We start from the raw sequence: 115343 nt of genomic DNA on the forward strand, positions 1-115343 counted from the left end.
GCAGGCCTTAACGTGATTGGTTTATTACCATAAAAAACCTTTTTTGACTTCACACACATTTAACTTTGCAGTTAAATGTGTGTTTTGATTTTATAAATTAGAGATGACGATGCAAAACTCAGAATCAAATAATACGTCACAGCATAAAGATGAAAAAAATATCGGTTTTTTTCAATCGAATAAACCCCTTATGGCGGGTGGAATCATCTTATGTGCAGGCAGTTTACTTCTGGGCTATACGGTTGGTCATCGTCAAGGTCTAACTGTAGTTGGTTATGATGCTGACGCGGAACAATTGGTTGAAGTTGTCGAAAAACAAAAAAAAGAATTATCTGAGCTGAATAAGAAATTAAATACCTCAGTTCAAGAACGTGATGTTGCTGTAACTAACTCAAACGATATGTATGCTGCATTAAATCAAGCCAACGCTGAAAAACTTCAAATTGAAAGTCAGAGTGCGATTTTCCGAGAAGTACTGAGACAACGTGGTGGATTGAGTTTAACAGTGCAAAATTTAGCTGTTAAGTCGCTTCCAGAAAATGTATATGAATATCAGGTTGATTTAGTTCAAGTCAGTCCGAATAAACGTAAAGCATCTGGTGAAATTGAAATCAGATTAATTCAAGGTACGGAAGTCTTGGTTGTTCCAATTTCAGAAAAATCATTCAATTTCGACCATTATCAGCGATTAACTGGTCGTTGGACGATGCCAAAAGGCTTTACGCCCCAATTTATTGAAATCCGTGTAAAAGGCTCAAGTGCTCAAACCAAGCGCTTTAGTTGGCAACGTGGTGAAGCAATCGAATCAACCGCTGCATTTGCAGCCGAAGTACCGCAAGCTGCGGCAAATTCTCAATAATAGATTATAGAGTGCTATGCGAAGTAATAAACGTCATAAATGTCTCAATGACATTAAATTATCATTTCAACAATCTGGATTGGTGGATTGGCACTTCAATCCAAGATTGAGTGATGCACAAAATGATGAAGCCGATGGCGATTTAGCTGTAGCAACAGCACCACCGCAATTTAAGCGACCTCCCTTATACAATGTGGTATTGTTGAATGATGATTACACGCCAATGGATTTTGTAATTGAAATTTTACAACAATACTTTGCATTGAATCTTGACCAAGCTACCGAAGTAATGCTAACAGTACATTATCAAGGGAAAGGTATCGCAGGTGTCTATCCTAGAGACATTGCTGAAACCAAGGCGAATCAAGTCAACAATTATGCGCGCTCTCAAAGTCATCCATTGCTTTGCCAGATCGAGCCACAAGAATAAGGGGATCACATGCTCAGTCGTCAATTAGAAGTATCACTGCGTTTGGCTGTTAGCATGGCTCGTCAAAAGAGACATGAGTTTCTTACAGTTGAACATTTGTTACTCGCACTTTTAGATAATGATTCTGCCGTGAATGCACTAAAAGCCTGCGGTGCAGAAATTGTCAGTTTGCGTAAAGAACTTGAAGAGTATGTAGAGCAACATACGCCTAAATTAGGCGATAATGCTGAACAAGCGCCTCATCCTACAGAAAGCTTTGATCGTATATTGCAACGTGCAATTTTCCATGTTCAGTCTAGTGGTGGAGATCGGACGGTTGAAGGTGCAGATGTACTGGTGGCAATGTACTCAGAACGAGATTCATTTGCGGTTTATTTGCTAAAACGCCACCAAATCAATCGTCTTACTTTAACTCAATATCTTTCACACGGTGCGCGTAAGGAAGATGTTCCAGCTGAAGAAGAAACGGATGACTTAGATGGTGAAAACTCAGCCTCAGCAAATGCAGGTCCATTAGAACTTTATACCCTAAATCTCAATGCAGAAGCTTTAAAGGGTAAAACCGATCCTTTGATTGGTCGTGAAAAAGAAATTGAGCGTGCAGCTCAAATTCTATGTCGACGTCGTAAAAACAATCCGCTTTTGGTGGGTGATCCAGGTGTGGGTAAAACATCCATAGCAGAAGGTTTGGCTTGGCTGATTGTTAACAATAAAGCACCAAAGCCACTGCTTAATGCAGAAGTCTATAGTTTGGATATCGGTGCACTTGTTGCAGGTACAAAATACCGTGGTGACTTTGAGAAACGATTAAAGCAATTGTTGAATGCCCTAAAGAAGAAGCCAGAAGCAATTTTGTTTATTGATGAAATTCATATGATCATTGGTGCAGGCTCAAGTATGGGTAGCACTATGGATGCATCGAATTTAATCAAACCTGCATTGGCAAATGGTACTTTACGTTGCATTGGCTCAACAACGTTTCAAGAATATCGTCAAGTTTTTGAAAAAGATCATGCATTATCACGCCGTTTCCAAAAAATTGATGTTAATGAGCCATCAATTAATGAAACAATTGATATTCTTCGTGGACTCAAGTCTAAATTTGAAGAATTTCATAAAGTTCAATATGATGATGCAGCTCTTGTTTCTGCAGTTGAGTTATCGGCTAAATTTATCAATGATCGCTTCCTCCCAGATAAAGCGATTGACGTAATAGATGAAGCAGGGGCACAACGACGTTTGAGAGCTGATCAAGATAACACTTTGATTACAGTTGAAAATATTGAAGATATTGTTTCGAAAATTGCACGAATTCCACCTAAAACTGTGTCTAAAGATGATAAATCTGTACTTGAGCACTTAGAGCGTGATCTTAAACGAGTTGTATTTGGTCAAGATGAGGCGATTACCGCATTATCCTCTGCAATTAAATTGTCACGAGCTGGGCTTAAAGCACCAGATAAGCCAGTTGGTAGTTTTGTATTTGCAGGACCTACTGGTGTAGGTAAAACTGAGGTAACAAAACAACTTGCAAAACTACTCGGTGTTGAACTAGTCAGATTTGATATGTCTGAATATATGGAACGCCATGCGGTTTCACGTTTAATTGGTGCACCTCCAGGTTATGTTGGTTTTGATCAAGGTGGCTTACTGACTGACGCAATACATAAAAATCCACATTGTGTATTGTTATTGGATGAGATTGAAAAGGCACATCCTGATGTGTTTAATTTATTGCTGCAAGTCATGGATCATGGTTCATTAACTGATAATAATGGTCGTAAGTCAGACTTCAGAAATGTCATTATAGTGTTAACAACGAATATTGGCGCTGAAAGTATTTCCCGTACAAGTATTGGTTTTACAGAGCAAGATAATAGTCGTGATAATCAGGAAGCAATGAAGAAGGCATTTACACCAGAGTTTAGAAACCGCTTAGATGGGGTTATTCAATTTAAAGCTCTACCTACGACAGTAATCGATTCTGTAGTAGATAAATTCCTTACAGAACTTCAAGCTCAACTTGATGACAAAAAAGTTGTTTTAGAAGTAGATCAGTCTGCACGAGATTGGTTAAGTGAAAATGGTTATGATCGTCTGATGGGTGCTCGTCCAATGCAGCGTTTGATTCAAGAGCATTTGAAAAAGCCGCTTGCTGAAATGATTTTATTTGGTGAGCTGGCTGAAAACGGCGGTAATGTAGCAGTAACAGTTAAAAAAGAAGATGGCAAAGCTGTTGGATTGAAGTTGGAAGTATTTGAAGATTCTGCAGCTGAACCAGCATAGTGTGTTATTAATTGTATTAAAGCCCGTTTATTTAAACGGGCTTTAATTTTTGGGTGAAAGTATGGACATACAAGTTACAAAAGTAATATCTACGACAGCTTTATTTTTTCTGACAGCACTGATGGAAATATTAGGGTGTTACTTTCCATATTTGATCCTAAATCAAGGGCGTTCGCATTGGTTGTGGCTACCCACTTTTGTCGCACTCGCTGCTTTTGTGTGGTTATTGACTTTGCATCCAGCAGCATCAGGTCGAATATATGCTGCATATGGAGGTATTTATATTTGTTCGGCATTGTTGTGGTTAAAGTTTGTGGATCAAATGGATCTTACTAAATGGGATATCATTGGTGGCGGAGTGGTTATTTTCGGGGCGCTGATTATCATTTTACAGCCACAAGGCTTAATTCGGTGAGTTGTCATAGGAGAAAGTCTGTTTAATTAAATTAATAATAAATCGACCTTGAATATTTTTGAGAAAAATTTAGAAGCCTATTTAATAAAATTTACATAAAGGCTTTTTAAATTGGCATGAAATAGGCATATATTTTCCGTCTATAATTTTGAAATACTTCAGAGTTTCATTATTATTCGACAATAAACGATGTAATTAGAATAAGGATTTTTCATTTGTCTACAACATATTCCAAGCAAGAAAAAACCAGCCGTATCAAAGGAATTATTGGTGCAGCTTCAGGTAATTTAGTTGAATGGTTCGATTTTTATATTTATGCAGTATTCGCTGTATATTTTACCCAAGCTTTAACTGCGCCAGATATGGATAGTTCTACCCAAGCCATCTATGTGTGGGGTGTATTTGCAGCAAGCTTTTTTATGCGGCCTATCGGTAGTTGGCTTTTTGGTCGAATTGCAGATAAACACGGTCGAAAAAAATCAATGGTCATCTCGATTATATTGATGGCTATAAGTTCTTTCATGTTCGCAGCATTACCAACGTATGAACAAGTAGGTATGGCTGCACCGTTTTTATTATTAATGGTTCGATTGCTTCAAGGCTTATCCGTTGGTGGTGAATATGGTGCTGTGGCGACTTATATGAGTGAATTGGGTTTAAAAGGTCAACGTGGCTTTTTTTCATCATTTCAATACGTAACGCTCACGGGTGGTCAACTCCTTGCAAGTTTATTGGGTGTAATATTCTTAGCATTTATGTCTGAACAGCAGCTTTATGATGGGGGATGGCGAATTCCATTTATTATTGGTGGTGTTGCAGCAATTTTATCTTTATTAGCGAGAAGTAGATTAGAAGAGACTTTATCTAGTGATGAAAGTGACAAAGAAGATTCTGGTACACTTCGTGAGCTTTTTAAAAATCACTGGAAAACTTTCCTATTGGTAGTTGGTTATACTTCAGCAGGCTCTCTTAGTTTCTATGTGATTACAGTTTACTCAAAAACTTACCTTACCAATATTGGAATAGATCCTAAAACGGTAGGGTTGATGATGACAGCCTGTATTTTTGTACTCATGGTGGCGCAACCATTCTTTGGTGCATTGTCAGATCGTATTGGTCGCAGAAATTCTATGCTGTTATTTAGTGGTCTGATGGCTATATTTATCTATCCAGTCATGGCAATCGGGATGAGATATTTCAGCGAAACTCCATTCATTGTAGCGATGCTACTGATTTTCCTGATGCTATTGCTTAGTTTGTATACCTCTATTGGCGGTATTGTAAAAGCTGAAATGTTTCCTCCGCATGTACGTGCGTTGGGTGTAGGTTTCTCATATGCGATAGGTAATGCCGTATTTGGTGGTTCTGCACCTTCTGTTGCCTTGCAGTTTAAGGCGGCAGGAATTGAAAATTCATTTTTTATTTACGTGATCATTATTTTAATCGTATGTTTCTTTTGTAGTTGGCAACTTCCAAAAGAACCTAAATATTTAAAAGATGACCATTAAGATTTAGAAAATAAAAAAGCACCCGAGGGTGCTTTTTTAGTGGATGAAATTAATCTTTTTTTAAGCTTTCATTGATGAGGAACTCAACAAGTGCTTTTTGAGCGTGAAGGCGGTTTTCAGCTTCATCCCATACCACAGCATTTTTATGATCGAGCATATTTTCTGAAATTTCTTCACCGCGATGGGCAGGCAAGCAGTGCATAAATAAACAGTCTGGATGAGCAAGATCCATTAGACGTTCATTGACTTGAAAATCAGCAAAAGCTTTTTCACGAATTTTTTGCTCTTCTTCTTGTCCCATGCTGGCCCAAACATCAGTAACGATAAGGTCGGCATTCACTGCAGCATCTTCAGCAGAGTCTACAACTTCGGCGCAGTGCGCGAATTCAGAGAGAAATTCAGGTTTTGGTTCATAACCTTTTGGTGATGCAATCTTAAGTTTAAAGCCCCACATATGTGCAGCTTCGATATATGAGTTACACATATTATTACCATCACCAATCCACGCAACGGTTTTGCCTTGGATAGAGCCACGGTGTTCTACGAATGTTTGAACATCAGCAAGCAATTGGCAAGGGTGGTGATCATCGGTCAGTGCATTAATAACTGGGACTTTAGAATATTCTGCAAAACGTGTGACAATATCGTGGCCAAAAGTACGAATCATCACAATATCAAGCATGCTTGAAATAACGCGAGCTGAATCTTCAATCGGTTCGCCGCGACCTAATTGTGTATCCCGGGACGAGAGGAAAATTGCGCTACCACCAAATTGGGTCATACCCGCTTCAAAAGAAACACGGGTACGTGTGCTCGATTTTTCAAAAATCATTCCCATTACTTTACCAACAAAGGGTTGGTAGACTTCATGATTATGCTGCATGCGTTTTAATTCTATAGCACGATCAATAATGCGATTTAATTCTGCAGTTGAAAGGTCACGTAAAGTAAGAAAATGTCGTAGAGCCATGGTTACTCCACAATCATTGTTTCGTCAAAATAGTAAATGAGACGACCAATAATTGTTGGTTGATGAAAAAAACGAGAATCGACTAATATACTATATGTAAAGAGAATTGCAAAAAAACTAGACTTTTTGGTGCCCATCTAGGAAGCGATCGACAGAATAGCTGATGTATTCGATGGTTTCTTGATCGGTTTCAAGTACTGGTATCCCCATTAAAATTTTCCATTCTAAATTTCTTAAGATTCCAAAATATAATTGAGCAGAAAATAAAGGATTTTCACATTTTAACACACCAAGTTTATGCGCATTTTCTAATGCATTTGCGATCGCTAACTGGATATGTTTAGGGCCTTTTTCGTGCAAATAAAGAGCAAGTTCAGGATTTTTTTGGGATTGCTCAATCACGAGGCGCATAAAGGCAGTGTGATCTTCTTTTTTAATGTGGCGATGAAAGTTAAGTAGTGTATGTATCAGATAAGATCTAAAATCGCCATGATCTGGATCATATGCAACACAGATATCTTTAAAAAAGAGTTCACGTCGATAATCACATATAGCAGTAAAAAGGCCTTCTTTGCCGCCAAAATATTTATAAATAGATGCTTTGGAGCCTCCAGCATGTTGAACAATATCATCCAAAGACACAGCATCGTAGCCACGTTCCAAGAATAGCGTATTAGCGCTTAGCAATAATGCTAAACGTCGTTCTTGACCACGGCGAGTATGGGGCATATCACAACCAGAAGTTTCAATATGCGGAAATGGATGTTGCATGCAGTATCAATAGCGAAAATGAAATTGAAGATGGAGTATAACAAATTAAAGCACTTAACGCCTGACACTCAAAATAATAACAAAATCAAAAAATGAATAATAATTCATTTTTATATGACTAAAGTTTTAGAGCAAAAATACTAAACGGTCATATATCAAACTAAATTTATAGATATACTAAAAACTCGATAATTATAGTAAACACTGTGGAAAGGAATATGACAGAACAATCGTCTGCAGGCTTAAGATTTAGACAAGCATTAGAAGTGGAAAAGCCATTACAAATCATCGGAACTGTAAATGCATATGCAGCAATGATGGCAAAACAAGTTGGCTATAAAGCAATTTATCTATCTGGCGCAGGTGTTGCAAACTATTCCTATGGTCTTCCTGATTTGGGAATGACGAGTTTAGATAATGTGCTTGAAGATGTTCGTCGTATCACTGAACGTGTAGATACGCCTTTGCTTGTGGATATTGATACAGGTTGGGGCGGTGCATTTAATATTGCACGAAGTATCAAGCAAATGATCGCTGCTGGAGCTGCTGCTGTTCATATTGAAGACCAAGTTGCGCAAAAACGCTGCGGACATCGTCCGAATAAAGAAATTGTGTCACAACAAGAAATGGTAGACCGTATTAAGGCTGCTGTTGATGCAAAAACTGATTCTAATTTCGTGGTCATGGCACGTACGGATGCGCTGCAAAAAGAAGGGCTTCAAGCCGTCATTGATCGTGCATGTGCATGTGTTGAAGCTGGAGCTGATGCTATTTTTGCGGAAGCGATGACTGATATAACGATGTATAAAACAGTCTGTGATGCTGTAGGTGTGCCTGTGCTAGCGAATATCACTGAATTTGGTGATACCCCTTATTATACGACCGAAGAGCTAGCAGAACAGGGAATTTCAATGGTGTTATACCCATTGTCTGCGACACGTGCGATGCAGAAAGCAGCATTAGAAGTGATGCATTCAATTCGTAAAGACGGCACGCAAGTGAATGTTATTGATAAAATGCAACAACGAAAAGAATTATACGAGTTCCTTGATTATCATACTTTCGAAAACACACTAGATAAGCTATTCACTCAGGAGAAATAAAAAAATGGCTGAAGGAAAAGTATTGACTGGCGCAGGATTGCGTGGACAAGTCGCAGGTAAAACAGCACTTTCAACCGTTGGGAAAAGTGGTGCAGGCTTAACATATCGTGGTTATGATGTTCAGGATTTGGCGGAAAATTGCCAATTTGAAGAAGTTGCATATTTAATTTTCTTTGGTGAACTACCTACGGCGCAACAACTTGCGGACTATAAAGCAAAACTAAAATCACTGAGAGCATTACCACAAGCACTAAAAGAAGTGCTTGAGCGTATTCCAGCAGATTCACATCCTATGGATGTTATGCGTACAGGTGTTTCTATGTTGGGTAACTTAGAAACAGAACAGTCCTTTGGTGAACAGCAAGATATAGCTGATCGTATTTTGGCAACATTGCCAGCCATTATTTGTTATTGGTATCGATATAGCCATGATGGTGTTCGTATCGAAGAAAATACTGATGACGACTCAATTGGTGCTCAATTCTTGCATTTATTGCGTGGCGAAAAACCTAATGAATTGCATGAACAAGTCATGAATGTTTCTTTAATTCTCTATGCAGAACATGAATTTAACGCTTCAACATTTACGGCACGTGTGTGTGCTTCGACGTTATCAGATTTACATTCGTGTATTACAGGTGCGATTGGTTCTTTGCGTGGTCCACTGCATGGCGGTGCAAATGAAGCTGCAATGGATATGATTGAGCAATGGAAATCTCCTGAAGAAGCTGAGCGCGAAATGCTGGGTATGCTCGAACGCAAAGAAAAAATCATGGGCTTTGGTCATGCAATTTACAAAGACAATGATCCACGTAATGGGATTATTAAGGTATGGTCTGAGCGCTTGGCTAAGGACGTAGGAGATACTGTTTTATATCCAGTATCAGTACGTTGTGAAGAAGTCATGTGGCGAGAGAAAAAATTATTCTGTAATGCTGATTTCTTCCATGCTTCTGCTTATCACTTTATGGGTATACCAACGAAGCTATTCACGCCAATTTTTGTGATGTCTCGTGTAACAGGATGGGCGGCACATGTGATGGAGCAGCGTGCAGACAACCGTATTATTCGACCAAGTGCAGATTACACAGGACCTGAATTACGCAAAGTTGTACCAATTGAACAGCGTGCTTGAAAAGCATAATAAAAAGCTCCTTCGGGAGCTTTTTATTTTGTTGAGCTGAGTAAAATGGCATCTTGTTTTTCGTAGCCTGTTTCAGTAGGAATACCCATGTAACTAATGACTGCAACGCGATAATTGGGGAAAGTGTAAGGAAATGCGTAAAGTTTTTTGATCTGAGGTAAATTACGATGATATCGAATATTCTCGAATTGTTAACTTTTATACATTGAAGGATCAGAGCTTTGGCTGAGTTGTACCTGAGATTGGAATTTACTTACTTTAATTTCAGGCACGTTTAACCAAAAATTTCCAGTCTGTTCTCTTTGTCTATTGAATTTTAGTTTAGCAGTCTTGGGGCTTAATGGTGTTGGTTTGACAAGGCGAGCTTGAATACTTTGAATTTTGCGTAGCGTATGCTGAATTTCAGTAATGTGATTTCGGCTATTTAATGGGGTATAAATGGATTGAACCTCAATCGCTTTATGTGGGTTTCTGCTGTTGAGCAAATAATAATAAAGTGTTGGTGGTCGACCAGATTCATCATGGTAATGGCGTAAATAATATATTTTCTGATCTTTAATATCTGAATCTAGTACTTCTATTGTCTCCGGACCGCCGACTGTGGCAAAGGAGGGTGAAGAAATAAGGCAGAAGATGATACCTAGATAAGTTTTATGCTTTAAGTGATTATTGTTCATTTGGACTCATCTTTTTGTATCTTATATTGAGCATGATTTAAAATTTTAGAATTATGATGAAGAATAGGTTAATCAATTGTGTTGATTAACCTAAATCTAGAAGTTTACTCGGCTGTAGTGCTTACGATTTCATCTTCATAATCTTCAGCAGTATCCATTCCTAATTCTTTTAGCTTACGAGTCAAGGTATTACGACCCCAACCTAAAAGCTCAGCAGCATGGCGTTTTCTTCCTCGAGTTTGTTGTAGTGCCGCATTAATTAAGGTGCGTTCAAACATAGGCGTGGCGATATCCAATAATTTCATTTCACCATTTTTGAGTTTTTGTACAGCCCACTGACTAAGCAACTCATCCCAATGCTGAATAGCGATACGATCTGCTTGATTGTGTGGATGATTTGGATCATCAGATTTTTGGATTGGTAGTTGTTTTAACTCAGAAGGAAGATCTTCTGGATAAACCTCTCGTCCAGTAATCATCACTGTCAGCCAGCGACATGTGTTTTCAAGTTGACGTACATTACCTTGCCAAGGCAACTGTTTCATGTATTCAATAGTTTCTGTACGTAAAATCTTTGGACTTACACCAAGTTCTTTACCTGCTCGTGCGAGAAAGTGTTGTGCGAGCATCGGAATGTCTTCCGAGCGGTGAGCAAGTTTAGGAATATGAATACGAATTACATTCAGACGATGATAAAGATCCTCACGGAAGCGTCCATCATGTACTAATTTTTCTAGATCTTGGTGAGTCGCAGCGACAATGCGGACATCAACACGCACTGGAATGTGTCCACCGACGCGATAAAACTCGCCATCAGCTAAAACCCGCAATAAACGCGTTTGGGTTTCGAATGGCATGTCCCCGATTTCATCGAGGAATAATGTACCACCATTGGCTTGCTCAAAACGACCTTGTCGCTGAGTATTAGCGCCAGTGAATGCACCTTTTTCATGACCAAATAATTCAGTTTCAATCAAATCTTTCGGAATGGCAGCCATATTAAGCGCAATAAATGGCTTGCTGCTACGAGGTGAATGACGATGCAATGCATGAGCGACTAACTCTTTACCTGTACCTGACTCACCATTAATTAATACCGTAATGTGTGATTGCGACAAACGTCCAATTGCTCGGAAGACTTCCTGCATTGCAGGAGATTCTCCAATGATCTCAGTTGATTGAATTGGCTGTACGGTTGATTTCGCAGATTCTTGTTGTTGGAGCTTATTAATGTGCATGATGGCACGATTGACAAGTGCTAAAGCCTCATCAATATCAAATGGTTTTGGTAAATATTCAAAAGCACCCGTTTGATAGCTTGATACTGCTGACTCTAGATCCGAATGTGCCGTCATGATGATCACAGGTAGATCAGGATAATGACCTTTGACTTTAGCGAGAAAGGTAAGACCATCAATTCCTGGCATCCGTATATCTGTCAAAATTACATCAGGTGTATCATCAAGTAACTGATCCAGTGCAGATTGAGCTTCTTCGAAACTGGTAACATCTAAACCTTCTTCTTTAAATGTTTTTTCTAGAACCCAACGCATGGCGCGATCGTCATCTATTACCCAAATTTTATTTCGCGACATGGTTTAACTCCCAAGGTATATAAAGACTAAATACGGTTTTGCCCGGAACGGATTGGCATTCAATCATTCCATTGTGTTGATGCATAATATTTTGTGCGATGCTCAGACCTAAGCCTGTTCCTTTAGCGCGTCCTGTGACTAATGGATAAAATACGGACTCCAAAATTTCTTCTGGAACGCCAGGGCCGTTATCTTCAATATCAATTCGAACAGTTGAGCGGTGTAAAGTTCCGTTAATCGTGACAAGGCGATGAATACGTGTACGCAAGGTTAATTCAGGTTGAGTGTCTTGAAAAAACTCTTTGTTTTCAGTCATGGCCTGAACAGCATTTACACTGATATTCAACATCACTTGAATAAGTTGATCCCGATCTGCTTCAACATCAGGTAATGAAAGATCATAATCACGTGTAATTTTAATTTTCTTTTTCGTTTGATTTACAATTAACGAACGCACACGCTCCAAAGGCTCGTGAACATTTACTGGTTCATAGCTTGGTAACTGCCGAGAGCCGAGCATTGTGTCAGCAAGATTTCTCAGGCGATCTACTTCACTAATAATAATGTCCGTAAATTCTTTATATTCAGGGTCATTTAAACTACGTGCCAATAATTGAGTTGCGCCACGTATGCCCCCTAATGGATTCTTAATCTCATGCGCGACACCTCTGATTAATTGGCGTGCGACCTGATGTTGTTGAATAAAATTTTCTTCTTTAGAAATTTTCAACATTCGATCAATTGGATTAAGTTCAATCAGAAGGAGGGGGTGATAACTTTTTCCAGTGTTAAGTTGGGCAACAGAATAGTCAACATGTACATCTTTAAAGTTCACAATAATAGTCGCTTCACGGCGGGTATAAGCTTGCCCCGTGAGTAACGTATTTGTGAGTGCTTCTTCAGTGTTAAATGAATCACCTGGAGATTGTAAAATACTGAGCACAGATTGACCTGATGCTCTCAATAAACTGATATCAAAGAGTGCTTCACATGAGGAATTTAAATAAAAAATATTTAATTCACTATCGACTAAAAGTATCGCAGTGCTCAAGTTGTCTACGAGTAAACGGTAATCAATCGTTGGTTGTTGATTCATTAACCTCAAAATCCTGTCTTAAAATAGAGCAATTGCATCTATGTATTTTTCAATCACTGCTCACAAAGAGGGAGTTATTTAATTTTAACGTCCTCAAATAAAGCAAAATATGAGCCAACTTTTTTTAAAATCGTTAAATACAACTAAAATGAACTCATTTATTAAGAAAAAAAGCGCGAAGCGATTGCAAAATATTCATGCAAAGTTGGGGTTATTTAATAATGCATCATATTGGTGCGATTGCAATATTTTTTAAAATTTATGGGAATATTTTGGTGCGTTATGCAAAGAGTGGGGTTTTCAACTGTTTTTATGAATTGAAAAGACATACAATACGCGGATTCTAGTGGAGCGCAGATTCATGAAATCCCCCAAAGTCGGTTTTGTTTCTTTAGGTTGTCCTAAGGCATTGGTAGATTCCGAGCGAATTCTTACTCAGTTAAAAACTGAAGGTTATGATGTAGCGTCGGATTATGACGGTGCTGATTTAGTTGTTGTTAATACCTGTGGTTTTATTGAATCTGCAGTACAAGAGTCATTAGACGCGATTGGTGAGGCGATGAGTGCGAACGGTCGCGTCATCGTAACAGGTTGTTTGGGTAAAGATGAAGAAAAAATTCGTCAAATGCATCCAAACGTACTTAAAGTTACTGGTGCAGCAGCTTATCAAGAAGTAATGGAAGCTGTGCATCAATATGTTCCAGAACCTCCTAAACACAATCCGTTTATTGATCTTGTGCCAGAACAAGGTATTCGATTAACACCAAAACATTATGCATATTTGAAGATATCTGAAGGCTGTAACCATCGTTGTACCTTCTGTATTATTCCAAGTATGCGTGGCGATCTGGTATCTCGCCCAGTCGGTTCAGTATTAGAAGAAGCGGCGGCTTTAAAACGATCTGGTGTTAAAGAAGTCTTGGTTATTTCTCAAGATACATCGGCATATGGTGTAGACACGAAATACAAGCTTGATTTTTGGAATGGTCAGCCTGTAAAAACTAAGTTCTATGATATGTGTGAAGCATTAGGTCAATTGGGTATTTGGGTACGTCTGCATTATGTCTACCCATATCCACATGTTGATGCAGTTATCGATTTGATGGCACAGGGTAAGATCTTGCCTTACTTAGATATTCCATTCCAACATGCAAGCCCTAAAATTTTAAAATTAATGAAGCGTCCAGCGCATAGTGAAAACACACTAGAGCGTTTAAAAGTTTGGCGTGAAAAGTGTCCTGATTTAGTCATTCGTTCAACATTTGTTGTGGGCTTCCCAGGTGAAACTGAAGAAGATTTTGTGCAACTTCTTGATTGGTTGAAAGAAGCTCAGCTTGATCGCGTTGGTTGTTTCACTTACTCTCCAGTTGAAGGTGCAATTGCAAATGATCTTCCAGATCATGTGCCTGAAGAAATTAAACAGGAACGCTATGAACGCTTTATGCAGGTTCAGCAAGAAATTTCTGCTGCAAAACTACAAAAGCGTATAGGTCAAACCATGACTGTGCTGGTTGATGATCTAGAAGAAGAGTTTCCAGTTGCAGTGGCGCGTTCTTATGCAGATGCCCCTGAAATTGATGGAAATGTCTTTGTGGAAGATATTGATAAAAGCAAGATTAAAGCAGGTGATTTACTGGTTGTGAAAATCACTGATGCGGATGAATACGACCTTTATGCAGAATTGATTGAAATTAAAACCGCATAATTGTTTGAAGTAATACATATAAATGAATTCGGATATTGGAGTTTGTAATGTTAGATTCTAAAAAACCACGCTTTGGTCGTATTCTGCTAAAACTTTCGGGTGAAGCGCTAGCAGGCAATAAAGATATGGGTATTGACGCACAAGTCCTTGATCAAATGTCTTTATCTATTGCTCACTTGGTTGGTCTAGGTGTGCAAGTTGGTATCGTTGTGGGTGGTGGTAACCTTTATCGTGGTAGCCAATTACAGCAAGATGGATTGGTTGGTCGCGTAACAGGTGATCAAATGGGTATGCTGGCAACTGTGATGAATGGTTTGGCGCTACGAGATGCATTGGTACGTCGTAATATCAAAACCCGTTTAATGTCAGCATTACCAATCGGTACAGTTGTAGAATCATATTCTAGCCGTGATGCGATTCGTCATTTAAATAATGGTGAAGTTTGTGTGTTTGTTGCGGGTACTGGTAATCCATTCTTTACGACAGATACGGCTGCATGTTTACGTGGTATTGAGATTGAGGCTAACTTAATTCTCAAAGCGACGAAGGTGGATGGTGTCTACAATAAAGATCCAAGCAAATACGAAGATGCTGTTAAATATGATGCATTGACATTTGACCAAGTCTTAGATGAGAAACTTGGTGTAATGGATTTAACCGCGATTTGCTTATGCCGTGACCATAATGTTCCACTTCAAGTATTCGATATGAATAAATCAGGTGCATTATTATCAGTGGTTATGGGTGAAAAAGAAGGTACTCACGTTACTAATTGATGTACGTGGCTTTCAAAGCTATTTATACTAAACACTATTTTGATTTAAATTTTGAGAATTAGGTAAGGAAGATCACATGATTAACGATCTTAAAAAAGATGCTGAAGAGCGCATGAATAAATCATTGGACTCATTAGAGCATGGTTTTGCTAAAGTTCGTACAGGTCGTGCACATCCATCAATTCTTAATGGCGTAATGGTTCCTTACTATGGCTCTGATGTGCCATTAAACCAAGTTGCTAACATTGGTGTTGAAGATTCGCGTACATTGCTTGTTCAACCTTTCGAGCGCACTATGGTTGCTGCAATTGATAAAGCAATTCGTGAGTCAGATTTAGGTTTGAACCCAATTACTGCTGATTCAATTCGTGTACCAATGGCGGCATTAACTGAAGAAACACGTCGTGATATGCAAAAAGTGGCACGTAACGAAGCTGAAAATGCAAAAGTTGCGATTCGTAATATTCGCCGTGATGTATTGGGTGATATTAAAGCATTGTTGAAAGAAAAAGAAATTTCTGAAGATGATGAGCGTCGTGCGGGCGATGAAATCCAAAAAATCACAGATAAATTTGTTGCTGAAGTTGAAAAGCGTTTAGCAGCAAAAGAAGCAGAGTTGATGAAGGTCTAAGCTATATAATGACCATCTCAGCAGAGCTTCTGCCACAACATGTTGCCATCATTATGGATGGCAACAATCGTTTTGCAAAAAAGAAACATCTACAAAAAGGTGATGGACATCGTGAAGGAAAAAATGTCCTTGATCCGATTGTAGAGCATTGTCGTAAAGTGGGTGTGAAAGCACTTACTGTCTATGCCTTCTCAAGTGAAAACTGGAATCGACCTCAATACGAAGTTGATTTGCTCATGAAACTGTTGGAAGAGACGATTAATGAACAAATCCCTCGAATGATTAAGTTCCAAATTGGACTAAGATTCATTGGGGATCGCTCTCGTTTGTCGCCAGAATTGCAACAATTAATGTTGCAAGCAGAACAAAGGACTGCTACTTTCACAGAAATGACGCTCACAATTGCTGTGAGTTATGGCGGAATGTGGGATATCGCACAAACTGCTAAAACAATCGCACAACTCGTCAAAGAACAAAAAATTGATGTTGCTCAAGTTGATGTTGATTTGTTTGCTCAGCATGTCAGTTTAGGTGACTTACCTCCAGTCGATTTATTGATTCGTACTGGTGGTGATTATCGGTTGTCTAATTTTTTATTATGGCAATCTGCATATGCTGAATTGTATTTTACTGAGACGTTGTGGCCAGAATTCACAACAGAAGAATTGGATCATGCCTTTGGTGTGTTTTTAGGGCGAGAAAGGCGCTTTGGAAAAACTTCTGAGCAGGTCCAACAAGAGAAAATAGAGAACTAATAATGTTAGAGCGGATAATTACCGCATTGATTTTAGTGGCTGTAGTCTTGAGCTGTATGTTTGCAACTACATCCATTTATCCAATGTTAGCGTTAATGATTATCGCTGCCGGGGGGGCTGGCTATGAGTGGTTTAAACTCATGCCTCGTCAAACTGATCAAGTGAATAAATTTAAAGCAGGATGCTTTGGTGTAATCACTGCGGTATTTTCTGCAATTGCGCTTTATTTTGATGATCTAGTACTGCTGTTGTGGAGTGCTTCGATTATTACTTGGGTTATTACCATTTATTGGGTTAAGCAATATCCTCTTTATGATGCGTGGTATAACACTTCACTGAATTGGATTGGTGTAGTGATTATTAGCGCTGCAGTATCGGCAATATACGAAGTCTGGATAAGTTCACCTTGGTGGCTCATGTATCTATTCCTCTTAGTGTGGGGTGCTGATAGTGGGGCGTATTTTGTAGGTAGGAAGCTTGGTAAGCGTAAGCTTGCACCTGAGGTGAGCCCGAATAAATCTATTGAAGGGTTAATCGGTGGTGTAATTACAGTCATCATTGTTATCTTATTTGTACAATTTAACTATTTAGATTTAACCGCAGTAGAGCATATTCTATTTTTACTCCTATCTGTGCTGACAGTATTTAGCTCAGTTCAAGGTGATTTATTTGAATCAATGATTAAGCGTCGTGCAGGTATTAAGGATTCAGGTCGTATTTTGCCTGGTCATGGTGGTGTATTAGATCGCATTGATTCATTGCTTGCTGCCGCACCTATTTTTGCTGCGGGAATATTTGTTTTAAAACTTGTTGGTGTAGATTTATAGATGTCTCAATCAGTATGTATATTAGGTGTAACAGGTTCAATTGGACAAAGTACCTTAAAAGTCATTGATCGACATCCAGAGAAGTACAATGTTTTTGCGGTATCTGCATTTAGTCGTGTAGAGCAGTTAAGCGAAATATGTCAACAATATCATCCACAGTATGCTGTTGTACCTTCAGGCAAGGTGGATGAACTACATCAATTTTTCAAATTAAAAAATATCACTTCAACCGAAATTCTCTCTGATGAGTCGGGTTTAATCGCTGTTGCTGAGCATCCTCAGGTTGATATCGTGATGGCGGCGATAGTGGGTGCGGCAGGATTATTGCCAACACTCGCTGCTGTTCAAGCTGGTAAGCGTGTTCTTCTAGCAAATAAAGAATCGTTGGTGATGTCTGGTGACATCATGATGAAGGCTGCCAAAGAGAATAATGCCTTATTATTACCTGTAGATTCTGAACACAACGCAATATTTCAGTGCCTGCCTCAAAATTATTTGCAATTAGATACAGCTGGTAAACCCCAGTTAGGTGTCTCACAAATTTTGTTGACTGCTTCTGGCGGTCCATTTTTGCATCATACGCTTGATGAGCTCAGTACGGTGACACCTGCACAGGCTTGTAAGCACCCTAATTGGTCTATGGGGCAGAAGATATCAGTTGATTCGGCAACGCTAATGAACAAAGGTCTCGAGTTGATCGAGGCCTGTCATTTATTTTCAATTCAAGAACATTTTGTTACAGTGGTTGTGCACCCACAAAGTATTATTCACTCAATGGTTCAGTATGTTGATGGTAGTACTTTGGCTCAAATGGGTAATCCTGATATGTGTACGCCGATTGCACATGCATTTGCATGGCCAGATCGGATTGAAACACATGTTCCTTCGCTTGATTTATTTGTAAACGATACGCTTAATTTTAAGCAGCCTGATACTGTGCGATTTCCAGCGCTGCAATTGGCTCGTGAAGCAATGAAATCTGGAGGATTGGCGCCTGCGATCTTAAATGCTGCAAACGAAATTGCGGTTGAAGCATTTTTAAAAAATAAAATCAAATTTTTAGATATTCCTAAAGTTGTTGAATCCACTTTGAATCATGTTCAAAATTCAAATGCTGATTCTTTAGAGCTAATCTTAGAGACTGATGCGCTTGCACGTCGCTATGCTATTCAACTCACGAATTCACTGAGTACCTAAGATGAATATACTTTTCATTATCGTCGCGGCTATTTTGCTTCTAGGTCCATTGATTGCAATTCATGAATTTGGACATTACTGGGTAGCACGAAAACTTGGCGTTAAGGTTCTTGTGTATTCAATTGGATTTGGTCCAACAGTTTTAAAGTGGACCTCTAAAAAATCGGGTATCCAATATCAGCTCTCTGCATTACCTTTAGGTGGTTATGTAAAAATGCTGGATGAGCGTGAAGGTAATGTAAGTGCGGAAGATTTACCGTATGCGTTTAATCGGCAATCCCCTTTAAAACGTATAGCAATCGTTGCTGCGGGGCCACTTGTTAATTTAATTTTTGCTGTTTTACTTTTTTGGATTCTATTCTTACCAGCACAAGAACAATTAAACACTCGAATTGGTAAAGTGATTGAAAATACGCCAGCCGAACAAGTAGAGATGCGTTCTGGTGATAAAATCATAGCTGTGGATGGAACTGCGACGCCAACTTGGGAAAAATTGAATTATGCGCTGATTGATCGCGTAGGTGAAACTGGTACGATTCAAATTCAAGCTGATCGTGATGGTCAGGTACAAACTTTTAATTTACCGATTCAGCAATTTCTAAAAGATCAGTCTCAATCACCTTTGGAAATCTTGGGATTTTTACCATATCGACCTCATATTCAACCAGTTGTGCATAAATTATCTGAAGATGGTGCTGCTATACGCCAAGGGATGAAAGAAGGTGATGTAATTGTCGCGATTGATAATAAAAAAATTAACGATTGGTTTGAAGTTGTTGATATAGTACAAAAATCACCAGAAAAACTATTGAATATTGAGGTGATGCGTCAAGGCGAGATCGTTCAATTAAAGGTCATGCCCCAAGGGAAGCGCGATAATATGGGGAATACGACAGGAATGTTGGGAGTTCAAGCTCAATCTGGTCAGATCAATATTCCTGCTGAATATAAGCATACAATTCAATATAATCCAGCGGAAGCTTTTGTGGTTGCGGTTGAGAAAACGGGTCAATTATCATCTATGATCTTAGGCTCAATTGTCAAAATGATTCGTGGATTGATTGGGTTGGATAATCTCTCGGGTCCAATTACGATCGCTAAAGTTGCAGGTCAAAGTGCTGAAATGGGGTGGCAAACTTTCATTTCATTTATGGCATTAATGAGTGTGAGTTTGGGGATATTAAATTTGCTTCCGATTCCGATGTTGGATGGTGGGCATTTAGTTTATTACATAATTGAATTAATTCGTGGTAAACCTGTTTCTGAACAAATACAATTGGTTGGATTAAAAATTGGTATGGTGTTGCTGGGAAGTATGATGTTTCTCGCAATATTTAATGATTTTATGCGTTTATAAGCGTTATAGATGGATAATTAACTTACTGGAAAACAATAGGCATGCAGCACAAACATTTATTTATGCCATTGGCACTCGTTAGCGCAATGGCAGCAGTACAACAAGTATATGCAGCAGACGAGTTTATCGCGCGGGATGTGCGTGTTGATGGATTAGTTCGACTAACGCAAGCTAATGTACTCGCAATGTTACCGGTGAATGCTGGGGATCGCATTAATGATCCAGTGATTGCGAATGCGATCCGTGCGTTGTATGCCTCTAATTCGTTTGATGATATTCAAGCTTTCAAAGAAAACGATGTTTTGGTTTTCAAAGTCGTTGAACGTCCTATTATTTCTAAAATCAATTTCAAGGGTAATAAGCTCATTCCAAAAGAAGCCTTGGAAGAGGGCTTGAAGAAAATGGGTCTAGCTGAAGGTGAGGTGCTCACTAAATTTGCACTTCAGACGCTAGAAACCGAGCTTGAACAACAGTATTCACAACAAGGTCGCTACAATGCTGATATTCAGGTTGAAACTGTTGCAAAAGCTAATAACCGTGTAGATGTCAATATTAATTTCATTGAAGGTAAACCAGCTAAAGTTTTTGAAATTAATTTAATTGGTAATACTGTATTTAAAGACGATGAAATTAAGCAAGTCTTTGCTGTCAAGGAAAGCGGATGGTTATCTGTCATTTCCAGAAATGATCGCTACGCGCGTGAAAAAATGGCAGCAAGCCTTGAAGCATTAAGAGCTTTATACCTTAATAAAGGTTATATCAATTTTGAAATTACCAACTCTAATTTGAATATCAGTGAAGATAAAAAAAATATTTTCATTGAAGTTTCAATGAATGAGGGTGAGCAATTTAAATTTGGTGAAACCAAATTTTTAGGTGATGCTTTATATAAAGACGAAGATCTTCGTGCACTAAAGATTTATAAAGATGATGCAACTTACTCACAAGAGTTGGTGAATGCAGTAAAACAGTTATTACAGCGTAAGTATGGTAATGCTGGTTATTACTATGCGGAAATTAATGTTGTGCCTCAAATTGACAATGAAACAAAAAAAGTTAATTTGAATTATTACATCAATCCGGGTCAGCAAGTTATGGTTAGACGTATTAATTTTACAGGTAATACCAAGACTGCTGATGAGGTTTTACGTCGTGAAATGCGCCAGATGGAAGGTGCATTAGCGAGTAATGAAAAAATTGATCTTTCAAAAGTCCGTTTGATGCGTACTGGATTTTTCAGCAAAGTTGATGTTAAGCCTGTACGTGTTCCAGGAGCGCCTGATCAAATCGATTTGAATATCGCTGTTGAAGAACAACACTCAGGATCAAGTACTTTAGCTGTTGGTTATTCGCAAAATGGTGGTATCACATTCCAAGCAGGCTTAAGTCAAACTAACTTCTTAGGTACAGGTAACCGGGTAGCGATTGATCTTTCTCGTTCTGAGACACAAGATTATTATAACCTAAGTGTTACTGATCCATACTTTACAATTGATGGTGTCAGCCGTGGTTACAATCTCTATTATCGTAAGACGAAATTAGACGAAGATTATAACGTTAACAATTATGTTACAGATAGCTTCGGTGGTGGTCTGAGCTTTGGTTACCCAATTGATGAGAATCAGAGCTTAAGTGCTGGTATTAATATTGATCAAACTGAAGTAACGACTGGTCCATTTGTTTCTACTTATGTACGTGATTATTTACTTGCCAATGGTGGTAGGGAAACAAGTACTGGTAAGTATTGTCCAGTCGACTTAGAGCCAATTAAAGATGATAACGGTAATGTAATTGGTTATGAACCTTGCTCTGAACCTGAAGTTGAGTACGGTAATGAGTTTAAAGGTGATTTCTTTACTTATAGTTTAAATTTAGGTTGGTCTTATAACACATTAAATAATCCACGCTTCCCAACGTCGGGTATGTCTCATCGTGTTAATGCAGAGATTGCATTGCCGGGTAGTGATGTTGAATATCAGAAGGTAACATACGATACTCAAGCCTTTATTCCTTTAGGAAAGGATTTTGTATGGCGTGGTTATGGTAAGGTAGGTTTCGGTAATGATTTACCATTCTATAAAAACTATTACGCTGGTGGTTATGGGTCTGTTCGTGGTTACGATAATAGTACATTAGGTCCAAAATATCCGAGTATTACAGATGCTGCTCTAACTAGAGAAGATAGAAACCCTGAAGAGGTGGGGGGTAATGCATTAGTTCAATTTGGCACTGAATTAATCTTACCAGTTCCTTTTAAAGGCGACTGGGCGCGACAGGTCCGTCCTGTTATTTTTGCAGAAGGTGCTCAAGTGTTCGACACTCAATGTGACGTACCTACTGGAAATATTTATTTTGGCGCAACCAATCCGACGGCATTCGATGCTAGACAGTACTGTAAAGATAACTTTGGCTTCGATGCCGGAAATATGCGTTATAGTGTTGGTGTAGGCTTCACATGGATTACGATGATTGGTCCACTATCATTAAGCTATGCGTACCCACTGAATGATAAGCCTGGTGATGAAACTAAGTCTGTTCAATTTGAAATTGGTCGTACTTTCTAGTACGGCCTTTTGCCTTAAAAGGAATAATAATGAATATATTTAAAACAATGATATCAACGGCTTTACTCACATCTGTAGTTGGCTTTGCACATGCAGCAGGATATGGGGTAATCGATTTAGAAAAAGTGGTAGAAAATAGCACGTATTTAAAGCAGCAGAATACTCAGCTTGAGCAGACAATTAAACCGCAAACGGTAAAGTTGGAACAGTTAGGTAAAGAAATTGAAGCTTTGGCTAAATCAGCTCAAGCCAATCAATCTAATGCCCAGCAACTATCCTCTCAATATCAAACGAAGATGAACGAATTTCAATCTTTGCAACAGACTGTTCAATCACGTGTTCAAAGCACCATTCAAAATACAAACAAAGTTTTTGACTCAAGAATTAAACAAGTTGCTGAACAATTGCGCAAAGAAAATAATCTTGATTTAGTTTTAAATAAAAATGCTGCCTTGGCATATGACCCAAAATACGATTTAACTGCTAAAATGATTCAAAAGGTTAATGCAATCAAATAGTCAATGAAATCAAATCAATTTCGTCTCGATCACTTGGCCAAACTTGTACAAGGCCAAGTTATTGGTGATGCAGATCTGTTGCTAGAGGGTCTTGCAAGTTTAACTCAAGCGAACTCAAACCAAATTTCTTTTGTAAATTCTGATAAGTATTTAGACGAAGCGATTTCATCTCAAGCAGGTGCGTTAATTGTCACTTCTGAGATGCAGGCTCAGCTTAATCAGCATAATAATTTTATTGTCGTACAAAATCCGTATCTTGCTTTCGCGATTTTAACTCATGTGTTTGAATCTAAAACTGTGCAACGTGGTATCGAGGCCACCGCAGTAATCGATCCGAGTGCTATGATAGGAGATAATGTATACATTGGTCATTACGTTGTGGTTGGCCCACATGCAGTGATTGGTTCAAATACAGTAATTCATTCGCAAACTAAAATTGATGAGTATGTTGAAATCGGTGAGGATTGTTTCATTGATTCGCATGTCACGATTACGGGTCGATCTAAAATTGCTAAACGTGTTCGTATCCATGCGAATACCGTAATTGGCGGAGAGGGTTTTGGCTTTGCTCCTTATCAAGGTAAGTGGAACCGAATTGCTCAACTCGGGTCTGTTCAAATTGGAAATGATGTCAGAATTGGTTCTAACTGTAGTATTGATCGTGGCGCTTTGGATGACACTATACTTCATGATGGTGTGATTATTGATAATCTTGTGCAAGTCGCACACAACGTTCAAATCGGTGAAAATACTGCGATTGCTGCAAAATGCGGTATCGCGGGCAGTACTGTGATTGGCAAAAACTGTATCCTTGCAGGTGCTTGTGGTATCTCAGGACATCTAAAAATTGTAGATAATGTAACGCTTACTGGAATGTCAATGGTCACAGGTAGCATTTTAGAAGCTGGTACATATTCTTCAGGAATGGGATTGCTCGAAAATTCTCGTTGGAAACGAACAGTTGTTCGTCTAAGACAATTAGCAGATGTGCCATTGACCAAATTAGTCAAACAAATAGATGATATGCAGGCTCAGTTAGAGTCAATCGAATCAACTTTAAAATTGCGTAAATAATATGACAGAGTCTACTTTATCTTTTTCAATTCCTGAATTGCCGATGAATATTCAAACTATTCGTGAATATTTGCCGCATCGTTATCCATTTCTATTGGTAGACCGTGTTACAGAAGTGACTGAGAATGGAATTGTCGGATTTAAAAATGTCTCCATAAATGAAGAGTTTATGCAAGGTCATTTTCCAGGTTATCCAATCATGCCGGGTGTCTTAATCGTTGAGGCGATGGCACAAATTTCTGGCGTTCTTGGCTTTATCATGAACAATGAAAAACCCAAACCTGGTTCACTTTTTCTTTTTGCTGGCGCTGAAAAAGTTCGTTTTAAAAAACAAGTCGTTCCTGGTGATCAACTCGTGTTAAAATCAGAGCTTGTAATGCAGAAACGTGGTATTTACAAGTATCTTTGTAGTGCGAGCGTTGATGGTGTAATTGCAGCGACAGCTGAAATTATTATTTCTCATCAGAAATTAGAGCAAGCATGAGTAACAGTGATTTAATCCACCCTACAGCAATTATTGATCCTACGGCAACGATTGCTTCTGATGTAAAAATTGGTCCTTATTCGATTATTGGTCCTCATGTGACGATTGATAGTGGGACAGTGTTACATTCTCATGTGGTGGTTGGTGGATATACTCGCATCGGTAAATCAAACGAAATTTTCCAATTTGCCAGTGTGGGTGAGGTGTGTCAGGATCTTAAGTATGCTGGTGAAGAAACTTGGCTTGAGATTGGCGACAACAACAAAATTCGTGAGCATTGCAGTCTGCATCGCGGTACAGTGCAGGATCAAAGTATTACTAAAATTGGTAGTAATAACCTTTTAATGGTGAATACGCATATTGCGCATGACTGTGTGGTGGGTAATAACAACATTTTTGCAAACAATGTTGGTGTCGCAGGTCATGTGCATGTTGGTGACTTCGTTGTTGTCGGTGGCAACTCCGGTATTCATCAATTCTGTAAAATCGACTCATATAGCATGATTGGTGGAGCATCATTGATTTTGAAGGATGTTCCTGCTTATGTGATGGTGTCTGGTAATCCGGCGCATGCATTTGGAATGAATGTAGAAGGTATGCGTCGTAAGGGTTGGTCTAAAGATGTAATCAATGGTTTGAGAGAATCATTTAAGTTGATTTATAAAAGTGGTCTGACGACACAACAAGCCATTGAGCAGATTACTGCTGAAATTCTACCAAATGTTTCTGAAGCACAGCTCCTTATAGATTCTCTGAATGAATCTAAACGCGGTATTGTTCGTTAAGGGCTTTTGCTAACATAAAAAAAAGACATCTTATGATGTCTTTTTTATTTAACTTTTTTTGAAATATCCAGCTTCTTCTGAGTCAGGATATGTGCTTAATAATTTATTTTTGTAAATTTCAGCAGTTTGAACATTTTTATTTACATCTTTCGCGATGCTATACAGCTGATACAAAGATCGAGCTGCTTTTCCTGAATTTGGGAACTTCGAAGCGACAGTTTCATAGTGTTTTCTTGCTTCTTCATAATTGGGTGGTTCAATTGCTAAATTGAACTCAGCTAACCAAAAATAGGCATTACCTGTATACACACTATTTGGATTGTTACGTACAAAGTTTTGCATAGGTGCAATAGCTTTTTTTGCGCCACCTTGTTTGTATGCATCTAAGGCAACTGTATAAGCTGCTTTATCAAGTTCTTGTTGGTTGGTTTGATTCAAGTTCGTTGCATTTTGTGATGCTGTGGTATTTGAGTTAGTGCTAGTGTTTGGTGCAGTTGGCTCATTGGGAGCGGGTGGTGCGGCATTAGAATCTTCGGCATTGGACTTTTCAACAGGATCAATTTTTTGTTGGAGGAGTTCTAATCTTTGATCTAGATCTGTATAGCGATTTTTTAATTCGTTGGTCAGTTGATTAATTTGATGTTCTTGTTCTTCTAATTTGCCTTGAAGTGCACGAATTTGATTTTCTAAGCGTTGATTTTGTTGGATAAGTTGCCAACTGGTGTTGGTAGGAGCGGTAGCGGTGTTATTCACTGCGACTGCTGTTTGGTTCAAACTTGAATTTTGGCTTAATCCTTTTGATTCGATAGGAATATTGGCAAAAACTGATGTTGAGCTCATCAATGCTAGTGCAAGAAAAGTACGCTTATTGAGCATGTTCATTATTCCATTTGTATCCATACTCAAATTTGAACTTTGAGTATTTTCAATTCTTAATAATCAGATCATTAAAAACGTCATAGCATTTAAAATCAATATAAATTTACAATGAAACTGTATAAATGAAGAAATTTAAGTTGAAGTTATTTAGATGAAAAATATCAAGTTTGTTGTTAATAGATTAGTAAATATTCACTTGAACTTTTTTAGTGCCTTTAAAGCCCATTATGGTATTGCAAGATCGTTAAAAATCTCTATACTCTGTTCTTGCAATGGTAGCCCTGCTGGTGGCTTCGCAATTGTACTCTGAGAACCCCGCCAGGACCGGAAGGTAGCAACGGTATCAGAACTATGATGTGCCGGAGTTTTGCTAGTAGGGTTGCCACCATTATAATAATTTTATTTCTTATTCTCCATTCTCTTTTCTTTTTATAGCTTTCATAATCGCATCCATTTCAAAGCCTCTATATTGTAAAAAGCGAATTTGTTTTGCTTTTAATTTTGCGTCCTGAGCAACTTCATAGCCATATTTTTTGACCTTCAATAAGTATGCTTGTTCATACCAATCTATTTCTTCCATTTCTGGTTCAGCCAACGCTTTATCAACGTGTTTGCTTTTAAGCGCTAGCTTTATTCGATTTGGACCTTTTCCTTTACGTAATTGGCTGCGTACCGTCATTTCTGCAACGCGAGCATCACTTTGATAATTTTCTCGCGCTAGCTCATCAACTAAGCTCAAAACCTCTTCCTTATTTTGTGCATACAAAGCAAGTTTATCGATTAAGTCTTTTTTTGAGTATTCTTTGCGAGTTAAGACTGCAAATGCATACGATCTCAAACGAGTCCCTGTTAAGCCTTTATTCTGTGCTAGAACTGATGAATGAGTATCATCTAAATCACATTCATCTGGTGCTTGATCGGTTAGGTGTTGACTAGTCGAGTGTTGATCATTGATGAGATGTTGAGGTTCATCTTCATTCATTATTGATTTTAATTGCTCATAATGAATGAACTTGGGAAACTTCTCTGACATTTTAAATCCATGCACTTAAACAAAAGCGCCCAGAATTTGGGCGCTTCGATTTCAAATTTTTGAAAAATTATACTTCAAATAAATCTGCTTCTTCGTCATTTTCTTCAGTTGGGGCTGGTGTCGCTGTGGTTAACAACTGTTCACGAATCATGCGATCAAGATCTTGTGCAAGTTGAGGATTTTCCTCAAGGTGACGAATCACGTTGTTCTTACCTTGTCCAATCTTGTTGCCTTGGTATGAATACCAAGCACCAGCTTTTTGAACAAGTTCTTGTTGTACAGCGAGATCGACCAATTCAGCAAGCTGATTTGTACCTTTACCGTACATGATTTGGAATAATGCTTCACGGAAAGGAGGTGCCATTTTGTTCTTCACCACTTTAACGCGTGTTTCAGAACCAACTATTTCATCACCTTCTTTTACTTGACCAATACGGCGAATGTCTAAGCGTACAGAAGCATAGAATTTGAGCGCATTACCACCAGTAGTGGTTTCTGGACTTCCAAACATGACACCAATTTTCATACGAATTTGGTTAATGAAGATCACCATGCAGTTGGAGCGCTTTGCATTACCTGTAATTTTACGCAATGCTTGGCTCATCAAGCGCGCTTGTAGACCCATATGAGAGTCGCCCATTTCACCCTCAATTTCGGCTTTAGGGGTTAAGGCTGCTACAGAATCGACAACAATTAAGTCGATAGCGCCAGATCGGACCAGCATATCTGCAATTTCTAGTGCTTGTTCACCGTGATCAGGTTGTGACACCAATAAGTTATCGATATCTACACCAAGTTTGCGAGCATATTGAGGATCTAAAGCATGCTCAGCATCGATAAATGCACAAGTACCACCTGCTTTTTGACATTGCGCAATCGCTTGAAGTGTCATGGTGGTTTTACCTGATGATTCTGGACCATAAATTTCAATAATACGGCCTTTAGGTAAACCACCAATACCTAGTGCGATATCCAATGTAAGAGAACCTGTAGATACAGCTTCTACAGCTTGAACAGTATTGTCACCAAGGCGCATTACCGTATTTTTACCAAATTGTTTTTCAATTTGGCTTAAAGCAGCACTCAGTGCTTTGCTTTTATTATCATCCATCTCATAACCTCAAAACGATGTAAATCACTGATAACTTAAGTGGATGTCTTTAATTAAGTCTAATGTCCACGGCATTATAGTGACAGAAAAAATAGGACTGTTCTATAATTTTAAACTTCAAAACGACAATATTTGTCGCTTTAACTTATTCATCATCGTATGACCAAACTTCGTCATATTGCTGACCATTTTGTTGACGGAATCTTGTAATATCACGTCGATCTTTTTTGCTTGGACGATGATCTGGTCGTGCAAGATTATGCAATTTTCTTTGTGTAGAAAGCAACTCACGACGCGCGATACTGACTTCAGTTTCTTCATAGAGTAATTGTGCAGCAGGTGCCCCGCCTCGTACAGATGATAATGCTTTCACAATGACGGTTTTCTTTTCAAATCCCTGCTGAATCGTTAACTCCATTCCTACACGTACTTCTCTGGAAACTTTAACGCGATCATTGTTGTGATGAACTTTACCACCTTCGATTGCTGCCTTGGCAATTGAGCGGGTTTTAAAAAAGCGTGCTGCCCAAAGCCACTTATCAATTCGCATTGAATCTGTGATTTTAGTTTCATGCTGTTTTGACATTCATTTCTTTCTCATGGTTAATTTGGTCTAAATAGGGGATTAATGATCTTAGATCATTGATTGCAGGATACTGAAGTTTAGACCTTTCGCGCTCAGGTTGAGCGCTAGATGGTTGGGTAATTGTGATCAGGTGTTCGATACCAAAAGATTTAGCACCTTCGAGTACTACCGCTGTATCATCAACGAGAACGCAGTGACGAGGTTCAAATGGGTGCATTTTCTGTAATTGATCCCAAAATTCAAAACGCTCTTTAGCAAAACCGATCGTTTCGCTACTGATCATCACTTCAAAATAAGAGGTGAGGTCAACTTGATTCATTTTCAATGCCAAACCTCTTTCATCAGCATTGGTGACTAACCACATTCGGTATCCAGCTTGCTTAAGGCTTGATAATAACGCAATGCATCCCTGTCTCGGCTTGATGAATTCTTTGTGATCGTGTTGAAGCTGAAAGGTATCAACGCCGACTTTGGCTGTCCAAAAGCGCGTAGAATACCAATCGAGCGTGTGCTTATGATCTTGATAAAATTTAAATAGAATTTGATTGCTCTGTTCTAAACTGATTTGATGAGTTTTGGCATGTCGCTCAGGGAGTTTGTGATTCCAAATTAAATCGTCAAAAGCAAGATCGAGTAGGGTTCCATCCATGTCGAACATGATGATGGGTTTATTCATTCATCTTTCCTCAGGTATTGTTGCAATTTAGCACAAATAAAAAACAACAAAATGGGTGTTATTTAAATATCGATTTACACCATCATTTGATGCAAAAAAGTTGAAATCACATCAGCATTCTTAAAATTAACCTAAAGATTGGGCGTGCGTGGTGACTTATATATTTCATTCCATTCGTATTATATCGAATTGGATGTGTAAGGTCACAAATTTAGATCTTAAGAGTGAATACAAAAATAGTATAGAAGTCGCGATGAAAGCATCATATTTTTTGAAAATGGTGCATAGGAGTTTGAAGTATGACAAAACATGATAATAGTTCGAAACCACACAAAGAATCTAATGAGGATAAAGGGAGTCAGGACTCTTTTAAAAATAAAGAGCCTGTGAAAAAACCGAATGAACAGCCTGAAAGTCCAGTCAAAGAGCAAAAATAAAAAAACAAGCCTTCTTAAAGAAGGCTTATTTTTTATGGTGATATTGACTCTAAGGTGCGCTCTGATTTTTGGAACTATTGCGGGTGTTATTTAAGATGAATTGAGGATTGTTGGCAATCACGCTTCGGATTTTGTTTTAAAAGTGTTAGAGTTCTTATGATTGAAATGGGTTATGTGTTTCAAAGTGGTTATATTTTATAGGTTTGCTACTATAAATATAAATCCAAAAATGCAAATTAAATCATGCTGCATTTAAGCTGAGGTTCTTAATATGATCGTCATGCTTAGAGTGTGTAGCGCCAAAAGACAAAAAATAGGTTTTATCCATGTTTATCACAACGCATGCTCCCCAAGATCAGCAAATGTTAAATTTGGTTCCGATTTTGGCTGTTGCAAGCCAAATATTATTAGAAGAATATCAAAATTATTGTGCTGGACGTGATTTTAAAATCAACGAAAAAGATGACAATTCTCCTGTAACTCAAGCAGATTTAAAGGTAAATCAATATCTGCTCAGAGAGCTTGCAAAACTTACACCTGATATTCCGATCATTTCCGAAGAAAGTGATTATTCAGAGCGACATGAATGGCCTCAATGTTGGATGCTAGACCCTTTGGATGGTACGAAGGAGTTTATTCATGAGCGTGATGAATTTACGATTAATCTGAGTCTTATTCAGAACCATCAAACTGTATTTTCAGTCATAGTCGTGCCGACAGAGCAAGTTATGTATATGGGCTATTTGACGGATCTTCCTTATAAATATTCATTTATGAACAATATTTGGGAAAAATATTGCAAATTTAAAGCCTCACCAGTCGATGCCATCCAAATTGGACTGAGTCATAGTAGTAAAAATCTTAAGTATCAACACTATATTGATTATATTGAAAGAGAAATACCGGTTATACGTCGTGAAGCTGGAAGTGCTTACAAATTTTGTATGATGCTTGAGGGTGAGATAGATATTTACCCAAGATTTCATCCAACCTCTGAGTGGGACACTAGTGCTGGACAAGGCTTGCTAGAGAGTATAGGGGGTGGTTTATTGACCTTAGATTCTGTGCCATTTACCTATAATCAGCGTGATACTGTTTTGAATAATGGTTTTATCGCCTATCGTGATCCTGAAATGAGGCAATTGGCTTTAGATGCGTTGTCAAATGTACTTTAGGGGAGTGGAACTATAATTTCATCGTGTTATAGTCAAATTAATTTCATTTATTAGAATTATTATGTCGCTGAAGTTGCTTCCTCCAAGTATGCTCAGAGCGGTTGATTTACTGCCCGATGTTGCTGTGCCTGTTACACTATTTACTCGCCACTCAATACGTGAAATGGTGGTGGGTCAAGGACTCGCTGGATATGATTTGCAATTAACTGATCAAGGTAAGGATCTGGCGCAGGCTTGGGGGGCTTATCTTATTGAACAAACAGATCGTGTGATAGAACACTGTATTTCTAGTCCAATTCAACGTTGTATTGATACTGCTGCACTGATGATTCAAGGTGCTGATCAAATCAATCCTAAGTCAAATACCCATCATATTAAGATTGTTGAGCAGGGGCTTTTGGTCGAGCCTGGTAGCTTCGTTTTAGATATCGAGCAAGCTGCGCCATATTTTAAGCAACAAGGTGCTTTGGGCTTTATCAATAGCTTTGTAAACAATACCTTACCTGGGGTGAAGCAGCCAATTACAGGTGTGGTTGATGTTTTACATTTGCTTTATCAAACTCACCCTCAACAGAATCATGGATTAAGTTTGGCGGTTAGCCATGACACTATTCTGGCTGGTATTCTGGCTGTGATTTCAGGTAAAACACAGATTGGTCAACATGATTGGCCAGAAATGATGGAAGGTTTGTTTGTTTGGTTTGAAGGTGAAGCATTTATAGATGCAAAATTGAAATGGATATGGCGTGGTGAATCTAATGAGCTGTCTATTCGTGAATTTATAGAGCAAGAAAGATAGTAATTTTAATATTTTTTAAGCATTATTGATAAATTTAAGATATAAAAAAAGCCCTTAAAGGGCTTTTTTTAACGCAACTTAGTTAGAAGCTAAAGCTTTAACTTGTGCATTTAAACGGCTCTTATGACGAGCAGCTTTGTTCTTGTGGATGATACCTTTGTCAGCCATACGGTCGATTACAGGTACTGCAGTTTTGTAAGCTTCAGAAGCTGCTGCGTAGTCACCCGCAGCGATCGCTGCTACTGTGCGTTTAAGGTAAGTACGAACCATAGAACGTAAGCTTGCGTTGTGTTTACGTGCTTTAACGTTTTGACGAGCACGTTTTTTTGCTTGAGCAGAGTTTGCCACTCGTGCACTCCTTGAAATTGATTGGTCTGGGCGGGCTGAAATTTCAACTAAATACAAACATTAGAAGAATTTACACCAGCCCGTAAACAAGTGCCATATTGTGATTAAATGATGCGGCAAAGTCAAGTCTTGACATGCTTTGACAACATTTTTGATGCAGATAAAATGCGGTTAGCACGTTAGATTAGATAAATATTGGAAGGAATGGCGAAAAAATGATTAAAAATATTAAAAGTGCAATAGTTATAGGGGCAACTGGTTTAGTTGGTCGATCTTTGGTAAATCATTTGAATCAATTGGTAGATTGCGAAAGAATTGTCGTAGTTGTTCGTAAGCATGATGAACAATTTGAACAGTTCACCAAAGTTGATCAGTTGGTCATTGATGACTTTTTAATGTTAAATGATGAGGACGCTTCTGAATTCTCACATGCGTTTAGTTGCCTAGGAAGTACAATTAAAAAAGCAGGCTCTAAAGAAAATTTTTACAATATCGATTTTGAGATAAATGCTCATTTTGCTGATTTGCTCGTGAATACCGATACTTTTTTTGCAATTGTAAGTGCGGAAGGTGCGAATGAAAGATCTCCATTCTTCTATAATCAAGTGAAGGGAAAGTTAGAAAATTATCTAAAATCATTATCACTCTATCAATTGGCGATCATTCGACCTTCACTCTTAATTGGTGAAAGAGCTGAAACAAGGACACTCGAAGATATTTCTCAGAGTATTTTCAAGCGAGTATCGCAATTTCTGCCAAATACATTCAAATATAAGCCAGTGACAGCAGAGCAAGTCGCTAATACTATGGTCGTGAGCGCAAGAACTCAAAATGAAAAAATTAAGATTTATGATAATTTAGAGATTCAAAAACATAACTGAGGGTATAAAAAGTGACAACGCCAACATTTGTGACGTGTGATTTACTGGATGACCATCCTGATTTAGATATTCAAGTATTGTATCCATCTATTGATGGAAAATTCTTCAAAAGTTACGGCGGTGTAAAAAGCTTTGGGGGTGAAGCTGTCACTGTTAAATGTTTTGAGGATAATTCACGAGTAAAAGAGTTACTCGCTACAGATGGGCAAGGCAAAGTTTTAGTTGTAGATGGTGGTTCTTCCATACGTTGTGCATTGATGGGAGATATGATTGCTGAGTCTGCCGTTAAATATGGATGGGGTGGTGTCATTATTAATGGTTGTGTTAGAGATGTTGATGCTATTGCGAGTTTAAATCTAGGCGTGCACGCACTTGCGGCTATACCTCAAAAAAGTAATCGCAAAGGGGTGGGCGAAACCAATATCACGATTCAAATTGGAAATATCACAATCCAACCAGGTGATTATATCTATGCAGACAATAATGGAATTATTGTGTCCAAGACAAAATTAGTCGATTAATTTAAATAAAACAAAAACGAGGTAATCAGTATGGTGATTCATCAATTAAAAGTGGCTCAGGCGCTAGCTTCAGCTGTTGCAGAAGGTGGACGTGGGACTTCAGGTACACCGTTTCCTAAACAGCCAGAAAAAGCATTAAAGCTTTACGAATTTGAAGGATCACCATTCTGTCGTCGTGTAAGAGAGGTGTTGACTTTACTTAATCTTGACTACGAAGTGTATCCTTGTCCGAAAGGTGGAAGGGTCTATCGAGATCAAGTAAAAACACTTGGTGGTAAGATTCAATTTCCTTTTTTAATTGATGAAAATACTGGGGCTAAACTTTACGAGTCTCAGGATATTATTCACTATCTTTTTAAGCATTATGGTGAGACAGGTCAAACACCGAAGCAATTCTCACACTACCCCAAATTGCCTGTAGTTGCTCTAGCTGGAACACTGATTAATGGTGCTCGTGGGATTTTTATAAATAAAGCGATTAAGCAGAGACCACAACCCGAGCATTTAATTGAGCTGTGGGGGTTTGAAGCGAGTCCATACACCAGAATCGTGCGCGCTGAACTCACAGAACTTGAATTACCATTTAAGTTTCATAATGTTGCTAAAGAACGTTGGCAGGATCAAGGACCAGCGATTTTACGATTGAAGCCTGGGAAATATATTCCTTTGGCTGGCGGTAAACGCGAGCAGGTTGTAAAGGTAATGAATCGCAAGGGGAAGGATATACAAGTCCCGTATTTAGTTGATCCTAATACAGGCGTAAAATTGTTCGAATCGAAGAAGATTGTAGAATATTTAAGAAAAAATTACGGTTAATTTTAGTTTGAGTGCTTTTTGGTCATGAATATAGGTGTATTCGTGACCAAATGCTAAGATAAAACATTATTTTGAGTTTTCAGCTTTTCTTACCGAACTATGTTTAAAAAAATTTCTGATTTGTTTCAAAAAAAACCATCGGCTGAGCAAGTTTATTTACAGACCCATCAAATTCGTCATGATCCTGAATTAGGATATATTATCGATGACGTTGTTTTGAATGAACTAAATGAAAGATTGTCATATTTTTCGAACCGAAAGGTTACTCGTTTTGATGATTTGGAAAATTTATTTTATCGGGGAATGTTGATCAAAGAGAAAATAGATCTCGAGTTGAATACAGGTCGTTTTACTACGAGATTAGGTAATAATCAACAGAATCTAGAACAGTTAAAAAAATTCGTGATATTGCTCAATGATTATTATCGTGAATTCAAACGTGAGCGCTAATGTTTGCGACTGAATGTTTGTGATATCTAAAAATAACTCATTCTCGATTTTGAACATGATAAAATAGTGCAATGTCCTACCAGACTTTTAAAGCGATCTTCATGTTCCAAAAAGAAATTTCTCAACTTAATCTATCACAAATAAAATCTGGCGAAAAAAGATGGTTAGGGGCGCTTAAAGGCTCTGCCATCGCTTTGCTTTTAAAAGAAATAAGTCAAAACTCTGATCGACTCTTTGTTCTGGTAGCTAGAAATAATCAACATTTAGCTCAACTTGAGAGTGAACTTGAATTTTATGGTGTGAAGCCCACCATCTTTCCAGATTGGGAGATCTTACCTTACGATCGGTTGTCTCCGCATCAAGATATTGTCTCAGAAAGATTATCAGTGCTCTCTAATATGCCAGCAAAAGGGATACTACTCATTTCAAGCACAACTTTGGCACAACGTGTTGCGCCGACGTCTTGGGTGTTAGGTGAGCATTTTGATATTAGCGTTGGGCAAAAATTTGATTTAGAAAAGCAGAAACAACGCCTGATTCAGGCTGGTTATCATTTGGTCGATACTGTATATGATCATGGAGAATTTGCTGTTCGGGGAAGTTTAGTTGATATTTTTGCTTCAGGGCAAGATGCTCCAATTCGAATAGATTTGTTTGATGATGAAATTGATTCTTTGAAATTTTTTGATCCAGAAACTCAAAGGACCACGACGAAACTTGAACATTTTAAGGTTTTACCAGCTAAAGAGTTTCCTTTAAAAGAAGGTAGAGCTCAATTTCGAGACCGTTATGCTGAAGAGTTTCCAACGGCGAACCCGAAAAAGAATCCAATTTATCAGGATGTAATGGAGGGTATATCTTCACCCGGATTGGACTATTACTTTCCGCTGTTCTTTTCAAAAAAAGAAATGCTAGAACAAAGTAGTATTACATCATACTTACCAAATCATTCCATTGTCATTACAGATCGAAATATTGAAAGTGAATTAACTCAATTTTGGAAAGATATTTATCAGCGTTATGAAGACCGACGTCATAATGTTGATCAACCTTTATTAGCTCCAGAACAAATCTTCTTTCAACAAAATCAAATTTTTGAACAACTCAATCAGTTTCCTCGTATTATCGCATTTGACGAAGTTTTTGAACCTAAAGCGGGTGTAATTAATACCTCTGCTGAACAGCCACCTCGTTTAGCGGTAGAGCCTAAACATCAACAGCCTTTTCATGCTGTAAAATCATTTATTGATGCTGCGCAACACCCTGTCTTACTCGTCGCTGAAAGTGCGGGACGTCGTGAATCGTTAAAGGACTCCTTACGAGCGAGTATGGGTGAAATTCCTGTTGTAGAGCATTATCAGGAATTTATTAATCAACAATATTCAGTAGCAGTAACGCATGCACCACTTGAACGTGGCTTGGAGATTAAAGGACAAATATCTGTCATTTCAGAAAATCAACTCTATGAGCATCGTGTTGTACAACGCCGTAGAAAACGCCAGCATGAAGTTTCTGAAGAGTTCTTAGTTAAAAGTTTAACTGAATTAAGTATAGGTGCACCTGTAGTTCATATTGATCACGGTGTAGGTCGCTATGCGGGATTAGTGAATTTATGTATTGATGATCAAGACCACGAATTTTTGCAACTTAATTATGCTGATGATGCCAAAGTCTATGTTCCTGTCACCAATTTGCATCTGATTAGTCGATACAGTGGAGGTGATCCTGATTTAGCACCACTGCATAAACTTGGTACTGATGCTTGGAATAAAGCTAAGCGCAAAGCACTAGAGCAAATACATGATGTTGCAGCCGAACTACTTCATATTCAAGCACGACGTCATTCAAAACCAGGCATCGAATTTGAACTAGACCACACTGCTTATATGCAATTTGTCAGTGGTTTTGCTTATGAAGAAACGCTTGATCAAGCGAATGCTATCGAAGCGACTTTATACGACATGCAACAAGCTAAACCAATGGATCGTTTAGTCTGTGGTGATGTTGGATTTGGTAAGACAGAAGTGGCGATGAGAGCTGCTTTTGTTGCTGTACAAAACAATAAGCAAGTTGCTGTTTTAGTTCCAACAACTTTACTTGCACAACAGCATTATGAATCCTTCAAAGACCGATTTGCTGATTGGCCTATCCGTATTGAAGTGTTATCTCGATTTGGTTCAAATAAAACACATTTAAAAACGATCGAAGATTTGGCAGACGGTAAAGTCGATATCGTTATTGGAACACATAAAATTTTGCAGGAAAATGTCCAGTTTAAACAACTTGGATTGATGATTGTTGATGAAGAACATCGCTTTGGTGTGCGAGATAAAGAACGTATTAAAGCGATGCGTGCCGATGTAGATATGCTGACGCTAACAGCTACGCCAATCCCGCGTACGTTAAATATGGCGTTTTCAGGTATGCGTGACCTCTCAATTATTGCTACACCACCTGCACGCCGTCTTGCTGTTAAGACCTTTGTCAATGAGCAGACCGATGCCACGATGAAAGAGGCGATCTTGCGTGAACTATTACGTGGTGGTCAGGTTTATATTTTGCATAATGAAGTGGATACCATTGAACGAGCGGCTGAAAATATTCGGTTGTTAGTTCCTGAAGCTCGGGTTGCAGTTGCGCATGGTCAAATGCGTGAGCGTGAGTTAGAGCAGGTCATGCAGCAGTTTTATCATAAAGAATATAATGTATTGGTGTGTTCGACCATTATTGAAACGGGAATTGATGTACCAAATGCCAATACAATTATCATCGAGCGAGCAGACAAGCTAGGTTTGGCACAACTTCATCAACTGCGTGGTCGTGTGGGGCGCTCTCATCATCAAGCCTATGCGTATCTGATGGTTCCGTCTATTAAAGGCTTAAAAGGTGATGCTGAAAAACGACTTGATGCCATTCAGCGTGCTTCTACTTTAGGCGCTGGTTTTGTATTGGCAACAGAGGATTTAGAAATACGTGGAGCAGGCGAGCTTCTAGGTGAGCAGCAAAGTGGTTCAATGCATGCAATTGGATATAGTCTATATATGGAAATGCTTGAGAAAGCGACTAAAGCCATCCAAAATGGTAAGACTCCTAACTTTGATGCCCCTTTGTCACTCACGGCTGAAATTAGTTTACATATGCCTGCATTAATTCCAGATGAATATTTAGGTGATGTGCATCAGCGTTTATTGTTCTATAAGCGAATTAGTAACACGGATACACAAGAAAAACTCGATCATATCCGTATGGAGCTTATCGATCGTTTTGGTGTGCTACCTCAACAAGTGAAATATCTTTTTACTGTTCATCAGGTGCGTATAAAAGCAGAAAAATTAGGTATTACCAAGATTGATTTGAGTAAGCAGGGTGGCCAAATTGAATTTTCACCTGATACTCCTGTTCAAGCGATGAGTATTATCCAAATGATGCAAAAACATCCGACATTTTTTAGAATGGACGGTGGTCAACGTCTGAAAGTGATGGTTATGCTTGAGGAAAATGACAAAAGAATTCAGTTTATTAATGATCTTTTAGATGAATTGATGAGAGGGCTTAACTGATCTAAGTTGGGCTTGAATCTATACTTGTTCGTTGCTCAAAATGCACTGGCTGACAGTCAACCTTATAGGTTGATTTTTTAGCGATGCATTGCAATGAATGAGTGAGATTCAAATCAATGAAATACATATTTTTTTGTATCGAAACACATGACTAATAATACTCAGTCTAAAACTGTTGTGTTAGTATTAGCTATCCATTTAATTTTTGCGTCATTTATAAATATATGTTTAGTTTGCATCCACAACTTGCTCAAGATACTTTTTTTGTTGGCGACTTTCCACTTTCAACTTGTCGTTTAATGAATGACATGCAATTTCCATGGTTGATTTTGGTACCGCGTGTTCCAGGTGTAACTGAATTATATGAATTAAGCCAAGCAGACCAAGAACAATTTTTAAGAGAATCTAGCTGGTTATCTAGTCAATTATCTCGAGTTTTCCGTGCGGATAAAATGAACGTTGCAGCACTAGGAAATATGGTTCCTCAACTTCATTTTCATCATGTAGTTCGTTATCAGAATGATTCTGCATGGCCTAAGCCTGTTTGGGGTGCTTCACCTGCAGTTCCTTACAGTAATGATGTTTTAGCGCATATGCGTCAAACGCTCATGCTCGCGCTTCGTGGTCAAGGTGACATGCCTTTCGATTGGCGTATGGAGTAAATACGTCAATTTCAGGGAAGAATAAAAATAATGTGAATTGAGGTAATAGCAATTGCCATTTGAACGAATGCTGGATAAAGAGCCACAGCAATTTGAAGTACTCCTCAGGATGATGGGGTATGTGATGATCGCGATTCTTGTTGTGATCTATTATTTCACTTCACAAAACCAAAATTATCAGATTTTATACCCTCTATTTATTTTCTTGCTGATTCTATTAGCGCCCCGAATTTCACACAGTATCCAATATCGTTATGGTAGTAAAACCAGACGTTTTGCGTTCTTTATTATTGATGTTGTTGTTGTAGCTACCGCCTTAGCAGCAGTGCATTTAAGTTTGTTGCCTACATTTGTTTTCCTGTTTGGATTAGTGTATACCGCCGTTAATAATAAAATTTCGATGATGGTGAGTTCGATTGCAATTTTAGTTGCGATCATTGTTTTTTATATTTGTACAATTTTTATTTTTGGTTTTGAAGACTATTTCCAGCAAACTTCAATCGAATTGTCCGTAGTCTCGTGTATATGTGCGATTCTTTTTGTGAATTTTGCTAATTATTATCAGAATCGACGTGTAAAAAAATTAGATGTTCAACGTCAAACTTATTTTAAAGAAATGAATCGATATATTGAGTTATCGAATCAGTTAAGCCGCTATGCACCAATTCAATTGTGGCAATCTATCATGCGTGGTGAAACTGAAGCGAAACTTGAATATAAACGAAAAAAAATTACGATTTTTTTCTCTGACATTCAGGGATTTACTGAGCTTTCAGAGACTCTTATTCCAGATGACTTAGCTTTTGTTTTGAATGACTATCTGAGCCATATGACTGAAATTGCTAAGCAATATGGTGGAACAATTGACAAGTTTATGGGAGACGCGATTCTCATTTTTTTTGGAGATCCAGATTCGCAAGGGGTTGAACAAGATGCCAAAAATTGCATCGATATGGCGATGGCAATGCGTCAACAAATGAAATTTTTGCGTGAACGCTGGGTGAAAATGGGATACTCAGCACTGCATATACGTATGGGCATTAGTACTGGTTATTGTCACGTTGGTAACTATGGTGCAGTTCATCGAATGGCATATACCATTGTTGGGCGGGATGCGAATTTAGCTGCAAGACTTCAAAATGCTGCAGAAATTGATGAAATTTTAATCTCGGATGAGACTTATAAGTTAGTTAAAAACTATTATCTTTGTGCACCTCAGGAACCTGTAGAACTGAAAGGGATTCATGGTTCGATTAAGAGTTGGCAGGTCATGGAAAAATATAGCACCAAGCAAACCCATCAACATTGGTTTGATTATGAGTACAAAGGGTTTCAGCTGGTGCTGAATATGGAAGAAGTACAAAATTACGAATATGCTGAATTAATCGCAGTTTTAGAAAAAATGATTGAACGTATTAAACTTCAGCAGGATTTAACCAACTCTTCTGGTATTGTGAAATTAAAACTGTCCGATGAAGTAAAATATCTAAATTAGGATCTTATATCTACACAAATAAAAAGGTCACTTAAGTGACCTTTTTTTATGGTTTTACAAATGATTAATGATTTTCAGAAGCATGGTTAATCGTGTACTTCGGAATTTCAACTTCTAAATCATCATTTTCAATTTTTACTTGGCAAGAAAGACGTGAATCTGGCTCTAGACCCCAAGCACGATCGAGTAAATCTGCTTCTACATCATTCATTTCTTCAAGGCCGTCAAAACCTTTACGAACAATGACATGGCAGGTCGTACAAGCTGCAGACATATCACAAGCATGTTCAATTTTAATACCATTTTTTAGAAGGCTTTCGCAAAGATTGGCATTTTGCTCAACTTCAAACTCAGCACCTTCAGGGCAAATTTGCGCATGTGGAAGAACTTTAATACGTGGCATAAATTTTTACCTATGTTTAGTTTGAGTTTGACCAATCGTCAAGCTTAGTGCCTTTGAGAGCATGATCAATATGTTGATTCATTCGTTTTGCAGCAAATGCATCACTATGAACTTTTAACGCAGCAACAGCAGCTTCAATTGCTTCAATATCAGAAGTTTCAAGTTGTTGAGCCAAATGAGTTTGTGCAGAAATTAAATCCTGAGCTTCCTGTTCAGTCAAGAGTTTAATATCAGCTTTAAGCGCTTGAGAAAGAGCTTCAAGTTCTCGTTGAGCTTCAACTCTAGTTTCATGTAAATGACGAAGGGCTTTATCTTCTGCTGCAAATTTAAAACCATCAACCAGTAGGCGCTCCATATCAGTATCAGATAAACCATACGATGGTTTAATATCAATCTGAGCTGAGACGTTAGATGTTGTTTCACGAGCAGATACCGATAAGAGACCGTCAGCATCGACTTGATAAGTCACTTCAATGCGTGCTTGACCAGCAGTCATCGGTGGAATGCCGCGTAAAACAAAACGTCCGAGACTACGGCAATGTTCTACTAAATCGCGCTCACCTTGGACAACATGGATTAACATCGCAGTTTGACCATCTTGATACGTGGTGAACTCTTGACGACGAGCGACAGGAATTGCAGTATTACGTGAAATTAATCGCTCTACTAATCCCCCCATGGTTTCAATACCAAGTGATAATGGTGTTACATCAAGTAGCAAAGAACCATCGGTGCTATTACCAATTAATTGGTTGGCAGTAATTGCAGCACCAATTGCAACGACTTCATCTGGATTAATGGTACACAGGGGTTCTTGACTAAATACTTCTGCTACAGCTTTTTGTACCGCATAAGAGCGAGTAGAGCCACCAACTAAAACGACATTTTTAATATCGTCTAATTCCAATTTAGCATCACGTAATACTCGTTTGCACACTGAAATCGTTTTATCTAGAGCAACTTTAATGATGCTTTCAAACATTGCACGATCCAATGTTAATTCGTTTTCTAAAAGCTGAAGATTAACTTGATCTTGGTCCGATAAAGCTTCTTTCGCTTTACGTGCTGCAACAAGGAAGTGTGCATACTCGTTATCATCTAAGGTCTCGATATTGAGCGATTTTTTAGCCCACTTGACGATAAGACGATCTAAATCATCACCTCCAAGTGCAGTGTGTCCACCTGTAGCGAGTACCTCAAATACACCCTGTGAGAAACGTAGGATGGATACGTCGAAAGTACCACCACCTAAGTCATAAATCACATAGTTTTGATCTGTACTTAAATTTGTTGCTTGATCTAAACCATACGCTACAGCTGCTGCTGTAGGTTCGTTTAATAATCTCAGTACGTTTAAACCAGCGAGCTGTGCAGCGTCTCGTGTTGCTTGGCGTTGTGCCTCATCAAAATAGGCAGGTACTGTAATGACAGCACCATTTATGGGATTCTTTAAACCTGCTTCAGCGCGATCTTTTAGGTTTTTTAGAATTTCAGCAGAAATTTCGACAGGTGTTTTACGACCTTGCGCTGTTTCAAAAGCAGGCATCTGATTGTCTTCACCCACCAATTGATATGGGTGTTGAAATTTAATATCAGCTTTTGAGCGTCCCATAAAACGTTTTACAGAAACAATAGTATTCTGTGGGTCACGAGTTATAAACGGTTTTGCGTCATTGCCGAGCACAGTAGAGTTTTCAGCATAATGTACGATAGAAGGAAGTAACACTTGACCTTGTTCATCATTTAGAACTTTAGGTTTGCCAGAAAGCACAGTTGCTACAAGAGAGTGGGTCGTACCTAAATCAATACCAATAGCAATGCGATGTTCATGTGGCGCACTTGATTGTCCAGGTTCAGCAATTTGCAAGAGTGCCATGTGTTAAATCCCTTGAAAATAAAACAAAAAAATAAAATTAGAATTCGTCATCTAAGTCAAAATCTTCATCATCGAGAATACGATCTTCAGCTTGATGTATATCATTCATCACTTTTTGGAAGAAACGTAATTTTCGAACAGTATCGCGAGACTCAGCCCAATCTTCAGCTTCATAGTCTATTTTGAATTCGCGAACTAAACCATCAATCCATTGTTGCACTTCAGTTTTTAAAGATGAAAGTTGTTCAGAACTTTGAGCTTCATCTAACTGTTCACGAATTTCTAATGCAGATTGTAAAAATTCGAAATCATTGATGGATTGATCTAAATGATAGTCTTGTTTTTTGAGTGTAAGTAAATATCCAGCACGGCTGTCAACTTGAGATAAAACTTTATAAGCTTGATTGATTTCGCTAGATTTGATCAAGGCTTGGTCTTTATTTTCAGCTTTATCTGGATGATATTGTTGCTGCAATTTTAGAAAGTTAGCTTTCAAAGTTGCTAAATCAATATCGAGTGCTACAGGGAGATTAAACAACTCAAAATGATTCATGGATTTGGAATTCCAAAATAGTGAGAAATAAAAATGGGCGCTGAATAGAATTAAAACAGTGCAGGGCACTGTTTTAATCAGGTAAAAAGAGAATGATTATTTTAAACAGTGAAAGATTCACCACAACCACATTCACCTTTTTTGTTTGGGTTGTTGAATTCAAAACCTTCGTTTAGACCATTTTTAACATAGTCCATTTCCATACCTTCTAGATAAACAAGGCTCTTCGGATCAACGAAAACTTTAACCCCAAACTGTTCAAAGACTTGATCATGTTCATCAACTTCATCAACGAATTCGAGAACATAAGCCAATCCAGAACAACCTGAAGTTTTCACACCAACGCGAATACCTTCACCCTTACCGCGATTCAATAAATAATTGCTGATATGAGTTGCAGCATTTTCAGTTAAATTGATCATGAAAACTCCATTCAATCATCAAGCGCTAAATTAAGCTTTCGCTTTTTTGCTACGGTAGTCTTCTACTGCAGCTTTAATTGCATCTTCTGCAAGTACAGAGCAGTGTACTTTTACAGGAGGAAGCGCAAGTTCATTTGCAATATCAATATTCTTGATTTGCTGTGCTTGGTCTAAAGTTTTACCTTTTAGCCATTCAGTTACAAGTGAACTTGAAGCAATTGCAGAACCACATCCGTAAGTTTTGAAGCGAGCTTCTTCAATTACACCATTCTCATCCACTTGGATTTGAAGACGCATAACGTCACCACAAGCTGGTGCACCGACCATACCTGTACCTACGTTTTCTGCGTTTTTATCTAAAACACCAACATTACGAGGATTTTCGTAATGATCAATCACTTTTTCGCTATAAGCCATGATGCGTCTCCAAACCTCAGGGTCGGCTGATAATATTTAATATGGGTGCATCTTATTAAATTTCAATATTTAAGCTTAATAAGATGCATGTGTTTGGTTTAAATTAGTGTTCTGTCCATTCAACTTTCGACAGATCAATCCCTTCTTTGTACATATCCCAAAGTGGAGAAAGGTCACGTAATTTTTCTACAGCAGCTTTAGTTACTTCTAGCACATGATCAATATCTTCTTCAGTCGTATATTTACCAAAACTGAAGCGAATTGAACTGTGTGCTAACTCATCAGATAAGCCTAATGCACGAAGAACATAAGAAGGTTCTAATGTTGCAGAAGTACAAGCTGAACCAGATGAAACAGCAGCGTCTTTAAGTGACATCATTAAAGATTCACCCTCAACGAAGTTAAAACTTACGTTTAAGTAGTTTGCTACGTTTTGAGTCGGATGACCATTTAAGAAAACTTGTTCAAGATCTTGTAGACCATTCCAAAGTTTGTCACGTAGAGTGCGTAAGCGAGTTTGTTCAGCAACTAGGTTTTTACCTGCAAGTTCAAATGCTTCACCCATACCAACGATTTGGTGAGTTGCAAGCGTACCAGAACGCATACCGCGCTCATGACCACCACCATGCATTTGAGCTTTAAGACGCACACGTGGACTACGACGTACGTAAAGTGCACCGATACCTTTAGGGCCATAAATTTTGTGAGCAGAGAAACTCATTAAATCAATTTTCATGGTTGATAAATCGATTTCAACTTTACCAGCAGCTTGGGCGGCATCTACGTGGAAATATGTCTTATTCGCACGAGTTAATTCACCAATAGCGGCAACATCAGTCACAGTACCAATTTCATTATTGACCATCATTAATGAAACAAGAATTGTATCAGGACGTAAAGCAGCTTGAACCATTTCAGGAGTAATTAGACCTGTTTGAGCTTCTGGTTCAAGATAGGTAATTTCAAAGCCTTCTTGTTCTAATTCACGGCAAGTATCTAAAATTGCTTTATGTTCAATTTTACTCGTAATAATGTGTTTGCCTTTTGAAGCGTAGAACTGTGCAACACCTTTTAGTGCAAGGTTGTCAGATTCTGTAGCGCCAGATGTCCAAACGATTTCGCGTGGATCTGCTTTTACAAGATTTGCAACTTGCTCACGAGCGTATTCAACTTTTTCTTCAGCTTGCCAACCATATGCGTGCGAACGTGATGCAGGGTTACCAAAAGTCCCATCGAATGTAAGGCATTCCATCATGCGCTCAGCAACTTGTGGGTCGACTGGAGTCGTTGCAGCATAATCAAGATAAATTGGACGTTTCATGTCAAATACCTGTAACCGATAAAAGGGCTGAATCTAATGGAGCTGTATTCTGGCGGATCGCAACAGTTTGAACGTTATCGCGAGCAACTAAATCAGCAAGAGAGATTTTAGCTAAGTAATCGGCAATGTGGAGGGAGAGTTCTTGCCATAAATCGTGAGTTAGACACATTGCGCCATTTTGGCAGTTACCTTTGTGGTCACAACGTGTTGCATCAACAGTTTCGTTTACAGCTTCAATAATTTCTAAGACCGTAATATCAGAAGCATTACGCGCTAAATGGTATCCACCATTAGCACCACGTACACTCGAAACCAAGCCATGACGCTTTAATTTAGCAAATAGTTGTTCTAAATAAGCCACAGAAATAGTTTGGCGAGTAGCAATTTCTGCCAAAGTAATGGTTTGTTCAGTCGGCTGCAAAGCTAGATCAAGTAATGCAGTCACTGCGTAGCGACCGCGAGTGGTTAAGCGCATGATTCGATACACGTGTAAAAGGCTAGATGATGAAATTTTATGAATTCCGACTAATTTAGTCAAGTATTTTTTCTAAAAACCAACTAAATTAATCGGAATTAAATATGGCGAGGATTCAAACAGATAAAACTTTATTATTTTAATAAATATTCAATAAATTATACACGATTAAAGCCACGAATAGAACCGAAACTATCCCGAATGCAATGTTGATACGTTTTTGGTTGGATTGCATGCGACGAATACGATTTTTATATTGTTTTACCTCTACTTGAAGTGTATTGATTTTAGATCTTTGTAAGTCAATTTTTTCAAGTAATGGTGCAATGCGTTTTCTCGAAGCCTTTGTATCTTGGTCTTCAGAAGCTGTTGTTAACCAGTTTTTCCAATCTGAAAGTAATTTCGGTGTTGAGAGATGCAATGCTAAATCTCTGAATTCGTCTTTAAGGGTTTGATCACCTTCAATACGCATTTTTTTTAAACTTCTGCGGTTTGCGAACCCGAAAATTTGAATGATATCGACTAAAGTACTACTTACCTTGAGGTCAGGTTCTTTTTCTGGCGCTTGAAGGTCAAATAAGATGCCTTTATCCGTAAATTGGATATAAAAGTCAAAATAGGGGATATAGCTATTCATTTTAATTGTAATTTGTTGTTCTACAAATTTTTTTGCTTGAAGGCGAACAACACGGTCATGTTTTAAGACGAAAGAATAGAATGTCTCTAAAACTAACATAACAATGTTAAGCAACAAACGGGTATGACCTTGTTGTTGTTGCGATTCACTCATAAAAAAATCCTATTCAAATTTAATAAATCTAAAAAGTTCTATTAACACAAACTTAAATTAAGTCTAAGATTACATCATTTATCATTGCTTTGTAGAACAGTTTTGAACAAGGTTCAATAGCGATATTTGATATTATCAATGTATTTTATGCACGAATAGTCAGTTTAGAGGCTAAAATATACAGGAGTGTAACGGTGGATCAAGATGTAAATAACAATAAAGAACAGGAATTAATGGACAACTCACAACCTGCAAACTCACGTAAAACAAAGCATCAACGCAAGTCCACACTTGATTTTCGTAAATATACTAAACAAATTTGGCTTGCTGGTTTAGGTGCTTTTTCTCGCGCAGAGGAAGAAGGTAATAAAATGTTTGACTCTTTAGTCAAAGTTGGTGAAGAGCTTGAATCAAAAACGGTTGAATTTACAGATCAAACAGTAAACAAAGTTGCGGAAAAAACTAAAGAGTCTGTTACGGATAAAAAAGATAAGGTGGAAAAACTTTTAGATCATGGGGTGAGTACTTCGCTTAATCGTATTGGGCTCGTCTCAACTAAAGATGTACAACATCTTGAGAATATGATTTTAGATATTCACCAGAAATTAGATGTGCTCATTGCTGAAAATCAAGCTTTACGAGCCAAACTCGAAAAAAAATGATGGATTTAGAGATAAAACTGTAATTTTGGTATTTTTTGTCGCTTATTTTGATCAAAACAGGTCGAGCAGTATTGCGTTTCCCCCCAAAGCATTGCTATAAAGTCGTCATGGCCTTTTAAAATACAAGCCTTGGATTTTAAACAAACGATATAAGAGGACGTAATCTTCATGAATAAATCAGAATTGATTGATGCGATTGCAGAGAAAGGGGGATTGTCTAAGACTGATGCTGGTAAGGCATTGGACGCGACTATTGCTTCTATTGGCGAAGCGCTGAAAAAAGGTGACTCTGTTACTTTAGTAGGATTTGGTACTTTCAGCGTTAAAGATCGTGCTGCACGCACTGGTCGTAACCCGAAAACTGGCGAAGAATTACAAATTAAAGCAAGCAAAGTTCCTAGCTTTAAAGCTGGTAAAGGTTTAAAAGATTCTGTAGCTTAATTCTTATTAAGTCCAAAACGCGCCGACTTGGCGCGTTTTTTATTAAAAAGAAAATTTATGGCTTCATCTGATATATTCGGTTTGGATTATCAGTTAGAATCGCTTTGAAATAAAATATTGGAATACCTATGGAATCGTTTCGTAAACTCATTAAAGGGTGGCTCGGCAAAGTCCTTCTAGTATTATTTTTGACACCATTGGCATTGGTCGGTATTGAAGGCTATTTCGGTGGTGGAAACAAAGATGGGATTGCTAAAACCGTTAATGATTTAGAAATTTCTAATAAAGAGCTAGAAGTTCAAACGAAGAATTATAAAGATCAATTCTTACAAATGGTTCAAGGTGATGAATCACTTCTGAATCAATCGTATATTGAACAAATGGCTCTAGATAGTTTAATTGATCGTGCTTTATTGGTTCAGCAGGCTGAAAAGTTAGGCATCAGTTTAAGTGATGCTCAGATTGAACAAATGATTGCTCAACAGCCAAGTCTGCAGGTTGATGGTAAATTTTCACAACAAGCTTATGAAAACTATCTTCGATCAATTAATATGACGAGCCAGGGTCTAATCCAAAATTTAAGACAAGATCATGCGCTTCAAATGTTAGTTTCAAGCATTCGTGATAATTCTTTGGTAAGCCAAAGTGATATTCAGCAAATCGCAAATCTACAAGGTGAGCAACGTACGTTATTTATGTCATCTGTAAAATTGGATGATTACAAAACGTCTGTAAAAATAACTGATGCTGAAGTCGCTGCTTATTATGAAAAACATAAAGTGCTGTTTAAGCAACCTGCCTCAGTTGATCTTGATTATGTATTGGTAACGCCTGCTATGGTAGCAAATGCCACAACAACTGTTACAGATGCAGAATTAAAACAAGCTTATGATCAATATGTAACTCAACAAAATAAAAATGCCAAAGTTGAAGTCCAACATATTTTGATTACAACAGATAATCGTACTGCGCTTGAGGCTGAAAAAATAGCCAATGATGTTTATGCAAAAATTCAATCAGGATTATCTTTTGCAGAGGCTGCTCAACAGTATTCTGAAGATTCTAGTTCCAAAGATAATGCGGGTCGAGTTGATGGTTATGAAGCCGGTGTATTCGGTGATGCTTTTGATAATGCAGTTCAAGCTTCAAAAGGTACGATTTCTAAGCCAGTAAAAACCGATTTTGGTGTACATATTATTCAAGCTAAAGCTGCTCAAGTGAATGTTGCTAGTTTTGAGTCTGAAAAAGCACGTCTTGAAGCTGATTTATTAAAATCTAAAAATGCCAATGCTTATTCTGATCTAGTAAATGGTTTGAATGAGCTCGTTGTAAGTAGCGATGCTTTAGATGTAGTCCCTCAGGAATTAAAATCGGCTAAATTGGTTACTGCGAATAATGTAACTCTTGCCACTCAAAATACAGTCCTAGCGGATCCTGCTGTAAAAGCTAAGATCTTTAGTCAAGATGTAAAAAATGGTGATCGTAATGCGACCAGCAATATACAATTGGCGAATGGTGATACAGTTTGGTTGAAAGTTCGTGAATACCGTGAAGCTGGTGTTCAACCTTTATCAGTAGCCAAAGCGAAGGTTAAAGAAAAGCTGTTGAATCAAAAGGCATATGAAGCTGCTCAAGCAAAAGTTGCTGCAATGTTAAAGGATTTTAAAACACTACCTTCACAGCAGGTTTTAACTAAGCATCAGCAATCTTTCGTAAATGCAGGTGTGTTTACTCGTTCTCAAGGTCTTAAACGAGAAATTGAACGTGCTGCATTTAGTGTGCCTGCACCTAAAGCAGGAATGTGGTCTGTGACTACAGCTCAATTACCAAATGAAATGGTAATTATCGGTGTGGCTGAGGTAAAAAAACCATCTATGGATTCGATTTCGGCTGAAGAAAAACAGCAGCTTGCACAGCTTTATCAAAACTATCGTGGTACACAATTACTTAAAGATTACACTGAGTATTTAAAGTCAGTTGCAAAAATTAAGTAACTCACCAGTAATTCTATCTTCATAAAAAAAGCACTTCGGTGCTTTTTTATTTTGCTATGATTTATTTAATTCGATTAATTCAAATAAGTATTCCGATACTGGCTTGGACTGCATAGATAATGTTTTTTGAAGGCTTGACTAAATGCAGTCTCTGATGAATAACCAACTTTGTGCGCGATTTGTTGGATTGAAAGCTGGCTCAAGCGTAAAAGTTGACTGGCTAATCTTAAACGGTGTTTCTGTAAGTATGCTAATGGTGTTTCATTCACCATATTTTGAAATAAATGAGCGAATTTTGAACGCGACATAAAGCAAGTTTCTGCCAATGATTCTACAGTCCAGTTTCGTTCTGGTTGGCTGTGAATCGCTGAAAATGCAGGGCTCAGTTCTGGGTGAGTAAGAGCAATTAACCAGTTATTCTGGTCCGTTAGCGTGGAAATGTAATCTCTCACGCATTCGATTAACATAATACTCACCACGTGATCCATAATCTTATGGCGACCCGGTCGGTTCATCTTGGTTTCATCAGCTACGAAATAAAGCCCGATCCTTAACCACTCCGGCTCTCTAGCATTCAGTGCATTGTTTAAATGGATATAAGTGGGTAAGGCTTGAATCAATGGTCCACCCATAATACTGTCCATGTTAGATCGTATACTGAAGATGAGAGATTTCTCAGATTTATCATCTTCGTCACCGAGGATAATTTCATCATCTCTTAAACCTTTAAATAAATGATCTATTTGAGTAATGTTGACTAATCTTTGTTCTTGATGGCTATAGGCTTGATGTGACATTCCAGAAGGAATAATTGCCATATCTCCAGCTTTTAAGTGTAGCTGTTCGCCATTTTGAAATTTAAAAAAGGCTTCACCGTATAATAAAATATAGGTAATCATGGCTGTTTGATGACTTAACTCAAAAGCCCATTTACCTTGTGCTTGAAGGTAGAGATATTCGGTATTTTTGAGGTGAATATCTTCAAAAACTTGACTGAGGGCATCCATGTTTTTCGTATATTCCCTATACGCTTACAATTGCTGAATCTTAACATGTGTAAAGATTTCTATAATGTATTTTAGCTTCAAAATCATCGTGGAAATACGACTCAATAGCTTTTTTGGACGATTACGACTGTATTTGAAATTTGAAATGAACAAAGATAAAAATAAGAAATAGAAAAGGAAAATTGCAAGTGAATGCAAAGGTAAAAGTTGAAGAGTTATTGAGTCAGAACCCGATAGCGCAAGGCTTACAACTGGATAAGAAGCGTTACTTATGGTTGCTTAGTCCAGCACTACCTGTATTAGGGATGGGCTTTTTGGCTGGATATCAATACGGACCTAAAGCAACTAAAAAATTGTTTGCATTAGGTGGACCTTTATTATTACACGTAATTATTCCCACCATTGATGCTTTGGTCGGTACTGATGAGAATAATCCGAGTGATGAGCAGATCAAAAAATTGGTCAGTGATCCTTACTATGATCGTATAGTAAAAATGTTTGTTCCTTTACAGTATGCAGCTAATTTTTTTGCCGGATATGTTGTTTCACGTAAAGAAACTCCATTGTTGGATCAGTTATTGATTGGTTGTACAATGGGATTGATCAACGGTATTGGTGTGAATACTGCCCATGAACTATGCCATCGACCGAAGCGTGCAGATCATTATTGGTCACACGTGACGTTAGCACCACTTGGATACAATCATTTCCGTATTGAGCACCCATATGGGCATCATAAACGTGCTGCTACTCCAGAAGATCCAGCGACCTCTAAGATGGGTGAGACCTTTTATGAGTTTCTTCCAAGAACGATTAGCGGTGGCTTGAAGTCGGCAATACAGATTGAAAAACACCGATTAAATCGTAAGGGTGAGTCGTTCTTTTCACTGAAAAATGAGCTATTTCACGGCGCAGCCATTAGTGCAACTTTTCACGCAACGATGCTAAAACTGTATGGTAAGAAAATTTTACCATTCCTAGCCATACAGTCACTTTACGGTGTGACTTTATTTGAAATGGTCAACTATCTTGAGCACTACGGCTTATTGCGAGAAAAGAAAGAAGATGGGAGTTATTCGCGTACTATGCCTGAACATAGTTGGAATAATAATAACATCACAACCAATCTATTCTTATACCAGTTGCAGCGCCATTCAGATCATCATGCTTATCCGACACGACCTTTCCAAGCATTGAGAAACTTTGAAGAAGCGCCAGTGTTGCCAAGTGGATATGCGACGATGTTGATCCCAGTTTTAATACCTAAGTTATGGTTTAAAATTATGGATAAGCGCGTATTTGACCATTATGGTGGCGATTTAAATAAAGCCAATATTCATCCTAAACGACGAGCAAAAATTTTTAAAAAATTTGGTGTTATTGATAAATTACTGGGCTAACACTCAAAAATAAAAAAACCGACCATGGGTCGGTTTTTTTTATAATACTTTTAACATGCGTATTTCGCATGCATCACTATGTCCAGTATTTCCTAATGGGTGTTGTAGATGTTGAAAACCTAATTTTTCATATAATTTTACAGCCTGCCAGAGAGATGCTGTAGTTTCGAGATAAATTTGCGTGTAACCCTGATCTCGTGCAAATTGGATACATTTTTCTAGAATTTGTTTTGCAAAACCCAAACCTCGTATTGAGGGCATGAAATACATCTTTTGTATCTCTAGAGTGTTTTCGTCGCCCAGCAAAGGTGCAATGCCCCCACCACCAAAGACCTCGTGTTGGTCATTGCTAATAACCCAATATATGGAGTGAGGTTTTGTATAAACGTCATAGAGTTGATCTAGAATTGGATCTGCAACTGCGAAGCCTGATTCAGCAGCGAGACCAAACTCCACTGAGACTTCACGAATGATTTTTGCAATATGGGGATTATCTTGGGGTTGAATAGTTCGAATAAAGTACATAATCGATGAAACTTAGTAAATCTTCACAGAGTATATCTAAGTTTCATCGCAGTTGAATTTAATTCAACGTGATTTATTTCAATTCGCTTGATGATTTTCCAAGTTCACGGCGCGCAACAATAAGCTGTTGAATTTGTTGTGTGCCCTCGAAGATATCTAGAATTTTGGAGTCGCGCGCCCATTTTTCCAATAACTCATCTTCGGTGTAGCCTACACTTGCAGCAAGTTCGACACACTTCAATGTAATTTCATTACAAATGCGTCCAGCTTTCGCTTTTGCAATAGAAGCTTCACGCGAGTTAGGCTTTTTATTGTCTGCCATCCATGCAGCTTTTAGGGTTAATAAACGTGCAGCTTCCCATTCTGCTTCCATGCGATAAATCTGAGCTGCAATATTTGAGGATTGAAGGTAAGGAGTGGCATATTCAGCATCTAGTTGGTCTTTAAAAATTTCCTTGATACGCTCTAAAGACGCTTTAGAGCACCCAACTGCCATTGCAGCCACAAGAGGGCGTGTATTATCAAAAGTTTCCATGACGCCTGCGAAACCTTTTGCAACATCGATTTCAGCATTACCTAATAAATTTGCAGCAGGGACGCGACAATCGATAAAGCGAATGACAGCAGTATCTGAAGCTTTAATTCCGAGTTTATGTTCAAGACGTTCAACGGTCATGCCAGGCGTGCCTTTAGGAACAACAAATGATTTGATTGCTGCACGCCCAAGTTTTTTATCGAGTGTTGCCCAAACCACGACTGAATCAGCTCGTTCGCCAGAAGTGACGAAAATTTTCTCGCCATTTAAAATATAATCATCACCATCTTTAGTCGCTGTGGTGCGTATTGCTGCAGAATCAGATCCACAGCCTGGCTCGGTAATTGCCATCGCAGCCCAAGTTCCCTTGAAGCGTTCAAGTTGCTCTTCATTGGCTACAGCAGCAATTGCAGAGTTACCTAATCCTTGGCGAGGCATGGTAAGTAATAAACCAGTATCGCCATAACACATCTCAATTACACCCAAAGCAGTAGACATGTTCACGCCATTTTTGTTGCCTTGAGTCGTATCTCCACGTTTATTGACCGCAGCGCCAGCATTCATGCCATCGCCACCTTCATTCATACCATCCAATAGGGATGCTAACATGTCGAGTTCTTTGGGATAAGCATGTTCAGCTTTATCATATTTGCGTGAAATAGGGCGAAGCACGTTTAACGCTGTCTGATGAGCTTGATCAACAAGCATTTTAAATTTTTTCGGATTTTCTAAATTCATCATCTTTGTCCTTAAATTTTTATTATTTGATTAAGCATGTAAACCAGAATGCATAATGGCAGTAGCACGCAAATCTCGATACCAACGTTCAACTGGATGTTCTTTGGTAAAGCCATGTCCACCTAAGAGTTGTACGCCATCAGTGCCAATTTTCATTGATTTTTCTGCGCATAAAATTCGTGCTAAATATGCTTCGCGATGGAAACTTAAACCTGATTCTGCACGACTTGCAGCATTCAAAACCAACATTTTCATAGCATCAATTTCAATAGCCATATCCGCGATCATAAATGCAACACTTTGACGGTGGGATATTGGTTCACCAAATGCGGTGCGTTCATTGGCATACTGAATGCAATATTGTTTAACCGCTTGGCATGTACCCACTGCCATTGCACACCACATTAAATTGCCCAGATCAATGAACGCTGAATAATCAAAATCTTGCTCATTTAGTTTAAATGCTGGTGTGTTGTTAAATTTTAGGCTCACAGATTGGGTTGCTTTAAGCCCCATTGCTGGATTTGCTTTATATGAAATCGTTTCATTTCGCTCAACAATGAAAACCTGAGCTGTTCCATCTAAATCTGCGGAAACCAATAAAAGATCTGCCTGCTCACCTAGAATAACGATAGTTTTTTCACCATTAATGACAAAATGATCGCCTTGGCGTGTCGCTTTTGTTTTTAATTGGAAAGGGTTGAAAGCAGGTGTATTTTCCTGAACAGCAAAAGTTGCAAATAGATCATCTTGTTCGCTAAATGCCGACAAATACTTATTTTGAATCTCTGCTGAACCCCACTGTGTAATTGCATTAATGACTGAGAACGTGGAGAGTAATGTAGCTGTTAATGAGAAGTCACCTTGTGCAAGTTGCTCTGCGATCAGCACATTTGTAACCACATTCTTTACTGAAGCAACGCCGCCGTATTGTTCAGGCAATGCATAATAATTGACACCTAAATCTTTAAATTGAGCCCATAAGTTTTCTGGAAAAGTAGCTTGGTGGTCGGCTGTATGTGCTAGGGGGTAGAGAACTTCATGAGCAAATTGTTGCATCGCATCAACAGTCATCTGTTGTTCTTCAGAAAGGCTGAGATCAAATAACCCTTTTTGCTGATTGGATAGACGTTGAGTCGGAGTATTGGATTTTTGTTTAAAAATTTTCTGTGTAGAGCCCAAGGTTTTAAATCCAGCCTTAGAACCTTGATAAAGCGAGCGTTCGATAATTTTTCTTAGTTTTAATTGATCGATTAAATCACTGCCTGCGAGCTTAGTGATCAAGGCTAAGCCTAAACCTTGCGCTTTGTTTGCGATATCATTCATTGTTGTAAATTCCCTGATGGTTTTTTTATACAACAAGATCGTGACATGTGTTTAGTGAAATGACTATGTCGAAAATGACTAGCTTAAAAGACTTTTTTGACCAAACAGATAAATGGTAATTGAATAGGTATTTTAATGAAATTTAAGATATATTCTTTTTAGTAATTAAATTTTTTATTTAATAAATTGACCATAGTGACACGATAGATCACTATGGTCTTTGTTCCTTAAACATATGATTGGATCATGTTGCGCACATTTGTTTTTGCTTCGATCACAGTCATGAATGTATATGCACCTATGAACTTACGACTGATGAACATAAATTCTTTCGGTGGAACTGAAAAATAGCGCGATGCCATCGACTTGGATGCTCGTTGCATCACACGGCTATGCAGTTGGCTTTGTTTCCAATCATAGCGCTGCTGTTCATCCATAATGCCTGTTGGTAGGTCTGGATTATTGCTATAAGTACTAAAAGCTTCAGTAGCTAGAAGGAACACTTTTGCCATGTCGGGTTTAATGCTTAATGGCATTGCATCGAAAAACTCATAACCTGTCATAGCATTGACCATGGCTTGAGCATCATGATGATAGCCCGCGGTAATTAAATTACGAGCTACCTTGAGGAGTTGATCATCAAATTGACGGATCGCACCGAAGTCTAAAAGAATGATTTTATCTTCAATTTGCGCGCCGTCACCTAAGCGTACTAGGTAGTTACCAAAGTTAGGATCAGTCTGCATCTCGCCCCATTCAAACACTTCACGAACGGCAATTTCAAGCGATGCTTCACCTAATTTGTTGCGACGCTCCTGAGGGAGTGAAAGCATGACTGGGCTATTAATCGGAACACCACGCTCAAAAGTCATACAAAGCACTTGATCTGTACAATATTGATCAATAATTTGTGGAACAACATAACGCGGATCATCTTTTAAACGCGCTCTAAAACGACGTGTTGTTTCAGCTTCAATTTTGTAATTTACTTCACGGTGCATCATTTCGCGAACCTCATCAAACCATTGATCAAATTCACGAGTTTGAGGAACCATGCGTGTAAGTTTGAGCATGTTCTTAAACAAGCTCATATCTGAGTCAATTGCGCTTGCTACACCTGGATATTGAACTTTGAGCACCAATTCAAGACCATCAGACTTACGTGTTGCACGGTGAACCTGTGCTAATGATGCGGTGCCTAAAGGCTCATGATCAATGGTGAGATCATCGAGTTTAGAGCCAAGTTGGTTGCGCAGTTGCTCATGGATCGCAGGCCACGCGAGGGCAACGGTCTGATTATTTAAAGTGTTTAAAGCTTGCGTGATCTCTTCAGGTAGAAAATGCTCACCATATAACGCCATCATTTGACCAATTTTGACGATAGAGCCTTTTAATTTACCGATTTCAGCAACAAGATAGTCAGCTTGTTCTTTCATCGCTTGTTTACGTTTTTTTTCTTTTTCTTCTTCGCTTGAAAAAATAGAACTCGCACTTGAAGCAGCCCAGCGTGTGCCAGCCAGTAGAGAAGCTTTCGCAATCGAAAGACGGCGATCCATTGAAGAAGTTTTTAATTGTTTAAGCTTTTCATTCTGATCTGACATGAAGTTTAGGTCCTTTAAGCGAATCGCGCAGAGAAATCATTGTATTGAATATTACATGTTATGAACGTATTAAAATAGTTCAAGTATTTCAATATCAGGTGTATAAATGGTCAATTTATTCAAACTTAAATAGCCTAAGCTTTTTAAAGTCGATATTTAACTGGGAGTTGAGCTCGAGTAGACAGAGACACGCGATACTCAGAGATGAATAACTTCATTAAGTTGACAACAGTTTCATGAATAAATCCAAGGGCATATGCTTTGATAATAATGACGCTAGGTAAGCTGAAGAAAAAATATTTAACATCATCCAAACTTGGATTTTCAAAAATTTGATGATCCATCAAAAATTGCTTAAGAAATTGTTTTTCTGTTGTGACACGAGGGGAAGAATCATCACTCCAGTAATTTTGACGCATTGCCATTAAATTATTGTGTTTATAACTCATACTTTAACTTTTGAAATTCACTTTAACTTTTATTAGTTTGAGTCTAAATTTTCTTTTTCAAGTCTGGTGAGCTTTTCGAGAGTCAAAAAAAAGCGGGCAAAGCCCGCTTTTTTTAACAGTTAATTAAACTGCTACGATGTCAACAGCGTTAGGACCTTTAGGACCTTGAGTTACGCTGAATTCAACTTGTTGGCCTTCAGCCAAAGTTTTAAAGCCTGAACCTTTGATTTCGCTAAAGTGAGCAAAAACGTCAGGACCGTTTTCTTGTTGGATGAAACCGAAACCTTTAGTTTCGTTGAACCATTTAACTGTACCTTTAACAGTATTAGACATAATAGGAATCCTAATAAAACTTTAATGTTATGAGTTTGAACTCAATGATGTAACTTGGAAAAAAAATGAAACTTAAAATCTGAAACCAAACGTAGGATTATGACTAACACTGCGAAATAAAAGATTTAATGAAACAACATAAATTTTCTAGTTGGCTTCGAGTATACACGATTATTTTCAATATCGTTAGTTTTAATCAACTTTCTCGCTATTTTAAAACCTGAATGAGTAGACCTTATTCAATGGATAATTCTAACTATTCAAATTTTCAATACAAATTTGCCGAATAACACGGATAGAACTTTTTATTAATAGGATAAAACAAGGTATCATAGACCGTTTTTAAAAAATTGACCTTGGAGACGCCTTAAGTGGATCGACCGACTATTAGCCCTGAACATCTACAGGAAGCTGCTGAAAACTTAACAACTATTCGAGATTTTATTCGTTTTGGAGTTACAGCATTACGTCAATACGATGCACACTTAGGTCAAGGTACTGAAGATTATTTTGCTGAAAGTTCTGCTTTAGTTTTACAAACTTTGTCACTAGACTGGAATGCCGATGCTGAGATTTTAGACTCAAAATTGCTGCCAAGCGAAGTTGCGGAATTCTTGAGTTTACTCGAACGTCGTATCAATGACCGTGTTCCTACTTCATATTTATTAAATCTTGCTTATTTCTTTGGTAAACCATTTTATGTAGATGAGCGTGTACTGATTCCACGCTCACCAATCGTTGAGCTGATTGAAAATCGTTTTGCACCTTATTGTTTGACTGAAAATGGTGAAATGGGTGAAGCGGTCAATAATTTGCCAGTGAATCCAAATCCTAAAACTCCACAGCGTATTTTGGATATGTGTACTGGCTCTGGTTGTATCGCAATTGCTTTGGCATATGCTTTCCCTGATTCTGAAGTCGATGCTACTGATATTTCAAAAGAAGCCCTTGAAGTTGCACAAATCAACTGTGAGCATCATAATAAACAGTATCAAGTCGCTTTATTGGAATCTGATCTTTTCGCTAAAATACCTGCCGAAAATCAATATGATTTAATTGTTTCTAATCCGCCGTATGTCGATGCTGAAGATATGGCAGATTTACCAGATGAGTTTCATCACGAGCCAGAATTGGCATTGGCAGCGGGTCAAGATGGTTTGGATCTTGTGCGTAAAATGCTGGCTCAAGCCGCAGACTATTTAACTGAAGATGGTTTAATCGTCATTGAAGTGGGCAACTCAGAATGGGCGATGAAGCAAAACTTTAATACTGTTGATTTCTACTGGTTGCAATTCCAACGTGGTGGATCAGGTATTTTTGCACTGACTGCAGCACAATGCCGTCAATATCGTGATTTATTCATTCAATCTGTTCAAGTTTAAAGGAGTTGTTGAACATGGCTGGCAATAGTATTGGACAATTGTTCCGTGTAACAACTTGTGGTGAATCTCACGGTGTTGGTTTGATGGCGATTGTAGATGGAGTTCCACCAGGTCTAAAGTTATCAGCTGAGGACTTACAAATAGACTTAGATCGTCGTAAACCAGGTACCTCTAAATTTGCAACACAACGCAAAGAACCAGATGAAGTTGAAATTATTTCAGGTGTGTTCGAAGGTAAAACCACTGGGACATCCATTGGTCTTTTAATTCGTAATACAGACCAAAAATCTAAAGATTACGGTAATATCGCACAAACTTTCCGTCCAGGTCATGCAGACTATACTTATACACAAAAGTATGGTTTCCGTGATTACCGTGGTGGTGGTCGCTCAAGCGCACGTGAAACAGCGATGCGTGTTGCAGCGGGTGCAATTGCTAAAAAATTCTTATTTGAAAAGTTTGGTATTGAAATCCGAGGGCATGTAACACAAATCGGAACTGAAAAAACAGAAAAACTAGATTGGAATGAAGTGCCGAATAATCCATTCTTTTGTGGTGATGTTGATGCCGTACCACGCTTTGAAGCACTTGTGACATCATTGCGTGAAAAAGGAACAAGCTGTGGAGCACGACTTGAAATTATTGCTTCAAGCGTACCCGTAGGCTGGGGAGAACCTGTTTTCGACCGTTTAGATGCTGATATCGCTCATGCGATGATGTCAATTAATGCGGTTAAAGGTGTAGAGATTGGTGATGGTTTTGGCGTGGCTGAACAATTTGGTCATGAAACACGTGATGAACTGACAACTGATGGCTTCTTAGCGAATCACGCTGGTGGTATATTAGGTGGTATCTCAAGTGGTCAAGATATTCGTGTATCAATTGCACTAAAACCTACTGCTTCTATTACCACACCAGGCAAAACGATTACCATTAATCGTGAAGATACGGATGTTCTTACTAAAGGTCGTCACGATCCTTGTGTGGGTGTTCGTGCGACACCAATCGCTGAAGCGATGCTTGCAATCGTGTTAATGGATCACTTTATGCGTCATCGTGCCCAAAATGCCGACGTTGTTGCGCCATTTGAGCCAATTTAACCAAAGTAAAAAAGCGTATGATGTAAAAAGCCAGATGATTGATCTGGCTTTTTAATATAATTTTAAAATTGCAATTGAACGTTTTATGGGGAATTCAATTGAAAATAAGGATATTGGTTGGGGCGATGGTCTTATGCGGATTATCGTATAGTTATGCGAATGGCTTAACACAATCTCAGTTTGATATTGAAGTGAAGTCAATTTATAACGAAATTGAAGCGAGTCAAATTCGATTACATCAATCGGTCGATAGTAAGCAGAATATTTCGTTGATCATTCAAAGAGCTTGTGAATATGCAGATGCATTAAATGCTTTAGAGCGAATAGCACAAAAGAATATTCATATGGCTAAAGCAAAAGAAGAAGCATTATTTGCAAAAAAAATGAGAAATTCTTTTGAGTTATCATTCCAAGATTTAGGAACAAGTTATCAAAAAAGTTGTAAGCCTTAAAAAAAGCCAGTTCAACGAACTGGCTTTTTAGTGAATAATTCATTTATTCGACAGTTTGACCTGTATAACCTTTGATAAATGTTAAGTAAGCAGAAGACTTCTGACCGTCAGCTTGCAGGATGGGACGAGTCACTTCGCCGTTAGCTGTCACGATTTTTAGATCAATTTGTTTTGCGTCTCTAAATGAGTTTAAAAAACTTACAGGAACGACAATAAAATTAGATGAATTCGTTACACCAGCTGCAGTTGCATATTGGGTTGGTTGAATTGTTGAATAGACATAAGGCTGACCATCAACAATAAAGTTCAATTGTTTTATATCGTGCTGTATAGTGTCATTTACATCTGCAGTTATTTTAAAACCATTACGCTTTTCATCATTCCAACGGAGTGCAAGCTCAGGGCAAATTTCATCAGTAGCACAGATGAGAGGTCCTTTGGTTACAACACGTTCTGGATAACTTCCTGCACAACCTGTTAATACAACCAATGCTGAAATAAGCGCTAGTTTGATTTTCATGATTTTACCTATTGTCTTGTTTATTATAACTGTGTACACAATTTGTTAAATCTAACGAAAAATTCTAAAAAATGAAATGCCTAGCAGTCTAATAACACGTTGCAGTTTTGTATCGATGATTAAAAAAAGACCCATAGTGGGTCTTTTTTTACTTTTGCTTAAATTGTTGGTAGCCACTTTTAAATGTTTGATAGGCAAATGATGCATGCCCATCTTTTAAAATGCTATGCGTAATAGCACCTTGATCTGTCACTACAGCAATATCGATAGATTTAGACTGATCAAACATAACGACAAAATTCATTGGTACATCAATGTAATTTGAAGAGTTAATGAGATCGGAATTGTTGACTGATCGTGTATTGGTTTGAGTTAAAGTTGTGTAAGGATAAGTTTGACCATCTAGCGTGAAAATCACTTGCTTGATATCAAAAGATTTTCGATCAAATAGATTGGTATGTACTCTAAATAAATTATTGCTCTGCTGTTTCCAATCAAATGTTAACTCAGTACATGGTTTTGACGGTTCACAAATCACCTGACCACGTGTTTCAATTCGCTTGGCATTTTCTGAAGGTTTAAAATCAATAACATTAGATGCATAAGCTTTTGCAGAACTTGCATTTGGTTTATTGGATACAACGATACACCCACTCAGTGAAAGAGCAGTAAGAATAGATATAAATTGAACTTTCATTATTATCAACCAGTTAAATAGATGTTGTTTTTGTATATGCTAAATTTAGCATATAATCCATATAAATGTTAACCAGTTATCAAAAAAATATATTTATTGTCGTTTTTTGCTATTTTTTTTTGTGATGCTTGTCAGGTTGCTTGAATCAAGTTTAAAGGTGGTAAAAAATAATTGATTGAGTCCTTTATGGTCAAACGTTTCTTTTTTTGATTGAACACTTTTCAAAAGGTGATATAACTAAAAATAAAGCGTTAATAAAAGAGTATGAAATGAAAACGACTGTGAAATATGTGGTGCTGAAGAGCAAAGACTATCAATTGGGCACTCCATTGTTTGAAGAAACCATCGAGGCAGACTATGCGTATTTCGATTCAATTCCATCAGTCATTCAGTACCAGAATCATGAGTTTAAAGTGAAGTCAAAAGAACTTAATCGAAAGCAAATATTTGATGACTTTGAAGAATCACAAACAATCTTAGTTAAAGTCATCGCACTGAATTAATTTAAAGGCAGCCTTGAGCTGCCTTTCTTATTCTCATCACTATTCATTATCTATCTTATAATATAGTTCTATTCGAAATTAAGCACGGTTCAATATGCACCAAACATTCCCAATCCAAAGTAGGTTAGGTGGATTCTATTTTTTCTACTATGCGATTGTCGGTACCTTCATGCCGTATTGGAGTCTATATCTGCAAGATCAGGGATTTAGCTTTTTAGAGATTGGGTGGCTTAGTGCAATTGCAATCATGACACGTTTTTTTGCGCCGTTTATTTGGGGTTGGGTGGCGGATAAAACGGGTAAAAGAATGCTATTGGTGCGAATCGCAACATGGATGGAAGCGAGTATATGGTTCCTCATTTTTATTATACCCAATAATTTTCAATCAATTGCCTTGTTAATGTTGATCTTCAGCTTTTTTCAAAATGCGATACTTGCTCAATTTGAAGGCGTTACATTATTTTGGTTAGGCGAAAAACGAAATGAACTTTATGGCAAAGTGAGAAAATGGGGATCGATTGGGTTTATTGTTGGTGTTTTCTTTATTGGTCTAATTCTTGAAATCATCGATATTCACTATCTCCCGATTTTATTACTGAGTATTTCATTTCTAGCGTTCTTATGGTCATTTACAGTAAAAGAACCGAAGGGCGCACCAAAAGCCCAAAAAACACTTGAATCCATTATTCCAGTTTTAAAACAACCAGTTGTGAAAGCAATTTTCTTAATTGAGTTCATTATGTTGTTTGCTCAAGCACCATTCTATAGTTTTTATAGCAATTACTTACAGTCATCTGGATTTAGTACCACAGCAACAGGATTTCTTTGGTCAACAGGTGTTATTGCTGAAATCATGATGTTTGCCTATGCATCATTTTTTTTAAATCGTTTTACATGGCGTCAGTTGGTTGCGATTTGTTTATGGATGACTGGGCTTAGGTTTTTGATTGTTGGTTTATTTCCTGAAAGTTTTGCTCTCCAATTTCTCTCCCAGACAATGCATGCATTTAGTTTCGGTTTATTTCACTTATTGGCGATGCGCATTATTTTTGAGCACTTTTCTGCTGGGCAGCAGGGTAGAGCTCAAGCTTTGTATAGTACGATGTGGGGCTTGGGTGTGGCATCTGGAAGCGTATTGGCAGGACAATATTGGGAGCTGATTTCTGGCAGCTATATTTTTATCATTGCAGGAGCTTCAACGTTGATTGGTTTCATATTTTTATCCGCTTTACCAAATCTCAAGCCCACTGAAGCAAGATAGTGACTTATGATGTTTGAGTAAATAGTAATTGCGGATCCACGCATAATCTATTTCGTCCTGCAGATTTCGCTTGATAAAGGGCAACGTCTGCACGATTAATCAATTGTTGGAATGGGGTGCCAGACGGAAGTTGTTGATAACTTAAACCTATGCTTACACTAATATTGAGATGTTGATTTTGCCTGATCATAATCGGTGTTTCTGCCACGCGGTCGCATATACGCTGTGCGATTTCAATGCAGGCTGGTAGGTTACTATCTTTAATTAAGATGGCAAATTCTTCACCGCCAACTCTACCGAATAAATCATTTGATCTAATTTGAGATCTGACGATATTGCTAAAGTCTTTGAGAACAATATCACCTATTTCATGTCCATATTGATCATTAATTTTTTTAAAGTGGTCAATATCGAGTAGTAGAATAGACACGCTGTGAATATTGGATTTCACCTCCCTATGAGTTGAGTCTATCGTCTTTTCGCTTTCTTCATAAAAATATCGGCGATTCATAGTCGTTGTTAAACTGTCATGGTTCGCTAAATATAATATTTGGTGATATAGCTTTTGGCGATTCAAACTAATAATTGATAATGTTAGTGGGCCTAAAGCCAGCATGAAAAGACCGATGCGAACAGACAGTGTTGTCGAAATAAATGCCTCTGGAGATTCTGTTAGATAATATGCACTTAAGCTGTTGTATAAGAACATACATACAAAGCAGTTGATGATTGCAACCAACAATAAATTGTAGGTTAATGCTGCCCAGATGAGTGCTCCAATCGGGAACATGATGGCGCCAGGGCCAATAAAAAAGTGAGTTAGAATTACAGATACAACGACAAATACGAAGGGTAAGACAAGGGGTAAACTTAAACGTTGATTTTTTTGATTTACAAAATATTGTTGAACTGTAGTTTTGTTTGGTAATGCGAGAACAATAGGTAAAAAAGCGACAAAGTTAAGAATTTCACCACTCCACCACATGCCAAAATCAACCCAAATACGGCTGAGTTCCATAAAGCTGTTAGGAACATAAGGGATGGTTAAAATCGCAAAGGTTGGGCTCGCTAGGCACCCTCCAAAAGCACTAATTAAAAATAAGTAAACAAATGTAAGACCTTTATTGAATTCTTGATAATTGATTTTTAACCGGTTCAGTAGGTATAAGGTCACTAATGGGTTTAGCAAGTTAGCAAGAGTTAACAACCAAGTAAGTTGTAAAGTGTTGCCAGTACCTAGGTCTGCAAGCATATACCCAGAAAAGGCCCCAAGCCAGCCACCAAGATTATTGAGATAACTAAATCTTAAAAAAAGACCAAGTAGTAGGGCATTTGCAGGCCAGAAAATTGCAAGAAATGAGAGAGGTCGACCAAGTATTCCAGCCAAAGCACAAAGTGTAATGATGAGCATGACAATCAAAAAAGATTGTGCATTGTTTTTAATCAGCTCTGTTCGTATCCATATGGTCATACTTAACGTATATTCCCTTGCATAAAATCTTATATTTTTAAGCTTTCTGTGAGGTATAGAATGAATATTCTTCTGATAAGAATATATTTTTGGACTAATAAATCAAGAGATCGCATTAAACTGCTGATGATTTAAAGTTCATCAATAGGGAATTCATTTTCTTATATAAAATTGTTCTTATCACGTTAATTCTATGAGTTTTCTTGCTGAAATGTGCTAATTTAGCTCTAAACGTTGACCTATAGATGTTGTATGAAAAAAACAGTTTTTTTTGCACCTTTACTTTTATTAATGACGTCTTTTTCTTCTGCCGATCAAAATGTCCAAGCGCAAGCTAAAGGTGCTGATTTACAACAGCCTGAAAATAATATTCGAATCAACATGCGCCCAGAAATTTTAGGTTTATGGGGAATGGAAATTCCAAATAATAAAAAATGTGTTGAGTATTATAATTTCCGTGGTAACAATGAGGTGGTCGTGAATAGTGCTAAAGAGTGGTCGGTCGGTTTATTTGAGTATCAACCATCTCAAGACAGCTCTTCGGGCTTGTTGCCTACCTTGGTCATGCAAGTCAATTATGAGAACAACGAAAAAGACTGCTCTGGTAATCAAGTAGATCAGGCAGGAGATTTGTCTCAATATTTTGTAAAATGGGACAATCCGAATCAAATCAATTTCTGTGCATCTGAAAAGGGTGGACAATGTTTTGCAAAACTTAATCGTATATTGCCATGAGCTAAAATCTTTCCAGCGTATTCTTCAATAAAAAAAAGCCTCCTGAAAAAGAGGCTTTTTTATTCATCTTGTAAAGCTGTAATTACTCAGCTTCGCTATGTCCTTGTACTTGTTTCAACAAATGTTTCTCTAAGTAGTGAATATCCATAGCCTGTTCTGCAAAGTTCTTATCTTCAAGGATGAGATCTTTGTGTAGCGGAATATTGGTTTTGATTCCAGTTAAGATCATTTCATCTAAGGCTTGTTTCATACGAGCCAAAGCGGTTTCGCGATCTTTACCATGTGCGATTAATTTAGCAATCATCGAATCATAGTAAGGTGGAATGCTATAACCTGGATAGATATGAGAATCTAAACGGATGCCTGCACCACCTGGTGTGTAGAATTGCTCGATTTTACCTGGTGATGGAAGGAAGGTGGTTGGATCTTCTGCATTGATACGGCATTCAATTGCATGACCGTGTACTTTGATTTGATCTTGTTCTAGATTCAAACCAAGACCAGCGGCTACACGAAGCTGTTGTTCAATAATATCGACACCCGTCACCATTTCTGTCACAGGATGCTCTACTTGAACACGTGTATTCATCTCAATAAAGAAGAACTCACCATCTTCAAATAAGAATTCGAACGTGCCTGCGCCACGATACTGCATTAATTCGCATGCTTTTACGCAAGCTGCTAAAATTTCAGCACGAGCTTCTTCTGGAAGGTTCGGAGCAGGAGCTTCCTCAAGAACTTTTTGATGACGACGTTGTAATGAACAGTCACGATCATATAAATGTACGGCGTGACCATTACCATCGCCAATCACCTGTACTTCAACATGGCGTGGCTTTTGAAGGAAACGTTCCATGTAAACCGTATCATCACCGAACCACATTTCAGCATCACGTTGAGCTGCTTGTACAGACTCCAACAGTGTATCAACACGTTCAACAATTCGCATACCGCGACCGCCACCACCAGCAGCAGCTTTAACGATAAGTGGGAAGCCAATCTCTTTTGCTTCGGCCAAGGCATTGTTTGGTGTTACAGCATGAGCTGAACCTGGAACGGTTGGTACACCAGCTTTACGCATCGCCATAATCGCTGACACTTTATTCCCCATAAGGCGAATATGTTCAGGACGTGGACCAATAAAGATAAAACCAGAACTTTCTACAATCTCAGCAAATTCAGCATTTTCTGATAAAAAGCCATAACCTGGATGAATTGCATCTGCACCAGTCACTTCCGCTGCTGTAATAATTGCAGGAATATTTAGATAACTTTCGCTACTTGCACCAGGACCAATACAAACGGCTTCATCAACAAAGCGTAAATGCATGAGGTCTTTATCGGCATCCGAGTAGATACCGACTGTTTTAATACCGAGTGTTTTGCAAGCACGTGTAATACGCAGTGCAATTTCACCTCGGTTGGCAATGAGAACTTTTTGCAACATACCAACCCCCAACGATTACGCGCGGTAGCGGAATAAAGGTTGACCGAATTGGATTACATCACCATTTTTAACTAAAATTTCTTCAATCACACCACTTTGAGTTGCCTCAATTGGGTTCATGATTTTCATTGCTTCAATAATTCCAAGCGTTTCGCCTGCTGAAACAGTTTGTCCTACATTTACAAATGGTGCTTCGCCTGGACTTGGTGCAGCATAGAACACGCCAACCATTGGTGAGGTTTCAACAGCACCACGAGAAGCTGGTTTCACAACTGGAGCTTCTGGCGCAGCAGATTGTATTGGTGCAACACCAGCGGCTACGATAGGATTACGACGCGCTAAAGCAATGGATTGATCACCTTCTTTTACTTCAATAGATTGAAGATCCGATTCAATCATTAAGTCGATGAGCTTTTTAATTTTGCGAATATCCATGAATTCGTATTCCTAAGGTTAAAGATGTGTAGAAGTTTGAATTTTTTGCACGGCATGAGTTAATGCAAATGAATAACCCTGTGCGCCTAGTCCACAAATGACACCGACAGCTTTATCTGAGAGATAAGAGTGGTGTCTAAATGCTTCACGTGCGTGAACATTTGAAAGGTGAACTTCAATAAATGGGATCGCAACACCTAATAGGGCATCACGTACTGCTACTGAGGTGTGGGTCAGTGCAGCAGGATTGATGATGATAAATTTTATACCATCAATTTGGGCTTGATGAATTCGGTCGACAATGGCACCTTCCCAATTGCTTTGGAAGGTTTCAAGTTGAATTGAACTTTCTTGAGCTTGCTGTATGAGTTGATGATTGATATCGTCTAAAGTTAAATGTCCGTAAACTTCAGGTTCTCGCTTTCCTAGCAAATTTAAATTTGGTCCATGTATGACCAAAATGGTCGAACTCATGAAGACAGCTCCAATATGAAAGTTGCAATATAACCTTGCAAGATGTCTGCAAAGTTTGCATATTATGGCATGTTTTTAAGCTTTTCATTTATATTTTGTTTCAAAAATAGCAAAAAAACAATGTCGTCAATGAGCTGTATTTTGAGAACTTTGCAGTCAATTGGCAATGTTAAAAAATTACATTTTTCTTTTAATTCTTCGAGTCTGCTATTTTAAACCGAATTGACCAAAAGTATTCATTTGTTTTGTGTAACCGCCATATGTGAGTCATCAATAGTCAGCATTTCTGACCATGAGGTGGTATAGCGTGGAGAGTGGTGCAATTGCTTCATTTTCCATTGTTGTTGTTTGGTATGATAGCCCACTTGAATACAATGCTTTCCAAAGCGGTTTTTCATAGCGCCAATTGTTGTCATGAGTGAATCTCGCTGCTGGATTAAATCATGAGGCTGCCAAAGGTCATGTGTATGTGTTTTTTTAGCACTCAAAGCAGAAAACATGACGGAAACTTTTACATAACGTATATTTTCTTTAAATAAAACATCAATTTGCTGTTGTGCTGCATGGGTCAGGATTAATAAATCATCCGTCGGATATTCCAAACCAATTACATGAGAATGTGATTTCTTGAATGGTTTTACTGGAATTTTTTCATAAAGAGACACATGGACACAGGCGCATAATTGTTCTTGCTTGGTTAAACGCTCATGAGCCCGACTTAAATGAAAAATCATGGCTTGCTTGATTAATGCTTTATCCTTTAATGCTGATGCAAAACTTCGTGATGCTAAGATTCGTTTAGACGGTAAATCAGGATCTTCTAGTGAAATACAGGACTGACCTTTTAGCTCACGAATGGTACGCCCCATGAGCACTGAAAACTGCTTCATCAAATAGTGTTCATTGGCAAAAGTTAAGTCATAGCAATTATAAATACCGTAACTTTCAAGTTGTTTACTAATTTTTCGACCTACGCCCCAAATTTCCGATACTGAGGTTTCTATAAGTAATTGATCAAAACTGCATGGATCCAAATCCAATAAAGAACACACTCGGTTAAAACCAGAACGTTTTTTGGCAAAGTGATTGGCGAGTTTAGCTTGTGTTTTACTGTAACCAATCCCGATACAACAAGGTAAACCGATCCATTGTTGAATACGGTCGACTAATTCTCGACAAAATTTTTCTAAATCAAAAAGACTTTGATAATGTGTTAGGCGAATAAAACATTCATCAATTGAATAGGGCTCTAGATCTGAATCTGCATGAAAGTGTTGCTCTAAAATAGTGAAAAAGCGACTAGACATATCGCCGTAGAGGGCATAGTTGCTTGAAAATACTTTAACACCAGCCTTAAGCATATCTTTTTCAATTTCATACCATGGCACGGCCATGCCAATATTGAGAGCTTTCGCTTCCTCACTACGAGATACGACACAACCATCGTTATTACTTAAAACAACGACCGGTTGACCATTTAAACTTGGATTAAATACACGCTCACAACTGACATAGCAGTTATTAATATCAATGAGCGCAAAAATCTCTTGATGATAAATATTTTGCATAGGAGTAGGGTGAACTGCTTAGATCAATTTATTTCAGTTTTTTTAAAATACAAGTCACTACACCCCAGACCATGATTTGTTCTTCGCTACGAGGATAGATGTCAGGGTAGTCTGGATTCTCGGCTTTTAACCATAAAAGGATCGTTCCATCATTTTGTTTTTCTAACATTAATCTTTTTACTGTGAATTCATTATTAATCAGCGCCAAGACGATATCACCATGTTCTGCATTCAAACTCCGGTCAATCAAGATTTGATCACCAACTTCAATCCCTGCATTTTTCATTGATAACGAATTTACGCGTAGTATAAAAGTAGATGCTACGTTGTGAACCAAGTATTCATTTAGATCAATATGTCCTTCTACATAATCTTGTGCTGGGGAAGGGAAGCCTGCTGCCACAGATTCAATAGGATAGGCGATTTTTAAACGTGTTCTAAATTGGATTGGTGAAATTTCAATTTGTTGATTGAAATCATCTTCAGGTCGTATTTTTAACCATTCTTTAATTTGAATCACTTTTGATTCAGGAACACGCATTACTACTGTTTTTTCTGAAAACTGTGATTTTCGACCTGCATTGGCACGTTTACCACCATGTAGAGAAGCGGTATTTGTTGCTGAAATATTTGAATTGCTGCTCATATGAAATTCCCCCCATTTAATCTTGAATATGTAACAAAATCAAGATAGCAAAAAAAACATTGTAAAAACAGATTGTTTCGTCGGATTGATTGTGCTTATACGACACTATGCTTAAAATTAGGTCTGAATTTATGATGAAAATGGAATCATCCATGTTGCAAGATTTTATTGAAGAGCAAAAATTAGTCTGTGAGGAGTTTGATTCTGCTTACATCAAAGTGAATGAAGATGATGTTGTTGCTGTGGCTAAGCATACTTTAGATCAAGAGCCAATCGTCGGTTTGCGTAATAAGCCTGAACCTGGTGAGAAAGTGGCATGGTTTATTTATGGCGGTGAATTAGGCGAGGGCGAAGATTTTTTTGAGACGATGACGGTGAAAGAGCTTGAAGAAATTTTACCCGATGCCATTCCATTTCTTGCATTGGAAACAGGTTTCCGTTTTATGATTGATCGAGATGATTATGAGGATGTTTGGAAAGCTGAGCCTGATTTAGGAATCTAATGCGCATGTTATGGGTGAGGTTGATTTTTGTAGGTTTAAGTTTTTTTGTATCACAACAGGTTGTAGCGAATGATTTGATTGATGCACAACAGATGGTGTATCAGCAAAAACTAGATCATGAAATGCAGCTGATCGAACAAACCAAGCAGATTTTAGATGATGAACACAGTACAGCCACACCGATGGAGCAACAACTTGCTTTATGCGGAAGGTTAAAGGCCTATCAAAACATTGTTGGTTTAGCAGACCAGTTCATTCAAGTTGAACAAGCACATGTAATGAAACGTATTGCGCAATTTTATTTAAATCAGCAATCTACGAGTTTTCAACAATCGGGCATGACAATTGATGATTGGTGTAGCGCAAACTAGCAAATTTGTCAGATATTGATATGAATTTGGACTGAATTGATAACTCGAACTTTATTATAATTTTTTGCGTTGAGTTGACGTATTCCAATTTCCCTGATTGACACGCGACATCTTAACCATCATTAGTCTAGGTGATGTCTAAACCCGCTGCATAGCGGGTTTTTTAATGTCTATTTCACTGATTAATTCATTTTTAAAGCTACGAACTGACTCGATATGCTATGTAAATCAAAAAGTAGTTTTGGTTTACAGACAATTGGCAGGCTTTGGTATTCCGGCTAATCGACTTAGATGGCGAGCAACTAGGCCTGTTTTAAACTTTTCTTGCAATACTGCATTATCAATGTCAGCGCTGACGTGTTTCATTAAAAATTTGATTAAGGGACGAGTTGCAGGAGAATGACCAAATTGAGCGTAGAACTGACGCACCGCATGCAATACTTCGAAATGCCAAGCTGTTAGCTCAAGCTCGAGCGTATTCGCGAGTACTTGCGCTACATTTTCATTCCAAATGGTATAGTCAACTAAATGACCATCTTGATCGAGTTCAAGGGATAATTCAGTGGTCATGGTAAAACCTAAGTCAATAAATTTGTTTTATTTAAGGCTAATACAGCGTGTAAAGCCCAGAATGATATCTGCAAAAGTGGTGTAATCAATCACTTCAATTTGAAAATACTCGCCGTTCAATAGATGCGAAGGTAATAACTCAGCATCTCGATCTAAAACGTAGACCTTGTTTTGAATCGTAAGTACAGATGGTGTAAACAATGCCAACACCGCATCCCCCATAAGCACTAAAGCATCATTGGTATCCAGTGTTTTTTGAACCTGTTGAATACAATGTTCAGTATTTGCAAATTGAGATTGTATTAAATAAAGCGTTTTATCGGTCATATGAGTTACCAATACAGCACATGGTCAAAGCTTTGAATTAACTCTTTATTAAATTCAATAAATTTAATTTCATGCGTAGTATGTTGAACAAAGGGATTATCTTGTTGATTGGATTCAACCAAAATAGGGCTTAGATCGTAAAACTCAAAGCTATCGACGAGGTTGGAAGCCAGTTTAAACGCATGTTTAATGGGTTCGAAGCTTAATTCGGAACGGAGTAAACTTAAAGCTGCGCCTTGCAATAAAACTTTTACTTCAGCGCCAAAAGTTGCTAAAACCATGGTTGCAGAAAGGCTCTCATGAACTTGTAGCGAGTTGAGATTTGATTGGGTTAATATAACCAGTACAGATTTCACACAATTTACCTTTCAATTGCAACAATCAATGAAAAATGAATAATTTAGAATTGAACTAGACGTGCTGAAGATGAGACAGCATCTGCCAATTCACCGAGTCCTACCAGCTGAAAACCTTCGGTCAGATTATGGGACTCAATGTGATGGCGTTGAGCATTTTCAGCATCAGTGATTCCACGTGCTAGGGCAGCACTTACGCAAACAGGAAGTTTGATATTTAATTTTTGCCACTCTTGTGTGAGACTTCTTTGATCATCTGGCGACCACTGTAAGTTGTTTGCAACTTGAACGCCGTCTTGATAAAAGAAAACTCGAAAAATTTCGCCTTTCGCTTGCAATGATTGTGCGAGTCCTAATGCATGCCAAGCATGGATTGAGCTAGGTGCCGAGGTAATTAGTAATAACGTACTCATTTAAAACTTCGCATAGGGTGATCAAACTGAAAATAGCTTATTCAGGCTTTTAAACAAAAAAGGTAGTATACAATGATTTTAGTGACAGGTGGATTAGGCTTTATAGGTTCACACGTTGTTTTAAGCTTATTGGCACATGGTCAAGAAGTTGTCATTGTAGATAATCTTGCCAATGCGAATTTACAAACGCTTGAACGTCTTGAATACATTTCTGGGATGTATGTACCTTTTGTAAAGCTAGATGTTAGAAATACGCCTGCTCTGAATAAAGTTTTTGAGCAGTACTCAATCCGTGCTGTTATACATACTGCAGGATTTAAGTCTTTAGAGGAATCTCGCTTAAAACCGCTTGAATATTATAATGATAATGTCAGTTGTATTATGAGTCTGATGCGTGCAATGCAACGAACAGGTGTACGAACATTATTGCATCTTTCAAGTATGGCGGTTTATGGCACTTCGAGTTTGAATTTAAATGAAGAGCATCCTCTCAATTTTGCCAATCCAAACCCTTATATTAAATCCCAGCAAATGATTGAAGAGATCATCCGTGATACCTCTAAAACGGATGAAGAATGGAGTATTGCGATCCTGAGACTAGCAAATGTAGCTGGTGCTTTTGAACATGGAGTTTTGGGTGAAGTGGTTGCCCCTTTACCTAAAAATATTTTGCCTTTGGTGTTACAAGTTGCAGCCATGCAGCGCGATTCCATTCAATTACAAAAGAATGCCAAGACAAAAGACCAAACGGTTGAACGAAGTTTTGTGCATATCATTGATGTGTGCGAGGCAGTCATTGCAACTTTAAAGTGGTTATTTAATCAAAGATCAACGTGCGAAGCATTTGATATCGCAGGTCAGCCAAGTTCAATTCAAAACTTGATTAATACGGTAGAAAAAGTGACTGAAACAAAAATTCGAATTGAGGAAACTGATTATGTTTTCCAAGAATTAGATCAAATTGGTTCGAATAGTTTAAAAGCATTTGAATTATTGAAATGGAAAGCACATCGATCACTAGAACAAATGATTGAAGATCAATGGCGATACTATCAAAGCATCTTTAATAATTAAAATGATAATCATTTACATTTATAGTTTTTTTGATTAGCATCAAATCAACGGTGGATGAATCCGAATCAAACATGATTCTTCCAAGGAATAGCGAAATATTTGAGGTTGATATGCAAACACGTATAGAACACGACACGATGGGTGATGTAGAAGTACCAAGTGATGCGATGTGGGGGGCTCAAACCCAGCGCAGTTTGCAAAATTTCAAAATTGGTGGTGAGCGACTTCCTCGTGCGATGATCCGTGGTATGGGGCTGGTCAAAAAAGCGGCTGCACTTACCAATGCTGAGTTAAATCAGATTCCTGCTGAATTGGCGAATTATATTGTGGGTGCAGCAGAAGAAGTGATTACGGGGCAATGGGACAGTCAATTTCCATTAGTGGTATGGCAAACAGGTTCTGGTACTCAAAGTAATATGAACTGTAATGAAGTAATTGCAAATATTGCGAATCAAAAGCTGGGTAATCCGCTTGGAGCACAGAAACCCGTTCATCCAAATGATCATGTTAATCGAGCTCAATCTACAAATGATTCATTTCCAACAGCGATTCATGTCGCTGCTAGTTTACAGATCAATGAGTTATTGATTCCAGCAGTTCAAGCTTTAAGAGAAACTTTGCATCAGAAGTCTCAAGAATTTTCAAATATCGTTAAGATTGGGCGTACACATTTACAAGATGCAACGCCGTTAACTTTAGGTCAGGAATTCAGTGGTTATGTATCTCAACTCGATCATGGGGTAAAACGTCTAGAGCAAGCTTTAGAGGGGTTATATGAATTGCCATTAGGAGGTACAGCTGTCGGGACAGGTCTAAATGCCCATCCTGATTATGCTATAAATGCAGCAAAGAAATTGGCTGAGCTTACGGGTTTACCTTTCGTGACTGCACCAAATAAATTTGAAGCACTAGCTGGACGTGATGCTGCAGTATTTGCTTCTGGCGCACTGAAAACACTTGCTGCGAGTTTAAATAAGATTGCCAATGATATTCGTTGGTTAGCGAGTGGTCCTCGTTGTGGTTTTGGGGAGATTCGTATTCCTGAAAATGAACCAGGTTCGAGTATTATGCCGGGTAAGGTGAATCCTACTCAAAGTGAAGCCATGACGATGGTTGTTGCGCAGGTTTTGGGTAATGACACGACAATTAATATCGCTGGTGCTTCAGGTAATTTTGAACTAAATGTTTTTATGCCGGTTATTGCTTATAATTTACTGCAATCAATTCAACTGCTAGGTGATGCATGTAATAGCTTTAATGAGCATTGTGCTGTGGGGATTGAGCCAAACCAAGATAAGATCGATTATTTCTTGCATAACTCATTGATGCTAGTGACTGCGTTGAATCCTGTGATTGGTTATGAAAACGCGGCAAAAGTTGCTAAGACAGCATATAAGGAAGGTAAAACACTTAAACAAGTTGCTGTAGAGCTGAATTTAGTCACAGCTGAGCAGTTTGATGAAGTCGTTGTACCTGAGAATATGGTTTCACCTAATGTGAAGTGATTTCGATTTGGTGAATTTTATGATTTGAATGTTGATAACATATATTGACAAGCAACTGTCTTTAATATATTGACCAATTATTCATTTCAGAATACTATTTATAAAACGACCTTTCATACGTCACTTAAGGCTTTTACAAAGGAGACAATCATGAATAATTATAAAGCTCGTCTAATCCTTGAAGAAGGCTATGGATTAGGTTGAGACTCATTTAAATTTGTGTAATAAAAAAGCATCCATTAGGGTGCTTTATTTTTGAGTAAAATAAAATTGAATTACTTTTATACTTATCTTCTGATAATTCCATATGTCACTGTAATTGCTTATTTTTATATTTATCGTAGAGATAATTTCTTTATTAAGATTAGAAGTAGTAATCAACTCCTTCTCATCTTAATTTTATTAGGTATCACGTTTGTAGAAATATTAATTTGGAAAAGTTTTTTTGAAGATTATAAATTTCTAAATTTTGATATAGAGAATACAGATGGGCAGTTTAAAACGACAGCATTAGTTACGGTTTTAGCAGCTATAGCTGCCGTTTTTGGTTGGATTTTTACTTCAAGGGTGCAAATTATAAACACTATAAGAAGTCATTCAGTACAAGTATTGATGAATAGTAGGAATTCTACTGCGTATATTGCTAAGGTTGATATTGCAACCAAAATAAGAAGGAATTTGGGGAAGGATCAAAACGTAGAGTCAAAAGATAAAGTGCAATTGACTAGAGAAAAATTTAATTCATTGGAAGATGAGGAAAAATCGGCTGTAACATATTTATTAAATTTTTTGGAATTTGTAGCAATTGGAATCAGGCATAACAACTTAGATGAAGACTTAATAAAAAGTAGTTTCAAATCAATACTTAAAGCTAATTACAACCTCTTCCAACCTGTAATTGAATATTTAAGAGATATTGATAGTCCTAAAATTTACAATCAACTCGAAATTTTGCATAAAAGGTGGGAAGAGAACAAAGAACCAGAATGTATCAATTGTAAGCAAGGTATTGATGATGAAGTTCAAAATAGAAAGAAACATAAATTTAATAATCTTTGGAACATTACATTAACAATTTTAACGGGCTCAGGGTGGCTAATAATGATAGCTATTATGAGATTAATAGAGAAATTAACGAAATATTCAACAGAGGAAGATTTATTATGCGATAACTGCAAAACATTAAAAAAATAAGTAAAAACTTCATCACATAGTCATGTAATTATTATGAGATTGATTAACTCGTCGCAATTGTTAAAATACACATTGCTTTTAATTGCTGTTGTATCAAAGTTCTTATCTTAGACTTAAGACAGCCAATCTACGGAAATTTTCAATGCTCGATATATATTTAACAGATGTTCAAAAAAATGTTCAATTTCAAGATTATCCAGGTGAACATCCTGTTAAATTTATTCTTAACTTTAAAAAAATCTTCCCAAGTATTATGGAATTACTACTTCCTGTTCTACCTAAAGATGAAAATCTAGAAGACATGACATGGGAATCAACAACAAAAGATTTTGAAACCTTCAAACTCCTAGTGACAGGTTGGGGTGTGATTGAACTGCGTCTGAATGCCATTACACAATTCAAAAATCGTGAATTTGCAGATCAGCTAGTAAAAACTGCTCAACAAAAAAGAGCAAAGTTTTCTAAAGAACAACCTAAGCTCAGTACGGTAGATTTAGACTATTTGTTCATGCATGAAGTTCATACGGCGATTGATGCTGAATTAGTAGAGTTAGGTGAAAAATTCTATTTGCCAACCTTACGCTCCCTATGGAAAAACCAAGTATCGGCTCAGGTTCTTGAAGCTAAATTTTAAGCTTACATATGCCAAGAAAAGCCCTCTATCATGGAGGGCTTTTTACTATTGGGTAAAAAAAATACGAATAAAATCAAATCTTCGAATTAGGGTTCAAAATGGATAGATGTTGGTCTGATAAATGCTTAATGTAACACTACAACATATTTGATTTGTTGAATATTTAATCTTTGGTTAAGTATTTCTAATGAATTAAAGGTCAGAATATCGTATTTCCCCGAGGAAATACCAAAGGATTTCAGAAAATGTCGAATCAATTTTTAGATTTAGTTAAAAAACGCCGTACGATTTATGCTTTAGGAAAAGCAGTTGAACAATCTCCTGAGTACTTAACAGATCTTATTCAGAATGCGATTAAACAAAGCCCATCATCTTTTAACTCTCAATCTTCACGTGCGGTGATTTTATTTAACGCTGAACATGAAAAATTTTGGGGCTTTGTGAAAGAGAAGCTAAAGTCATATGCGAAGGACGAGGCGAGTGCAGCAAAAACTTCTGCAAAAATGGATAGCTTTGCTGCAGGCGTAGGCACTGTATTATTTTTCGAAGAAATGGATACGATCACTGACTTACAAGAGAAATATCCTTCGTATGCGGAAAACTTCCCAATTTGGGCGGAACATTCAACAGCAATGGCACAGTTTGCGGTTTGGACAGCTTTGCATACAGAAGGTTTAGGTGCAAACCTTCAACATTATAATCCGATTGTAGATGATCAAGTCCAAACTGAATGGGCTATACCAGCTTCGTGGAAACTACGCGCACAATTGGTATTTGGATCTAAGGAAGGTGAAGCTTTCGATAAAGGCTATATTGACGACGCCACACGTTTTAAAGTGTTTAAATAAAATATGGGAAAGCACTCATAGGAGTGCTTTTTTTAAACCCATAAATAGCCTAAGCATTTTTTGTATTTTGAACGTTTTTCCCATGTAATACATAATATAAGACAATGCAAAATAACGTCCCAATAGCACTATATAAATAGAGTTGTTGGTAACTGATCAAGTCTAAAGCTAAACCTAAGAAATAAGGACCGAATCCTAAACCTGCATCTAAAAAGATAAAGTAAGTTGAGGTTGCAAATCCCATCCGTTCCAAACTAGTACTTTTTACTGCTATTGTTTGGCAAATTGATTGGATATTACCGTATCCTAAACCTAATAATCCTGCGCAAATCAACAAGAGACCCGAACTGTTAGCTTGGCTCAACAAGAAGAATGCAAGTGCCATAATGAGAAAGGCTGGATACATAATTATATTTTCGCCTTTCTTATCCATCAGTGGTCCCGTAATAGGACGAGAGAGCAGAATCGTCAACGCATAAATGAGAAAGAAAAACGATGCTGCTTCAACCAGATCGATTTCTTTGGCATAAAAATTGATAAACGATAGAACACCTGAATAGAAGAGGGAGCTTACCAACATGATCAGAGCAATGGGTAAGGCGCTCTTTTCAATATATTGAGATAGAAAACTATTTTGAGTATGGGCCTGATCAGGTATAGACGAAACCTGATGCAATTGAGGAACTTGAATAAATAATGCTGTAATTAAACATAAAACTGCAAGGATTGAAGATAGGGCAAAAATAATGTTGTAACTGACATGAAGCATTAGCCAGATTGCCAAAAATGGTCCAATTGCAGTTCCTAAAGTACTACTCATACTGTAGTAACCTATACCTTCACCACGACGGGTTGCGGGAATAATTTGAGCGATAATTGTGCCAAATACGGTGGAGGCAACCCCCATCATAAAGCCATGCAAGAATCGAACGATTAATAAGGTTCCAACCTCTAAATGGAGAAAATAAAAGCCTGAAAATATGAGAAATCCAGTGAGTCCGACCAGCATGGTGACTTTAGAACCGAATTTAACGAGGAATTTAGCCACCAATAAACGACCAATCAGTGTACCCACAATAAAAAGTCCTGATACTAAACCAGCCTGCGCCGTCGTCGCTCCAAGTTCTGTTATCGAAAATCCCACAATGACAATGACGAGAAGATAAAAAGTCAGTACCAATTGAAAGTTAATTAAACTGACCAAAATAAAGTTACGTGTCCAAAGAGGCTGATTAACTTGATTTGAGGAAGTACTCATAACTCCTCCACGATATTTAAGCTTTTATAACGCTCTAAAATAGACAAAAACAGTTGAAGTGTCTCAGCACTTTGAGCAATGTCTTCAGGATTTACTTGATTCAAAAACTGTTGTTCAAATTGATCAATCTGAATTGTACAAATTTGATAAAGATCTCTACCTTTTTCGGTTAATTGAATTAATTTTTGGCGTTTATCAGATGATTCTAAAAACTGAATAACATCTAATTTATGTAAAGTATTAATGCGTTTTGCAATTGATGGTTTAGAAACATTGAGTTCATGAGCCAAATCAATTGAAGTGATGGAGTCATGATCATAGATATGATAAATCAACTGCCACATTGAATAGTTCAGTTGGTATTGAGCCAAGATATCATTTAAACGGTCACTAAAGAGTCGCGCACTTCGCAGCAATACGACACGGAATTTGGGAGAATTTTGCATATAGTTAACCAAGCTAACTAGTTTGTTGGCTTGAATTTACGCTCAATTATTAGACGAATCAAGCGTACTGCACTTATTGATAATCAGGGTACTGAAAATATTAGTTTTTTTGTTTTCTAAAAGTACTTGGTCGAATAGGACGGGTCCCGCGCCAGAGACCTCGTTTATTGCGTTTTGCACTATCTTGTAGCGAGATCATATATTTTAATTGCTTTGGATCACGTATGTATTCTTCGTAAACCCACGCACCACCACGCCTCACTAATTCTTCATTCATATTCTTGCGATAGCGGTAGACCACACCCACGCAACGTCCATAACGATCAATATCCGTGATTTTTACACGAACAATTTTACCTTGAATCATTTTCTTAACTAAGCGTTGGGATTCAAGCCCGTAACTTTGATTAGATTCAGGCGCATCTACAAAAGCAAAGCGTAATTTAGTTTTAGAACGTCTTAAATTCAAACGATGGCAGGAGAGGGTGTCACCATCACTCACCGCTGTAACACGGCACCAATAAGTTTTTCCTTTTTTAAAAGGTTTAAATACTTGAAGAAGATAAATTCTTACTTGTCTAAAAATGATAAGAAGTAATAAGCATAAAATCGCACCTAGCCCAATAAGCCATGATGCAGGGAGTTGATCAAACATAGAAAATACAAGAGAAAACAAGCCTTAATATGATAAATCAACTCCAAGTGAGTGTTTGATTCAATATTGAACAGATGGTGTTCACACAGATTTTCTACTAAATAGCCTAAGTTTTATCATCTATCACCGCCACAAATAGCCTAAGCAAAAATTTTATTAATTTCTGAAATTAAATACTCAAACTTTTGGTGTGATGCTAATTGTGAATTCCAATAAATTCCCATTTTCATTAAAGGCAGTTCAATAGGGAGTTCAGAAATTTTTAAATCTTGAGGTAATTTCAAATTTTTTAAAATACTAAAAGGTAAGGTTAGCAATGTGTCAGGATACTCCTTCAAAATTTGTAGTGCTGTTGAATAGTGTTGACAGCGTAAAAAAATATCACGTTGAATATTCAACTTTTTAAAATGTAAATCTTCAATAAGCACACCAGAATGCCTTGATGAAACACCAATATGTTGGGCATGTTTGTATTGTTCTAAATTTTCGATGGTTGTCAAACCACATATGACAAAGCGATCATTCACTAAAGGGTTAAAATAAATTTTCTCATCAACTTTCTGTTGAAGATCGACCACTAAATCAAGTTGCTGTGACAATAAATCTTTTGCCCAATTAGTTCGATCTAATTTGATACTTTGAAACCGTGTCGCTAGTCCTAAATCACGAAAATGACGGATTAACTGCGGAAAAATTAAAGGCTCAATTTCATCATGAATTGCTATACGAATAGATTGAATCGTCAGTGGATCAAAAGATATATGATGAGTCGAGATATGCTGAATTGAGATTAATGTTTCTTTTATTCGTGGATAAATTTGATGTGAAAAGGGTGTCGCAACCATCTTTATACCACTTCGGATAAAAAGATCATCTTTCAATTGTAATCTTAATCGCTGTAAAGCGTGACTGGCTGCAGATTGTGTAATACACATCAAATTTGCGGCTTTACTGATACTTTGATGTTCGTATATCGCAATAAATAATGGATATAGATTGATATCAATGTGTGAAAAAGCGCTCAGATCCACAGATTCCTGATGAATTCTATTCATAAAGTAATATTTAAATAAATCATTTCATTCATAGTAGGTTTCAAGCTATGTTGATGTAAAGCGTGATGAGAATATAGTTCGAGGGATTAATGTTTCAATTAACGGAAAAAGCTAAACACTTTTATGATTTAGCACAACGCTTTATTCAAGACGAAATAGAGCCTATAGAACAAGAATTTTGGCATAAAGCTCATCAATTAAATTCAAGTAATGATTGGACATCATGGATGTGGCCAGCAGAACTTGAAGTACTCAAACAAAAAGCTAAATCGCAAAATTTGTGGAATCTTTTTTTACCAGACCCAGAATTTGGTCAAGGTTTAACAGTTCAAGAATATGCACACATTGCTGAGTTAACTGGCCGTAGTTTATTGGCTCCTACGGTTTTCAATTGTAATGCGCCAGATAGCGGTAATATGGAGTTAATTTGGCGCTATGGCTCAGAACAACAAAAAGAGCAATGGTTAAAACCTCTCTTAGACGGAAAAATTCGATCCGTATTTTGCATGACTGAACCAGAAGTTGCTTCTTCAGATGCGACGAACATGCAAGCCACTGCTGTAATTGAGGGAGACGAAATTGTTTTAAATGGACGCAAATGGTGGTCTTCGGGTTTAGGCGATCCTAATGCAAAAATCATTATATTTATGGCACATACACCAGACGCAAATAAAGGTCGACATCAACAACATTCAATGGTTTTAGTTCCAGTTGAAACTGAGGGCGTAAAAATTGAAAGAATGTTACCTGTATTTGGTGATTATGATGCGCCACACGGTCATGGAGAAGTAACCTTTAATAATGTTCGTGTTCCAGTCACTCATTTTATTGGTGGAGCAGGTCAAGGGTTTGAGATTGCACAGGGGCGACTTGGTCCAGGACGTATTCATCATTGCATGCGTTGTATCGGTGCTGCTGAGAAATCATTGGAATTAATGATTGATCGTGGAATGCAAAGAAAAGCATTCGGAAAGGAAATTTTGAAACTTGGTGGTAATTTGGAAAGAGTCGCGGAAGCGCGTGTTGCCATCGATCAAGCACGTCTTTTGACCTTATATGCGGCATATAAAATGGATAAGCTGGGCAATATGGCTGCACTCACTGAAATCTCTGCAATTAAAGTCGTTGCACCTAGTGTTTTGGAAAAAGTTGTCGATATGGCAATGCAAATTCACGGCGGTGCAGGTTTATCTAGAGATACGCCATTGACAGGTTTTTTTGCACAAGCGCGTGCATTACGTTTGGCAGATGGGCCAGATGAGGTGCATAAAGGCATGATTGCAAAATTGGAACTTGCGAAACGTGGTTTTTCAACTCGTCATTCTCAATAAGATGCGTACTCGATTTAAGGAAGAAATATGTCAGTTATAGATACAGCAGGGCAAGTCAGACGTGGTGAAGAGCTCGATATCGTTTCAGTCACAACCTGGTTAAATCAAAATGGCGTGGAAGTGATTGAACCTGTAGAAGTTACACAATATTCTGGTGGAGCTTCGAACTGGACATACCGGCTCAAATATAGCAATGCAGATCTGATATTAAGAAGACCACCCGCAGGAACCAAAGCCAAATCTGCTCATGATATGGTTCGAGAACATAATGTTCAGAAAGCTTTAAAAGATCTATATCCAGTCGTACCCAAAATGCTGGCATTATGTCAGGATGAATCTGTACTCGGATGCGATTTTTATGTGATGCAGCGAATAGAGGGAATTATACCAAGGGCAAAGCTTCCACCAGAACTAAAACTCACTGAATTTGATGTGCATCAGCTTTGTATAAATGTTTTAGACAAATTGATTGAATTGCACCAAGTTCCTTATCAAGGAACAGCACTTGAAAAAATTGGAAAAGGTGAGGGTTACTGCCGTCGTCAGATCGAGGGTTGGGACAGTCGCTACGAAAAAGCCCATACTATCAATGTGCCGACCTTTATGTTTGTAAGAAATTGGCTTAAAGACAATATTCCTGAGGATTCAACCAACTGTATTATTCACAACGATTGGCGTTTTGATAATGTCATTTTGAATCCTCAACAGCCTACTGAGGTCATCGGGGTGTTGGATTGGGAAATGGCGACAATTGGTGATCCACTTATGGATTTAGGATCAGCCTTAGCATATTGGGTTGAAGAAAACGACAATATGATCTTTAAATCGACACGTCGACAACCTACACATCTTAAAGGTATGTTTACACGTAAAGAAGTTGTGGATTATTACCTAGAAAAAACAGGACTAAAGCCATCTAACTGGACGTTCTATGAAGTATTTGGGATCTTTAGATTAGCGGTCATAGCACAACAAATTTATTATCGTTATTACCATAAACAAACGGATAATCCTGCATTTAAGGATTTTTGGATTGTGATTCATGCATTACATATTCGTGCTTTAAAACTTATAGGTATACAAAAGCTTGAAGCGAATGAAATTGCAAAAACTTATCTCGCAAAATTACAGGATATTCTGCCAAGATGACGACAATATATTTGGTCAGACATGGTCAAGCTTCATTTGGTGCTGAAAGTTATGATCAGCTTTCTCAGAAAGGTGAAGTTCAAGCACGTGTGTTGGGACAATATTTTCAAAAGTTACTACAAGAGCGACCATATGTCATAGCTGGCTCGATGAAACGTCATCAGCAAACGGCGTATATCTCTTTGAATGAATGTTTTCCTGACAGTCAGATTGATATCGATCCACATTGGAACGAGTTCAATCATCAACAAGTGTTTGCAAAATATGAACCACGTTTTGCAGATCCTGCATTACTTAAAAAAGATGTTAGTCAAGCGGTAGATCCTCGTGCCTATTTAGGAAAAATTTTTGAAGGTGCAATTCAACGTTGGACTAAGGGGGATCATCATCATGATTATGATGAAAGCTGGCCTCAATTTCAGCAAAGAGTACTTCAAGGCTTGAACAAACTATGTATACAACTTGAAACAGAAAAATCTCGCTATGCCGTAGTTTATACGTCTGGTGGTGTGATATCTGTCGTTGCAGGGCATTTACTTGGTTTAAGTGCAGACAAAACTTTTGCATTGAACTGGGCAATCACTAATACCAGTTTTACCACCTTAAGATTAGTTGGTACCGAACCACAATTACTCAGTTTAAATGAACATCATTATTTAAAAGAACAGGATCGTGATTTGCTCACTTGGATTTGATCAAGGCTATATGCCATAGAGAGAAAATGGAATGAACAAAACTATATTAATTACAGGTGCAAGCTCAGGTATCGGTGCTGGGATGGCACAAGAGTTTGCAAAAAAAGGATATAACCTAGCGATCTGTGCTCGTCGTTTAGAAAGGTTGTATGCTTTAAAAGATGAAATAGAACAACGCTATCAGGTAAAAGTAAGTGCGAAGGTATTGGATGTCACGGATGATGAGCAAGTCTTCCGTGTATTTAAAGAGTTTAAAGATGAGCTAGGCACTATTGATCGAGTGATAGTCAATGCTGGTGTGGGCGAAGGACGTCGTATCGGTAAAGGTAATTTTGCGATTAATAAAGCAACAGTTGAAACTAATTTTATTTCTGCGATGGCACAATGTGAGGCTGCGGTCGAAATTTTTAGATCTCAAAATTCAGGACATTTAGTTGTAATATCATCGATGAGTGCTTTGCGTGGTATGCCAAAACATCTTACAGCTTATGCTGCCAGTAAAGCGGGAATTGCGCATTTAGCCGAAGGGATTCGAGCTGAACTTCTTGGAACACCAATTAAAGTTTCAACGATTTATCCTGGTTACATTCGAACTGAAATTAATGAAGGTGCTGGAAAATTACCTTTTGAGGTCGATCAAGCCACAGGATCACGACTATTAGCTGAAGCAATCGAAAAGCAACCAGTCAAAGCATATGTACCAAAGTGGCCATGGTTGCCATTGGGTTTTGCAATGAAGGTTTTACCGCTTCAGCTCGTCAATAAGTTGAGTTAAAAAAACGTCTTATAAATCCCACATTTAGTGGGATTTATTTTTAAAGAAATATTTCAAAGCATCCTGTATGACGATTTGCCAAACGGCATATGAATGTCCGCCTATATATTCTTGATAGTGAACATTGTGTCCCTGATCGATTAAATCCTGAGCGACAATCGGAGAGGTTTCTAGAATGCTTAAGCTATTATTTTGTCTCGAATATTCATAGCTATTGGCTGAAATATACCAATTGAGTTTCTTTGTATTGTCTAATGTTGAAGCTCTGATCAGTTTACTCATACCATTGATTGTATCGTTTGGATCAGATTTCCACCAAAATGAACCAGAAAGTGGCACGACGTGACTAATCTCATTGGATGTTTTCAACGCCAAATAAGCAGAACTCAGACCACCCAAACTTGAACCCAATAAGACTGTTTTGTTGTGATCACGTTGGTAGGGCAAATGTTGACTCATCCAAGGCAATAATTCTTCTTGAAAAAACTGTGTGTATTCTGGATTGGGGCTAAGTTCTTTAGCACGTAATTGATCATTTGGGTGTCCAACAAAAACAGCTTGTATAGGTGGGAGTTGCTGTTGTTGAACCAACTGATCTAATATCTGAGGAACTTTAACTAAATGTGCATATTGCTCACCATCAAAAAAAATCAGAGTGATATATGATTTTCCGACTTGAGGTGGAGTTTCATAAATCTGAATAAGACGATCATTTCCCAAAACTTTACTTTTCAACACGGATGAAACTAATTGTTTTTCACTATTTTCAGCCATTTGAGTTGGATCAATAAAGTTAGGCGCTCGACTAAGTTTTGCGATATTTTCATTCCTCAGCGTGGTATTCGTTTTTATGGCAATGTTTTTAGAATCAAACCACTTATGAGGATTGAAAGGGTCGAGTTGTTGAACCTTTAAAATAGATCTACGCTGATCTCGTGATTCTTTTAAATTTGGGTTTAAATGTGGGCAGTAATTTGATAAATATCCATCGATATTCGGCGAATCCACAGCAAAACTATAACTTCCGATAAATCTTGAATCAACAATACTTTCTTTAAACCAAATATCAGTACCTTTAAGCCGAGTTAACCATTCATGATCATTACTCGGACCACCGATTAATCGCACATTGTGTTTTGCACCACGATATAAATAAATGACACGTTGGTGTGTTTCATTAAAATCTTCAATTATAGGGGTTTGATTTTTCCGAATTTCCGACCAAAATTGATCGAGGAGATGATTTTTTTGATCAGGATACATCTGAATCTGTTTTTGGATTTGTTGAAGCACCTTACTTTTGGGATCCATATCCTCACATGCAGGGGCATAAGGTTGAGTGCTGACTTGTAATGAATGATTTAAAGAAAGATCAGCACTTACTGTGGAACTCATTAACATCAATATAGAAAAAAATTTGATAGGATGATTCATGGATTTTAGCTTTGAATTAATTATGTAAATGATAATTATTTTCAATAATAAATAGCAATGAAAATATCAAAAAATCGTTTAAAATAGAAAATATCAAAACCTAAAATCAATTACATGTTTCTTAAATTAGCGACAATCGCACTCATTCCAGCTTTACTTGTGCAAGGTTACCAAGTCAAGAAAAATACACCTCGTTTAGCAGAAGCTTTGGGGGAAAGAAATGGTTTGGTTGGGAATGGTCCTCAAATATCAATTTTAATTTTAGGCGATTCAGCTGCTGCTGGTGTGGGTGTGCAATTTCAAGAAGATGCGTTAAGCGGAACATTATTACAGGAACTTAGAGATCATTTTCAAATTCGCTGGTCATTAATTGCAAAAACTGGAAATCGTACTTCAGATGTAATTCGAACTATACAGGCTATTAATGACGATCAGTTTGATATTGTAGTAACTTCGATAGGGGTCAATGATGTAACACAGCTCATCTCACCGCAAAAATGGATCTGCCTACAAGAACAATTATATTCACTGATCGCTGAGAAATTTTCACCCAAGCTCATTATCGCGACTGGAGTTCCACCGATGAATGAGTTTCCTGCATTACCAAATCCTTTAGCTTGGTTGTTTGGAAAATATGCCCATCAAATGAATGTTGAATTGGAAAATTGGATTGAACCACAACCAAAATTTGAATTGGTTAAATATGATTTGGATGAGTATAAACAACTCAATTTGAAGATGGCTGAGGATGGATTTCATCCAAGTAAAGAAATCTATCAGCTTTGGGCAAAAAAAATTAGTTCGATTATTCAAAATCACTTTAGATCGAAAAGTTAGACCGAAATTTGATATGACTGATATCGAAACACATCCACTTGAGCCATTTGTACCTCATCAAGCCAAATTGCTCATGCTTGGCAGTTTTCCTCCGCCGAAAGCAAGATGGAAAATGGATTTTTATTATCCGAATTTTCAAAATGATATGTGGAAAATATATGGGTTGATCTTTTTTCAAGACTCTCATTATTTTCTAGACCGTGAAAATAAACAATTCAAAGAGCAAATGCTGAAAGATTTTCTAAATGAGTTGGGCATTGCAATATTTGATACAGCCTATCAAGTACGGCGTTTGAAAGACAATGCCTCAGATCAATTTCTAGAAATCGTTACACCGACAGATATGCTTCTATTGCTTAAAAAAATTCCATATTGTCGAGATATTATGACCACAGGTGATAAAGCAACTGAGACCTTATTAAAGTCAATGAATGCATCTGTACACACTAAAGTTAAAATGGGTACAGTCGTGGATCTGCAATTTGATAACAAAGATATCCGAATCCATCGTATGCCATCTTCTTCAAGAGCTTATCCTTTAGCTCTTGAAAAGAAAGCCGAATACTATCGTGAACTTTTCCAGTCAATTGGATTAATTTAACAACCTGTTAAAGTCAATCGAGATGCTTATTACACATCATAATCTACATAATCCCACAAGTTTAAACGTGATTTAATTTCTTTACGAATATGTGGAAGCATATTGAGTAGAGTACCATCAATCCATAAAGATAATGCTTGAGCAGATAATTCTTGTCCTTCTTCATCAACTAAGCGGGCACCCTTCACAATCACGAGCGTTTGTTCTGAGACAGAGGTTTCAATGCCTTTGAACAAAACTTGTAACTCATGACCATTGTCTAAAATTAACCAAGCCAATTCAATTTGAACATTATGGTTAGATTTTAACGTGATAGAACCTTCAACTAAGTCTTCATCAGTAAGGCAATCATAATCAACACTAATTTTAGCTAAATACCATTCATGCTGAGATAAATCTTCAAGTGATAAAAAAGGGGTGAGTATGTCGTTCAGATTATACTGTCGACTAAGATCAAAAAATTGCATGGGAGTAGAGTAGAACCAAGGGTTCAAAAAATAAAACGTGAATAATAATGCAATTTATCCTGGTTGTACAAACCAGTCACAACAAAGAATTTACATCATCCATTCGATTGGGAGATAGGACAAAGACTTGAACATAAATCTCTGAAAACGAGTCGTTTCAGGGTCATGATCATGTATTAACTTTTCTTCACCTCGTTGTTCTTCCCATCTTAAGTTTTGATGGGCATCCAAATGTAGTTGATAGGCAACTTTGGGAAGATTTTCATCTAAAGATTGAGATATCTCTGTTTTAAAATCGGCTGACTCAATGATCAGTCCAAGTTCAGTATTCAAATACGCTGAACGTGGATCAAAATTGAATGTTCCAATAAAAACTTTATCATCTACAGTAAAAAATTTAGCATGAAGCCGCGACGCATTTTTTCCTTTCGCAGGAATAACATTACCCGTCATAATTTCATACCAAGTCCGATCAGACCGTTCAATATAAGGTTTAAACTCGTAAAGTTTTACATCTGACCTTAAGAGTGAGGTTCGATATTTTTGATAAAATGCATGAACAATCGGGACATCATTTGCCAAATATGAGTTTGTTAAAACTCGAACTTTGACATTCTGCTCACTCAATTGTTTGAGTAAAGACTCACCATGAACAGTAGGAACAAAATAGGCAGACACCAAGTTTATTTCTTGAGCAGGTTTCCCCATAATGGATTTGAACTGATTAATCAGCAGTTCATGAGATTGAGCTTTCGCTCTGATTTTATTGGGGCTGTCTGCAACAAAATGAGCTTTAGACCAACGAATAGGATGTTTTTTTAAATTTTCTTCTAAAAAACGTTCTGCTTGATCAATACGTTTTTTAGTTTCAGCACCTTGAAAATTTTGCTTGGTTGAATAATGCGATCTTAAATGCGCTAATTCTTTTTGAGACTCAGGAATTATTTGCTGAATATCATAACTCAGCTCATCATTCCAAAATTGGTGAAACACCGTGTTTGCAGCTGAAACTGATTGACCTGCAAATAAAATATCCATATCCGCGAATTGAAAATTGTCACTGGCATCAAAATATTCATTACTGATATTACGCCCCCCAGTAACAGCAATCGCTCCATCAGCAATAATCAATTTGTTATGCATTCTATGATTGATTTTATTAAAGCGAAACACATAATCCAAAACTCTAAAGCTGCGAAATTTGTAGGGATTGAATAGTTTAATTTCGATATTAGGATGTTTAGACAATGCACTTAAGGTCGAGTCTAATTGAGTGCCATTTTGATCATCAATTAATAGTCGAACCTTCACATTACGATCAGCTGCTTTGAGTAGGTCAGACAATAAATGCTGACCTATCACATCATTTTCCCAGATATAATACTGTAAATCGATCGTATGTTGCGCTTCACGTATTAAATGAACACGTGAAGCCATACTCATAAAAGGATCATGAAGTGGTAAGAATGCGGTTAAACCTTGTTCAATATTGCGTTTTGTTTCAGGTGTATTACTGAGCCAATGTGTGGCATGAGGTTGGATTGGGGCTTGTTTTATACTTGTATTCATCGCCAAATTACATCCAGTTAAAATAAGGAATGTGAGTAAACACAATATATGTCGCAACATAAGTATCAAAGCTGTCGTTCCTAAATCTTATTATGCAGTTGTATGGCTATAATATCATCAATCAAATAGTTGAATGTTTTTATCAAAAGCGGTTACTGTAACTTATCTGTTAAATCTTAATTTACAAAGGAAGTTTTCATCATGAAATCTCGTGCAGCGGTGGCATTCGGTCCAGGTCAGCCATTACAAATTGTTGAATTAGATGTTGCTCCACCACAAGCTGGTGAAGTATTGGTGAAAATTACGCATACAGGTGTTTGTCATACTGATGCATTTACACTTTCTGGTGAAGACCCAGAGGGCGTATTCCCTGCGGTACTGGGTCACGAAGGTGCAGGTATTGTGGTTGAAGTTGGTGAAGGCGTAACCAGTGTTAAACCAGGTGATCATGTCATTCCGCTTTATACTGCAGAATGTGGCGAATGTTTGTTCTGTAAATCAAATAAAACAAACTTATGTGTCTCTGTACGTGCCACTCAAGGTAAAGGTGTTATGCCTGATGGAACGACTCGATTCTCTTATAATGGCGAACCTATTTACCATTATATGGGATGTTCAACATTCAGTGAATACACAGTTGTTGCCGAAGTATCGTTAGCAAAAATTAATCCTGAAGCAAACCCTGAACACGTTTGTTTATTGGGTTGTGGCGTGACGACTGGTATTGGTGCGGTTCACAATACTGCAAAAGTACAGGAAGGTGATACTGTTGCTGTGTTCGGTTTAGGTGGTATTGGTTTAGCAGTTGTTCAAGGTGCTAAACAAGCCAAAGCTGGCCGGATTATTGTAGTGGATACCAATCCAGAAAAATTTAAATTGGCTGAGCAGTTTGGTGCTACAGATTTCCTTAATCCTAAAGACTATGATCAACCTATTCAACAAGTCATTGTAAAGATGACTGGATGGGGTGTTGATCATTCATTTGAGTGTATCGGTAATACAAACGTAATGCGTTCAGCGCTTGAATGTGCACACCGTGGTTGGGGTCAATCTGTCATTATTGGTGTGGCTGGTGCAGGTCAAGAAATCTCAACTCGTCCATTCCAATTAGTGACTGGACGTAAATGGATGGGTACAGCATTTGGTGGTGTAAAAGGTCGTACTCAATTACCAAAAATGGTTGAAGATGCGATGAAGGGTGACATTCAATTAGAACCTTTCGTCACTCATACTATGGGTCTAGAAGACATTAATAAAGCCTTTGATTTAATGCACGAAGGTAAATCAATCCGTACTGTTGTACATTTTTAATTGAGCAATAAAAAACGGGCGATATGCCCGTTTTTTGTTTTTAAGCGGTAGCTTTCAAAACTTCTGCAATTGATTCAGCCACATAATCAATATTATTTAAGTTTAATCCTGCTGCGCACATACGACCACTACGGACTAAATAAATACCATATTTATCTTTCAGAATGTCCACTTGTTCACCAGTCAAACCTGTATAACTGAACATACCTTGTTGTTTCACTAGATAGCTAAAGTCACGTTCAGGTAGAGCCGCACTCAATTTAGAATTTAACAATTCACGCATTTTAATAATACGTTCACGCATTTCTTGTAATTCAGCTTGCCATTGAGCAGTTAGATCTGCGTTGTTTAACACGTTTTCAACCAACAATGCACCTGTGCTTGCTGGACTAGAATAAATACGGCGTACAGTTGCTTTTAATTGTCCAAGCACTTTTTGAGCAGTAGCTTGATCATCACAGACAAATGTTAAGCCGCCGACACGCTCACCATACAGTGAGAAGATTTTTGAGAATGAATTACTCACAATGAAATTCATATCTGATTTATCTAAAGCACGAATAAGGTATGCATCTTCTTCAAGACCTTTACCGAAACCTTGATAAGCGATGTCAAGGAATGGAATAAGATCATTCGTCTTAAGTACTTCGATCACTTGATCCCATTCTGCTGGCGTTAAATCTGCACCAGTTGGGTTATGGCAGCAAGGATGAAGCAAAACAATACTTTTTGCTTTTAGTGTTTTTAATTCCTCAAGCATTGCTGGAACGTTAACGCCATTTGTATCAGCATCAAAATAAGGATAGAAATGAGATTGGATACCAGCGCCATTAAAAATTGCGATATGGTTATCCCAAGTTGGCTGACTTACCCAGATATCTGACTCAGGGAAATATTTTTTCAAAAAATCAGCACCAACTTTAAGTGCACCTGAGCCACCAAGTGTTTGAATCGTGACAGCACGACCATCTTTACGCGCTTGACTATCAGGACCTAAAACTAATGCTTGAGTCGCTTCGTTATAAGATTTCAAACCATCCATTGGTAAATAAAGTTTAACTTTATCGTTGCTCGGTTCAATATTTTTGTACGCAGCTTTGACCGCATTTAACTGAGGTACAATACTGTCTTCGTTATAATATAGACCAATACTCAAATTCACTTTTTGAGTACGCTCATCTTTACTATATTCTTCCATAAGTGAAAGAATAGGGTCACCTGCATAAGCATCTACATGATGAAACATGGTCTAAATTTCCTAAAATGTTCAAAGTAAAAAGTTTAATCGGATAATATATATAATTTCCGCACGATCTCAAGATCGAATTACAGGACTAATTTTTATAAAACTCAATACTTTTACTTATAACCGAATTTTTTTGATTGTCTTTAATTTACTGAATTATATAAATAAAAATTAAACTAACACTAAAATACAAACTCTACTGTTAGAATTTGAATCACATTTTTAAAGCTATTTGAGTATATATATGCGACTAAATGCTGAGATCACCAAATCAAATGCGAATCCACGTCAACCTGCTCTTGTTCTGATTCATGGTCTTTTTGGTAGTTTATCGAACCTCGGCATGCTCGCGAGAGCATTTCAGGAAACGCATGATGTCATCCAAATTGATTTGCGTAATCACGGTTTATCACCTCATTCTAATCAAATGAGTTATCAACTCATGGCGCAAGATGTTGTAGAAACTTTAGATGATATGAATGTGCAACAATTTCACATCATTGGTCATTCGATGGGGGGGAAAGTTGCCATGCACTTAGCAAACCTTGTACCACATCGAGTAGTTAAGTTGATTGTACTTGATATGGCACCCGTCGCTTATCAAAAATCTCATCATGATCAAATTTTCAAAGCTTTAGAAGAAGTTCAAAAAGCTCAAGTTGTTTCAAGAAAGGAGGCAACCGAGTTGATGCAGAAATATATTAATGAAATTGGCGTTATTCAATTTCTGCTCAAATCTTTCCGCAATGGACAGTGGCTATTTAACTTAGATGCACTTAAACAACAATATTTTCAGATTTTGTCATGGGAACGTCTTAATCCACAATCGAATGAAACTTTGTTTTTAAAAGGAGAATTATCCGATTATATTAATCTGGAGCGCGATAATGATCTTATTCGGTTTCAATATCCTAAAGCTAAATTTGTGACGATTGATGGCACTGGACATTGGTTACATGCAGAAAAACCAAGTGAGGTTATCAAAAACATTAAAGATTTTTTATAATAAATTAATAATAAGTTTAGATTATTTTTATATTATTCGATACCTACTTAATATAAGTAGGTGTTTTTTTAATTAAAATCGGAATTATTTAATTCTAAGATGTAGAATTATCAAATAAATTCATTATTGTGTCGTATTTCATTATTTTTTATGCATTTTGTCTATTTAATATTCACAAGTTATAAAAATTATGTATCATGCAGAAATGGTATTTGTATTAATTTAATCCATTTAAGTGTTATTATTATCACGTATTTTAAAATTAATGATGTTTGATAATCATTATTAACGAAATTTAAATACTGATTAATTAAATTCTAAATTTTACGCTGATTTTTGTATTCGTCATTTTGATGGGTTGTTATTTTCGAATAGGTGAACTATGAGCATTCTGGATCTGAATAGAGCTGATCATTTACAGTCCAAAGCTGTGCCTTTGCATATAACACTGTCAGATGACTTTAAATTTGCACTCGATTTACTGCCCAATTTGATTTGGGTCAGTCACACCAACTCAGGGTATTGTAACCTCGCACTTAAACAATATATCGGTGCGGATACGCAAATCTTACGTGACGTAGACTGGCTTAAATTTGTTCATCCTGATGATGCTGAACATCTTTATCAGATTTGGAATGATGCTCAAAAAAACGGTCAGAAATTTGAAAAAGAGTGTCGTATAAAAAATAAATCAGGTGAATATTTTTGGTTCTTAATGCTTGCTGAACCTAAGGTGATTCAATCCAACCAGCAAAATTGGATGATAAGTTGCACAAATATCCATGATCGTACAATCAAAATGCGTGAAACTGCTGAGGCCTTACGTGCCAATACAGATATGCTCGATGTCAGCGTAGACTGTATAAAAATTATCACACCAGATGGCAAGCTTGAACACATGAACAAATCTGGATGCATGGCATTACTGGGTCAAGAGCGTGTTAAGAAATTTGGAATGGACTGGTTAACGCTGTTACCACCTGAAGTACGCGAACAGGGGGCAAAAGCGATTAAAACAGCAGCTCGAGGGAAGAATGCCCGTTTTGCGGGCATGAGCACACACGGCGATACTGTGATGTATTGGGATAATATTTTAACACCTGTGCATGATGAACAAGGAAATACGACCAGTATTCTCTGTGTATCACGTGATATTACCCGTCAACGTGTTGCCGAAGCTAAACTTAAAATCAGCAGTGAATATGATGATCTGACCGATCTGATGAATCGTCGTGCCTTCAAAAATAAATTAAAAACGGCGATTTCACAGGCAAATCGTGAGAAAACACTTATTGGTATGATGTTTATTGATCTCGATCATTTTAAAAACATTAACGATACTTTAGGTCATCCTGCTGGAGATCATCTACTTAAAGTCTTATCTAAACGTCTGCAAAAGAGTTTGGATCGCAAGTGTATTGTTTCACGTTTAGGTGGAGATGAATTTGCAATTATCGTGACAGGGATGACCTCAGAAGAAGAATTACATCAAACCACACAGAAAGTGCTTAAACAAAATATTGCCCCCATCACTTATGCAGGAAAAGTGATTAATAGTGGGATGAGTATTGGATGTGCCATTTATCCTAAAGATGCTCAAGATGTATTCGGATTGATGAAATGTGCGGATACCGCTTTAAATGATCTTAAAGAAAAAGGTCGTGGTGGGTATCGTATGTATGATAACGAAATGTTTGCACTTGCTGAAAAGAAGATGCAACAACTTGATACTGCTCGCTATATCATACAGGACAATTTAATCGAACCGTATTATCAACCTAAGGTTCGCTTAGATAACTGTCAGCTAATCGGATTTGAAGCTTTGATGCGTTGGCATGATGCACAGCAGCAACTTCATTATCCAGCTTCAATCTCAGAAGCGTTTAACGATTATGAGCTGGCCAGTAAAATCAGTGAAATCATGCATGAAAAGATTCTGAGTGACATGGCGGATTGGATGTCTAAGGGAGTTCAACTTGTACCGATCTCAATTAATGCCTCTCCAGTTGAATTCATGCGTGACAATTATGCAGAATTGTTGATTCAACGTTTAGAACGACATCAAATTCCTGCTCATTTAATCGAGGTTGAAATTACAGAACATATCCTGTCTGAGCGCGGAATAGAATTTGTGATTCGAGCACTGCAAAAGCTCAAAAACTATGGTCTTCGAATTTCATTGGATGATTTCGGAACCGGTCATTCTTCAATGACGCATTTAAGAGATTATCCTGTCGACTGTCTCAAGATTGATTACGCTTTTGTGAATCGAATGAATGAGGAGAAGTCAATCAATTCAATTGTAGAGGGCATTGCTAAGCTTGGACCTATTCTGTCATTGGATGTGATCGCTGAAGGCGTTGAAACATGCCAACAGCTCTTAAGTCTTCAGGATGTTGGCTGTGCATATGGTCAAGGCTTTTTATTTAGCCAAGCGATTTGTAAGTCTGAGGCTGAGCAACTGATGCTCAAACAAATATGCGCTATAAAAGATTGGCTTCCTATAGATAAGCAATAAACCATTGATATCTTTGAGTTATGACTGATATAACAATATTTTTTATATAAATTGCTTGTCAATCAGTCTATTTATGCGTATTTTACTTTTAAGGGTTATATTTTAGATAATTTGATGAAAACGACACACTTGATTACTAACGCTTATTATTATTTTTGGCAATTTAACATCTAGTTGCCTAGACGCGTTCGGGCAACAAAAATGTTGCCCATCAAGTTTATACCTGATTGGCAACACCAATCAGGTTTTTTTTCATCTCAACAAATATAGGAGCATCTCATGAAAACATTGAATACTTTTTATTTTAGCAACGGTTATTGGTTCTATTTTAGTCAAGAACAAAACCCAGCCAATAGACACCTCACGCTCAAATAAAAGATAGGGCAATTGCTGCCCAAAGGAATTCAAGATGAATGCAATTAATTCTCAGCTTATAACGACAGCTCAACATACTTTAGAAAAAAAATTAAGCTTACCATTAGAACTAAAATCAGCTTTACCTGTTAGTCCGATAGTTTCACTTCAGATTCGTCAACATCGCCAAACCATACAAGATATTTTAGCTGGTCATGATCCACGTTTATTGGTCATTACTGGTCCATGTTCGATTCATGATCCTAAAGCAACCCTCGAATACGCACAAAAATTAAAAAAACTGCAAGAACAAGTCAAAGATCAGATTTTCATCGTGATGCGTACTTATATTGAAAAACCCCGCACCACTGTAGGATGGAAAGGCTTTTTATATGATCCAGATTTAAATGGTTCAGCAGATATGCAAAAAGGACTTGAACAGTCTAGATCGCTCTTCATTCAAATTGCTGAAATGGGTTTGCCATTGGCTACAGAAATCTTAAGCCCAATGGCAACAGGATATTTTGATGATTTGATTTCATGGGGTGCGATTGGGGCGAGAACAAGCGAGTCGCAAATTCACCGCGAAATATCTAGCCATATGCCTTATAGCATTGGGTTCAAAAACGGTACAGATGGATCAATCCAAATTGCATTGGATGCGATTCAGTCCGCTTCACAGCCGCATCAATTTCTTGGTTTAAGCCAAGATGGTGGTCCAAGCATTTTATCTTCAAAGGGTAATCCGCACGCACATTTGATCTTACGTGGATCGAATCAGGGTACAAATTACCAATTCGCTGAAATTAAAAAGATTCAAGAAAACAATAACCATGTATTACCAGCTTTGATTATTGATTGTAGCCATGGGAACAGTGCTAAAAATCCATTGAATCAACCTGCTGTATTAAAGCAAATTGTGAATGAACGACCTCAAACACAAGTCCGTGGCGTCATGCTAGAAAGCTTTTTAGTCGATGGCAATCAGAAAATTTCTGATCACATGACTTACGGTCAATCAGTGACTGATGGATGCTTGGATTGGTTAAGTACAGAGCAATTGATTTTGGATGTTGCTCAACAACTCTCCTAATATAATTCGTAAAAAAGAACCCATGAAATATGGGTTCTTTTTTTGCCTTTAAGATTTGAATGTTTTTTTAAAGCATTAAATATTTGATGAAACAGCTGAAATAACCTTATATTTCTATTAGTATTTTAAGTATTTAATATTTATAACTTGGGGAAATTAATGTTCAGTAATGAATTACTTAGCGAAGCTCGGCAATTCATGTTCAGATTGCTTAAAAGCGTTTTTGACCATGAGGGATCAGATTTATTTATTTCAGCTGATTTTCCTCCAAGTATGAAACATCAAGGTTCAATGAAGCCTTTAAGTTCTCAAGTTTTGACTGCAGAAAAAACAAAACTATTCGCTTATAGCTTAATGAATGAAAAACAAAGAGCAGAATTCGAGAGTGAATTAGAATGTAATTTTGCCATTAATGTCCCAGATGTATCGCGCTTTCGCGTGAATGTTTTTCAACAGCAACTTAATGTAGGGATGGTCATTCGTACCATTACCTCTGAAATTCCAAACTTTGAAAAGTTGAAATTACCAGAAACATTGAAAGATGTGGTGATGGAAAAGCGAGGTTTAATTCTAGTGGTTGGTGGCACTGGATCGGGTAAATCTACCTCACTTGCTGCCATGATTGATTACCGTAATGAGAACTCAGCAGGGCACATCATTACTGTAGAAGATCCAGTTGAATACGTGCATAAACATAAAAAATCAATGGTCACTCACCGAGAAGTCGGAGTGGACTGTCACTCATGGCATAATGCGCTTAAAAACACACTTCGTCAGGCACCAGATGTAATTTTAATTGGCGAAATCCGTGATACGGAGACCATGGAGCATGCGATCGCTTTTGCAGAGACTGGTCATTTGTGCCTAGGCACGTTGCATTCTAATAATGCCAATCAAACCTTAGATCGAATTATCAACTTTTTCCCTGAAGAACGGCGTAATCAGTTGCTTATGGATCTTTCATCAAATATGAAAGCCATTATTTCTCAACGTTTAGTTCGAACTGAAGATGGTGTCGGACGTAGAGCTGCTGTAGAAGTCATGCTAAATACACCTTTAGTTTCGGATTTGATTTTGAAAGGTAACTTTCATGAGTTGAAAGAAATTATGACCAAGTCTCGAGAACTGGGGATGCAAACATTTGACCAAGCATTGTTTGATTTATATAACGAAAGTGCGATCAGTTATGATGAAGCCATTCGTAATGCTGACTCTAAAAATGAATTACGTCTACAAATTAAACTGAAAAGTACACGCATCCGAGAGAATGCTGAAACGTCTTCACAAACCTTCAGTATGTTTGATGAAGATGCAGAAAGCTAATTGAATAAAAAAAAAGCCTTCATCTGAAGGCTTTTTTTGGAAAAATTTTTAACTATCTAGACCGCTTTTACTTTAGTTTGAACAACGAAGCGGTAAAACAGCAAGCTTAATAGCGTCAATATTGCGCATAATATATATGCAATCGAATACTGATAGTGTGTGATCACAATCCCTAAAATAAAAGAACCTAATGCGATGCCAATGTCGTAAAAGGTGTAAAAAGTTGAACTCGCATGTCCAACACGTTCACGTGCTACAGCTTGAATGGCTTGCGTTTGAAGACATGGCTGAGCAGATCCAAAGCCTATACCAATAAAGACAGCAGATATCAATAATCCGGCAGCAGAATGAATTTGGCTTAGAATGAATAGCCCAATGCTAAAGCTCACAATCGCTGGATAGACAACGTAGGCAGGACCCTTGGAGTCATATAACTTTCCTGTGAAGGGTCTTAGGAGCATCATGGAAACTGCAAAAACAGCAAAAAATAAACTCGCATAGGTCAATAAATTTTTTGATTCAGCATATGTCGAGATAAAAGACATGATACTTGCATAAGAAAATGAGATGAGCATCGCCATCATCGCAACAGGTAAAGCTTTAATCTCAACAAAATCATGAAGACTAATTTTTGTTTTGCGCTTAAAAGTTTGAAATTGTGTCTGGATCGGAATCAAAAAGCAGAACAAATAACCAATAAAAACAATTGCAGCTAAAAGGGTAGCCACTGGAATATATCCCCATGGTTGAATGAGAATCAAGCCCAACATGGGTCCTAGTACAATGGCAAGATTGACTGACATGACAAAATAGCCCATGCCTTCACCTTTACGCTGATTTGGAATGAAGTCATTGACGATTGGTATCATGGCAGTGGTCAAAATACTAAACCAAATTCCTTGTAGTAACCGAATGACCAGTAATAGGGTTAGATTATCAGCAAAGATATAAGCGAAAGAGAGCAGTACAAAAAATGACTCAGAGATATAAAGTGCTTTTTTAAGCCCAATCTTCTCGATAATGAGACCGGTAAACGGTCGTATTGCGATCGATGAAGCTAGAAATAAAGTCAGTGCAAGCCCAGCTTGGGTAATATTACCATTTAAATCATTCAGAATATAAATTGGCAATATCGTTGTCTGAGCAAAATAAAAGATGAAAATAAATAAGTTATTAATTAGACACAGAATAAAAGATTTATTCCATAGATGCTCAGCATGTATAGAAGACATAGACAACCTTGAAATATTGAACCATTAAAAGCTTCAATCTGTGCCAAATAAAATTATTTTTGGTTTTGGTCAGCAATGAAGTAGGGAGAGAAGTTGAATTAATTATAATCAAATTACATGAAAATTACAGCAAAAAGTGAGCCATTCATCCGAAAATGTATAAATAAAAAACCAGTCCGTAGACTGGTCATAAATATTACAAACCTGATTCATAATCTGTATTTGAGAGAAGTTGTTCTACATCTGCCAAATTAGATGGTTTGATTTTGTAGATCCAGCCTTTGCCATAGGGATCATCATTTACAAAATCTGGATCATCTTCTAGATTTTCATTAATTTCTACAACTACACCACTTACAGGAGCATGAATATCAGAAGCTGTTTTCACAGACTCAACTACACCCGCTTGTTCACCAGCAGTCAATTCACGACCTACTTCAGGTGCTTCTACATAGACAAGATCACCCAATGCATCTTGTGCGTGATCTGAGATCCCAGTAACAACGAGATCACCTTCAATACGTACCCATTCGTGTGTGCGAGCATATTTAAGCTCTGAAGGATGATTCATCACGACTCCTCAATTCGATTTGAAAAATTTTCTTGTGTTATACAGTGTTTTATTTAAAAACGAAAGTTCTATAAATATGGATCTTTACGCCAACTGCTTGGACTTCGACCACTCCAACGTTTAAATGCACGACTGAAATTCGCAACATCTGAATAACCGAGTTCATCTGCGATTTGTTCAAGTGAATAGTCAGTACGTGACAGTAGGGAGGTTGCATGACGATATCGAACTTCATCCACTAAGGTTGAAAAAGAAGTTCCTTCTGCAGCCAACTGACGTTTCAGTGTACGATCAGACATATGCAGGCGATCTGCCACATTTTCAATACTTAAATAGTGCTGTTCAGAATGTGTCAAAATATCGCGAACACGCATTGAAATTCGACGGCGTTCTCCAAGCTCTGATAGTTCTGCTTCACACTGATTAATTGCAATTTGACTGGCAATCGGATCTGCGTTAACCATCTTCAAGCCTAAATAACTTTTATCGAAACTGGCAAGAAAATGAGTCTGGTTAAAATGAATAATCGTTTTAGGGTGTAGACGACTGATGTATTTGTCAAAGCCTTCAGGTTTAGGAAAGTCGAAATTAATTTCGCCATATAAATCATTTATGCCTGTCAGTGCTTTTGCCATGGTAATGACACCAAAAGTCAAAGCCATGACAATTTCAGTTCTCAGCGGTTCAAGATCAATATCACATTGTAACTGCAAAGAAACTTGTTCTGTAAATGTCGAAAAATGAAATTGCAGAAAAGGCATACGCAGTTGTATAAAGCGGTTGGCTAAAATAAGTGCATCAGTAATCTCATTCGAAGTCATAATGGCATAGCCAATAAAACCATGGATAGAAATCCGCATTTGGTTACCAAGATGATAACCAAGAGAACTTTCACCTGTCATTTTGCGCGCGAGAATAATCATCTCATTCGCTACATGGAGTGGAATTCTAAATTCAGGATCGGCAAGTTGCTCGTTGGTGAATCCAAAGGGAGCGAATAGCGACTCAGCACTATAACCCCAACGAGAAACAACATCTAAAAGTAAGAGTCCGTAAACACCTGGAATGCCTAAATCTGGGCGAACTGAAACTGTTTTCATGTGCGATCCATTGCTTTACACAATTTTTTTCATAATTTTTGGTGAAAATAATACTGACATAAATTCCAGATAGAAAATACCAATTTTGTCGGACAAATCTAGTGTGAAACCGATGTTTAAGTCTTAAAAACGACAATTTTTGTGGTTGAAATCAACAAAACATCACCATGCTGATTTTTTGTTTGTGTGACATAACTCACAATTCCACGATCTAGCTTTGTTTTTGAAGGATTGATAGCAACAATTTCAACTTCCACATGCAAACGATCACCTGCACGAGCTGGTTTTGGCCATCTTAAGCTTGACTCTGAACCGATAAGCCCCTTGGCAATTGGAAAACATTCAGTCCAGAGACGCATGGTAATGGCTGAAGTTTGCCAACCACTGGCTGCGATACCTTGAAAAATAGGATGATCTTTTGCAGCCTCTTCATCAGTATGAAAGACTTGAGGGTCATATTTTTGTGCAAATTCTTTAATTTCTTCGAGTGTTAACTCATATTCACGACTTTTAAACTGATCACCCACTTTTAAATCATCAAGATAAAGCATCTTCGTCTAATTCCTTGTCTTTCACTTTTTGTTCAACTAAAAATCCACCCGTTTGGCGTTGCCAAAGTTGGGCATAAATTCCATTCTGTTGGATCAGCTCATCGTGAGATCCTTGTTCTACGATATTTCCTTGATCCAAAACAATTAATCGATCCATTTGAGCGATTGTTGAAAGGCGGTGTGCAATTGCAATTACCGTTTTACCTTCCATCAGGTCATCAAGGCTTGCCTGAATCGCAGCCTCCACTTCTGAATCGAGTGCGCTGGTTGCTTCATCTAAAATCAAAATTGGAGCATCTTTTAGGAATACCCGTGCAATTGCTATACGCTGTCTTTGCCCACCAGATAATTTTACACCACGCTCACCTACATAAGCGTCATATCCTGTCTGACCACGTAGATCTGTAAGCTGTGGAATAAACTCTTCTGCTCGAGCTTTACGGACAGCTTCATACATTTCTTCATCAGTCGCTTCAGGTCGACCATATTTAATATTCTCAGCAACACTTCGATGCAGCAAAGAAGTATCCTGCGTCACGAGAGCAATGTTTTTTCTTAAACTATCTTGGGTGACTTCATCAATCGCTTGGCCATCGATATAAATTTTACCTTGTTGGGTTTGATAAAAATGAAGTAGTAGTTGGATCAGTGTCGATTTTCCAGCACCAGACCGACCGACAATTCCAATTTTTTCACCCGGTTTAATTTCTAAATTCAAGTGATTAATAACATTTTTTTGATTATATGCAAAGCTCACATTATCAAATTTAATCGCACCAGAGCGTACCTCGAGTGGCAGTGCAGCTTCTTTGTCTTGAATTGCTATTGGTTTGGCTAGCGTGGTCATCCCATCTTGGATGGTACCAATATTTTCAAATAAGGCTGAAGTTTGCCACATCATAAAAGAAGCCATACTATTCAGCTTTAAAATCATGGCTGTCGTTGCGGCGATCACACCGATGTTTGCTTCACCAATAAACCAAAGCCAAACTGCTGTACCTAAAACGCCAAAGAATAAAATTGCGGTCAGTAGATTAATGCTAATTTCATAAGCAGTTCCCAGACGCATCTGGGTATACACCGTCTTCATAAAAAGTTGCATAGACTCTTTGGCATATTGGCTTTCACGACCAGCATGTGCAAACAATTTTACTGTTTGTATATTTGTATAAGCATCAGTCACACGACCAGTCATCACCGCGCGTGCATCAGCCTGCTTTTTTGAAATTTTTCCAAGTCGCGGGATAAAGAAGGATGCCGCGCCAATGAATAAAATCAACCATGCCATCAGGGGAATAAGGAGAAGAGGGGAGACGTTTCCTAAAACCACACTGATGGTAATAAAATAAATCACCACATAAGTAACGATATCCCCCAAAATTACCCAAAATTCACGAACTGCAAGTGAAGTTTGCATGACTTTAGCTGACAATCGACCTGCAAAATCATTGTGAAAAAAGTCTAAACCTTGAAGAAGTAATAAGTTGTGAAAACGCCAACGCAAGCGCATTGGAAAGCTACTGAATAAAATCTGATGCCTTATGATTGATTGCAAACTTGCAAAGAAAATATTAGCAAGTAGAAAACCAGACAAAATCATCAGATTTGTTTGGTTATTTTCGAGAAAATTTTGAGGCGTCGATGCGGACAACCAATCAACTAAATGACCAATTTGAGAGAAGAAAATAGCTTCAAATGAAGCTGTTGCTGCAGTAAATAACACCAACACCAAGAGATAGCGCTTAACTCCTGATGCTGCTTGCCAAACAAATGGAAAAAATTTCTTCGGCAAGGGCTGATTTAAATCTTTGGATGGATATGGATCAACGAGTCTTTCAAACCACTGCAGCATACGACTAATCTTAATTCATCTAATCAAAACTCAGTTTACTGTGTCTTGAGGAATCTTGAAATCATTCCCAGAAGGAATCTGGAATATTTTTAATCCAAACTCAGGAAGAATCGCCAAAAGATGATCAAAAATATCGGATTGGATCGCCTCATAAGCCACCCAAGCTGTCGTATTTGTAAAAGCATAAATTTCTATAGGCAAACCTTCACCTGTCGGTTGTAATTGACGAACGATTAAGGACTGATTTTGTGCAATACCTGGATGATTTTTTAAATAGTATTCAATATATGCGCGGAATGTTCCTAAATTGGTTAAACGACGTTGGTTATTGACCCCATTATTTGCATATTGCTGATTAAAGTTTTTTAACTCAGTTTGTTTCTCATCCAGATATTTTTCTAAAATCAGAAATTCTTTAAGTTTGCTGTATTCCATTGCAGATAAGAAGTGAACACTATTTTGATCGATATAGAGTGCACGTTTAATACGACGAACACCTTGTTCTTGCATACCTCGCCAGTTCTTAAAAGTATCTGTCACCAAACGATTGGTCGGAATAGTGGTATAGGTCTTATCAAAGTTTTGTACGGTCACCGTATGTAATGACATATCAATGACATCGCCATCCGCATTTAAGGTTGGCATTTCAATCCAATCACCAATCCGAACCATGTCATATGAAGAGATTTGAACTGAAGCCACTAGAGATAGAATTGTATTTTGGAAAACCAGCATGAGCACTGCTGCCATTGCCCCGAAACCTGCCAATAGCGTGAAAACATCTTTTTTAAGAAATGTTCCTATGACCATCAGTGCACAAACAACAAAAATAATGAGTTTAACTAACTGTAAATAACCCTTAATTGGCTTATTGTGAGATTTAGGATTACGTTGATAAATAATATTAAAAATGGTGAGAAGCTGACTAATTGCCAAGGCAATGGTTAAGAAAATGAAGGCTTGTGCAAACATCTGAATCAATGTAATGACTTTTTCAGACAGGTGAGGAACCGTCACAATTCCATTCATAATCACCAATGCTGGGACAATGTTTGCAATTCTTCGAATAACGCTATGTTCCGCTAAGACATCACTATAACTAAAACGTAGTTTGCTAATAATTTTGCGAATACCACGGACGACCACTTGTTTAGCAATAAAATTTGCGATAAATGCAATGAGAATAAGAATGCTCAGAGAGGTCAACATCTCTAACCAAGGAAATTGATCTGACCATTCTTGGATTTGAGTTACAAAATTTAATCTGTCCAACTTGATCACCTCTAAATGAATTGGTATTAGCTTAATGGTTTAAGTTATTAAATTTATTAGAGTTAACGTTTATCAAACAGAATAGATTAAATTAATTACTTGAAATAAATTTTATGAACTTCTATTTTAAATAAAATTAATGTGAATTAAGTCACACTATAAAATTTCCTAGATTATCGTCATTACATTTTTAAATTATAAAGCTTATCTTGTAACCAGATTTTTTTTCATTCTCAATCTCACTGTATTCTTAACCTACACGAAAGGTCCTGAAAGAAGCATTATTGAGCTTGTTCATTTTCAGCATTTTGAAAATGAAAAAATAATATGAGAAAATCAATCCATTATTTTTTTTAAGCTCTCCAAAACAACATCGATTGAAAAAAATCGAATCAGAGAATAAAAGACGAGCGCAGAAAATTGATAGAGTCTTCTCGTGATGGTTGGACGCAGCAATATGACCTAAAGCATCTTAATCATGAATTTATACCCGCTACACCGCAATCTGAATCACACATCAAGCGTAAAAAAAGCCTAATAAATTAGGCTTTTGAGGAATTCACCACATTAAATCATCTGGAATAACATAAGCTGCATATGGATCTTCCTCATCTGTAATAGCCTCATTTTTCTCAGCATTATTCACAATAATAAATCCTTCGACTTTTTCATTAATCCGCTCAGATAACGCTCTTGGTAGAACAGCATAACCTGTTTGATCTTTGGCGATAACTAATGTACCTGCCACGAGTGCATTGTAAACTTGTTGATTAATATAAATTTTCTTAATTTTATTTTCATCAACGAACTGGTAGCTGATTTCACCATCAATATCTTTGATTTTATGCTGACCAATCATTTGCACTACTGCTGCACGTAATGCTTTTTCATCTTGCTGGCGTTTGATTTCAAGATTTAGACTCTGATCTTTTTCTAATTTTTGCTTTAAATCTTGTTCAATCTTAGCTTTAATCTCAGCTTCATTGCTTTGACCCGTGCGTTGCTCATGCACAGCTTGTTTAGAAAGTTTTTTAGCCTTTTTTTGATCGACTAAACCAGCTTTGAGCAATTGTGCTTGCAAGGCATTTTTTACCATGAGTAATACCAACTACGATTTTTGAAAATAACAATGACGGAAATATAAAATCCAATAGATCAGGGTCAGTAAAAAACTTAAACCTGCAGGAATTAAAAACGCTTCTAATTGTAAATAAGGATAGCTGAATGCCGCAACAGTACTGCCAATAATAAAACCAAATAAAATCACTAAATGCAAAATAACTTTTCTGGATTCCGTTGTAAGACCTCTTACAAAATATCCAAATGCTAAACCAAGATCGGTTAAGACACCAGAAAGGTGAGTCGTGCGAATAATCGCACCTTTATAATGACTTACCATGGCATTTTGTACACCCATCGCACAACATGCCCATAGCAGTGCATAACGAGGATAATAGGGAATAAATACCCAACAGAGCAGAATAAAAAAAGTCACTAAACTCAATGGTAGACCATATCTGCGTCCGAGTTTAAATTGACTATTCCCCAATATCAGACCGCTAAAACTAGAGCCTAAAACATAACTCAGGATAATAAGAATCAGAAAAAATACAGCTTTGAAATCATGGTCAATAATACCGATCGCAAGCAGACTTGCATTGCCTGTCATATGTGAAACTGACTGATGTAATAGAGAAATGAGACCCAAAACGTTGATCATGCCTGCATTTACCGCAAGCATGAAAGCCCCAAATTGTACCCAGTTTGGAAGGAATTGAAATGGCATATCTTTCATTCTAAAAGTTTATGCCATGAATATATTATTTTGAAGGAGCGCGATCAACCGCAGCAGTAAACAATACATCTGTAGATGAGTTGAGTGCTGTTTCAGTTGAATCTTGTAGAACACTGATCACCATACCGATGGCTACAACTTGCATAGCCACATCTGGTGAAATATTGAATAAGCCACAAGCGACAGGAATCAATAACAGTGAACCACCCGCTACACCCGAAGCCCCGCAGGCAGAAACAGTAGCCACAACAGAAAGAACAAGCATTGTAGTAAAGTCAACGGAAATACCAAGTGTATTCACCGCTGCTAATGTTAATACGGTAATCGTTACTGATGCGCCCGCCATATTAATTGCAGCACCCAACGGGATTGCTACACTCGCTGTCGATTCATTCACACCCAAACGCTTGGCAAGATCCAAGTTCACAGGAATATTTGCTGCTGAACTACGGGTGAAAAATGCGGTGATCCCACTTTCACGTAGACATTGAATAACCAATGGATAAGGATTTGAACGCGTAACAAATGCCACCATAATTGGATTAATTACAAGTGCAACAAAGAACATAGTCCCTAATAGAACAGATAATAATTGTGCATAACTTGCTAAGGTTTTAAGACCTGCATCTGCAAAAGTAACCGCAACAAGTCCAAAAATACCGAAAGGTGCAAAACTGATGACAAGACGAATCACGTGATTCACGGCATTCGCAGCATCCGTCAGACACTGTTTTGTGGTGTCTGTGGCATGGCGGAATGCTATTCCCAGTGCAACAGCCCAACCTAAAATCCCAATAAAGTTTGCTTCACTTAATGCAACGATAGGATTCGCAACAAAACTGAGTAATAAATTTTTAAGAATTTCAGTCAAGCTGCCAGGTGGCTGTAAATCAGCTTGCGCAGCGACATCTAGGAAAAGAGTGCTTGGAAATAAATTACTCACAACGACAGCAGTTAACGCAGATAAAAACATACCTACGGCATACATCATCATAATGGGTTTGATTTTCGCACTGCTGCTATCACCAACTTTAAAGTTTGCAATCGAAGAAAGGACCAAAACAAAAACAAGGATTGGTGCAACAGATTTAAGGGCTTTAATAAATAAATCACCCAGCAAGCTTAATTGTGGTGCAACTTGAGGGAAAAATATAGCCACCAAAACGCCCAGAATAATGGCGATAAGGATTTTGGTGACTAAACTCAAACGTGCTAGAGCAGTGAACATAACTGAACCTAATAATGCCGAGTCTGGCTTAAAATCGGATAAATAAGTCGGGTATTCTATACTTAAAAATGATTTTAAATATAAAACTTATTCATAATAAAAATTAAGTGAATCAAATCACTGGATTTTTTTTGATAATTCTTACTTAAGAATATCAAATTCTTATGCAAAAGATGATTTATTTTCACTGAAATGCGGGTCTAATTCATATACTGCTTGGAAATGAGTGAGGTATATTTTACCTGTCAGATGTTGTATCCAGTTGGTTGAATTTAAGCGATCCATAACAGGACCTTTGACTTCGCTTAAGTGTAGTTGAATATTGAGTTTAGATAACTCAGAATTCATTTCCTCAAGAGTCTCTAAAGCTGAGTAGTCAATATTACTGATACTGGAACAGTTAATGACAACATGTTGAAGCTCATCATGTTGGCTAACTTCTGAAATAATAAATTCCTTCAGGGTGTTTGCATTGAGAAAACTCAAATTTTCATCAATTCTCACCGAAACGAGCCTTTTACTGGTAATAACCTGGTGTCTTGAAATATTTCTAAAATGCTGCGTGCCTTCAACGAGACCAATCACTGCAATATGTGGACGGCTAATTCTCCATAACAGCAACACAAATGTTGAAATAATACCCACCATTAAGCCTGTCGTAATATCTACACACAGCACTCCTAAAAATGTGAGTGTCATTGCTAAACCATCTGCTTTAGAATATTTCCAAGCCTCTATAAAAGGTTTAATCTCAACAAGTTTCCATATCGACACAATGATTGTTGCAGCCAATACTCCTAAAGGTAAATATTCAAATAGGCTTGTAAAATATAGACTGACCACAATAATAAGTAGAGAGGATAAAACCCCAGCCATAGGTGTTTTAGCACCAGCATCAGCATTGACCACTGTACGTGATAAGCTACCAGTGACAGGAAATGCGCCACTGATTCCAGCGCCAAAATTTGCAACACCGAGCGCAACAAGCTCTTGATTACTGTTCAAATTGCTACGTGATTGAAAAGCCGTAGCTTGCGCGATCGAAATAGATTCAACGAAACTCACCATAGCGATCATTACTGCGCCAGGAAGCAATATTTTTACCATGTCCCAAGTCCAGTACGGCATTTGAATAGGGGGTAATCCACTTGGGATTTCACCTACTGTTTTAATTCCATAAGCAGTTAAATCAAAGGACTGAACCAGTAAGATAGAAAATAGCACTAAGCATAACGGTAATGCTTTTTGTATAAATTGCATCATTTTTTGATGATTTGAAAATGCTGGAATTTTAAGTAATTGTGGTAAATAAATGAGCGCTAAAATTGAAGCTAAACCCAAAGATAAGCTGACCAAATCATATAAAGAAATGTATTGAGCCAAACTCGTAAAAAATTCGATTAAATTACTGGATTGCAATGGAATATTAAGAATAAATTTTATTTGACCTAATGCAATTAAGACGGCTGAAGCAATGATAAAACTCTTAATCACAGGATGGCTAATGAGACGAATCAAAAAACCAAATCTGAATAATCCCAATAAAAACGAAATTATGCCAACCATTACTGCTAGCAAATAGGCAGCTTGAATATAGACTGGTGAACCGACTTCATATAATGGCTGTAGCGTGGCAAAAGTCATCATAGAGATTAATGCAACTGGACCAATTGAAAGGGTAGTACTCCCTCCAATCAATGCATAAGCAATCATAGGGATAATACTGGCATATAACCCCATAATTGGAGGTAAGCCTGCAATCATGGCATATGCCATGCCTTGTGGTACAAGCATTGCAAGCACGATCACAGATGCAAGAAGATCAGATTTAAAATCTTGAGTATTGTATTTTTTTAACCATTTCCAAGCTGGGATGATTCGTTCCACAGAATGCTTCGTTAAATCCATACAAATCTCTAAATCACATTTATATATATATTATGCATAAAAAGTGATAAACAAGCACTGAGTATTGTTGATAAGGATCATCAAGAATTTGATTAATGATCCTTAGCGCATGAATTTAATCGTATATTTTTTTAAAAGGTTGTATCTGTTCAAGCTGATAAGCGAGATCTATCAGTAAACGTTCTTGTCCCAAATCAGCAGAAAGCTGAATACCTATCGGTCTTGAATCTAGTTTGGTCATACCCATCGGCAATGATATCGCTGGAGCACCTGCGATATTTTGAATAGGTGTGAATGCCACATAATTTCTTAAACGCTCAAATAAAACATCAAATTCGAGTTGAGGTGAAAGATAACCAATTTGAGGCGAAACATGCGCTAAAACTGGCGAAAGGATGACATCATATTGCTGGAAGATTTGTTGATAGATGCGCTGGATCTTCTTTAAACGGTACAGAAATAAAGGGGTTTTATAGAAATTTTTCTTGTACAAATTTGCAAGTCCAACTGTTAGATGATCTAACTCATTGACGTTAAAATCTTTGCCAAGTAGCGGTTTTCCAAACTGTTGAATCATAAATGATAAAAAACCCCAATAGTGGCTGAAATCATCTACAAACCAATCTGGAATAGGAAGTGAAAACTCTTCAATATGATGACCTAAATTCCTGAGTAGTTGAGCAGTAGACTCAACAGTTTGACGGGTCTCAGCATCAGTATTGGTTTGTAATGAATCATAAACAAGACCAATCCGTAAAGGTTTGCTGGATGGATGCTGGATTAAGCCAATTTCGGGTAATTTTTTTGGCTTATATTGTTTTTCCATTTCAGCAAAGAAAAACGCGGTATCACGCACAGAACGTGTTAAAACACCATCTGAAACAAGGTCAATTGGTAAATACTGCGAACCTTCATTTGGATACCAACGACCACGTGTCGGCTTTAAACCGACTAAACCGCAATTTGCTGCAGGAATTCGTATCGAACCACCACCATCATTTGCATGTGCAATTGGTACTACGCCTGATGCAACGAGTGCCGCAGCTCCACCTGAAGAAGCTCCACACGAATAATCAGTATGCCAAGGATTGCGTGTGTAATCCCCAGACTTAAATTCTGTTGAAGCATTTAAGCCAAATTCAGGCATTTTGGATTTACCCAGTGCAATTAAGCCTGTATCTAACATTTGTTGAGTAATTTTAGAATTTTTGATCTTTTCCTTGGATTTGAACGATGTTGATCCTTGTTGCGTAGGAAAACCAATAAGATCCAAATTATCCTTAATAAATGTAGGGATTGCAGAAAAAATCTGATTAGGTTTAAAAGTAGGCGATTTAAGTATTTGTTCGAAGTTTTCGAATTCAATTGCATTTAGCAGAGGATTTACGAATTTTGCGCGTTCAATCGTAGCTCTTAAAACTTCATCAATTGAGATGTCTTTAGATTGAATTCTGTTTGAGAGCTCAATCGCATCACTTGTACCTAATATATTATCCGTGAAAGCATGAATTCTTTTTTGATTATCCATAATCGATTTTCTTTAAAATTGACTAAGCATATGTATACACATGAAATATTGATTTGTCGATTGACCAGAGATTGATTCGCCACAATTTCGCATAATGTATATTATGTTAAATAAGATATCTAGAACAATAACCCTGAACATGGGTTTATATAATTTGTGATGGCTAAGAATTCGGCATTAAAGAATCTTCGATGAAATTCGTCATTAAGAAAAAACTTTAGATGAAAGAATCAGATGTACTACATGCTCTGATTAAATATCACTTGAAGAATCTAAAAGCAGAAGAAGTTATAAAATGCCGAGAAGAAGTTTTGGGTAAGGAAGATTAACTGCCCTTTTATTTTCAAATTTAAGACTAGAGTCAACCATTAGATGACGTGGACTCTTTATTAAGTTAACATGATTAAGGATTTAATGGATGTTCTGTTGGAATAATTGGGTTGTCATCACCAAAATCAAATTTCACTTCTTCTTCGGATGGCTCTTCTTCACTACCTAAAACGTATATTGTTTGGGCTTCTTCGTGTCCACGATCATGCCTATGTGTTAAAGCTGTTACTGCAAGTAATTTCCAACCTGCTTTTAAATGCTGATTTACTTGGAAATCACTATATAATTCTTTAACTTGTCGAATTGCTGTAAATGAATTTTCACTCATGATACTACTCACAGAAAAAAGTTTATTTTCTTATATGAAAACTTTTTTTTATAGTTCAATATTAAAATAAAAAATTATGGTTAAGTCAATCTGAAGTCGCATAATTTCAAATTATGTTAAATAGGATATCTTTAACAGCGCACCAATACTAGCTATTGTCTTGTTACATGGCATAAAACAACGAATGATTAGAATTCAAATTAGGAAAAAAAATTTAAAACCAAAACACAACCTGTCATTTTTGATGGACCATTGAGTTTATACAGCAACGTTCTCAATTTTTGTCTAGCTCAGGTTATAATGCTCATCTTACACAATTCAGTTGATCTATTATGAACAGCTCCAATGATCCTTTACATCGCAAAAAACTCGCTGACATTTTAGATGAGTTATTGGATTACTACGGAGGCTTTGAAGGATTAAGTCGTAAAATTGAAATTCGTTGTTTTTGCATCGACCCAAGTGTTAAATCATCTTTACGATTTCTACGGACTACACCATGGGCACGTGAAAAAGTAGAAAGCTTATATTTGTATGTTCTCCGTCAAAAAGCTAAACAGAAATTGTAGCCAACAAAAAACTTAAGCTATGTTTAGCTTTTTACACCCAATTGTAGAATAGCCTTAATGAGTATCTATCGTTATTGTTGACAGCGTGTAGTTATGGGTGGAAGCCCCACTCTCCTACTACATAGGACAACGATCGATTATCTAAATCCAGTCTTATCAAGTCTAGAGCTAGAAGTTATAATATGTTTTTAAAAAGTTTTAGATCATATGCTTGAACTCATTCACTCATATCCTCAAGCCAAATTGGTGAATACTTTCCAAGCATTAGCGAATGAAGCTTTTGAAGACCCTGTCAATGCTTTATGTTGGTATAGGCATTTAGACTTCAATTTCGAAGAAATCGTTGAAAAACTTACACTCATAGAAGATATTACTGAAATTACCATCGAACAATTAGAGCAACTCAAACTTTCAGACTCTGCAAGCAAAGCGAGAGACATTATCCTCAATGATATAATGTTGCTCACCGAATTGGGTGCATCGCCGTCTTTAAACTTAATCAAAGAGTATCAGCGTGATGAAGAATTGGATTTTATCAGCACTGATGTATATTCTTTTCATGTAGATCGATCGCCATTAGCAACGGATACATATTTGTGTACCTATTACGGGGCGGCTAGCGATATTATTTCCAATGATCAGGTCGAACAAAAAATTCTTATCCCAGAAATCCGTCAAAAAATTAAATCCTTGTTTGATGGCGAAGACCATGAGTTTGACGATTTTCTTGAAGAGACCTATATGGATCTTCACTATCAACCTAAAAATAGTGCAACACCTTTAAGTTTAGGAGTTGGTCATCTCTGGCGTTTGGCTGTAGATCATCCTGATCAGAAAGTACTTCCTTGTGTTCACCGTGCTCCAAAAGAAAATGCAGGAGAACTCAGATTACTTTTAATTTGTTAAGGAATCACTTGCACAATTTAGGCGAGTAGTTCTTTTTCAGTTTCAAATGGGTTAAAGAAATTACACCAAACGATTGGTCCTAAACTCATCTCCGAATCAGTAAGTAAACATTGATCAAAATTTTGGATTAATTGCTCTTTATCCATCTCTTGACCAATTAAAACAATTTCCTGTCTGGCATCACCCGTTTCTGAATGCCAACTCGATTCAATTGCCTGAATAGATTGCGTATCTTGTGGCCATTCCTCTTGTGGTACCGAAGCCCACCAATATCCTGCTTGACCATGCCGAGCCATACCTCCAGCTTGTGACCAAGACATAGCCATTGTTGGTTCCGCAG

119 protein-coding genes and 1 other RNA gene (2 of these 120 running past the window's edge) are annotated in these 115343 nt (G+C 37.5%); 61 read left to right on the forward strand and 59 right to left on the reverse strand.

Annotated features, from left to right (window positions below; genetic code table 11):
• The 6 genes from argC to AC1M84_RS05690 all read left to right on the forward strand — a co-directional run.
• A protein-coding gene (gene argC / locus AC1M84_RS05665) for an N-acetyl-gamma-glutamyl-phosphate reductase (protein WP_481589944.1) crosses the window boundary here: on the forward strand, positions 1–33 show its 3' portion. 1017 nt of this gene lie to the left of the window's left edge; the window shows 33 of its 1050 coding nt (coding positions 1018–1050); its start codon lies off the left edge, out of view; its stop codon occupies positions 31–33.
• Between the two features lie 76 nt (positions 34–109).
• A complete protein-coding gene (locus tag AC1M84_RS05670) occupies positions 110–859 on the forward strand; it encodes a DUF6776 family protein (RefSeq protein WP_481592683.1) in 750 nt (249 codons plus the stop codon).
• A 16-nt stretch (positions 860–875) separates the two neighbouring features.
• Positions 876–1289: an ATP-dependent Clp protease adapter ClpS gene (clpS, locus tag AC1M84_RS05675; protein ID WP_035263688.1), complete on the forward strand. Its 414-nt coding sequence runs from the start codon at positions 876–878 to the stop codon at positions 1287–1289.
• Positions 1290–1298: 9 nt separating this feature from the next.
• Positions 1299–3575 carry an ATP-dependent Clp protease ATP-binding subunit ClpA gene (clpA, locus tag AC1M84_RS05680; protein ID WP_035263687.1) on the forward strand — a complete coding sequence of 759 codons (2277 nt, stop codon included), beginning with the start codon at positions 1299–1301 and terminating at the stop codon, positions 3573–3575.
• 61 nt (positions 3576–3636) lie between these two features.
• A complete protein-coding gene (locus AC1M84_RS05685) occupies positions 3637–3990 on the forward strand; it encodes a YnfA family protein (RefSeq protein WP_092766358.1) in 354 nt (117 codons plus the stop codon).
• 215 nt (positions 3991–4205) lie between these two features.
• Complete coding sequence (locus AC1M84_RS05690) at positions 4206–5498, forward strand: MFS transporter (protein WP_092766357.1); 1293 nt, start codon at positions 4206–4208, stop codon at positions 5496–5498.
• Positions 5499–5547: 49 nt separating this feature from the next.
• On the opposite strand, the gene argF is transcribed toward AC1M84_RS05690, so the two are convergent.
• A complete protein-coding gene (gene argF / locus AC1M84_RS05695; protein WP_481587506.1) occupies positions 5548–6468 on the reverse strand; it encodes an ornithine carbamoyltransferase in 921 nt (306 codons plus the stop codon).
• A gap of 117 nt (positions 6469–6585) precedes the next feature.
• The gene (locus tag AC1M84_RS05700) at positions 6586–7239 is read right to left on the reverse strand and encodes a TetR/AcrR family transcriptional regulator (protein WP_092766355.1); all 654 of its coding nucleotides are present in this window, start codon (positions 7237–7239) and stop codon (positions 6586–6588) included.
• Between the two features lie 218 nt (positions 7240–7457).
• On the opposite strand from AC1M84_RS05700, the gene prpB reads away from it, so the two are divergent.
• Together prpB and prpC are read left to right on the forward strand one after the other, a co-directional pair.
• Positions 7458–8342, forward strand: coding sequence for a methylisocitrate lyase (gene prpB / locus AC1M84_RS05705; protein WP_035263679.1), 885 nt, complete (start codon positions 7458–7460; stop codon positions 8340–8342).
• Between the two features lie 4 nt (positions 8343–8346).
• Positions 8347–9477, forward strand: coding sequence for a bifunctional 2-methylcitrate synthase/citrate synthase (gene prpC, locus AC1M84_RS05710; RefSeq protein WP_092766353.1), 1131 nt, complete (start codon positions 8347–8349; stop codon positions 9475–9477).
• Between the two features lie 200 nt (positions 9478–9677).
• Here the strand turns inward: prpC and AC1M84_RS05715 are convergent, their stop codons facing one another.
• The 3 genes from AC1M84_RS05715 to glnL form a co-directional block, all read right to left on the reverse strand.
• Positions 9678–10163 (reverse strand): hypothetical protein, encoded by a 486-nt coding sequence (locus AC1M84_RS05715; protein WP_481594597.1) that lies wholly within the window; start codon positions 10161–10163, stop codon positions 9678–9680.
• A gap of 104 nt (positions 10164–10267) precedes the next feature.
• Entirely contained in the window at positions 10268–11758 is a 1491-nt protein-coding gene (glnG, locus tag AC1M84_RS05720; protein ID WP_481594598.1) for a nitrogen regulation protein NR(I), read from the reverse strand.
• Positions 11745–12854 carry a nitrogen regulation protein NR(II) gene (glnL, locus tag AC1M84_RS05725; protein WP_035263674.1) on the reverse strand — a complete coding sequence of 370 codons (1110 nt, stop codon included), beginning with the start codon at positions 12852–12854 and terminating at the stop codon, positions 11745–11747. Before glnL ends, glnG begins: the two co-directional genes overlap by 14 nt.
• A 361-nt stretch (positions 12855–13215) precedes the next feature.
• On the opposite strand from glnL, the gene rimO reads away from it, so the two are divergent.
• The 12 genes from rimO to lpxA all read left to right on the forward strand — a co-directional run bounded on the left by rimO (position 13216) and on the right by lpxA (position 25527).
• On the forward strand, positions 13216–14559 hold the full coding sequence (gene rimO / locus AC1M84_RS05730) for a 30S ribosomal protein S12 methylthiotransferase RimO (protein WP_481594599.1): 1344 nt from the start codon (positions 13216–13218) through the stop codon (positions 14557–14559).
• Positions 14560–14606: 47 nt separating this feature from the next.
• The gene (gene pyrH, locus AC1M84_RS05735) at positions 14607–15335 is read left to right on the forward strand and encodes a UMP kinase (protein ID WP_035263670.1); all 729 of its coding nucleotides are present in this window, start codon (positions 14607–14609) and stop codon (positions 15333–15335) included.
• Positions 15336–15411: 76 nt separating this feature from the next.
• Positions 15412–15966 carry a ribosome recycling factor gene (frr, locus tag AC1M84_RS05740; RefSeq protein WP_035263669.1) on the forward strand — a complete coding sequence of 185 codons (555 nt, stop codon included), beginning with the start codon at positions 15412–15414 and terminating at the stop codon, positions 15964–15966.
• Positions 15967–15974: 8 nt separating this feature from the next.
• A complete protein-coding gene (uppS, locus tag AC1M84_RS05745; RefSeq protein WP_481594600.1) occupies positions 15975–16721 on the forward strand; it encodes a polyprenyl diphosphate synthase in 747 nt (248 codons plus the stop codon).
• Between the two features lie 2 nt (positions 16722–16723).
• Positions 16724–17548 carry a phosphatidate cytidylyltransferase gene (locus tag AC1M84_RS05750; protein WP_035263666.1) on the forward strand — a complete coding sequence of 275 codons (825 nt, stop codon included), beginning with the start codon at positions 16724–16726 and terminating at the stop codon, positions 17546–17548.
• Positions 17549–18745, forward strand: coding sequence for a 1-deoxy-D-xylulose-5-phosphate reductoisomerase (ispC, locus tag AC1M84_RS05755; RefSeq protein WP_481594601.1), 1197 nt, complete (start codon positions 17549–17551; stop codon positions 18743–18745). It abuts the gene before it with no gap.
• Between the two features lies 1 nt (position 18746).
• Positions 18747–20102, forward strand: coding sequence for an RIP metalloprotease RseP (gene rseP / locus AC1M84_RS05760; RefSeq protein WP_481594602.1), 1356 nt, complete (start codon positions 18747–18749; stop codon positions 20100–20102).
• Positions 20103–20143: 41 nt separating this feature from the next.
• A complete protein-coding gene (gene bamA / locus AC1M84_RS05765; protein WP_481594603.1) occupies positions 20144–22666 on the forward strand; it encodes an outer membrane protein assembly factor BamA in 2523 nt (840 codons plus the stop codon).
• 29 nt (positions 22667–22695) lie between these two features.
• Positions 22696–23184, forward strand: coding sequence for an OmpH/Skp family outer membrane protein (locus AC1M84_RS05770; protein ID WP_481594604.1), 489 nt, complete (start codon positions 22696–22698; stop codon positions 23182–23184).
• A gap of 3 nt (positions 23185–23187) precedes the next feature.
• Complete coding sequence (gene lpxD / locus AC1M84_RS05775; protein WP_092766345.1) at positions 23188–24258, forward strand: UDP-3-O-(3-hydroxymyristoyl)glucosamine N-acyltransferase; 1071 nt, start codon at positions 23188–23190, stop codon at positions 24256–24258.
• 1 nt (position 24259) lies between these two features.
• The gene (gene fabZ / locus AC1M84_RS05780; protein WP_035263658.1) at positions 24260–24742 is read left to right on the forward strand and encodes a 3-hydroxyacyl-ACP dehydratase FabZ; all 483 of its coding nucleotides are present in this window, start codon (positions 24260–24262) and stop codon (positions 24740–24742) included.
• Positions 24739–25527 carry an acyl-ACP--UDP-N-acetylglucosamine O-acyltransferase gene (lpxA, locus tag AC1M84_RS05785; protein ID WP_035263657.1) on the forward strand — a complete coding sequence of 263 codons (789 nt, stop codon included), beginning with the start codon at positions 24739–24741 and terminating at the stop codon, positions 25525–25527. Before fabZ ends, lpxA begins: the two co-directional genes overlap by 4 nt.
• Positions 25528–25575: 48 nt before the next feature.
• Here lpxA and AC1M84_RS05790 read toward each other — a convergent pair whose 3' ends face one another.
• Positions 25576–26403, reverse strand: coding sequence for a YbgF trimerization domain-containing protein (locus tag AC1M84_RS05790; protein ID WP_481594605.1), 828 nt, complete (start codon positions 26401–26403; stop codon positions 25576–25578).
• A gap of 285 nt (positions 26404–26688) precedes the next feature.
• On the opposite strand from AC1M84_RS05790, the gene ffs reads away from it, so the two are divergent.
• An RNA gene (gene ffs / locus AC1M84_RS05795) (signal recognition particle sRNA small type) lies at positions 26689–26785 on the forward strand.
• 27 nt (positions 26786–26812) lie between these two features.
• On the opposite strand, the gene AC1M84_RS05800 is transcribed toward ffs, so the two are convergent.
• The 4 genes from AC1M84_RS05800 to AC1M84_RS05815 form a co-directional block, all read right to left on the reverse strand.
• Complete coding sequence (locus tag AC1M84_RS05800) at positions 26813–27439, reverse strand: regulatory protein RecX (RefSeq protein ID WP_481594606.1); 627 nt, start codon at positions 27437–27439, stop codon at positions 26813–26815.
• Between the two features lie 67 nt (positions 27440–27506).
• On the reverse strand, positions 27507–28550 hold the full coding sequence (recA, locus tag AC1M84_RS05805) for a recombinase RecA (protein WP_035263652.1): 1044 nt from the start codon (positions 28548–28550) through the stop codon (positions 27507–27509).
• 145 nt (positions 28551–28695) lie between these two features.
• Positions 28696–29136, reverse strand: coding sequence for an RNA-binding S4 domain-containing protein (locus AC1M84_RS05810; RefSeq protein WP_481594607.1), 441 nt, complete (start codon positions 29134–29136; stop codon positions 28696–28698).
• On the reverse strand, positions 29120–29812 hold the full coding sequence (locus AC1M84_RS05815; protein WP_481588189.1) for an HAD-IA family hydrolase: 693 nt from the start codon (positions 29810–29812) through the stop codon (positions 29120–29122). Before AC1M84_RS05815 ends, AC1M84_RS05810 begins: the two co-directional genes overlap by 17 nt.
• 299 nt (positions 29813–30111) lie before the next feature.
• Between AC1M84_RS05815 and AC1M84_RS05820 the strand changes: the two genes are divergently transcribed.
• The 3 genes from AC1M84_RS05820 (at position 30112) to AC1M84_RS05830 (ending at position 32223) form a co-directional block, all read left to right on the forward strand.
• Positions 30112–30249 (forward strand): hypothetical protein, encoded by a 138-nt coding sequence (locus tag AC1M84_RS05820; RefSeq protein WP_179998085.1) that lies wholly within the window; start codon positions 30112–30114, stop codon positions 30247–30249.
• Positions 30250–30575: 326 nt separating this feature from the next.
• A complete protein-coding gene (locus AC1M84_RS05825; protein WP_481594608.1) occupies positions 30576–31424 on the forward strand; it encodes a 3'(2'),5'-bisphosphate nucleotidase CysQ family protein in 849 nt (282 codons plus the stop codon).
• Positions 31425–31485: 61 nt separating this feature from the next.
• Complete coding sequence (locus AC1M84_RS05830; protein ID WP_481594609.1) at positions 31486–32223, forward strand: histidine phosphatase family protein; 738 nt, start codon at positions 31486–31488, stop codon at positions 32221–32223.
• A gap of 78 nt (positions 32224–32301) precedes the next feature.
• Here AC1M84_RS05830 and rpsT read toward each other — a convergent pair whose 3' ends face one another.
• A complete protein-coding gene (gene rpsT, locus AC1M84_RS05835; protein WP_035263646.1) occupies positions 32302–32571 on the reverse strand; it encodes a 30S ribosomal protein S20 in 270 nt (89 codons plus the stop codon).
• 215 nt (positions 32572–32786) lie between these two features.
• On the opposite strand from rpsT, the gene AC1M84_RS05840 reads away from it, so the two are divergent.
• The 7 genes from AC1M84_RS05840 (at position 32787) to AC1M84_RS05870 (ending at position 40956) form a co-directional block, all read left to right on the forward strand.
• Positions 32787–33452: a Rossmann-fold NAD(P)-binding domain-containing protein gene (locus AC1M84_RS05840; protein WP_481594610.1), complete on the forward strand. Its 666-nt coding sequence runs from the start codon at positions 32787–32789 to the stop codon at positions 33450–33452.
• A gap of 11 nt (positions 33453–33463) precedes the next feature.
• Entirely contained in the window at positions 33464–33973 is a 510-nt protein-coding gene (rraA, locus tag AC1M84_RS05845) for a ribonuclease E activity regulator RraA (RefSeq protein ID WP_481594611.1), read from the forward strand.
• 30 nt (positions 33974–34003) lie between these two features.
• Positions 34004–34789: a glutathione S-transferase N-terminal domain-containing protein gene (locus AC1M84_RS05850; RefSeq protein WP_180027815.1), complete on the forward strand. Its 786-nt coding sequence runs from the start codon at positions 34004–34006 to the stop codon at positions 34787–34789.
• 99 nt (positions 34790–34888) lie between these two features.
• Entirely contained in the window at positions 34889–35239 is a 351-nt protein-coding gene (locus AC1M84_RS05855; protein WP_180027816.1) for a hypothetical protein, read from the forward strand.
• A gap of 101 nt (positions 35240–35340) precedes the next feature.
• Positions 35341–38799, forward strand: a complete 3459-nt coding sequence (gene mfd, locus AC1M84_RS05860; protein ID WP_481594659.1) for a transcription-repair coupling factor — start codon at positions 35341–35343, stop codon at positions 38797–38799.
• Positions 38800–39023: 224 nt separating this feature from the next.
• Positions 39024–39461, forward strand: a complete 438-nt coding sequence (locus AC1M84_RS05865; protein ID WP_035263634.1) for an HIT domain-containing protein — start codon at positions 39024–39026, stop codon at positions 39459–39461.
• 52 nt (positions 39462–39513) lie between these two features.
• Entirely contained in the window at positions 39514–40956 is a 1443-nt protein-coding gene (locus AC1M84_RS05870) for an adenylate/guanylate cyclase domain-containing protein (RefSeq protein ID WP_481587494.1), read from the forward strand.
• A 64-nt stretch (positions 40957–41020) separates the two neighbouring features.
• Here the strand turns inward: AC1M84_RS05870 and fdx are convergent, their stop codons facing one another.
• The 8 genes from fdx to AC1M84_RS05910 all read right to left on the reverse strand — a co-directional run bounded on the left by fdx (position 41021) and on the right by AC1M84_RS05910 (position 47213).
• The gene (fdx, locus tag AC1M84_RS05875) at positions 41021–41359 is read right to left on the reverse strand and encodes an ISC system 2Fe-2S type ferredoxin (RefSeq protein WP_035263630.1); all 339 of its coding nucleotides are present in this window, start codon (positions 41357–41359) and stop codon (positions 41021–41023) included.
• A 16-nt stretch (positions 41360–41375) separates the two neighbouring features.
• Positions 41376–43235 carry a Fe-S protein assembly chaperone HscA gene (hscA, locus tag AC1M84_RS05880; RefSeq protein ID WP_481594612.1) on the reverse strand — a complete coding sequence of 620 codons (1860 nt, stop codon included), beginning with the start codon at positions 43233–43235 and terminating at the stop codon, positions 41376–41378.
• A gap of 37 nt (positions 43236–43272) precedes the next feature.
• Positions 43273–43788: a Fe-S protein assembly co-chaperone HscB gene (gene hscB, locus AC1M84_RS05885; protein ID WP_092766335.1), complete on the reverse strand. Its 516-nt coding sequence runs from the start codon at positions 43786–43788 to the stop codon at positions 43273–43275.
• 101 nt (positions 43789–43889) lie between these two features.
• The gene (gene iscA / locus AC1M84_RS05890) at positions 43890–44210 is read right to left on the reverse strand and encodes an iron-sulfur cluster assembly protein IscA (RefSeq protein ID WP_035263624.1); all 321 of its coding nucleotides are present in this window, start codon (positions 44208–44210) and stop codon (positions 43890–43892) included.
• Positions 44211–44240: 30 nt separating this feature from the next.
• Positions 44241–44627, reverse strand: coding sequence for a Fe-S cluster assembly scaffold IscU (gene iscU, locus AC1M84_RS05895; RefSeq protein WP_035263622.1), 387 nt, complete (start codon positions 44625–44627; stop codon positions 44241–44243).
• Positions 44628–44730: 103 nt separating this feature from the next.
• Positions 44731–45948, reverse strand: coding sequence for an IscS subfamily cysteine desulfurase (locus tag AC1M84_RS05900; protein ID WP_035263620.1), 1218 nt, complete (start codon positions 45946–45948; stop codon positions 44731–44733).
• Position 45949: 1 nt separating this feature from the next.
• Entirely contained in the window at positions 45950–46423 is a 474-nt protein-coding gene (locus AC1M84_RS05905) for an Rrf2 family transcriptional regulator (RefSeq protein ID WP_035263618.1), read from the reverse strand.
• Positions 46424–46562: 139 nt separating this feature from the next.
• Positions 46563–47213 carry a hypothetical protein gene (locus AC1M84_RS05910; protein WP_092766334.1) on the reverse strand — a complete coding sequence of 217 codons (651 nt, stop codon included), beginning with the start codon at positions 47211–47213 and terminating at the stop codon, positions 46563–46565.
• A 233-nt stretch (positions 47214–47446) separates the two neighbouring features.
• Between AC1M84_RS05910 and AC1M84_RS05915 the strand changes: the two genes are divergently transcribed.
• From AC1M84_RS05915 to AC1M84_RS05925, 3 genes are all read left to right on the forward strand, one after another.
• Entirely contained in the window at positions 47447–47875 is a 429-nt protein-coding gene (locus AC1M84_RS05915; protein ID WP_092766445.1) for a phasin family protein, read from the forward strand.
• A 168-nt stretch (positions 47876–48043) separates the two neighbouring features.
• The gene (locus AC1M84_RS05920) at positions 48044–48316 is read left to right on the forward strand and encodes an HU family DNA-binding protein (RefSeq protein WP_035263613.1); all 273 of its coding nucleotides are present in this window, start codon (positions 48044–48046) and stop codon (positions 48314–48316) included.
• A 128-nt stretch (positions 48317–48444) separates the two neighbouring features.
• Positions 48445–50310, forward strand: coding sequence for a SurA N-terminal domain-containing protein (locus AC1M84_RS05925; RefSeq protein WP_481589963.1), 1866 nt, complete (start codon positions 48445–48447; stop codon positions 50308–50310).
• A 74-nt stretch (positions 50311–50384) separates the two neighbouring features.
• Here AC1M84_RS05925 and AC1M84_RS05930 read toward each other — a convergent pair whose 3' ends face one another.
• Entirely contained in the window at positions 50385–51317 is a 933-nt protein-coding gene (locus AC1M84_RS05930) for an AraC family transcriptional regulator (RefSeq protein WP_481594613.1), read from the reverse strand.
• Positions 51318–51505: 188 nt separating this feature from the next.
• Here AC1M84_RS05930 and AC1M84_RS05935 point away from each other — a divergent pair, with 188 nt between their 5' ends.
• The gene (locus AC1M84_RS05935) at positions 51506–52717 is read left to right on the forward strand and encodes an alkane 1-monooxygenase (RefSeq protein ID WP_035263607.1); all 1212 of its coding nucleotides are present in this window, start codon (positions 51506–51508) and stop codon (positions 52715–52717) included.
• Between the two features lie 39 nt (positions 52718–52756).
• On the opposite strand, the gene AC1M84_RS05940 is transcribed toward AC1M84_RS05935, so the two are convergent.
• The 6 genes from AC1M84_RS05940 to AC1M84_RS05965 form a co-directional block, all read right to left on the reverse strand.
• Positions 52757–53242, reverse strand: a complete 486-nt coding sequence (locus AC1M84_RS05940; protein ID WP_481594614.1) for a GNAT family N-acetyltransferase — start codon at positions 53240–53242, stop codon at positions 52757–52759.
• Between the two features lie 73 nt (positions 53243–53315).
• Entirely contained in the window at positions 53316–54515 is a 1200-nt protein-coding gene (locus tag AC1M84_RS05945; protein ID WP_035263603.1) for an acyl-CoA dehydrogenase family protein, read from the reverse strand.
• A gap of 30 nt (positions 54516–54545) precedes the next feature.
• The gene (locus AC1M84_RS05950) at positions 54546–55841 is read right to left on the reverse strand and encodes an acyl-CoA dehydrogenase family protein (protein WP_481594615.1); all 1296 of its coding nucleotides are present in this window, start codon (positions 55839–55841) and stop codon (positions 54546–54548) included.
• A gap of 227 nt (positions 55842–56068) precedes the next feature.
• The gene (locus AC1M84_RS05955; protein ID WP_481594616.1) at positions 56069–57442 is read right to left on the reverse strand and encodes an ABC1 kinase family protein; all 1374 of its coding nucleotides are present in this window, start codon (positions 57440–57442) and stop codon (positions 56069–56071) included.
• A gap of 143 nt (positions 57443–57585) precedes the next feature.
• Positions 57586–57891 (reverse strand): hypothetical protein, encoded by a 306-nt coding sequence (locus tag AC1M84_RS05960; RefSeq protein WP_481594617.1) that lies wholly within the window; start codon positions 57889–57891, stop codon positions 57586–57588.
• Positions 57892–58014: 123 nt separating this feature from the next.
• Entirely contained in the window at positions 58015–58224 is a 210-nt protein-coding gene (locus AC1M84_RS05965; protein WP_035263597.1) for a cold-shock protein, read from the reverse strand.
• 371 nt (positions 58225–58595) lie between these two features.
• Between AC1M84_RS05965 and prmB the strand changes: the two genes are divergently transcribed.
• From prmB to AC1M84_RS05980, 3 genes are all read left to right on the forward strand, one after another.
• Positions 58596–59606 carry a 50S ribosomal protein L3 N(5)-glutamine methyltransferase gene (prmB, locus tag AC1M84_RS05970; RefSeq protein WP_035263595.1) on the forward strand — a complete coding sequence of 337 codons (1011 nt, stop codon included), beginning with the start codon at positions 58596–58598 and terminating at the stop codon, positions 59604–59606.
• A 14-nt stretch (positions 59607–59620) separates the two neighbouring features.
• Entirely contained in the window at positions 59621–60706 is a 1086-nt protein-coding gene (gene aroC / locus AC1M84_RS05975; protein WP_481592660.1) for a chorismate synthase, read from the forward strand.
• A gap of 98 nt (positions 60707–60804) precedes the next feature.
• Entirely contained in the window at positions 60805–61158 is a 354-nt protein-coding gene (locus tag AC1M84_RS05980) for a hypothetical protein (protein WP_143047393.1), read from the forward strand.
• Between the two features lie 43 nt (positions 61159–61201).
• On the opposite strand, the gene AC1M84_RS05985 is transcribed toward AC1M84_RS05980, so the two are convergent.
• A complete protein-coding gene (locus AC1M84_RS05985; RefSeq protein WP_481594618.1) occupies positions 61202–61678 on the reverse strand; it encodes a hypothetical protein in 477 nt (158 codons plus the stop codon).
• A gap of 148 nt (positions 61679–61826) precedes the next feature.
• On the reverse strand, positions 61827–62375 hold the full coding sequence (locus AC1M84_RS05990; RefSeq protein ID WP_092766323.1) for a hypothetical protein: 549 nt from the start codon (positions 62373–62375) through the stop codon (positions 61827–61829).
• 269 nt (positions 62376–62644) lie between these two features.
• On the opposite strand from AC1M84_RS05990, the gene AC1M84_RS05995 reads away from it, so the two are divergent.
• The gene (locus AC1M84_RS05995; protein WP_035270711.1) at positions 62645–62878 is read left to right on the forward strand and encodes a hypothetical protein; all 234 of its coding nucleotides are present in this window, start codon (positions 62645–62647) and stop codon (positions 62876–62878) included.
• 94 nt (positions 62879–62972) lie between these two features.
• Positions 62973–64139 carry an MFS transporter gene (locus AC1M84_RS06000; protein ID WP_481594619.1) on the forward strand — a complete coding sequence of 389 codons (1167 nt, stop codon included), beginning with the start codon at positions 62973–62975 and terminating at the stop codon, positions 64137–64139.
• A gap of 4 nt (positions 64140–64143) precedes the next feature.
• On the opposite strand, the gene AC1M84_RS06005 is transcribed toward AC1M84_RS06000, so the two are convergent.
• Positions 64144–65610, reverse strand: a complete 1467-nt coding sequence (locus AC1M84_RS06005; protein ID WP_481594620.1) for a GGDEF domain-containing protein — start codon at positions 65608–65610, stop codon at positions 64144–64146.
• Positions 65611–65862: 252 nt separating this feature from the next.
• Between AC1M84_RS06005 and AC1M84_RS06010 the strand changes: the two genes are divergently transcribed.
• Positions 65863–66345: a hypothetical protein gene (locus tag AC1M84_RS06010; RefSeq protein WP_035270703.1), complete on the forward strand. Its 483-nt coding sequence runs from the start codon at positions 65863–65865 to the stop codon at positions 66343–66345.
• An 82-nt stretch (positions 66346–66427) separates the two neighbouring features.
• Here AC1M84_RS06010 and accC read toward each other — a convergent pair whose 3' ends face one another.
• The 5 genes from accC to AC1M84_RS06035 form a co-directional block, all read right to left on the reverse strand.
• The gene (gene accC, locus AC1M84_RS06015; protein WP_035267832.1) at positions 66428–67792 is read right to left on the reverse strand and encodes an acetyl-CoA carboxylase biotin carboxylase subunit; all 1365 of its coding nucleotides are present in this window, start codon (positions 67790–67792) and stop codon (positions 66428–66430) included.
• Positions 67793–67807: 15 nt separating this feature from the next.
• Positions 67808–68227 (reverse strand): acetyl-CoA carboxylase biotin carboxyl carrier protein, encoded by a 420-nt coding sequence (gene accB, locus AC1M84_RS06020; protein ID WP_035267829.1) that lies wholly within the window; start codon positions 68225–68227, stop codon positions 67808–67810.
• Positions 68228–68245: 18 nt separating this feature from the next.
• Positions 68246–68701, reverse strand: coding sequence for a type II 3-dehydroquinate dehydratase (gene aroQ, locus AC1M84_RS06025; protein WP_035267826.1), 456 nt, complete (start codon positions 68699–68701; stop codon positions 68246–68248).
• Positions 68702–68937: 236 nt separating this feature from the next.
• A complete protein-coding gene (locus AC1M84_RS06030) occupies positions 68938–70269 on the reverse strand; it encodes a Y-family DNA polymerase (protein WP_481594621.1) in 1332 nt (443 codons plus the stop codon).
• Positions 70270–70297: 28 nt separating this feature from the next.
• On the reverse strand, positions 70298–70915 hold the full coding sequence (locus tag AC1M84_RS06035) for a LexA family protein (protein WP_257219868.1): 618 nt from the start codon (positions 70913–70915) through the stop codon (positions 70298–70300).
• Positions 70916–71067: 152 nt separating this feature from the next.
• Between AC1M84_RS06035 and AC1M84_RS06040 the strand changes: the two genes are divergently transcribed.
• Both AC1M84_RS06040 and AC1M84_RS06045 read left to right on the forward strand, forming a co-directional pair.
• Complete coding sequence (locus tag AC1M84_RS06040) at positions 71068–71418, forward strand: immunity protein Imm33 domain-containing protein (RefSeq protein WP_035267817.1); 351 nt, start codon at positions 71068–71070, stop codon at positions 71416–71418.
• Positions 71418–71789, forward strand: coding sequence for a hypothetical protein (locus tag AC1M84_RS06045; RefSeq protein ID WP_481594622.1), 372 nt, complete (start codon positions 71418–71420; stop codon positions 71787–71789). The genes AC1M84_RS06040 and AC1M84_RS06045 overlap by 1 nt, the downstream gene beginning before the upstream one ends.
• A gap of 246 nt (positions 71790–72035) precedes the next feature.
• Here the strand turns inward: AC1M84_RS06045 and AC1M84_RS06050 are convergent, their stop codons facing one another.
• Genes AC1M84_RS06050 through tusD form a run of 4 tightly spaced genes read right to left on the reverse strand, consistent with a single transcriptional unit; the run spans position 72036 to position 73455 of the window.
• Complete coding sequence (locus tag AC1M84_RS06050; protein WP_035267814.1) at positions 72036–72359, reverse strand: TusE/DsrC/DsvC family sulfur relay protein; 324 nt, start codon at positions 72357–72359, stop codon at positions 72036–72038.
• Between the two features lie 27 nt (positions 72360–72386).
• Entirely contained in the window at positions 72387–72686 is a 300-nt protein-coding gene (locus AC1M84_RS06055) for a DsrH/TusB family sulfur metabolism protein (protein ID WP_035267811.1), read from the reverse strand.
• A gap of 5 nt (positions 72687–72691) precedes the next feature.
• On the reverse strand, positions 72692–73042 hold the full coding sequence (locus AC1M84_RS06060; RefSeq protein ID WP_035267809.1) for a hypothetical protein: 351 nt from the start codon (positions 73040–73042) through the stop codon (positions 72692–72694).
• Positions 73043–73086: 44 nt separating this feature from the next.
• Positions 73087–73455, reverse strand: a complete 369-nt coding sequence (gene tusD, locus AC1M84_RS06065; RefSeq protein WP_481594623.1) for a sulfurtransferase complex subunit TusD — start codon at positions 73453–73455, stop codon at positions 73087–73089.
• Positions 73456–73527: 72 nt separating this feature from the next.
• Here tusD and AC1M84_RS06070 point away from each other — a divergent pair, with 72 nt between their 5' ends.
• From AC1M84_RS06070 to AC1M84_RS06090, 5 genes are all read left to right on the forward strand, one after another.
• Entirely contained in the window at positions 73528–74529 is a 1002-nt protein-coding gene (locus tag AC1M84_RS06070) for an NAD-dependent epimerase/dehydratase family protein (RefSeq protein WP_481594624.1), read from the forward strand.
• A 110-nt stretch (positions 74530–74639) separates the two neighbouring features.
• Complete coding sequence (gene fumC / locus AC1M84_RS06075) at positions 74640–76034, forward strand: class II fumarate hydratase (protein WP_481594625.1); 1395 nt, start codon at positions 74640–74642, stop codon at positions 76032–76034.
• Positions 76035–76289: 255 nt separating this feature from the next.
• Positions 76290–77228 carry a DUF4760 domain-containing protein gene (locus tag AC1M84_RS06080; protein ID WP_481594626.1) on the forward strand — a complete coding sequence of 313 codons (939 nt, stop codon included), beginning with the start codon at positions 76290–76292 and terminating at the stop codon, positions 77226–77228.
• Positions 77229–77370: 142 nt separating this feature from the next.
• A complete protein-coding gene (locus AC1M84_RS06085; protein WP_481594627.1) occupies positions 77371–77862 on the forward strand; it encodes a hypothetical protein in 492 nt (163 codons plus the stop codon).
• A 245-nt stretch (positions 77863–78107) separates the two neighbouring features.
• Complete coding sequence (locus AC1M84_RS06090) at positions 78108–78710, forward strand: nitroreductase family protein (RefSeq protein WP_481594628.1); 603 nt, start codon at positions 78108–78110, stop codon at positions 78708–78710.
• A gap of 49 nt (positions 78711–78759) precedes the next feature.
• On the opposite strand, the gene AC1M84_RS06095 is transcribed toward AC1M84_RS06090, so the two are convergent.
• From AC1M84_RS06095 to AC1M84_RS06110, 4 genes are all read right to left on the reverse strand, one after another.
• Positions 78760–79968 carry an MFS transporter gene (locus AC1M84_RS06095; protein WP_180027834.1) on the reverse strand — a complete coding sequence of 403 codons (1209 nt, stop codon included), beginning with the start codon at positions 79966–79968 and terminating at the stop codon, positions 78760–78762.
• Positions 79965–80414: a MarR family winged helix-turn-helix transcriptional regulator gene (locus tag AC1M84_RS06100; protein ID WP_179997997.1), complete on the reverse strand. Its 450-nt coding sequence runs from the start codon at positions 80412–80414 to the stop codon at positions 79965–79967. Before AC1M84_RS06100 ends, AC1M84_RS06095 begins: the two co-directional genes overlap by 4 nt.
• Positions 80415–80514: 100 nt before the next feature.
• On the reverse strand, positions 80515–81069 hold the full coding sequence (locus tag AC1M84_RS06105; RefSeq protein ID WP_481594629.1) for a thermonuclease family protein: 555 nt from the start codon (positions 81067–81069) through the stop codon (positions 80515–80517).
• Positions 81070–81209: 140 nt separating this feature from the next.
• Complete coding sequence (locus tag AC1M84_RS06110; protein WP_481594630.1) at positions 81210–82124, reverse strand: LysR family transcriptional regulator; 915 nt, start codon at positions 82122–82124, stop codon at positions 81210–81212.
• A gap of 89 nt (positions 82125–82213) precedes the next feature.
• On the opposite strand from AC1M84_RS06110, the gene AC1M84_RS06115 reads away from it, so the two are divergent.
• Genes AC1M84_RS06115 through AC1M84_RS06130 form a run of 4 tightly spaced genes read left to right on the forward strand, consistent with a single transcriptional unit; the run spans position 82214 to position 86074 of the window.
• Complete coding sequence (locus AC1M84_RS06115; RefSeq protein ID WP_481594631.1) at positions 82214–83455, forward strand: acyl-CoA dehydrogenase family protein; 1242 nt, start codon at positions 82214–82216, stop codon at positions 83453–83455.
• A gap of 27 nt (positions 83456–83482) precedes the next feature.
• Positions 83483–84604, forward strand: a complete 1122-nt coding sequence (locus tag AC1M84_RS06120) for a phosphotransferase family protein (RefSeq protein WP_481592598.1) — start codon at positions 83483–83485, stop codon at positions 84602–84604.
• Positions 84601–85299: a histidine phosphatase family protein gene (locus tag AC1M84_RS06125; RefSeq protein ID WP_481592597.1), complete on the forward strand. Its 699-nt coding sequence runs from the start codon at positions 84601–84603 to the stop codon at positions 85297–85299. The genes AC1M84_RS06120 and AC1M84_RS06125 overlap by 4 nt, the downstream gene beginning before the upstream one ends.
• 31 nt (positions 85300–85330) lie before the next feature.
• A complete protein-coding gene (locus tag AC1M84_RS06130) occupies positions 85331–86074 on the forward strand; it encodes an SDR family oxidoreductase (RefSeq protein ID WP_179997992.1) in 744 nt (247 codons plus the stop codon).
• 24 nt (positions 86075–86098) lie between these two features.
• On the opposite strand, the gene AC1M84_RS06135 is transcribed toward AC1M84_RS06130, so the two are convergent.
• The gene (locus AC1M84_RS06135) at positions 86099–87469 is read right to left on the reverse strand and encodes an alpha/beta hydrolase-fold protein (protein WP_481594632.1); all 1371 of its coding nucleotides are present in this window, start codon (positions 87467–87469) and stop codon (positions 86099–86101) included.
• Positions 87470–87622: 153 nt separating this feature from the next.
• On the opposite strand from AC1M84_RS06135, the gene AC1M84_RS06140 reads away from it, so the two are divergent.
• Complete coding sequence (locus AC1M84_RS06140) at positions 87623–88345, forward strand: SGNH/GDSL hydrolase family protein (RefSeq protein ID WP_481594633.1); 723 nt, start codon at positions 87623–87625, stop codon at positions 88343–88345.
• Positions 88346–88358: 13 nt separating this feature from the next.
• Entirely contained in the window at positions 88359–88946 is a 588-nt protein-coding gene (locus tag AC1M84_RS06145) for a uracil-DNA glycosylase family protein (protein WP_481594634.1), read from the forward strand.
• 29 nt (positions 88947–88975) lie between these two features.
• On the opposite strand, the gene AC1M84_RS06150 is transcribed toward AC1M84_RS06145, so the two are convergent.
• Both AC1M84_RS06150 and AC1M84_RS06155 read right to left on the reverse strand, forming a co-directional pair.
• Complete coding sequence (locus AC1M84_RS06150) at positions 88976–89413, reverse strand: hypothetical protein (protein WP_179997989.1); 438 nt, start codon at positions 89411–89413, stop codon at positions 88976–88978.
• A gap of 90 nt (positions 89414–89503) precedes the next feature.
• Positions 89504–90982, reverse strand: a complete 1479-nt coding sequence (locus AC1M84_RS06155; protein WP_481594635.1) for a phospholipase D family protein — start codon at positions 90980–90982, stop codon at positions 89504–89506.
• Positions 90983–91183: 201 nt separating this feature from the next.
• Between AC1M84_RS06155 and AC1M84_RS06160 the strand changes: the two genes are divergently transcribed.
• Positions 91184–92293, forward strand: coding sequence for an S-(hydroxymethyl)glutathione dehydrogenase/class III alcohol dehydrogenase (locus tag AC1M84_RS06160; protein ID WP_481594636.1), 1110 nt, complete (start codon positions 91184–91186; stop codon positions 92291–92293).
• 40 nt (positions 92294–92333) lie between these two features.
• On the opposite strand, the gene AC1M84_RS06165 is transcribed toward AC1M84_RS06160, so the two are convergent.
• Positions 92334–93539, reverse strand: a complete 1206-nt coding sequence (locus AC1M84_RS06165; RefSeq protein ID WP_481594637.1) for an amino acid aminotransferase — start codon at positions 93537–93539, stop codon at positions 92334–92336.
• A gap of 244 nt (positions 93540–93783) precedes the next feature.
• Here AC1M84_RS06165 and AC1M84_RS06170 point away from each other — a divergent pair, with 244 nt between their 5' ends.
• The 4 genes from AC1M84_RS06170 (at position 93784) to AC1M84_RS06185 (ending at position 99833) form a co-directional block, all read left to right on the forward strand.
• Entirely contained in the window at positions 93784–94545 is a 762-nt protein-coding gene (locus AC1M84_RS06170) for an alpha/beta fold hydrolase (RefSeq protein WP_481594638.1), read from the forward strand.
• Between the two features lie 382 nt (positions 94546–94927).
• Positions 94928–97063 (forward strand): sensor domain-containing protein, encoded by a 2136-nt coding sequence (locus AC1M84_RS06175; protein ID WP_481594639.1) that lies wholly within the window; start codon positions 94928–94930, stop codon positions 97061–97063.
• 409 nt (positions 97064–97472) lie between these two features.
• The gene (locus AC1M84_RS06180) at positions 97473–98510 is read left to right on the forward strand and encodes a 3-deoxy-7-phosphoheptulonate synthase (RefSeq protein WP_481592589.1); all 1038 of its coding nucleotides are present in this window, start codon (positions 97473–97475) and stop codon (positions 98508–98510) included.
• 159 nt (positions 98511–98669) lie between these two features.
• Positions 98670–99833 (forward strand): PilT/PilU family type 4a pilus ATPase, encoded by a 1164-nt coding sequence (locus AC1M84_RS06185; protein ID WP_481594640.1) that lies wholly within the window; start codon positions 98670–98672, stop codon positions 99831–99833.
• 56 nt (positions 99834–99889) lie between these two features.
• Here the strand turns inward: AC1M84_RS06185 and AC1M84_RS06190 are convergent, their stop codons facing one another.
• The 12 genes from AC1M84_RS06190 to AC1M84_RS06245 all read right to left on the reverse strand — a co-directional run bounded on the left by AC1M84_RS06190 (position 99890) and on the right by AC1M84_RS06245 (position 113528).
• Positions 99890–101065, reverse strand: a complete 1176-nt coding sequence (locus AC1M84_RS06190) for an MFS transporter (RefSeq protein WP_481594641.1) — start codon at positions 101063–101065, stop codon at positions 99890–99892.
• Positions 101066–101261: 196 nt separating this feature from the next.
• Complete coding sequence (gene gcvH / locus AC1M84_RS06195; RefSeq protein ID WP_035267502.1) at positions 101262–101636, reverse strand: glycine cleavage system protein GcvH; 375 nt, start codon at positions 101634–101636, stop codon at positions 101262–101264.
• Between the two features lie 68 nt (positions 101637–101704).
• A complete protein-coding gene (locus AC1M84_RS06200) occupies positions 101705–102736 on the reverse strand; it encodes an AraC family transcriptional regulator (RefSeq protein WP_481594642.1) in 1032 nt (343 codons plus the stop codon).
• Between the two features lie 116 nt (positions 102737–102852).
• Positions 102853–103287: a MaoC family dehydratase gene (locus tag AC1M84_RS06205; RefSeq protein WP_481594643.1), complete on the reverse strand. Its 435-nt coding sequence runs from the start codon at positions 103285–103287 to the stop codon at positions 102853–102855.
• A complete protein-coding gene (locus AC1M84_RS06210) occupies positions 103274–105139 on the reverse strand; it encodes an ABC transporter ATP-binding protein (protein ID WP_481594644.1) in 1866 nt (621 codons plus the stop codon). Before AC1M84_RS06210 ends, AC1M84_RS06205 begins: the two co-directional genes overlap by 14 nt.
• A gap of 30 nt (positions 105140–105169) precedes the next feature.
• On the reverse strand, positions 105170–106411 hold the full coding sequence (locus AC1M84_RS06215; RefSeq protein WP_228143075.1) for a mechanosensitive ion channel family protein: 1242 nt from the start codon (positions 106409–106411) through the stop codon (positions 105170–105172).
• Positions 106412–106970: 559 nt separating this feature from the next.
• Positions 106971–107507, reverse strand: coding sequence for a DUF2058 domain-containing protein (locus AC1M84_RS06220; RefSeq protein WP_481592584.1), 537 nt, complete (start codon positions 107505–107507; stop codon positions 106971–106973).
• Positions 107508–107519: 12 nt separating this feature from the next.
• Positions 107520–108197, reverse strand: coding sequence for a YoaK family protein (locus tag AC1M84_RS06225; protein WP_180027852.1), 678 nt, complete (start codon positions 108195–108197; stop codon positions 107520–107522).
• 34 nt (positions 108198–108231) lie between these two features.
• A complete protein-coding gene (gene sstT, locus AC1M84_RS06230) occupies positions 108232–109434 on the reverse strand; it encodes a serine/threonine transporter SstT (RefSeq protein ID WP_481592583.1) in 1203 nt (400 codons plus the stop codon).
• A gap of 162 nt (positions 109435–109596) precedes the next feature.
• The gene (locus AC1M84_RS06235) at positions 109597–111342 is read right to left on the reverse strand and encodes a SulP family inorganic anion transporter (RefSeq protein WP_481594645.1); all 1746 of its coding nucleotides are present in this window, start codon (positions 111340–111342) and stop codon (positions 109597–109599) included.
• 115 nt (positions 111343–111457) lie between these two features.
• A complete protein-coding gene (locus AC1M84_RS06240) occupies positions 111458–112870 on the reverse strand; it encodes an amidase (protein ID WP_481594646.1) in 1413 nt (470 codons plus the stop codon).
• 403 nt (positions 112871–113273) lie between these two features.
• Positions 113274–113528, reverse strand: a complete 255-nt coding sequence (locus tag AC1M84_RS06245) for a hypothetical protein (RefSeq protein ID WP_481588113.1) — start codon at positions 113526–113528, stop codon at positions 113274–113276.
• Positions 113529–113860: 332 nt separating this feature from the next.
• On the opposite strand from AC1M84_RS06245, the gene AC1M84_RS06250 reads away from it, so the two are divergent.
• Positions 113861–114097, forward strand: coding sequence for a VF530 family protein (locus AC1M84_RS06250; RefSeq protein ID WP_481588112.1), 237 nt, complete (start codon positions 113861–113863; stop codon positions 114095–114097).
• A 207-nt stretch (positions 114098–114304) separates the two neighbouring features.
• The gene (locus AC1M84_RS06255) at positions 114305–115003 is read left to right on the forward strand and encodes a DUF1826 domain-containing protein (protein ID WP_481588111.1); all 699 of its coding nucleotides are present in this window, start codon (positions 114305–114307) and stop codon (positions 115001–115003) included.
• Positions 115004–115020: 17 nt separating this feature from the next.
• On the opposite strand, the gene zigA is transcribed toward AC1M84_RS06255, so the two are convergent.
• Positions 115021–115343 carry the 3' end of a zinc metallochaperone GTPase ZigA gene (gene zigA, locus AC1M84_RS06260; protein WP_481594647.1) on the reverse strand. Its footprint extends 898 nt past the window's final position, so 323 of the gene's 1221 nt are visible here — the last part of the coding sequence; its start codon lies beyond the right edge, outside the window — the gene reads right to left on this strand; the stop codon is at positions 115021–115023.

Source organism: Acinetobacter sp. 24-47-66 (assembly GCF_056779755.1).

Coding starts and splice junctions, on each gene's coding strand:
- AC1M84_RS06240 (WP_481594646.1), bottom strand. CDS start 112,870: ATGGATAATCAAAAAAGAATTCATGCTTTCACGGATAATATATTAGGT.
- iscU (WP_035263622.1), bottom strand. CDS start 44,627: ATGGCTTATAGCGAAAAAGTGATTGATCATTACGAAAATCCTCGTAAT.
- AC1M84_RS05855 (WP_180027816.1), top strand. CDS start 34,889: ATGTTTAAAAAAATTTCTGATTTGTTTCAAAAAAAACCATCGGCTGAG.
- AC1M84_RS06085 (WP_481594627.1), top strand. CDS start 77,371: ATGCTCGATATATATTTAACAGATGTTCAAAAAAATGTTCAATTTCAA.
- AC1M84_RS05985 (WP_481594618.1), bottom strand. CDS start 61,678: ATGAAAATCAAACTAGCGCTTATTTCAGCATTGGTTGTATTAACAGGT.
- glnG (WP_481594598.1), bottom strand. CDS start 11,758: ATGTCGCGAAATAAAATTTGGGTAATAGATGACGATCGCGCCATGCGT.
- AC1M84_RS06200 (WP_481594642.1), bottom strand. CDS start 102,736: ATGAAAACAGTTTCAGTTCGCCCAGATTTAGGCATTCCAGGTGTTTAC.
- AC1M84_RS05905 (WP_035263618.1), bottom strand. CDS start 46,423: ATGCGCTTAACCACTCGCGGTCGCTACGCAGTGACTGCATTACTTGAT.
- lpxA (WP_035263657.1), top strand. CDS start 24,739: ATGAGTAACAGTGATTTAATCCACCCTACAGCAATTATTGATCCTACG.
- AC1M84_RS06010 (WP_035270703.1), top strand. CDS start 65,863: ATGAAAAAAACAGTTTTTTTTGCACCTTTACTTTTATTAATGACGTCT.
- lpxD (WP_092766345.1), top strand. CDS start 23,188: ATGAAATCAAATCAATTTCGTCTCGATCACTTGGCCAAACTTGTACAA.
- AC1M84_RS05960 (WP_481594617.1), bottom strand. CDS start 57,891: ATGAGTTATAAACACAATAATTTAATGGCAATGCGTCAAAATTACTGG.
- AC1M84_RS05820 (WP_179998085.1), top strand. CDS start 30,112: ATGACAAAACATGATAATAGTTCGAAACCACACAAAGAATCTAATGAG.
- AC1M84_RS05750 (WP_035263666.1), top strand. CDS start 16,724: ATGTTAGAGCGGATAATTACCGCATTGATTTTAGTGGCTGTAGTCTTG.
- accB (WP_035267829.1), bottom strand. CDS start 68,227: ATGGATATTCGCAAAATTAAAAAGCTCATCGACTTAATGATTGAATCG.
- iscA (WP_035263624.1), bottom strand. CDS start 44,210: ATGATCAATTTAACTGAAAATGCTGCAACTCATATCAGCAATTATTTA.
- AC1M84_RS05825 (WP_481594608.1), top strand. CDS start 30,576: ATGTTTATCACAACGCATGCTCCCCAAGATCAGCAAATGTTAAATTTG.
- AC1M84_RS06140 (WP_481594633.1), top strand. CDS start 87,623: ATGTTTCTTAAATTAGCGACAATCGCACTCATTCCAGCTTTACTTGTG.
- AC1M84_RS05945 (WP_035263603.1), bottom strand. CDS start 54,515: ATGAATTTAGAAAATCCGAAAAAATTTAAAATGCTTGTTGATCAAGCT.
- AC1M84_RS05995 (WP_035270711.1), top strand. CDS start 62,645: ATGAAAACGACTGTGAAATATGTGGTGCTGAAGAGCAAAGACTATCAA.
- clpA (WP_035263687.1), top strand. CDS start 1,299: ATGCTCAGTCGTCAATTAGAAGTATCACTGCGTTTGGCTGTTAGCATG.
- aroC (WP_481592660.1), top strand. CDS start 59,621: ATGGCTGGCAATAGTATTGGACAATTGTTCCGTGTAACAACTTGTGGT.
- AC1M84_RS05910 (WP_092766334.1), bottom strand. CDS start 47,213: ATGAGTGAATCGCAACAACAACAAGGTCATACCCGTTTGTTGCTTAAC.
- AC1M84_RS06225 (WP_180027852.1), bottom strand. CDS start 108,197: ATGCCATTTCAATTCCTTCCAAACTGGGTACAATTTGGGGCTTTCATG.
- fdx (WP_035263630.1), bottom strand. CDS start 41,359: ATGCCACGTATTAAAGTTCTTCCACATGCGCAAATTTGCCCTGAAGGT.
- AC1M84_RS06175 (WP_481594639.1), top strand. CDS start 94,928: ATGAGCATTCTGGATCTGAATAGAGCTGATCATTTACAGTCCAAAGCT.
- AC1M84_RS05950 (WP_481594615.1), bottom strand. CDS start 55,841: ATGAATGATATCGCAAACAAAGCGCAAGGTTTAGGCTTAGCCTTGATC.
- AC1M84_RS05670 (WP_481592683.1), top strand. CDS start 110: ATGCAAAACTCAGAATCAAATAATACGTCACAGCATAAAGATGAAAAA.
- rimO (WP_481594599.1), top strand. CDS start 13,216: ATGAAATCCCCCAAAGTCGGTTTTGTTTCTTTAGGTTGTCCTAAGGCA.
- AC1M84_RS06100 (WP_179997997.1), bottom strand. CDS start 80,414: ATGCAAAATTCTCCCAAATTCCGTGTCGTATTGCTGCGAAGTGCGCGA.
- AC1M84_RS06090 (WP_481594628.1), top strand. CDS start 78,108: ATGTCGAATCAATTTTTAGATTTAGTTAAAAAACGCCGTACGATTTAT.
- AC1M84_RS06160 (WP_481594636.1), top strand. CDS start 91,184: ATGAAATCTCGTGCAGCGGTGGCATTCGGTCCAGGTCAGCCATTACAA.
- AC1M84_RS05940 (WP_481594614.1), bottom strand. CDS start 53,242: ATGTACTTTATTCGAACTATTCAACCCCAAGATAATCCCCATATTGCA.
- mfd (WP_481594659.1), top strand. CDS start 35,341: ATGTTCCAAAAAGAAATTTCTCAACTTAATCTATCACAAATAAAATCT.
- AC1M84_RS05955 (WP_481594616.1), bottom strand. CDS start 57,442: ATGTCAGATCAGAATGAAAAGCTTAAACAATTAAAAACTTCTTCAATG.
- prpC (WP_092766353.1), top strand. CDS start 8,347: ATGGCTGAAGGAAAAGTATTGACTGGCGCAGGATTGCGTGGACAAGTC.
- rseP (WP_481594602.1), top strand. CDS start 18,747: ATGAATATACTTTTCATTATCGTCGCGGCTATTTTGCTTCTAGGTCCA.
- AC1M84_RS06180 (WP_481592589.1), top strand. CDS start 97,473: ATGAATGCAATTAATTCTCAGCTTATAACGACAGCTCAACATACTTTA.
- AC1M84_RS06220 (WP_481592584.1), bottom strand. CDS start 107,507: ATGGTAAAAAATGCCTTGCAAGCACAATTGCTCAAAGCTGGTTTAGTC.
- aroQ (WP_035267826.1), bottom strand. CDS start 68,701: ATGAGTTCGACCATTTTGGTCATACATGGACCAAATTTAAATTTGCTA.
- argF (WP_481587506.1), bottom strand. CDS start 6,468: ATGGCTCTACGACATTTTCTTACTTTACGTGACCTTTCAACTGCAGAA.
- AC1M84_RS06170 (WP_481594638.1), top strand. CDS start 93,784: ATGCGACTAAATGCTGAGATCACCAAATCAAATGCGAATCCACGTCAA.
- AC1M84_RS06135 (WP_481594632.1), bottom strand. CDS start 87,469: ATGAGTTCCACAGTAAGTGCTGATCTTTCTTTAAATCATTCATTACAA.
- AC1M84_RS06105 (WP_481594629.1), bottom strand. CDS start 81,069: ATGTTTGATCAACTCCCTGCATCATGGCTTATTGGGCTAGGTGCGATT.
- AC1M84_RS05840 (WP_481594610.1), top strand. CDS start 32,787: ATGATTAAAAATATTAAAAGTGCAATAGTTATAGGGGCAACTGGTTTA.
- AC1M84_RS06125 (WP_481592597.1), top strand. CDS start 84,601: ATGACGACAATATATTTGGTCAGACATGGTCAAGCTTCATTTGGTGCT.
- hscB (WP_092766335.1), bottom strand. CDS start 43,788: ATGAATCATTTTGAGTTGTTTAATCTCCCTGTAGCACTCGATATTGAT.
- AC1M84_RS06110 (WP_481594630.1), bottom strand. CDS start 82,124: ATGAATAGAATTCATCAGGAATCTGTGGATCTGAGCGCTTTTTCACAC.
- clpS (WP_035263688.1), top strand. CDS start 876: ATGCGAAGTAATAAACGTCATAAATGTCTCAATGACATTAAATTATCA.
- ispC (WP_481594601.1), top strand. CDS start 17,549: ATGTCTCAATCAGTATGTATATTAGGTGTAACAGGTTCAATTGGACAA.
- AC1M84_RS05965 (WP_035263597.1), bottom strand. CDS start 58,224: ATGTCTAATACTGTTAAAGGTACAGTTAAATGGTTCAACGAAACTAAA.
- accC (WP_035267832.1), bottom strand. CDS start 67,792: ATGTTGCAAAAAGTTCTCATTGCCAACCGAGGTGAAATTGCACTGCGT.
- hscA (WP_481594612.1), bottom strand. CDS start 43,235: ATGGCACTCTTGCAAATTGCTGAACCTGGACAATCAAGTGCGCCACAT.
- AC1M84_RS06005 (WP_481594620.1), bottom strand. CDS start 65,610: ATGACCATATGGATACGAACAGAGCTGATTAAAAACAATGCACAATCT.
- AC1M84_RS06250 (WP_481588112.1), top strand. CDS start 113,861: ATGAACAGCTCCAATGATCCTTTACATCGCAAAAAACTCGCTGACATT.
- AC1M84_RS06070 (WP_481594624.1), top strand. CDS start 73,528: ATGATTTTAGTGACAGGTGGATTAGGCTTTATAGGTTCACACGTTGTT.
- pyrH (WP_035263670.1), top strand. CDS start 14,607: ATGTTAGATTCTAAAAAACCACGCTTTGGTCGTATTCTGCTAAAACTT.
- AC1M84_RS06130 (WP_179997992.1), top strand. CDS start 85,331: ATGAACAAAACTATATTAATTACAGGTGCAAGCTCAGGTATCGGTGCT.
- bamA (WP_481594603.1), top strand. CDS start 20,144: ATGCAGCACAAACATTTATTTATGCCATTGGCACTCGTTAGCGCAATG.
- gcvH (WP_035267502.1), bottom strand. CDS start 101,636: ATGAATCATCCTTCAGAGCTTAAATATGCTCGCACACACGAATGGGTA.
- AC1M84_RS05800 (WP_481594606.1), bottom strand. CDS start 27,439: ATGTCAGAGAAGTTTCCCAAGTTCATTCATTATGAGCAATTAAAATCA.
- AC1M84_RS06055 (WP_035267811.1), bottom strand. CDS start 72,686: ATGACCGATAAAACGCTTTATTTAATACAATCTCAATTTGCAAATACT.
- AC1M84_RS06045 (WP_481594622.1), top strand. CDS start 71,418: ATGCGCATGTTATGGGTGAGGTTGATTTTTGTAGGTTTAAGTTTTTTT.
- AC1M84_RS05990 (WP_092766323.1), bottom strand. CDS start 62,375: ATGAAAGTTCAATTTATATCTATTCTTACTGCTCTTTCACTGAGTGGG.
- AC1M84_RS05865 (WP_035263634.1), top strand. CDS start 39,024: ATGTTTAGTTTGCATCCACAACTTGCTCAAGATACTTTTTTTGTTGGC.
- recA (WP_035263652.1), bottom strand. CDS start 28,550: ATGGATGATAATAAAAGCAAAGCACTGAGTGCTGCTTTAAGCCAAATT.
- AC1M84_RS05770 (WP_481594604.1), top strand. CDS start 22,696: ATGAATATATTTAAAACAATGATATCAACGGCTTTACTCACATCTGTA.
- AC1M84_RS06155 (WP_481594635.1), bottom strand. CDS start 90,982: ATGAATACAAGTATAAAACAAGCCCCAATCCAACCTCATGCCACACAT.
- AC1M84_RS06205 (WP_481594643.1), bottom strand. CDS start 103,287: ATGCTTTATCTTGATGATTTAAAAGTGGGTGATCAGTTTAAAAGTCGT.
- fabZ (WP_035263658.1), top strand. CDS start 24,260: ATGACAGAGTCTACTTTATCTTTTTCAATTCCTGAATTGCCGATGAAT.
- AC1M84_RS05850 (WP_180027815.1), top strand. CDS start 34,004: ATGGTGATTCATCAATTAAAAGTGGCTCAGGCGCTAGCTTCAGCTGTT.
- AC1M84_RS06210 (WP_481594644.1), bottom strand. CDS start 105,139: ATGCTGCAGTGGTTTGAAAGACTCGTTGATCCATATCCATCCAAAGAT.
- AC1M84_RS05915 (WP_092766445.1), top strand. CDS start 47,447: ATGGACAACTCACAACCTGCAAACTCACGTAAAACAAAGCATCAACGC.
- AC1M84_RS06000 (WP_481594619.1), top strand. CDS start 62,973: ATGCACCAAACATTCCCAATCCAAAGTAGGTTAGGTGGATTCTATTTT.
- AC1M84_RS06245 (WP_481588113.1), bottom strand. CDS start 113,528: ATGAGTGAAAATTCATTTACAGCAATTCGACAAGTTAAAGAATTATAT.
- AC1M84_RS06050 (WP_035267814.1), bottom strand. CDS start 72,359: ATGACCACTGAATTATCCCTTGAACTCGATCAAGATGGTCATTTAGTT.
- AC1M84_RS05830 (WP_481594609.1), top strand. CDS start 31,486: ATGTCGCTGAAGTTGCTTCCTCCAAGTATGCTCAGAGCGGTTGATTTA.
- AC1M84_RS06255 (WP_481588111.1), top strand. CDS start 114,305: ATGCTTGAACTCATTCACTCATATCCTCAAGCCAAATTGGTGAATACT.
- AC1M84_RS06185 (WP_481594640.1), top strand. CDS start 98,670: ATGTTCAGTAATGAATTACTTAGCGAAGCTCGGCAATTCATGTTCAGA.
- AC1M84_RS05920 (WP_035263613.1), top strand. CDS start 48,044: ATGAATAAATCAGAATTGATTGATGCGATTGCAGAGAAAGGGGGATTG.
- prpB (WP_035263679.1), top strand. CDS start 7,458: ATGACAGAACAATCGTCTGCAGGCTTAAGATTTAGACAAGCATTAGAA.
- AC1M84_RS06145 (WP_481594634.1), top strand. CDS start 88,359: ATGACTGATATCGAAACACATCCACTTGAGCCATTTGTACCTCATCAA.
- sstT (WP_481592583.1), bottom strand. CDS start 109,434: ATGTTCACTGCTCTAGCACGTTTGAGTTTAGTCACCAAAATCCTTATC.
- AC1M84_RS05790 (WP_481594605.1), bottom strand. CDS start 26,403: ATGCTCAATAAGCGTACTTTTCTTGCACTAGCATTGATGAGCTCAACA.
- AC1M84_RS06150 (WP_179997989.1), bottom strand. CDS start 89,413: ATGCAATTTTTTGATCTTAGTCGACAGTATAATCTGAACGACATACTC.
- AC1M84_RS06035 (WP_257219868.1), bottom strand. CDS start 70,915: ATGAGCAGCAATTCAAATATTTCAGCAACAAATACCGCTTCTCTACAT.
- AC1M84_RS06115 (WP_481594631.1), top strand. CDS start 82,214: ATGTTTCAATTAACGGAAAAAGCTAAACACTTTTATGATTTAGCACAA.
- AC1M84_RS05925 (WP_481589963.1), top strand. CDS start 48,445: ATGGAATCGTTTCGTAAACTCATTAAAGGGTGGCTCGGCAAAGTCCTT.
- AC1M84_RS06030 (WP_481594621.1), bottom strand. CDS start 70,269: ATGCAAAATATTTATCATCAAGAGATTTTTGCGCTCATTGATATTAAT.
- AC1M84_RS05900 (WP_035263620.1), bottom strand. CDS start 45,948: ATGAAACGTCCAATTTATCTTGATTATGCTGCAACGACTCCAGTCGAC.
- AC1M84_RS05930 (WP_481594613.1), bottom strand. CDS start 51,317: ATGGATGCCCTCAGTCAAGTTTTTGAAGATATTCACCTCAAAAATACC.
- AC1M84_RS06095 (WP_180027834.1), bottom strand. CDS start 79,968: ATGAGTACTTCCTCAAATCAAGTTAATCAGCCTCTTTGGACACGTAAC.
- glnL (WP_035263674.1), bottom strand. CDS start 12,854: ATGAATCAACAACCAACGATTGATTACCGTTTACTCGTAGACAACTTG.
- AC1M84_RS05700 (WP_092766355.1), bottom strand. CDS start 7,239: ATGCAACATCCATTTCCGCATATTGAAACTTCTGGTTGTGATATGCCC.
- uppS (WP_481594600.1), top strand. CDS start 15,975: ATGACCATCTCAGCAGAGCTTCTGCCACAACATGTTGCCATCATTATG.
- frr (WP_035263669.1), top strand. CDS start 15,412: ATGATTAACGATCTTAAAAAAGATGCTGAAGAGCGCATGAATAAATCA.
- AC1M84_RS06040 (WP_035267817.1), top strand. CDS start 71,068: ATGTTGCAAGATTTTATTGAAGAGCAAAAATTAGTCTGTGAGGAGTTT.
- AC1M84_RS06165 (WP_481594637.1), bottom strand. CDS start 93,539: ATGTTTCATCATGTAGATGCTTATGCAGGTGACCCTATTCTTTCACTT.
- AC1M84_RS05685 (WP_092766358.1), top strand. CDS start 3,637: ATGGACATACAAGTTACAAAAGTAATATCTACGACAGCTTTATTTTTT.
- AC1M84_RS05815 (WP_481588189.1), bottom strand. CDS start 29,812: ATGAATAAACCCATCATCATGTTCGACATGGATGGAACCCTACTCGAT.
- fumC (WP_481594625.1), top strand. CDS start 74,640: ATGCAAACACGTATAGAACACGACACGATGGGTGATGTAGAAGTACCA.
- AC1M84_RS05715 (WP_481594597.1), bottom strand. CDS start 10,163: ATGAACAATAATCACTTAAAGCATAAAACTTATCTAGGTATCATCTTC.
- AC1M84_RS06235 (WP_481594645.1), bottom strand. CDS start 111,342: ATGGATTTAACGAAGCATTCTGTGGAACGAATCATCCCAGCTTGGAAA.
- AC1M84_RS05810 (WP_481594607.1), bottom strand. CDS start 29,136: ATGTCAAAACAGCATGAAACTAAAATCACAGATTCAATGCGAATTGAT.
- AC1M84_RS06120 (WP_481592598.1), top strand. CDS start 83,483: ATGTCAGTTATAGATACAGCAGGGCAAGTCAGACGTGGTGAAGAGCTC.
- tusD (WP_481594623.1), bottom strand. CDS start 73,455: ATGAGTACGTTATTACTAATTACCTCGGCACCTAGCTCAATCCATGCT.
- AC1M84_RS06190 (WP_481594641.1), bottom strand. CDS start 101,065: ATGTCTTCTATACATGCTGAGCATCTATGGAATAAATCTTTTATTCTG.